The organism is Zafaria sp. Z1313 (assembly GCF_050563205.1).
Lineage (GTDB): Bacteria > Actinomycetota > Actinomycetes > Actinomycetales > Micrococcaceae > JAZDCJ01.
In genome coordinates this window covers 53,354-165,965 of sequence record NZ_JBNWUK010000001.1, presented here as the reverse complement: position 1 = coordinate 165,965, position 112,612 = coordinate 53,354, and the positions used below count along the sequence as shown (strand labels likewise).

103 protein-coding genes, 1 tRNA gene, 1 pseudogene and 1 riboswitch (2 of these 106 cut by a window edge) are annotated in these 112,612 nt (G+C 71.3%); of the genes and pseudogenes, 49 read left to right on the top strand and 56 right to left on the bottom strand.

What is annotated here, in order from left to right; genetic code table 11:
- Together ACQ3I4_RS00805 and ACQ3I4_RS00800 are read right to left on the bottom strand one after the other, a co-directional pair.
- Positions 1-65, bottom strand: the 5' portion of a protein-coding gene (locus ACQ3I4_RS00805) for an aldose 1-epimerase family protein (protein WP_329859715.1). The gene continues 871 nt to the left of window position 1, outside the view; 65 of the gene's 936 nt are visible here — the first part of the coding sequence; its start codon is at positions 63-65; its stop codon lies off the left edge, out of view.
- A gap of 124 nt (positions 66-189) precedes the next feature.
- A complete protein-coding gene (locus ACQ3I4_RS00800; RefSeq protein ID WP_329859714.1) occupies positions 190-999 on the bottom strand; it encodes a Bax inhibitor-1/YccA family protein in 810 nt (269 codons plus the stop codon).
- 302 nt (positions 1,000-1,301) lie between these two features.
- Between ACQ3I4_RS00800 and ACQ3I4_RS00795 the strand changes: the two genes are divergently transcribed.
- The 4 genes from ACQ3I4_RS00795 to ACQ3I4_RS00780 all read left to right on the top strand — a co-directional run bounded on the left by ACQ3I4_RS00795 (position 1,302) and on the right by ACQ3I4_RS00780 (position 5,432).
- Positions 1,302-2,576 (top strand): branched-chain amino acid ABC transporter permease, encoded by a 1,275-nt coding sequence (locus ACQ3I4_RS00795; RefSeq protein ID WP_329859811.1) that lies wholly within the window; start codon positions 1,302-1,304, stop codon positions 2,574-2,576.
- Between the two features lie 8 nt (positions 2,577-2,584).
- Positions 2,585-3,565, top strand: coding sequence for a branched-chain amino acid ABC transporter permease (locus tag ACQ3I4_RS00790; RefSeq protein WP_329859713.1), 981 nt, complete (start codon positions 2,585-2,587; stop codon positions 3,563-3,565).
- Positions 3,566-3,636: 71 nt separating this feature from the next.
- Positions 3,637-4,647 (top strand): ABC transporter ATP-binding protein, encoded by a 1,011-nt coding sequence (locus ACQ3I4_RS00785; RefSeq protein WP_329859810.1) that lies wholly within the window; start codon positions 3,637-3,639, stop codon positions 4,645-4,647.
- Positions 4,644-5,432 (top strand): ABC transporter ATP-binding protein, encoded by a 789-nt coding sequence (locus tag ACQ3I4_RS00780; RefSeq protein ID WP_329859711.1) that lies wholly within the window; start codon positions 4,644-4,646, stop codon positions 5,430-5,432. Before ACQ3I4_RS00785 ends, ACQ3I4_RS00780 begins: the two co-directional genes overlap by 4 nt.
- A 500-nt stretch (positions 5,433-5,932) precedes the next feature.
- On the opposite strand, the gene ACQ3I4_RS00775 is transcribed toward ACQ3I4_RS00780, so the two are convergent.
- Positions 5,933-7,195: an ABC transporter substrate-binding protein gene (locus tag ACQ3I4_RS00775; RefSeq protein ID WP_329859710.1), complete on the bottom strand. Its 1,263-nt coding sequence runs from the start codon at positions 7,193-7,195 to the stop codon at positions 5,933-5,935.
- A gap of 303 nt (positions 7,196-7,498) precedes the next feature.
- On the opposite strand from ACQ3I4_RS00775, the gene ACQ3I4_RS00770 reads away from it, so the two are divergent.
- Positions 7,499-8,521 carry an SH3 domain-containing protein gene (locus tag ACQ3I4_RS00770; RefSeq protein ID WP_329859708.1) on the top strand — a complete coding sequence of 341 codons (1,023 nt, stop codon included), beginning with the start codon at positions 7,499-7,501 and terminating at the stop codon, positions 8,519-8,521.
- A 51-nt stretch (positions 8,522-8,572) separates the two neighbouring features.
- On the opposite strand, the gene ACQ3I4_RS00765 is transcribed toward ACQ3I4_RS00770, so the two are convergent.
- The 20 genes from ACQ3I4_RS00765 to ACQ3I4_RS00670 all read right to left on the bottom strand — a co-directional run bounded on the left by ACQ3I4_RS00765 (position 8,573) and on the right by ACQ3I4_RS00670 (position 31,669).
- Positions 8,573-8,646, bottom strand: a tRNA-Leu gene (locus ACQ3I4_RS00765).
- Between the two features lie 183 nt (positions 8,647-8,829).
- Complete coding sequence (locus ACQ3I4_RS00760) at positions 8,830-10,284, bottom strand: NAD(P)/FAD-dependent oxidoreductase (RefSeq protein WP_329859707.1); 1,455 nt, start codon at positions 10,282-10,284, stop codon at positions 8,830-8,832.
- 43 nt (positions 10,285-10,327) lie between these two features.
- Positions 10,328-11,809 carry a S8 family peptidase gene (locus ACQ3I4_RS00755; protein WP_430632639.1) on the bottom strand — a complete coding sequence of 494 codons (1,482 nt, stop codon included), beginning with the start codon at positions 11,807-11,809 and terminating at the stop codon, positions 10,328-10,330.
- Positions 11,810-11,850: 41 nt separating this feature from the next.
- Positions 11,851-12,810, bottom strand: a complete 960-nt coding sequence (locus tag ACQ3I4_RS00750; protein WP_430632790.1) for an exopolyphosphatase — start codon at positions 12,808-12,810, stop codon at positions 11,851-11,853.
- Positions 12,807-13,499, bottom strand: coding sequence for a DUF501 domain-containing protein (locus ACQ3I4_RS00745; protein ID WP_329859706.1), 693 nt, complete (start codon positions 13,497-13,499; stop codon positions 12,807-12,809). The genes ACQ3I4_RS00750 and ACQ3I4_RS00745 overlap by 4 nt, the downstream gene beginning before the upstream one ends.
- Positions 13,500-13,574: 75 nt before the next feature.
- A complete protein-coding gene (locus ACQ3I4_RS00740) occupies positions 13,575-14,549 on the bottom strand; it encodes a septum formation initiator family protein (protein WP_329859704.1) in 975 nt (324 codons plus the stop codon).
- A gap of 90 nt (positions 14,550-14,639) precedes the next feature.
- Positions 14,640-15,920, bottom strand: a complete 1,281-nt coding sequence (gene eno, locus ACQ3I4_RS00735; RefSeq protein ID WP_329859703.1) for a phosphopyruvate hydratase — start codon at positions 15,918-15,920, stop codon at positions 14,640-14,642.
- A 123-nt stretch (positions 15,921-16,043) separates the two neighbouring features.
- Positions 16,044-16,469: a DUF4259 domain-containing protein gene (locus tag ACQ3I4_RS00730; RefSeq protein WP_329859702.1), complete on the bottom strand. Its 426-nt coding sequence runs from the start codon at positions 16,467-16,469 to the stop codon at positions 16,044-16,046.
- A gap of 4 nt (positions 16,470-16,473) precedes the next feature.
- Positions 16,474-17,277 carry a MazG nucleotide pyrophosphohydrolase domain-containing protein gene (locus ACQ3I4_RS00725; RefSeq protein ID WP_329859701.1) on the bottom strand — a complete coding sequence of 268 codons (804 nt, stop codon included), beginning with the start codon at positions 17,275-17,277 and terminating at the stop codon, positions 16,474-16,476.
- Positions 17,255-18,445: an adenosine deaminase gene (locus ACQ3I4_RS00720; protein ID WP_329859700.1), complete on the bottom strand. Its 1,191-nt coding sequence runs from the start codon at positions 18,443-18,445 to the stop codon at positions 17,255-17,257. Before ACQ3I4_RS00720 ends, ACQ3I4_RS00725 begins: the two co-directional genes overlap by 23 nt.
- A 39-nt stretch (positions 18,446-18,484) precedes the next feature.
- Positions 18,485-19,153, bottom strand: a complete 669-nt coding sequence (locus ACQ3I4_RS00715) for a DedA family protein (RefSeq protein ID WP_329859698.1) — start codon at positions 19,151-19,153, stop codon at positions 18,485-18,487.
- 167 nt (positions 19,154-19,320) lie between these two features.
- Positions 19,321-20,631 (bottom strand): thymidine phosphorylase, encoded by a 1,311-nt coding sequence (locus tag ACQ3I4_RS00710; RefSeq protein ID WP_430632638.1) that lies wholly within the window; start codon positions 20,629-20,631, stop codon positions 19,321-19,323.
- Complete coding sequence (locus ACQ3I4_RS00705; RefSeq protein WP_329859694.1) at positions 20,628-21,131, bottom strand: cytidine deaminase; 504 nt, start codon at positions 21,129-21,131, stop codon at positions 20,628-20,630. The genes ACQ3I4_RS00710 and ACQ3I4_RS00705 overlap by 4 nt, the downstream gene beginning before the upstream one ends.
- A 4-nt stretch (positions 21,132-21,135) precedes the next feature.
- On the bottom strand, positions 21,136-22,440 hold the full coding sequence (locus ACQ3I4_RS00700) for an ABC transporter permease (RefSeq protein WP_430632637.1): 1,305 nt from the start codon (positions 22,438-22,440) through the stop codon (positions 21,136-21,138).
- The gene (locus ACQ3I4_RS00695; RefSeq protein ID WP_430632636.1) at positions 22,437-23,684 is read right to left on the bottom strand and encodes an ABC transporter permease; all 1,248 of its coding nucleotides are present in this window, start codon (positions 23,682-23,684) and stop codon (positions 22,437-22,439) included. The genes ACQ3I4_RS00700 and ACQ3I4_RS00695 overlap by 4 nt, the downstream gene beginning before the upstream one ends.
- Entirely contained in the window at positions 23,681-25,261 is a 1,581-nt protein-coding gene (locus ACQ3I4_RS00690; protein ID WP_430632635.1) for an ABC transporter ATP-binding protein, read from the bottom strand. The genes ACQ3I4_RS00695 and ACQ3I4_RS00690 overlap by 4 nt, the downstream gene beginning before the upstream one ends.
- Positions 25,262-25,375: 114 nt before the next feature.
- Entirely contained in the window at positions 25,376-26,449 is a 1,074-nt protein-coding gene (locus tag ACQ3I4_RS00685; RefSeq protein WP_329859689.1) for a BMP family lipoprotein, read from the bottom strand.
- A gap of 211 nt (positions 26,450-26,660) precedes the next feature.
- Complete coding sequence (locus ACQ3I4_RS00680) at positions 26,661-27,842, bottom strand: amidohydrolase (protein ID WP_430632789.1); 1,182 nt, start codon at positions 27,840-27,842, stop codon at positions 26,661-26,663.
- A gap of 176 nt (positions 27,843-28,018) precedes the next feature.
- Positions 28,019-30,268 (bottom strand): hypothetical protein, encoded by a 2,250-nt coding sequence (locus tag ACQ3I4_RS00675; protein ID WP_430632634.1) that lies wholly within the window; start codon positions 30,266-30,268, stop codon positions 28,019-28,021.
- 288 nt (positions 30,269-30,556) lie between these two features.
- Complete coding sequence (locus ACQ3I4_RS00670) at positions 30,557-31,669, bottom strand: mannose-1-phosphate guanylyltransferase (protein ID WP_430632633.1); 1,113 nt, start codon at positions 31,667-31,669, stop codon at positions 30,557-30,559.
- Positions 31,670-31,916: 247 nt separating this feature from the next.
- On the opposite strand from ACQ3I4_RS00670, the gene sdhC reads away from it, so the two are divergent.
- Genes sdhC through ACQ3I4_RS00650 form a run of 4 tightly spaced genes read left to right on the top strand, consistent with a single transcriptional unit; the run spans position 31,917 to position 35,397 of the window.
- Entirely contained in the window at positions 31,917-32,324 is a 408-nt protein-coding gene (sdhC, locus tag ACQ3I4_RS00665) for a succinate dehydrogenase, cytochrome b556 subunit (protein WP_329859681.1), read from the top strand.
- 3 nt (positions 32,325-32,327) lie between these two features.
- A complete protein-coding gene (locus tag ACQ3I4_RS00660; protein WP_329859679.1) occupies positions 32,328-32,777 on the top strand; it encodes a succinate dehydrogenase hydrophobic membrane anchor subunit in 450 nt (149 codons plus the stop codon).
- Between the two features lie 50 nt (positions 32,778-32,827).
- The gene (gene sdhA / locus ACQ3I4_RS00655; RefSeq protein WP_430632632.1) at positions 32,828-34,615 is read left to right on the top strand and encodes a succinate dehydrogenase flavoprotein subunit; all 1,788 of its coding nucleotides are present in this window, start codon (positions 32,828-32,830) and stop codon (positions 34,613-34,615) included.
- Positions 34,615-35,397, top strand: a complete 783-nt coding sequence (locus tag ACQ3I4_RS00650) for a succinate dehydrogenase iron-sulfur subunit (RefSeq protein WP_329859677.1) — start codon at positions 34,615-34,617, stop codon at positions 35,395-35,397. Before sdhA ends, ACQ3I4_RS00650 begins: the two co-directional genes overlap by 1 nt.
- 68 nt (positions 35,398-35,465) lie before the next feature.
- On the opposite strand, the gene ACQ3I4_RS00645 is transcribed toward ACQ3I4_RS00650, so the two are convergent.
- The 12 genes from ACQ3I4_RS00645 to ACQ3I4_RS00590 all read right to left on the bottom strand — a co-directional run bounded on the left by ACQ3I4_RS00645 (position 35,466) and on the right by ACQ3I4_RS00590 (position 45,215).
- Entirely contained in the window at positions 35,466-36,599 is a 1,134-nt protein-coding gene (locus ACQ3I4_RS00645; RefSeq protein ID WP_329859676.1) for a YihY/virulence factor BrkB family protein, read from the bottom strand.
- Entirely contained in the window at positions 36,550-37,200 is a 651-nt protein-coding gene (locus ACQ3I4_RS00640; protein ID WP_329859674.1) for a 2'-5' RNA ligase family protein, read from the bottom strand. The genes ACQ3I4_RS00645 and ACQ3I4_RS00640 overlap by 50 nt, the downstream gene beginning before the upstream one ends.
- A 3-nt stretch (positions 37,201-37,203) precedes the next feature.
- Entirely contained in the window at positions 37,204-38,274 is a 1,071-nt protein-coding gene (gene trpS / locus ACQ3I4_RS00635; RefSeq protein WP_329859673.1) for a tryptophan--tRNA ligase, read from the bottom strand.
- A 23-nt stretch (positions 38,275-38,297) separates the two neighbouring features.
- Positions 38,298-39,146, bottom strand: a complete 849-nt coding sequence (locus ACQ3I4_RS00630; protein WP_430632631.1) for an exodeoxyribonuclease III — start codon at positions 39,144-39,146, stop codon at positions 38,298-38,300.
- Positions 39,147-39,155: 9 nt separating this feature from the next.
- The gene (locus ACQ3I4_RS00625; protein ID WP_329859671.1) at positions 39,156-39,677 is read right to left on the bottom strand and encodes a hypothetical protein; all 522 of its coding nucleotides are present in this window, start codon (positions 39,675-39,677) and stop codon (positions 39,156-39,158) included.
- Positions 39,678-39,759: 82 nt separating this feature from the next.
- Positions 39,760-40,119, bottom strand: coding sequence for a VOC family protein (locus tag ACQ3I4_RS00620; protein ID WP_329859669.1), 360 nt, complete (start codon positions 40,117-40,119; stop codon positions 39,760-39,762).
- Positions 40,120-40,255: 136 nt separating this feature from the next.
- Entirely contained in the window at positions 40,256-41,146 is an 891-nt protein-coding gene (locus tag ACQ3I4_RS00615; RefSeq protein ID WP_329859668.1) for an ABC transporter permease, read from the bottom strand.
- A 1-nt stretch (position 41,147) separates the two neighbouring features.
- On the bottom strand, positions 41,148-42,011 hold the full coding sequence (locus ACQ3I4_RS00610) for an ABC transporter permease (protein WP_430632788.1): 864 nt from the start codon (positions 42,009-42,011) through the stop codon (positions 41,148-41,150).
- 13 nt (positions 42,012-42,024) lie between these two features.
- Positions 42,025-42,966, bottom strand: a complete 942-nt coding sequence (locus ACQ3I4_RS00605; RefSeq protein ID WP_329859665.1) for an ABC transporter ATP-binding protein — start codon at positions 42,964-42,966, stop codon at positions 42,025-42,027.
- A gap of 113 nt (positions 42,967-43,079) precedes the next feature.
- On the bottom strand, positions 43,080-43,982 hold the full coding sequence (locus ACQ3I4_RS00600; protein ID WP_430632630.1) for a macrolide 2'-phosphotransferase: 903 nt from the start codon (positions 43,980-43,982) through the stop codon (positions 43,080-43,082).
- Between the two features lie 122 nt (positions 43,983-44,104).
- Positions 44,105-44,413 (bottom strand): SHOCT domain-containing protein, encoded by a 309-nt coding sequence (locus ACQ3I4_RS00595; RefSeq protein WP_430632629.1) that lies wholly within the window; start codon positions 44,411-44,413, stop codon positions 44,105-44,107.
- A 130-nt stretch (positions 44,414-44,543) separates the two neighbouring features.
- On the bottom strand, positions 44,544-45,215 hold the full coding sequence (locus tag ACQ3I4_RS00590; protein ID WP_430632628.1) for a response regulator: 672 nt from the start codon (positions 45,213-45,215) through the stop codon (positions 44,544-44,546).
- Here ACQ3I4_RS00590 and ACQ3I4_RS00585 point away from each other — a divergent pair.
- Positions 45,214-45,609, top strand: coding sequence for a hypothetical protein (locus ACQ3I4_RS00585; protein WP_430632627.1), 396 nt, complete (start codon positions 45,214-45,216; stop codon positions 45,607-45,609). The genes ACQ3I4_RS00590 and ACQ3I4_RS00585 overlap by 2 nt on opposite strands.
- A 295-nt stretch (positions 45,610-45,904) precedes the next feature.
- The gene (locus tag ACQ3I4_RS00580; protein WP_430632626.1) at positions 45,905-46,159 is read left to right on the top strand and encodes a hypothetical protein; all 255 of its coding nucleotides are present in this window, start codon (positions 45,905-45,907) and stop codon (positions 46,157-46,159) included.
- A 107-nt stretch (positions 46,160-46,266) separates the two neighbouring features.
- Here ACQ3I4_RS00580 and ACQ3I4_RS00575 read toward each other — a convergent pair whose 3' ends face one another.
- The 5 genes from ACQ3I4_RS00575 to glyA form a co-directional block, all read right to left on the bottom strand.
- Positions 46,267-46,905: a hypothetical protein gene (locus ACQ3I4_RS00575; protein ID WP_430632625.1), complete on the bottom strand. Its 639-nt coding sequence runs from the start codon at positions 46,903-46,905 to the stop codon at positions 46,267-46,269.
- A gap of 403 nt (positions 46,906-47,308) precedes the next feature.
- Positions 47,309-49,144 carry a S8 family serine peptidase gene (locus ACQ3I4_RS00570; RefSeq protein ID WP_430632624.1) on the bottom strand — a complete coding sequence of 612 codons (1,836 nt, stop codon included), beginning with the start codon at positions 49,142-49,144 and terminating at the stop codon, positions 47,309-47,311.
- A gap of 27 nt (positions 49,145-49,171) precedes the next feature.
- Entirely contained in the window at positions 49,172-50,119 is a 948-nt protein-coding gene (locus tag ACQ3I4_RS00565) for a hypothetical protein (protein WP_430632623.1), read from the bottom strand.
- 196 nt (positions 50,120-50,315) lie between these two features.
- Positions 50,316-51,215 carry a bifunctional methylenetetrahydrofolate dehydrogenase/methenyltetrahydrofolate cyclohydrolase gene (locus tag ACQ3I4_RS00560; RefSeq protein WP_329859654.1) on the bottom strand — a complete coding sequence of 300 codons (900 nt, stop codon included), beginning with the start codon at positions 51,213-51,215 and terminating at the stop codon, positions 50,316-50,318.
- A complete protein-coding gene (gene glyA, locus ACQ3I4_RS00555; RefSeq protein WP_329859653.1) occupies positions 51,212-52,501 on the bottom strand; it encodes a serine hydroxymethyltransferase in 1,290 nt (429 codons plus the stop codon). Before glyA ends, ACQ3I4_RS00560 begins: the two co-directional genes overlap by 4 nt.
- A gap of 73 nt (positions 52,502-52,574) precedes the next feature.
- Positions 52,575-52,660: riboswitch (ZMP/ZTP riboswitch) on the bottom strand.
- 104 nt (positions 52,661-52,764) lie between these two features.
- Here glyA and purU point away from each other — a divergent pair.
- The 4 genes from purU to ACQ3I4_RS00535 all read left to right on the top strand — a co-directional run bounded on the left by purU (position 52,765) and on the right by ACQ3I4_RS00535 (position 57,121).
- Positions 52,765-53,613, top strand: coding sequence for a formyltetrahydrofolate deformylase (purU, locus tag ACQ3I4_RS00550; RefSeq protein WP_329859652.1), 849 nt, complete (start codon positions 52,765-52,767; stop codon positions 53,611-53,613).
- 1,433 nt (positions 53,614-55,046) lie between these two features.
- Positions 55,047-55,928, top strand: coding sequence for a hypothetical protein (locus tag ACQ3I4_RS00545; protein ID WP_430632622.1), 882 nt, complete (start codon positions 55,047-55,049; stop codon positions 55,926-55,928).
- 9 nt (positions 55,929-55,937) lie between these two features.
- Positions 55,938-56,453, top strand: coding sequence for a hypothetical protein (locus ACQ3I4_RS00540; protein ID WP_430632621.1), 516 nt, complete (start codon positions 55,938-55,940; stop codon positions 56,451-56,453).
- A complete protein-coding gene (locus tag ACQ3I4_RS00535; protein WP_430632620.1) occupies positions 56,444-57,121 on the top strand; it encodes a trypsin-like serine protease in 678 nt (225 codons plus the stop codon). The genes ACQ3I4_RS00540 and ACQ3I4_RS00535 overlap by 10 nt, the downstream gene beginning before the upstream one ends.
- Before the next feature lie 147 nt (positions 57,122-57,268).
- Here the strand turns inward: ACQ3I4_RS00535 and rlmC are convergent, their stop codons facing one another.
- On the bottom strand, positions 57,269-58,447 hold the full coding sequence (rlmC, locus tag ACQ3I4_RS00530) for a 23S rRNA (uracil(747)-C(5))-methyltransferase RlmC (protein ID WP_430632619.1): 1,179 nt from the start codon (positions 58,445-58,447) through the stop codon (positions 57,269-57,271).
- Between the two features lie 143 nt (positions 58,448-58,590).
- Positions 58,591-59,859: an acyl-CoA dehydrogenase family protein gene (locus tag ACQ3I4_RS00525; protein WP_329859648.1), complete on the bottom strand. Its 1,269-nt coding sequence runs from the start codon at positions 59,857-59,859 to the stop codon at positions 58,591-58,593.
- Between the two features lie 284 nt (positions 59,860-60,143).
- On the opposite strand from ACQ3I4_RS00525, the gene ACQ3I4_RS00520 reads away from it, so the two are divergent.
- From ACQ3I4_RS00520 to ACQ3I4_RS00465, 12 genes are all read left to right on the top strand, one after another.
- A complete protein-coding gene (locus ACQ3I4_RS00520) occupies positions 60,144-60,320 on the top strand; it encodes a hypothetical protein (protein WP_329859647.1) in 177 nt (58 codons plus the stop codon).
- A gap of 9 nt (positions 60,321-60,329) precedes the next feature.
- Complete coding sequence (locus ACQ3I4_RS00515; protein ID WP_329859806.1) at positions 60,330-61,385, top strand: monooxygenase; 1,056 nt, start codon at positions 60,330-60,332, stop codon at positions 61,383-61,385.
- 21 nt (positions 61,386-61,406) lie between these two features.
- Positions 61,407-61,925, top strand: a complete 519-nt coding sequence (locus ACQ3I4_RS00510; protein WP_329859646.1) for a gamma carbonic anhydrase family protein — start codon at positions 61,407-61,409, stop codon at positions 61,923-61,925.
- On the top strand, positions 61,918-62,532 hold the full coding sequence (locus ACQ3I4_RS00505) for a DinB family protein (RefSeq protein WP_329859645.1): 615 nt from the start codon (positions 61,918-61,920) through the stop codon (positions 62,530-62,532). Before ACQ3I4_RS00510 ends, ACQ3I4_RS00505 begins: the two co-directional genes overlap by 8 nt.
- 320 nt (positions 62,533-62,852) lie before the next feature.
- Positions 62,853-63,926 (top strand): Gfo/Idh/MocA family protein, encoded by a 1,074-nt coding sequence (locus ACQ3I4_RS00500; RefSeq protein WP_329859644.1) that lies wholly within the window; start codon positions 62,853-62,855, stop codon positions 63,924-63,926.
- Positions 63,927-64,030: 104 nt separating this feature from the next.
- A complete protein-coding gene (locus tag ACQ3I4_RS00495) occupies positions 64,031-64,642 on the top strand; it encodes a helix-turn-helix domain-containing protein (protein ID WP_329859643.1) in 612 nt (203 codons plus the stop codon).
- A complete protein-coding gene (locus tag ACQ3I4_RS00490) occupies positions 64,639-65,946 on the top strand; it encodes an MFS transporter (protein ID WP_329859642.1) in 1,308 nt (435 codons plus the stop codon). Before ACQ3I4_RS00495 ends, ACQ3I4_RS00490 begins: the two co-directional genes overlap by 4 nt.
- Before the next feature lie 114 nt (positions 65,947-66,060).
- Positions 66,061-67,539 carry a glutamate--cysteine ligase gene (locus ACQ3I4_RS00485; RefSeq protein WP_329859641.1) on the top strand — a complete coding sequence of 493 codons (1,479 nt, stop codon included), beginning with the start codon at positions 66,061-66,063 and terminating at the stop codon, positions 67,537-67,539.
- A 107-nt stretch (positions 67,540-67,646) separates the two neighbouring features.
- The gene (locus ACQ3I4_RS00480; RefSeq protein WP_329859640.1) at positions 67,647-68,864 is read left to right on the top strand and encodes an ROK family transcriptional regulator; all 1,218 of its coding nucleotides are present in this window, start codon (positions 67,647-67,649) and stop codon (positions 68,862-68,864) included.
- A gap of 142 nt (positions 68,865-69,006) precedes the next feature.
- Positions 69,007-70,563, top strand: coding sequence for a multiple monosaccharide ABC transporter ATP-binding protein (gene mmsA, locus ACQ3I4_RS00475; RefSeq protein WP_329859639.1), 1,557 nt, complete (start codon positions 69,007-69,009; stop codon positions 70,561-70,563).
- Positions 70,564-70,600: 37 nt separating this feature from the next.
- Complete coding sequence (mmsB, locus tag ACQ3I4_RS00470) at positions 70,601-71,866, top strand: multiple monosaccharide ABC transporter permease (protein WP_329859637.1); 1,266 nt, start codon at positions 70,601-70,603, stop codon at positions 71,864-71,866.
- 91 nt (positions 71,867-71,957) lie between these two features.
- On the top strand, positions 71,958-73,055 hold the full coding sequence (locus tag ACQ3I4_RS00465) for a sugar-binding protein (RefSeq protein WP_329859636.1): 1,098 nt from the start codon (positions 71,958-71,960) through the stop codon (positions 73,053-73,055).
- Positions 73,056-73,155: 100 nt separating this feature from the next.
- Here the strand turns inward: ACQ3I4_RS00465 and ACQ3I4_RS00460 are convergent.
- Positions 73,156-73,848, bottom strand: a pseudogene (locus tag ACQ3I4_RS00460) (bile acid:sodium symporter family protein); the annotation flags it as partial.
- A gap of 119 nt (positions 73,849-73,967) precedes the next feature.
- On the opposite strand from ACQ3I4_RS00460, the gene ACQ3I4_RS00455 reads away from it, so the two are divergent.
- From ACQ3I4_RS00455 to ACQ3I4_RS00440, 4 genes are read left to right on the top strand one after another with little or no spacing between them, the layout of a single operon-like run.
- A complete protein-coding gene (locus tag ACQ3I4_RS00455) occupies positions 73,968-75,647 on the top strand; it encodes an ABC transporter substrate-binding protein (RefSeq protein ID WP_430632618.1) in 1,680 nt (559 codons plus the stop codon).
- Positions 75,648-75,660: 13 nt separating this feature from the next.
- The gene (locus ACQ3I4_RS00450; RefSeq protein ID WP_329859634.1) at positions 75,661-76,665 is read left to right on the top strand and encodes an ABC transporter permease; all 1,005 of its coding nucleotides are present in this window, start codon (positions 75,661-75,663) and stop codon (positions 76,663-76,665) included.
- A complete protein-coding gene (locus ACQ3I4_RS00445; protein WP_430632617.1) occupies positions 76,662-77,588 on the top strand; it encodes an ABC transporter permease in 927 nt (308 codons plus the stop codon). Before ACQ3I4_RS00450 ends, ACQ3I4_RS00445 begins: the two co-directional genes overlap by 4 nt.
- Positions 77,585-79,351: a dipeptide ABC transporter ATP-binding protein gene (locus tag ACQ3I4_RS00440; RefSeq protein ID WP_430632616.1), complete on the top strand. Its 1,767-nt coding sequence runs from the start codon at positions 77,585-77,587 to the stop codon at positions 79,349-79,351. The genes ACQ3I4_RS00445 and ACQ3I4_RS00440 overlap by 4 nt, the downstream gene beginning before the upstream one ends.
- 273 nt (positions 79,352-79,624) lie before the next feature.
- Here the strand turns inward: ACQ3I4_RS00440 and ACQ3I4_RS00435 are convergent, their stop codons facing one another.
- Positions 79,625-81,847, bottom strand: a complete 2,223-nt coding sequence (locus ACQ3I4_RS00435) for an NADP-dependent isocitrate dehydrogenase (RefSeq protein WP_329859630.1) — start codon at positions 81,845-81,847, stop codon at positions 79,625-79,627.
- Positions 81,848-82,019: 172 nt separating this feature from the next.
- The gene (locus ACQ3I4_RS00430; protein WP_329859629.1) at positions 82,020-82,577 is read right to left on the bottom strand and encodes a DUF6318 family protein; all 558 of its coding nucleotides are present in this window, start codon (positions 82,575-82,577) and stop codon (positions 82,020-82,022) included.
- A 283-nt stretch (positions 82,578-82,860) separates the two neighbouring features.
- On the opposite strand from ACQ3I4_RS00430, the gene ACQ3I4_RS00425 reads away from it, so the two are divergent.
- Positions 82,861-83,796, top strand: coding sequence for an N-acetylglucosamine kinase (locus ACQ3I4_RS00425; protein ID WP_430632615.1), 936 nt, complete (start codon positions 82,861-82,863; stop codon positions 83,794-83,796).
- Positions 83,797-83,942: 146 nt separating this feature from the next.
- Positions 83,943-84,806: a hypothetical protein gene (locus ACQ3I4_RS00420; RefSeq protein WP_430632614.1), complete on the top strand. Its 864-nt coding sequence runs from the start codon at positions 83,943-83,945 to the stop codon at positions 84,804-84,806.
- On the opposite strand, the gene ACQ3I4_RS00415 is transcribed toward ACQ3I4_RS00420, so the two are convergent.
- Positions 84,803-85,750 carry an AraC family transcriptional regulator gene (locus ACQ3I4_RS00415; RefSeq protein ID WP_430632613.1) on the bottom strand — a complete coding sequence of 316 codons (948 nt, stop codon included), beginning with the start codon at positions 85,748-85,750 and terminating at the stop codon, positions 84,803-84,805. The two genes, ACQ3I4_RS00420 and ACQ3I4_RS00415, sit on opposite strands and share 4 nt — an antisense overlap.
- 78 nt (positions 85,751-85,828) lie before the next feature.
- Here ACQ3I4_RS00415 and ACQ3I4_RS00410 point away from each other — a divergent pair, with 78 nt between their 5' ends.
- Genes ACQ3I4_RS00410 through ACQ3I4_RS00390 form a run of 5 tightly spaced genes read left to right on the top strand, consistent with a single transcriptional unit; the run spans position 85,829 to position 91,097 of the window.
- The gene (locus tag ACQ3I4_RS00410; RefSeq protein WP_430632612.1) at positions 85,829-86,686 is read left to right on the top strand and encodes an SDR family NAD(P)-dependent oxidoreductase; all 858 of its coding nucleotides are present in this window, start codon (positions 85,829-85,831) and stop codon (positions 86,684-86,686) included.
- 33 nt (positions 86,687-86,719) lie between these two features.
- The gene (locus ACQ3I4_RS00405) at positions 86,720-88,189 is read left to right on the top strand and encodes an extracellular solute-binding protein (RefSeq protein ID WP_430632611.1); all 1,470 of its coding nucleotides are present in this window, start codon (positions 86,720-86,722) and stop codon (positions 88,187-88,189) included.
- Positions 88,186-89,121: a carbohydrate ABC transporter permease gene (locus tag ACQ3I4_RS00400; RefSeq protein ID WP_430632610.1), complete on the top strand. Its 936-nt coding sequence runs from the start codon at positions 88,186-88,188 to the stop codon at positions 89,119-89,121. The genes ACQ3I4_RS00405 and ACQ3I4_RS00400 overlap by 4 nt, the downstream gene beginning before the upstream one ends.
- Positions 89,118-90,020, top strand: a complete 903-nt coding sequence (locus ACQ3I4_RS00395) for a carbohydrate ABC transporter permease (RefSeq protein ID WP_430632609.1) — start codon at positions 89,118-89,120, stop codon at positions 90,018-90,020. Before ACQ3I4_RS00400 ends, ACQ3I4_RS00395 begins: the two co-directional genes overlap by 4 nt.
- Positions 90,021-90,074: 54 nt before the next feature.
- Positions 90,075-91,097 carry an NAD(P)-dependent alcohol dehydrogenase gene (locus ACQ3I4_RS00390; protein WP_430632608.1) on the top strand — a complete coding sequence of 341 codons (1,023 nt, stop codon included), beginning with the start codon at positions 90,075-90,077 and terminating at the stop codon, positions 91,095-91,097.
- Here the strand turns inward: ACQ3I4_RS00390 and purH are convergent.
- The 3 genes from purH to ACQ3I4_RS00375 form a co-directional block, all read right to left on the bottom strand.
- The gene (purH, locus tag ACQ3I4_RS00385; RefSeq protein ID WP_329859625.1) at positions 91,069-92,739 is read right to left on the bottom strand and encodes a bifunctional phosphoribosylaminoimidazolecarboxamide formyltransferase/IMP cyclohydrolase; all 1,671 of its coding nucleotides are present in this window, start codon (positions 92,737-92,739) and stop codon (positions 91,069-91,071) included. The two genes, ACQ3I4_RS00390 and purH, sit on opposite strands and share 29 nt — an antisense overlap.
- A 140-nt stretch (positions 92,740-92,879) precedes the next feature.
- Positions 92,880-93,452: a DUF4303 domain-containing protein gene (locus ACQ3I4_RS00380; protein WP_430632607.1), complete on the bottom strand. Its 573-nt coding sequence runs from the start codon at positions 93,450-93,452 to the stop codon at positions 92,880-92,882.
- A gap of 114 nt (positions 93,453-93,566) precedes the next feature.
- On the bottom strand, positions 93,567-94,847 hold the full coding sequence (locus ACQ3I4_RS00375) for an Nramp family divalent metal transporter (RefSeq protein ID WP_430632606.1): 1,281 nt from the start codon (positions 94,845-94,847) through the stop codon (positions 93,567-93,569).
- 190 nt (positions 94,848-95,037) lie between these two features.
- Between ACQ3I4_RS00375 and ACQ3I4_RS00370 the strand changes: the two genes are divergently transcribed.
- The 3 genes from ACQ3I4_RS00370 to ACQ3I4_RS00360 all read left to right on the top strand — a co-directional run bounded on the left by ACQ3I4_RS00370 (position 95,038) and on the right by ACQ3I4_RS00360 (position 98,161).
- Complete coding sequence (locus ACQ3I4_RS00370; protein WP_329859622.1) at positions 95,038-96,387, top strand: MFS transporter; 1,350 nt, start codon at positions 95,038-95,040, stop codon at positions 96,385-96,387.
- 162 nt (positions 96,388-96,549) lie between these two features.
- Positions 96,550-97,890: a S8 family serine peptidase gene (locus ACQ3I4_RS00365; RefSeq protein WP_329859620.1), complete on the top strand. Its 1,341-nt coding sequence runs from the start codon at positions 96,550-96,552 to the stop codon at positions 97,888-97,890.
- A 34-nt stretch (positions 97,891-97,924) separates the two neighbouring features.
- On the top strand, positions 97,925-98,161 hold the full coding sequence (locus ACQ3I4_RS00360) for a hypothetical protein (protein WP_329859618.1): 237 nt from the start codon (positions 97,925-97,927) through the stop codon (positions 98,159-98,161).
- A 17-nt stretch (positions 98,162-98,178) separates the two neighbouring features.
- Here the strand turns inward: ACQ3I4_RS00360 and purN are convergent, their stop codons facing one another.
- A complete protein-coding gene (gene purN / locus ACQ3I4_RS00355; RefSeq protein ID WP_430632605.1) occupies positions 98,179-98,763 on the bottom strand; it encodes a phosphoribosylglycinamide formyltransferase in 585 nt (194 codons plus the stop codon).
- Positions 98,764-98,785: 22 nt separating this feature from the next.
- Between purN and ACQ3I4_RS00350 the strand changes: the two genes are divergently transcribed.
- The gene (locus ACQ3I4_RS00350; RefSeq protein ID WP_329859616.1) at positions 98,786-99,226 is read left to right on the top strand and encodes a hypothetical protein; all 441 of its coding nucleotides are present in this window, start codon (positions 98,786-98,788) and stop codon (positions 99,224-99,226) included.
- Positions 99,223-99,846, top strand: coding sequence for a DinB family protein (locus ACQ3I4_RS00345; RefSeq protein WP_329859615.1), 624 nt, complete (start codon positions 99,223-99,225; stop codon positions 99,844-99,846). Before ACQ3I4_RS00350 ends, ACQ3I4_RS00345 begins: the two co-directional genes overlap by 4 nt.
- A 171-nt stretch (positions 99,847-100,017) precedes the next feature.
- On the opposite strand, the gene ACQ3I4_RS00340 is transcribed toward ACQ3I4_RS00345, so the two are convergent.
- Positions 100,018-101,268, bottom strand: a complete 1,251-nt coding sequence (locus ACQ3I4_RS00340; protein ID WP_430632787.1) for a cell division protein PerM — start codon at positions 101,266-101,268, stop codon at positions 100,018-100,020.
- Positions 101,269-101,422: 154 nt separating this feature from the next.
- The gene (locus ACQ3I4_RS00335; RefSeq protein WP_329859612.1) at positions 101,423-102,172 is read right to left on the bottom strand and encodes a sulfite exporter TauE/SafE family protein; all 750 of its coding nucleotides are present in this window, start codon (positions 102,170-102,172) and stop codon (positions 101,423-101,425) included.
- A gap of 125 nt (positions 102,173-102,297) precedes the next feature.
- Between ACQ3I4_RS00335 and ACQ3I4_RS00330 the strand changes: the two genes are divergently transcribed.
- Positions 102,298-103,476 (top strand): glycosyltransferase family 4 protein, encoded by a 1,179-nt coding sequence (locus ACQ3I4_RS00330; protein WP_430632604.1) that lies wholly within the window; start codon positions 102,298-102,300, stop codon positions 103,474-103,476.
- A gap of 69 nt (positions 103,477-103,545) precedes the next feature.
- Here the strand turns inward: ACQ3I4_RS00330 and ACQ3I4_RS00325 are convergent, their stop codons facing one another.
- Positions 103,546-104,898, bottom strand: coding sequence for an MFS transporter (locus ACQ3I4_RS00325; RefSeq protein ID WP_329859610.1), 1,353 nt, complete (start codon positions 104,896-104,898; stop codon positions 103,546-103,548).
- Between the two features lie 188 nt (positions 104,899-105,086).
- On the opposite strand from ACQ3I4_RS00325, the gene ACQ3I4_RS00320 reads away from it, so the two are divergent.
- The 3 genes from ACQ3I4_RS00320 to ACQ3I4_RS00310 are packed head-to-tail and all read left to right on the top strand — an operon-like array spanning position 105,087 to position 108,727.
- Positions 105,087-105,959 carry a shikimate dehydrogenase gene (locus tag ACQ3I4_RS00320; RefSeq protein ID WP_430632603.1) on the top strand — a complete coding sequence of 291 codons (873 nt, stop codon included), beginning with the start codon at positions 105,087-105,089 and terminating at the stop codon, positions 105,957-105,959.
- 3 nt (positions 105,960-105,962) lie between these two features.
- Complete coding sequence (locus ACQ3I4_RS00315; RefSeq protein ID WP_430632602.1) at positions 105,963-107,915, top strand: bifunctional sugar phosphate isomerase/epimerase/4-hydroxyphenylpyruvate dioxygenase family protein; 1,953 nt, start codon at positions 105,963-105,965, stop codon at positions 107,913-107,915.
- Positions 107,916-107,929: 14 nt separating this feature from the next.
- The gene (locus ACQ3I4_RS00310) at positions 107,930-108,727 is read left to right on the top strand and encodes an IclR family transcriptional regulator domain-containing protein (RefSeq protein WP_329859606.1); all 798 of its coding nucleotides are present in this window, start codon (positions 107,930-107,932) and stop codon (positions 108,725-108,727) included.
- A 221-nt stretch (positions 108,728-108,948) separates the two neighbouring features.
- On the opposite strand, the gene ACQ3I4_RS00305 is transcribed toward ACQ3I4_RS00310, so the two are convergent.
- Together ACQ3I4_RS00305 and hpaH are read right to left on the bottom strand one after the other, a co-directional pair.
- The gene (locus ACQ3I4_RS00305; RefSeq protein WP_430632601.1) at positions 108,949-109,773 is read right to left on the bottom strand and encodes an HpcH/HpaI aldolase family protein; all 825 of its coding nucleotides are present in this window, start codon (positions 109,771-109,773) and stop codon (positions 108,949-108,951) included.
- Positions 109,758-110,543: a 2-oxo-hept-4-ene-1,7-dioate hydratase gene (gene hpaH, locus ACQ3I4_RS00300; RefSeq protein WP_430632600.1), complete on the bottom strand. Its 786-nt coding sequence runs from the start codon at positions 110,541-110,543 to the stop codon at positions 109,758-109,760. Before hpaH ends, ACQ3I4_RS00305 begins: the two co-directional genes overlap by 16 nt.
- 220 nt (positions 110,544-110,763) lie before the next feature.
- Between hpaH and ACQ3I4_RS00295 the strand changes: the two genes are divergently transcribed.
- Together ACQ3I4_RS00295 and ACQ3I4_RS00290 are read left to right on the top strand one after the other, a co-directional pair.
- The gene (locus ACQ3I4_RS00295; protein ID WP_430632599.1) at positions 110,764-111,438 is read left to right on the top strand and encodes a DUF6318 family protein; all 675 of its coding nucleotides are present in this window, start codon (positions 110,764-110,766) and stop codon (positions 111,436-111,438) included.
- Positions 111,439-111,901: 463 nt separating this feature from the next.
- Positions 111,902-112,411, top strand: a complete 510-nt coding sequence (locus ACQ3I4_RS00290; RefSeq protein ID WP_430632598.1) for a hypothetical protein — start codon at positions 111,902-111,904, stop codon at positions 112,409-112,411.
- Here the strand turns inward: ACQ3I4_RS00290 and ACQ3I4_RS00285 are convergent.
- On the bottom strand, positions 112,408-112,612 hold the 3' portion of the coding sequence (locus ACQ3I4_RS00285) for a DNA alkylation repair protein (RefSeq protein WP_430632597.1). It continues 923 nt past the right edge of the window; 205 of the gene's 1,128 nt are visible here — the last part of the coding sequence; its start codon lies off the right edge, out of view; the stop codon is at positions 112,408-112,410. The genes ACQ3I4_RS00290 and ACQ3I4_RS00285 overlap by 4 nt on opposite strands.

The window sequence follows — 112,612 nt, the reverse complement described above, 5'->3', positions numbered from 1 at the left end:
CGGATGACGAACCGGCGGCCGGTGACGTGGGACGCCGTGGCTTCATCCGTTGCATGCGCGTTCATGCACTTACGGTAACGCCATGATGTGCCGCGCGGGGAATACGTGACGGAGGCGGCACCCCGTGCCGGGGTGCCGCCTCCGTCTCCCGCGGCCCGTCGAGCGGGCGGGGCGTGGTCGCGCGTGGTGCTAGTCGTTCCCGCGCAGGATCGCGATGATGCGGATGATCTCCACGTAGAGCCAGACCATGGTCACGGTCAGGCCGAAGGCGCCCGTCCAGGAATAGCGCTCGGGCGCCCCGTTGCGGACGCCCTCCTCGATGGAGGTGAAGTCCAGGACGAGGGCGTAGGTGGCCAGCAGGACGGCGAGGGCGCCGATCGCGAGTCCGAGCCAGCCCTGACGCAGGCCGAACATGCCCTCGGTGACGCCGAAGAGGACGAGCCCGAGGTTCACGAGGGAGAACACCAGGTAGGCGCCCATCGCGATCATGAACATCCGGGTCATCTTCGGGGTGGCCCGGTACTTCCCCGACCGGTAGAGCACGAGCGTGACGGCGAAGACGCTGAGGGTGGCGATCACGGCCTGGACCGCGATGCCCGGGTACATCGTCTCCAGCACGCCCGAGAGCCCGCCGAGGAAGACTCCCTCGACGCCCGCGTAGAGGAGGATCAGGGCCGGCGACGGCTCCTTCTTGAAGCTGTTCACCAAGCCGAGCACGAGCCCGATCAGGACCGCCGGGAGCATCAGCCCGGGCAGCTGCCAGCCGACGACGGCGCCGATGAGCAGGACGCCGAAGCACATCAGGGTCTTGGTGACGACGTCGTTGACGCTCATCCGGCCCGTCTCGGCGGGGCCGGCGGAACGCTGGTTGTAGAGCTCCTCGAGCTGCTGCGCGGACAGCGTGGACTGCTGCGCCACGGCCGCTCCCGAAACGCCCTGCGGACGCATCTGCTCCTTGAACGACTTCGAGTTGAAGACGGGATTTCCCCCGAGTGCCATGTGGTTCTCCTCCGGTGGTGTTTGTCACTAGCCTACCGGTCTCAACGCGCGGGGGCGCGCGGACGATCCCCGCGGGCGGCGACGCCCCGCCGTCGTTATCGGATTGCGACCTTCCGGGAAACATTAATTTGATTAGGGCGAAACTTCGTGGGACTACGATAAGGGCACTAGTGATTCAGCTCACACTGACTGGATCCTCGCACCGTTCATTCCCGTCCATGGGGGCAACCGCCCCCACACTGGAGGTCCACACCGTGAGTCATGCCCACAGCCTGACCCGTTGGGGGATCCTGGGCGCACTGATGCTGGCCATGCTGGCATCGCTGCTTGCCCTGGCCCCCGCGGCGAACGCCCTGCCAGCCGCCGCATCCGTGCCGGCGGCCGCCACGCAGGCCAGCACCCAGGAACTAGCGATCCGCGGAACCATCCGCCACGCGCAGGAACCGCTGCAGGGGGTGAGAATCACCGCCACGGGCGACGGCTTCACCGGGGAGTCGATCACCGACGAGAACGGCCGCTGGGAGATCATCGTCCCCGTCAAGGCCCAGTACACGGTCGAGCTGGACACCAGTACCCTCCCCGAGGAGGCGCCGCTGGCCGAAGGACAGCAGAACCCCCGCACCGTCACCTTCGGCAACACGTCCAACGTCGGCGTGATCTTCCAGGTCGGCGAGGTCGCGGCCGGGGGCGGAGCCACCTTCCTGGACACGCTCGCCGAGCGGGCCCTCGCAGGACTCAGCTTCGGGCTCCTGCTGGCCCTCGCCGCCGTCGGACTCTCCCTGATCTTCGGCACGACCGGGCTGACCAACTTCGCCCACGGCGAGATGGTCACCTTCGGCGCCGTCGCCGCGTTCGGGCTCGCGGCCACCGGAATGCCCGTCTGGCTCGCGCTCGGCATCGCCGTCCTCCTGGGCGGCGCCCTCGGCTACGCGCAGGACTGGGGCCTCTGGCGCCCCTTGCGCCGCCGCGGATCCGCCCTCGTGCCGATGATGATCGTCTCGATCGGCCTCGCCCTCGCGATGCGCTACGTCATCCAGTTCTTCTTCGGCGGATCCACCCGCCAGCTGCCCGGGGCGCAGAGCCCCGTGATCGAGTTCGGCACCGTGGCCATCACGCGGAACAACCTGACCTCGCTCATCATCTCGGCCGTCGTCATCACCCTGCTGGGCATCCTGCTGCTCAAGACCCGCTTCGGCAAGGCCACCCGCGCCGTCGCCGACAACCCCGCCCTCGCCTCTGCCTCCGGCATCGACGTCGACGCCGTGATCCGCATGGTGTGGGTCGCCGGAGGCATGCTCGCCGCGCTCGGCGGGATCCTGTGGGCCTACTACCGGCCCGGCGCCTCCTTCAACATGGGCCAGCAGATCCTGCTGCTGATCTTCGCCGGCGTCACCCTCGGCGGGCTCGGCACCGTGTTCGGCGCGCTCGTCGGCTCGATCCTCGTGGGCCTCATGGTGGAGATCTCCACCATCTGGCTCGAAGCCGACCTGAAGTACGTCGGCGCACTGTTCGTCATGATCGCCGTCCTCCTCTTCCGGCCCCAGGGCATCCTGGGCCGCAAAGAGCGCGTGGGTTAGGAGAAACCATGGACTTCGCACTCATCCTCGGAAACGCGCTCGGCGAGATCGTCAGCCCCATCACCGCCGCCTACGCCCTGGGCGCGCTCGGCCTGGCCGTGCACTTCGGCTACTCGGGCCTGCTGAACTTCGGCCAGGCCGGGTTCATGGCGGTCGGCGCCTACGGCTTCGCCATCTCGACGCTGACGTTCAACGCGCCGTTGCCGCTGGCCGTCCTCTCGGCCATCGTCTGCTCGGTCGTCTTCGCGCTCCTGCTCGGCATCCCCACCCTGAGGCTGCGGGCCGACTACCTGGCCATCGTCACGATCGCGGCGGCCGAGATCGTCCGCTACGTCGTCACGACGAACTCGCTGACGCGGGTGACCGGATCCGCCAACGGCCTCGCGAACTTCGAACGCGGCTTCTACGCGCTGAACCCGTTCTCCTCCGGCACCTACAACCTCGGCCCGCTGCGCTTCAACGACCGGACGCTGTGGGTCACGGTCGTCGCCTGGAGCGTCGTGCTGCTGTGCGCCCTGGCCGTGTGGCTGCTCATGCGCAGCCCGTGGGGCCGCATCCTCAAGGGCATCCGGGAGGACGAGGACGCCGTGCGCTCGCTCGGCAAGAACGTCTTCGTCTACAAGATGCAGGCGCTCGTCATCGGCGGCATCTTCGGTTCGCTCGCCGGCATCCTCTTCACCTTGCCGACAGGGGCCGTCCAGCCCGCCAACTACGGCACGGAGCTGACGTTCTTCCTGTGGACGGCGCTGCTGCTCGGCGGCATGGCCACCGTGTTCGGCTCCGTGATCGGCGCGATGATCTTCTGGGTGGTCCTGTCCCTGACCCAGGGCCTGCTCGTCGGGCTCATCCAGGCCGGCATCGTCACGTTCCTCAGCCCGGCCCAGGCCGGCCAGCTGCGCTACATCCTCGTCGGCGTGGCGCTCATGCTCCTGATGGTCTTCAGGCCCCAGGGCATCCTCGGCAACAAGAAGGAGCTCGCGTTCTCATGAGCCACGCAGCACAGACACCAGCGCCGGACGCGGGAAGCACGGCCCAGGCCGTCGCCGACCCGTCCCACTACATGACGGACACCCGCCCCATCGCCGCCGGGGAGACCGGCCCCGGCTGCAAGAAGCGGGATCCCATCGTCGTCGCGAAGAACGTGACACGCAGTTTCGGAGCGCTCAACGCCGTCGACGTCGACTACCTCGAGATCCCGCGGCACAAGATCACGGCGCTGATCGGCCCGAACGGGGCCGGGAAGACGACGCTCTTCAACCTCCTGACGGGGTTCGACACCCCCAACTCGGGCGACTGGGAGTTCGACGGGACCAAGATCTCGGGCGTGCCCCCGCACCGCGTGGCGCGCATGGGCATGGTGCGCACCTTCCAGCTCACCAAGGTCATGGGCAAGCTGACGGTCATCGAGAACATGCGGCTCGGGGCGGACAAGCAGCCGGGCGAGAGCCTCTTCAAGGCCATGTTCCGCTGGATCTGGAGCGGCCGCGAGGACGAGATCACACGGAACGCCGACGTGCTGCTCGAGAAGTTCAAGCTCGACGCCAAACGCGAGGACTACGCCGCATCGCTCTCGGGCGGCCAGCGCAAGCTCCTCGAGATGGCGCGCTCGCTCATGACCAACCCGAAGCTCGTGATGCTCGACGAGCCCATGGCGGGCGTGAACCCGGCCCTGACCCAGTCGCTCCTGGACCACATCAAGAACCTGAAGGCCGAGGGCATGACCGTGCTGTTCGTCGAGCACGACATGCACATGGTCCGCCACATCGCCGACTGGGTCGTCGTGATGGCGGAGGGCAAGGTCGTGGCCGAGGGCCCGCCGGGGATCGTCATGAAGGACCAGGCCGTGATCGACGCCTACCTGGGCGCGCACCACGACGTCGACCTGGGTTCCGACGCGGGCGTCGAGGCGCTCGAGGAGCAGCTGGCGCAGGACGAGGAATCCGTCGTCGGAACCGAGGATGCCGGCATCCTCGGCGACGTCGACGCCGGCTCGATCGAGCTCGGCGAGGGCGTGGAGGGAACCGCGGGCCACGACGACGCCGGCACCGAGGGCAAGGAGGACAAGGCATGAACACGACCACGAATCCCACCGGGGACGAAGCCGCGACGGAACAGGCGGAGGCGGTCGTCACCGTCACCGACCTCGTCGCCGGATACCTGCCCGGCGTCAACATCCTGAATGGGTGCAGCATCGAGGCCCGCAAGGGCGAGCTGATCGGCATCATCGGTCCCAATGGCGCCGGCAAGTCGACGCTCCTCAAGGCCATGTTCGGGCTCGTCAAGGTCCACTCGGGCACCGTCGTGGTGCGCGGGCAGGACCTCACCGGGCTCAAGGCGAACAAGCTCGTCTCCCGCGGCGTCGGGTTCGTCCCGCAGACGAACAACGTCTTCCCGTCGCTGTCGATCGAGGAGAACCTCCAGATGGGCATGTACCAGCGCCCGAAGGACTTCTCCCACCGCTTCGACTTCGTCACGTCGCTCTTCCCGGAGCTCGGCAAGCGGCGCGCGCAGCGGGCGGGTTCGCTCTCCGGCGGCGAGCGGCAGATGGTCGCCATGGGGCGGGCCCTGATGATGGATCCCGCGGTGCTGCTGCTCGACGAGCCCTCGGCCGGCCTCTCCCCCGTGAAGCAGGACGAGACGTTCCTGCGCGTCCACGAGATCAACCGCGCCGGCGTGAGCGTGATCATGGTCGAGCAGAACGCCCGGCGCTGCCTGCAGATCTGCGACCGCGCCTACGTGCTGGACCAGGGACGCGACGCGTACACGGGGACGGGCCGCGAGCTCATGAAGGACCCCCAGGTCATCAAGCTCTACCTCGGCGACCTGGCCGACAAGGTGGCGGAAGCGGACCAGTAGCCCGCCGCACGCCCTCGGAAGGCCCCGGACCAATGGTCCGGGGCTTTCCGCGTGCCGGGGCCCGGGAGCGCGGCCGACTCCCGCACGGCCCCGGCTCCACGCCACCCGGCGGTGCCGGCGTCAAGGCTGGAAGGAGGCCGGCTGACCGGCAACTACCCCGACGCCGCGGGAGGGGATGAGGGAGGGCTCCTGGCGGACGGGAATCGGCCGGCGCGCACAGCCCCGGCCCCACGGCCCCGGCGGTGTCGGTGTCAAGGCTGGAAAGAGGCCGGCTGAGCGACAACTATCCCGACGCCGCCGGAGGGGATGAGGGAGGGCCTCTGGCGAGCAGGGAGCGGGCTGCTGCGGGTGCCGGGGCCGCAGGATGTCCCCGCGGGATCGTCCCGGGGTCGGCGGGGCGTGAGGGGAATCGCGGTGGCTCCGTGCCCTCGACGCGGGAAGGCCCGCCACGGAATCCGTGGCGGGCCTTCCCGACAGTGCGGGCGATGTGATGGGCGGCTCTAGATCGAGCCCTCTTCTTCCTGGATCGGCTGCGGGACGTTGTCCCCGTCGTACTGGTAGATGCCCATGATGCCCTCGGAGACGTCGCCCTTGTCGGAGAAGGAGATCGGTCCCGAGATGCCGTCGAAGTCGATGTCCTTGCCCTCGTCGAGCAGGGCCTTGCACGAGGCGAAGTCGTTGCACTTCTCACCGTCGCGGGACACGGCCACGAGGTTGTCGGCGATCGTGCGGGCATCCGTGCCGCCGCCGGCGACGGCTGCGAGCGCGATCAGGATGGTCGCATCGTAGGACTCGCCGGCGTAGTTCCAGACCTCGAGGGAGTCGTCGACCTCGGCCAGGCGGGCCTTGAAGTCGTCCTTGGCGAACGAACCCGGCTGGGTGCCCCAGGCGCCCTCGAGGGTGCCCGGGTCGAAGTCGGCCGAGTAGTCGGAGAGGTTGCCGTCGACGAAGTACAGCTGCTCCGGGCTGATGCCCTTCTGGATCAGCAGCGGGATGATCTGCTTCGACTGGTCGAAGGAGATCACCGCGATCGCGTCCGGGTTGGCCGCCACGACGTCGTCGACCTGGGCGGAGAACTGGGAGTCGCCCTCGTTGAACATCGGCTCGGCGACGATCTGGCCGCCGGCTTCCTCGACGGCGGTCTTGATGTTGGAGGCAAGACCGGTGCCGTAGGCGTCGTTGAGGACGATCATGCCGACGTTCGCGGCGCCCTGGCTGACCATGAAGTTGCCGAGGATGCGGCCCTGCATGACGTCGGACGGGGCGGTGCGCCAGTAGAGGTTGTCGTCGTCCCAGTCGGTGAAGTCCGGGGAGGTGTTCGCCGGGGAGAACATGATGGTTCCCTCGCCGGTGATCTGGTTGATGACGGTCTTGGAAACGCCCGAGGACGCGGCGCCGATGATCGCGGAGACCCCCTGGCCCAACAGGTCGGTGGTGGACTGGGTGGCGATGTTGGTGGTGGTGTCGCCGGAGTCGCGGTGGACGATCTGGACGTCCTGGCCGTTGACCCCTCCGGCCTCGTTGATTTCCTTGATGGCCAGGTCGACGCCGGCGATCTCCGGCGGGCCGAGGAAGGCGAGCGCGCCGGTGGTCGGCAGGAGGCTGCCGAGCTTGAGCGCCTCGCCGTCGCCCCCTCCGCCGTTGCCGCCTCCGGTCCCGGCTCCATTGGACCCGCCACAGGCGGTGGCCATCAGGGCAATGGCCGCACCGGCGGCCAGCAGCTTGGCGCCGCGGGCAAAACGGGCATCGCGTGATGCATTCATAAAATAATCTCCTCGATCAAGGGCCGGTCCGGCCCTGTGATGCGCATCTCAGGGGTTCCTGATTACTGAAGAAGGTAGCCCAGAAATGGGGCGAAGATAAGGACTTTTTGTTACATCCTTGTAACTCCCATCACATTTGCTTCGGATCAACTGCCGACCACGATTTCCGTGGGCGACGAGGGTGTCCCGCGACGGATATCGCAGCACCGACTTCACCGTGGAGAACAATGGCGCACCGGCGGTGCTAGCTTGTATCCCGACGAACCCCGCCCCCGCCGCCCCGACTTGTCAAAGGACCCGACCATGCCGACCCCGTTCCCGCCCACCTCCGGCCCCGCCGCACGCCGCACGGTCCTCGCCGCGGGGATCGCCACCCTCGTCGCGGGCGCCACCGGCCTGCAGGCAGCGCCCGCACAGGCGGCGGTCGTTCCCATCAAGCTGCGCCTGGCGACGCTCGCGAACGTCAACATCCGCTCCGGCGCCTCGACGTCGCACAAGGTCCTGGGAGTCGCGAAGAAGGGCACGACGCTCGCGGTGACCGGGCGGGCCTCCAACGGCTGGTTCCGGCTGACCTGGAAGCAGCGCACCGCCTACGTCTCCCACACCGTGCTGACGCATGCGAAGACGAAGGAGAAGTACACGACCACGCGCAACGGGCTGCCGCTCTCCGCCCTGTGGTTCACGCGGTCCTCCGGCGTCCGCCTCTACCACCTTCCCGGGGGCGCCGTCATGGTCGCCGACCTCTACGCGGGCACCCCGGTCTGGCGCGATGCCGCGCTGGAGAAGGCCTACGGGCCGCGGGCGGGTTGGGCCTACGTCCGCACCGCCGGAGCCCTCGGCTGGATGCGGACCGCCGACCTCCGCCGCACGCAGCCCCGCGCGACGGCGTGGAAGGGCAAGACGACGGCGGCACAGCTGCGCCGCTCGGCCAATGGGAAGCTGCCCAGCTCGGCGCTCGTGGCGATCCCGTGGGATCCGCAGAAGAACCTCATCGCCGGGCCGGCGCTGGCGGACCTGACGCGGATGAACGCGGCCTTCAAGAAGAAGTTCGGACGGGATCTCGAGGTCGACCTGACCTACCGCACGCTCGGCATGCAGCGGTACCTCTACACGGACCTGGGCCCGATGATCGCCGCCCGACCCGGCACGTCGAGCCACGGCTGGGGCCTCGCGATCGATTTCCCCGAGACCAAGCCCTACGGTTTCGGCGGCGCGTACTACACGTGGCTCAAGAAGTACTCGAAGCAGTGGGGCTGGGTGCACCACAAGCGCCTCGAGCAGGGCTCCCCCTACGCCGAGGCGTGGCACTTCGAGTACGTCCGCTGACGGGGCCGCGGACCCGGTTTCCGGAACACCTCGTCAGACCCGGTTTTTCAGTACCCCCAGTGGGATTCGAACCCACAACACAGAGATTTTAAGTCTCCTGCCTCTGCCAGTTGGGCCATGGGGGCGCCCCTCCAGCGTACTGGAATCCGGGACCCGGCCGGCTGGACGACGTGAAGCGACGGCCGTCGCCACGGACACCGGCCGCCGAGTTCCCGGGCCGCGACGGGTCGGCACGGAATTCCGACCTGAAACGCCGGAGGGCGGCGGAAGGGTTGTCCCTCCGCCGCCCTCCGGGCGGGAGCGTCGGCCTACTTGGCCTCGGCCGGCTCCGCCTTCGCCTCGACCGGCTTGTCGGCAGGCTTCTCGGCCGGCTGCCCGTCATTCTTCTCGGCGGGCTTCGGGGCCGGGGTGGCGGCCTCGACGAACTGGCGGCGCGGAGTCTCGAGATCGGAGATCTGCGTCGTGTCGCGGCCCCAGAAGAGGCTCAGGAACCAGCCGCCGACGACGCGGAACTTGCGCTCGAACGTCGGCATGGCCATGCCGTGGTATCCACGGTGCGCGAGCCAGGCGGGAACGCCGCGGAGCTTGACGCCCATGACCTTGGCGACGCCCTTCCAGGAGCCGAATCCGGCGACGGCGCCGAGGTTCTTGTGCTTGTAGACCTTCACGGTGCCCACGCCGTAGCGGGTCGCGTAGAGGTTCTTGGCGAGGCGCTTGGCCTGGCGCACGGCGTGCTGGGCGTTCGGGACGCAGGTCCCGTCCGGCAGGCCGCCCGTGACGTCCGGAACGGCGGAGATGTCGCCGGCGGCCCAGGCACCCTCGATCGGGTTGCCGTCCTCGTCGACGATGCGCAGGTCCTGGCCGGTCTTGATGCGGCCGCGCGGCTCGATCGTGAAGTCCGTGGAGCGGACCATCGGGTTGGCCATGACGCCGGCGGTCCAGATGAGGGTGTCGGCGCCGAAGGTCCCGGCCGGGGACTTGTCGGCCATGTTGATGAGCTCCAGCACGCCGTCCTCGGCCTTGGCCAGGGAGGTGTTGAGCAGGACCTCGATGCCGCGGGAGCGCATGTGCTCCACGACCCACTCGGCCTGCTCGGCGGTGACCTCGGGCATGATGCGGCCCATGGCCTCGACGAGGACGAAGCGCAGCTCGCCGTCGGCGATGCGGCCGTTCTTGCGGGCCGCGGCGCGCGCCATGTCCTCGATCTCGGTGATGGCCTCGATGCCGGCGAAGCCGCCGCCGACCACGGTGAACGTCAGGGCCCGCGCGCGGGCCGACTCGTCGGTCATGACGGAGGCGGTCTCGATGCGCTCGAGGACCTTGTTGCGCAGCGCGACGGCCTCTTCGATGGTCTTCAGGCCGATGCCGGCCTCGGCCAGGCCCGGGATCGGGAAGGTGCGGGTGACGGCGCCGGCGGCCATCACGACGTCGCGGTACTCGAGCTCGAACGGCTCGCCGGAGGCCGGGACGACGACGGCCTTGCGGTTCGCGTGGTCGACGGCGGTGACGCGGCCGGTGATGAGCTCGGCGTCCTGCAGGTGCGTGCGGTGGGAGACGATGGCGTGCCGCGCCTCGATCTGGCCACCGGCCACCTCGGGCAGGAACGGCTGGTAGGTCATGTACGGCAGCGGGTCGACGACGGTCACGATGCCGCCGTGGGCCTTGACCTTCTTCTGCAGCTTCATCGCGACGTACAGGCCGACATAGCCTCCGCCGACGACGAGGATGCGCGGGCGGTCAGAAAGCTGGAGTGAGTTTGGCATGCCTCCATGATAGCCGCGCCCGGCTATTTTGTGAAAATCTTCACTAGCGCCCTTCGGGGACGTCGTCGAAGGCGTCGTGGCCGTCCTCCGCGGGGCCCCACGAGCCGGCCGCGACCGTCACCTCGGCCGCCTTTCGGCGGCGCAGCGCGCGGCGGGTGATGCCCGCGTGGACGGCCGCGGCTGCCAGCATCGCCACGAGCAGCGCACCACCGCCGAGGACGAGGACCTGGGGCAGCCCGGCCCCGGGTCTGGCGGGTTCCCGCGGGCTGGGCGCGGCCGCGGGCGGAACGGTGGAGTCCACGCTGGGGACGGCCGTCGGCGTCGAGGATTCGCCGGGATCCCCTGCACCGCGCCGGTGCACCCGGATCCACTCGGCGATGGTCCCGAGCGGATTGGCCCCGGAGTCGGCGACGTCGGCGTTGACTGCGGCGTCGGCATCGAGCAGCCCGAAGCCGTAGAGGTTGTCCACCCCGGGCGCGCCCGTGTCCTTCGCCGTGGCGAGGATCCGGTTCACGACCTGCCCGGCGGACAGCTCGGGGTGCTTGGAGCGGATCAGCGCGGCGACGCCGGCGACGAGCGGCGCGGCCCCGGAGGTCCCCGTCCACTCGGCGTAGCCGCCGCCGGGCATGCCGCCGACCAGCGGGTCGGCCGGGGCCGAGACGCCGATGCTGATGCCCTGCGTGGAGGAATCCCAGCTCGCCTTGCCGTCGCGGTCCACGCCGGCCACGGTCAGGACGCCGGGAATGGTCGCGGGGGCGCCGACCTGGATCATGCCGCCGGCCCGGTTGCCGGCCGCGGCGACGACCACGACGTCCTGCTGTTCCGCGTAGAGGAACGCGTCGTCCCAGCTGCGCGGCCAGTCGGTCGTGGTGGATCCGAGGGAGAGGTTCACGACCTTCGCCCCTTGGTCCACGGCCCACCGCAGCGCCTTCGGGACCTGCTCCTCGACACTGACGCCGCCGGGGTTGGTGCTGCCGAGCCACAGGGAAACCGTGAGCAGTTGGGCCTCCGGGGCCACGCCGATGACGCCGTCGGGGCCGGGGCCCGGCTCCGGGATCTCGATGGGCTCGGGTTCGGCGGGCGGGTCCTCGTCGTGTTCCTCGGCGTCGGCGACTGCGCGCTCGTAGGCGATGCGCTGCTGCTCCGCCTCGGCCTTCGCCCAGGCGATCTCGAGCTTGTTGTTCCCGTGCCCCGCGAGCATCGTGGCGACGAGGGTCCCGTGCTCGGGCCTCGCCCCGATGGGCCCGGAGCCGTCGGGCTCGCCGCTTCCGGACACGTCGATCCCGCCCGCCACGTTGCCGACGAGGTCCGGGTGCTCCGTGTCGACGCCGGTGTCGATGACCGCGACCTTCACGCCGGCGCCCTTCGTGTCCTTCCACGCCGCCTCGATCCCGTAGTCCTCGAGCCAGTACTGCTGCTCGCGGATCGGGTCGGCGAGGGCCGCGGGCGCCCCGCCGAGGGCGAGCCCGGCCGCGAGGACGACGGCGGCGAGGGCGCCCATGACGCCGGAACCGCGTGGCCTCATCGACGGACTCCTCGGTGGTCGGGAACGGTGGGCACCGGGGTTCAGCCGATCCTTCCGGCCAGCCCCAGGGCAATGCCGTCAAGGATATCGTGTTCGCTGGCCATGGCGGTGCGCACGCGGCCGGACGTCTCGGCGTCGAGGCGGCGCAGGATGCAGCGCCAGATCAGGGCCCCTGCGCCGATGACGTCGACCCGGCCCGGGTGCATAAAGGGCAGGGAGGCCCGGTGGTCCCGCGGCAGGGCGATGAGCTCCTCCGCGGCCGCCTCGACCACGCCCAGCGGCAGTTCCGCGCCGTCGATCCGCTCGGAGCGGTACGCGTCGAGGTCGAGGGCATGGGCCGTCACGGTCGTGATGGAGCCTGCGACGCCGATGACGCGGTCCACCGTGCCCAGCGGCACGTCGGCGGCGACGCCGTCGAGGAGGCGCTCGACCTCGGCCTCGGCGGCGGCGACCTCCTGGCGGCCCGGCGGGTCGGAGGGCAGGAAGCGCTCGGTGAAGCGCACGCAGCCCATGTTGGTGCTTCGTCCCGCGAGGACCCCGCCGGCGCCGCCCACGACGAACTCCGTCGAGCCGCCGCCGAGGTCGACGACGAGGACGCGTTCGCCGTCGGCCGGCGGGTAGACGGACACCGCGCCGGCGAAGCTCAGAGCGGCCTCTTCCTCTCCCGTGACCACCTCGGGCCCGGCACCGAGCCGTGCGCGGACTCCGTCGGCGAACTCGTCGCGGTTGGAGGCGTCGCGCGTGGCGGAGGTCGCGACGAAGCGCACGCGTTCGGCGCCGTGGTCGCGGATGAGGCCGACGTATTCATCCAGCGCCGCAAAGGTCCGCTCGAGCGCCTCGGGCGCCAGCCGGCCCGTTGCGTCGACGCCCTGGCCGAGCCGGACGACGCGCATGAGCCGCACGACGTCGCGCAGGCGCGTGGCGCCGTCCTCCTCGTACACGTCGGCGACGAGGAGGCGGATGGAGTTGGTCCCGCAGTCGATCGCGGCGACGCGCATCAGGACTCCCCCGCCTCGCGCCGCGCCCTCGCCTCGGCGCGCTCGCGCTTCTTGGCCTCGGGGTCCTGCCGCTCCTGCGTCTTCACGTGCCGGCTGCGGTCGCGGGACGGCGCGGGCGCCTCGGTGTCCCAGGCCCCCGCGCAGGCGCACGCCTGCGCGGTCCACCACGCGCCGATGCGTTGCAGGGTCTCGTCGCCGAGCGGATTGACGCCCGGGCCGGCGGCCAGCGAGTGGCCGGCCAGGACGTGCAGGCACTTGACGCGCTCCGGCATGCCGCCCGCGGACACGCCGCTGATCTCGGGGACGGGACCGGTGCCGGTCCTCTCGCCGATCGCGTCGCGCGCGGCGAGGTAGTCCTCGTGGGCGGCACGGTAGGCGGATGCCAGGGCGGCGTCGGAGGCCAGGCGCTCGTTCATCGCGTTCATCTCGCCGGCGGCCTCGAGGCGGGAGACGGCGGCGGTGATGACGGGGTGGGTCAGGTAGAAGGTCGTCGGGAACGGAATCCCGGAGGAGAGCCGCGGCGCGGTGACGGCGACGAGCGGATTGCCGCAGACGCAGCGGGCGCCGATCTCGACGACGTCGCGGACCGGGCGTCCCAGCTGTCGGCTGAGCGTCTCGAGATCCGCCCCGGTGGGTACGCGCTGGTGCTCGTCGAGGCTTTCGTGGCGGGGCGTTCCGGCCGGTGGCTGCACCTGGCCTCCTTCTGTTCGTCGACTGACCGCGGCGTGCGGCGGCGGGCTGGGTGGCCGGGCTCTTCCGAGACCCGGCTAGTCGGTGGCCGAGCGCTTGACCGTGTCCCAGAGGGCGTCCACCCAGGGCAGGTCCGTACGGACGTCGCCGGGGCTCGCGTTCTCCGGGAGCTCCTCTTCCGCGGGGGCGCCGACCACCATGTACTTCCGCTCGCCGGGCATGACCAAGTTTATGCGTTCCCGCGCCTGCTGGCGGATGTAGACCGGGTCGTCCCAGCGGGCGATCTGCTCCTTGAGCTCGGCCTGCTCGGCCTCCTGCACGGCGATCGTCTCGCGCAGCTGGGCCATCTCGGCCCGCTGGCCCGCGTAGGTGGCCACGCTCGGCAGGAGGAGAATGGTGATCGCCACGAGCACGACGGCGAGGGCCAGGAGGCGGCCGGAGAAGCTGCGGGCCGGCACCGGGGACGCGGCCGGCTGGGCCTTCGCTTCCCGGCCCGCCGGGCGCGGTTCCTGCCCCTTCGACGTGGCGCGGGGCGCGCGGATGGCCCCTGAGAGCTCGGCACGCTCACGCAGGCGGCGCTCGGACCGGGGGGCGTTGGCCTTCCGCGCCGGCTTCCGCGCCGACGGCGGCGTGGGGCGGGCGGGCGCCCCGTCCCGGGGGGACGCGGACGACGCCGGTCCGCGCTGTGCGGTCCGGGCGGGACGGGCCGCGGAGGCCTTCCGCGGCTGATCCGGCTGGGAGGCCCCCGCAACGCGCGAGGTGCCGCGGGCCGCCGAGGTGGCCAGCGACGGCTCCGACGCCGGATCCTGGCTGCTCCGCGCGGGCGCGGACGGGCGCCCGGTGTCCGGCTCGCTCGACGGGACGGCCCCGAGCGGGATGACCTTGGCCGAGGACGGCCGGGCTCCGGCCGGGCCTCCGGATCCGCGGGTGCCGCGTCCGCCCGCCCCCGGCGCCAGGCCCGGCGCCGTGCCCGGTGCCGCATTCGTGCCGGTGCCCTGCCGCTCCCCCGTGGCGCGGTTGGCGCGCGGCATGTTCGGGCGTCGGGTGGCCATCTGTCTCCTACCGGTCTCGCGCGTCGAAAGCTGAGGGGAACCGTCCTGCCGGACGGCTCCCCTCAAGACCATACGCGGTTCGCGTGCCGGCTACGCGGTGAAACGCGGGAAGGCGCCCTTTCCGGCGTAGCGCGCGGCGTCGCCGAGCTCCTCCTCGATGCGTAGCAGCTGGTTGTACTTCGCGACGCGCTCGGAGCGGGCCGGGGCGCCGGTCTTGATCTGGCCGGCGTTCGTGGCCACGGCGATGTCCGCGATCGTGGTGTCCTCGGTCTCGCCGGAGCGGTGGGAGGTGATCGTGGTGTAGCCGGAGCGCTGGGCCAGGGACACGGCGTCGAGGGTCTCGGTCAGCGAGCCGATCTGGTTGACCTTGACGAGCAGGGAGTTCGCGGTGCCGCGGTCGATCCCGTCCTGGAGGCGCTCCGGGTTGGTGACGAACAGGTCGTCGCCGACGAGCTGGACCTTGTCGCCGATCGCGTCGGTGAGGGTCTTCCAGCCGTCCCAGTCGTTCTCGTCGAGCGGGTCCTCGATGGAGACGAGCGGGAAGTCGGCGACGAGCTGCGCGTAGTAGTCGCTCATCTCGGCGGCGGAGAGGGCCTTGCCCTCGAACTGGTAGGCGCCGTTCTCGTAGAACTCGGAGGAGGCGACGTCCAGGGCCATCGCGATGTCCTCGCCCGGGGTGTAGCCGGCGTTGGTGATGGCCTCGGAGATCAGCTCGAGCGCGGCGCGGTTGCTCGGCAGGTTCGGGGCGAAGCCGCCCTCGTCGCCCAGGCCCGTGGAGAGCCCGCGGCCCTTGAGCACGGACTTGAGCTCGTGGTAGACCTCGACGCCCCAGCGCAGGCCCTCGGAGAAGGTCGCGGCACCGATCGGGGCGATCATGAACTCCTGGATGTCGACGTCGGAGTCCGCGTGGGAGCCGCCGTTGAGGATGTTCATGAGCGGGACGGGCAGCACGTGGGCGTTCGGGCCGCCGAGGTACTTGTAGAGCGGCAGGTTCGAGGACTCGGCCGCGGCGCTCGCGACGGCGAGGGAGACGCCCAGGATGGCGTTGGCGCCCAGGGTGCCCTTGTTGGCGTTGCCGTCCAGGTCGATCATCGTCTGGTCGATCGCGCGCTGGTCCGTGGCGTCCAGGCCGGTGAGCGCGGGCTGGATGGTCTCGAGCACGGCCTCGATGGCCTTGCGGACGCCCTTGCCGAGGTAGCGGTCCTTGTCGCCGTCGCGGAGCTCGACCGCCTCGTACTCGCCCGTGGAGGCGCCGGAGGGGACGGCCGCGCGGCCCAGGGAGCCGTCGGAGAGCAGGACCTCGACCTCGACGGTCGGGTTGCCGCGGGAATCGAGGATCTCGCGGGCGTGGATGGCATCGATCAGGGCCATGGGAAGGTGCTCCTTCGTGGTGGGTGGGACATCGCGGGTCCCGCCGCGCCAGCGGGACGGGTGACCTCAGCCACTAGAGTAGCGCGGGCCGCGGCCGGGGCGTGAAGTTCGTTGCGCGGCGCATCAGAGGGTGTTGCGCACCTGGTCGATGTCCTCGCGCGTGGTCCCGAGCCATTCGTTGAGCTCGGGCGTCTCCGCCCACGCGTCGTACAGCTCCGAGCCCTCGGGCGCGATGACCTTCTGGGCGGCCTCGACGAGCCACAGGCGGAGCTCGCCCGTCATGACGGGGCGCAACAGCTCCGGGTCGGTCTCGAGGCCCTCGCCGGCGTCGTCCTCCAGGCCGTCGTCGGCGCCGTCGGCCCGGTCCAGCAGCCGGGCGACGCGCAGCAGGGCCAGCACGCCGTCTCCGTGGGCCTCGATGTAGCCGTCCTCGAGCTCGCCCTCGAAGCCGGAGCGGAACGACTCGACGTCCGTGCCGCCGTCGGCGAGCTCCCGGACCCAGTCCAGTCCGCCGTCGTTCTCCAACGGCCCGATCCCCCATGCGCCCATGGCCCTACCTTTCCAACCCGGGGCGGGGCCCGGTGCCCCGCTCCCCCTCGGTGAAGCGGACGACGGCGGTGCGCAGCGCCCGCTCGGCGTCCAGTCCGTCGCGGCGCGCCGCGCGGACGATGTCCAGCAGCAGCTCCCCCAGCTCGTCCTCGCTCCGGGGCGCGCCGTGGTGCGCCGTCGACGCGGGAGCCGGCGGGCGGTCCGGGACCGGCGCGTCCGCCGGGCCCCGGGCGGTCGTGGCGGCCGGGTCCGTGGCGACGAAGTCGTCCGGGCCAGGGCGCGGATCCGCGACGGCCCCCCAGCGCTCCGCGCGGTCCAGGGCTTTGGCCGCCAGCGCCAGGGCCGGGAGGTGCCGCGGGAGCGAATCAAAGGGTCCCGCGTCCGCCGGCCGCTCGGCCCGCTTCGCGAGGTCCCAACCGCGGATGATCTCCTCGACCGAATCCGGGTAGCTGCCGCGCAGGGTGCCGTCGGGGGCGAAGACGTGCCGGTTACGGCGCACCATCTTCTCCGTCAGCTCCTCCACGACGTCCGCGAAGCCGAACGCCCCGCGCTCCTCGGCGATCCGCGCGTGCAGGACCACCTGGAACAGGACGTCGGCCAGTTCGCCGCGCAGGGCCTCGTCGGGGTGCCCGTCCTCGATGCTCTCGAGGAGCTCGTAGCTCTCCTCGACGAGGAACTCCACGAGCGAACGGTGCGTCAGCCGGGCCGTCCAGCGGCAGTGCCGGCGCAACGCGTCGGCGACCTCCAGGAGGCGCTGGACGGCCTCGGCGGCGTCGGGGACGCGCTCAGTCGTCGTAGCCCGATTCATCGTCGTCCTCGTCCTCGCCGGCTCCGAGCTCCTCGTAGGCCTCGTTGATGTACTCCACGAGGGCCTCCTTCTCCTCGAGCGGCAGGAAGGCTGCCTCGGCCGCGTTCAGCGTCAGCTCCAGGAGGTCGTCGAGGTCGTAGTCGAACGCCTCCACGAGCAGCTCGAACTCGTCGGACAGGCTCGTCCCGCTCATGAGCCGGTTGTCCGGGCTGACCGTGACCTTGAAGCCCGTCTGGTACAGCAGGTCGATGGGGTGGGACTCGATGCCCTCGCCGAACGCCGCCGTCGCCCCGGTCTGCAGGTTCGACGACGGGCACACCTCGAGCGCGATGCCGCGGTCGCGGACCCAGTTGGCGACCGGGCCGAGGGTCACGAGGCCGGTGTCCTCGCCGACCTCCTCGCCGTCGTCGTCGACGCCGCCGAACTGCACCTCGATGTCCTCGGCGACGCGCACGCCGTGCCCGAGCCGCTGGGCGCGGCCGTTGACGAGCGCGTCGGCGATGGAGTCCAGGCCCGCGGCCTCGCCGGCGTGCACGGTGGCGGGGAAGAAGTTGCGGGCCAGGAGCTCGAAGGCGTCGGCGAAGCGCGCCGGCGGGAAGCCGTCCTCGGCGCCGGCGATGTCGAAGCCGACGGCCCCGCGGCTGCGGTGGCGCAGCGCGAGCTCGGCGATCTCGGTGCCGCGGTCGGCGTGCCGCATGGCGGTGATGAGCTGGCCGACCTGGATCGGCCGGCCGCTCGCCGTCACGGCCTCGATGCCGGCCTCGAGGCCCTCCTGGACGGCCTCGACGGCGTCGTCCAGGCTGAGCCCGTTGCGCAGATGCTGCTCGGGGGCCCAGCGCACCTCGCCGTAGACCACGCCGTCGTCGGCCAGGTCCTCGACGAACTCGCGCGCGACGCGGGCCAGGCCCTCGCGGGTCTGCATGACGGCGATGGTGTGGTCGAAGGTCTCGAGATAGCGCTCGAGGGACCCGGAATCGGCGGACTCGCGGAACCATTCCCCGAGGGCGGTGGGATCGGTGCTCGGCAGCTCGTGGCCGGCCTCGGCGGCCAGCTCGATGATCGTGGCGGGCCGCAGCCCGCCGTCCAGGTGGTCGTGCAGCGAGACCTTGGGCAGGCTGCGGAAGTCGAAGTCGGGAGAGTACGCGGTGTGGATCAGCTCGTCAGTCACGGCTCCAGCCTACTGGCCGGGCCGTCGGCGCGGAACCGGCTAGTCCCGCAGCGCGTCGGCCGGCTCGTGGCGGGCGTGCACGAGCTCGTACTCGGGGGCCTCCGTCGGCTTGCCCAGGCGCTTGAGGATCGCGTAGACGATCCGGTCCAGGACGTAGCCGAGGACGACGGCGATGACGACCGACAGGCCGATCCCGAGCAGCTTGTTGTGCTCGATCCAGTTCCCCGCGACGGCGCCGATGGCCACGGAGTAGGCGCCCCAGACGAGGCAGCCGAAGACGTCGAGGATCGTGAAGCGGGTGAGCGAGTAGCGCGTCGCCCCCGCCGTGAAGTTCACCGCGACCCGGCCGATCGGGATGTAGCGGGCCGTGAAGATCAGCAGCGCCCCGCGTTTCATGAGCTCGTGCTGCGCGAACGCGAAGACCTTGCGGGCACGCCGCGTGCGCATCCAGCGGAAGCGCGTGGTGCCCACCCCGCGGCCGAGCCGGTAGGCGATCTGGTCCCCTGTCATGGCCCCGAGGGCGCCGACGAGGCCGAGCAGGAGCAGGTTCGGGGTGCCCGTCCCCACGGCGACGCTCGCGAGCCCGACGATCAGGGTCTCGCTCGGCAGGACGGGGAAGAACCCGTCGATGAGGCAGAAGAGGTAGACGACCGGCAGGATCCACCACGCGCTGGACGCCTGGATGATCGCCTCGTTGATGACATCCACCGTGCTGGACTCCCTCTCGACCTCGAACCGCCCCGTCCGGTGCGGTGCGCGGCGCCCGGGTCCCGGGCCGCGTCGCGCTCCCTATCCATTGTGCGGCATCGGGGCGCTGCGTTCCTCACACCACGGGATGACTCCGGGGCGAACCCGGGTCATCCCTGAGCGGACCCCTACTCCGCGATCCGGTCCAGGATGAGCCGCTGCGCGGGCCGGCTGCCCTCGGGAGCGATCTCGACGGCGTCCTCGAGCGCGTCCTGCGCCCGCCCGAAGCGCTCCGGGGTGTCGGTCAGGAGGGTCATCAGCGGCTGGCCGCGACGCACGACGTCCCCCGGCTTGGCGTGCAGGCGCACGCCCGCCCCCGCCTGCACGGCGTCCTCCTTGCGGGCACGTCCCGCGCCGAGGCGCCACGCGGCCACCCCGACGCCGAGCGCGTCGAGGCGGGCGAGGACGCCGTCGGCCTGCGCGTAGACGGTCTCCGACTCCCGGGCCACGGGCAGCGCGGCGCGCGGGTCCCCGCCCTGGGCCTCGATCATCCGGTTCCAGACGTCCATGGCGCGCCCGTCCTTCAGGGCGGCGGCGACGTCGGCGCCGTGCACGCCGGCGGCCTCGAGCATCTCCTCGGCCAGGCGCACGGTGAGCTCGACGACGTCGGCCGGGCCGCCGCCGGCCAGGACCTCCACCGACTCCTCCACCTCGATCGCGTTGCCCGCCGTGAGGCCCAGCGGCGTGGACATGTCGGTCAGCAACGCCACGGTCTTGACGCCGGCGTCGGTGCCGAGCGCGACCATGGTCTCGGCGAGCTCGCGGGCGGAGGCCTCGTCCTTCATGAACGCACCGGTGCCGACCTTGACGTCCAGGACCAGCGCACCCGTGCCCTCGGCGATCTTCTTGGACATGATCGAGGAGGCGATGAGCGGGATCGCCTCGACGGTTCCCGTGACGTCGCGCAGCGCGTAGAGCTTCTTGTCCGCGGGAGCCAGCCCCGACCCGGCGGCGCAGATGACCGCGCCGACGCCGGAGAGCTGCTCCATCATGGCCTCGTTGGACAGCGCCGCCTGCCACCCGGGAATGGACTCGAGCTTGTCCAGCGTGCCGCCGGTGTGGCCGAGGCCGCGTCCGGACAGCTGCGGGACCGCGACCCCGAAGACCGCGACGAGCGGGGCGAGCGGCAGGGTGATCTTGTCCCCCACGCCGCCCGTGGAGTGCTTGTCCGCCGTGGCCTTCACGGCACCGTCGGCCCCACGCAGGCCGGAGAAGTCCATCCGCTCGCCCGAGGCGATCATGGCAGAGGTCCAGCGGGAGATCTCGGTGCGGTCCATGCCGTTGAGCAGGATCGCCATGTTCAGCGACGCCATCTGCTCGTCGGCCACGGCCCCGCGCGTGTAGGCGTCGATGACCCAGTCGATCTGCTCCGGGCTCAGCGTGCCGCGGTCCCGCTTGGTGCGGATGACGTCGACGGCGTCGAAGGACTCCGTGCTCATGCGGTGGTGCCTTTCAGGTTGTCGGGGCCGAACGCGTCCGGGAGGACCTCGTCCATGGTGCGGATGCCGCGCACGGTCATCAGCTCGAGGCCGGGGCCCCGGTGTTCGTAGAGCAGTTGGCGGCAGCGGCCGCACGGCATCAGGACCTGCCCGCTGCCGTCCACGCAGTAGAACGCGCGCAGCGTCCCGCCGCCCGTCATGTGCAGTTCGCCGACGAGCGTGCACTCGGCGCACAGGACCACGCCGTAGGCGGCGTTCTCCACGTTGCAGCCGCTGATCAGCCGGCCGTCGTCGGTCAGTGCCGCGGCGCCGACCGGGTACCGCGAGTACGGGGCGTAGGCGTGTGTCATCGCCTCCCGCGCGGCCTCGGCGAGCCGCTCCCAGTCCACGGGGACCCCGGCGGCCGGATCCGCCGACGCGTGGTCCCCGGACCCGGCCCCGTTCCCGGCTTCCGCCGGCGCGCCGGGTCCGGGCTCCGGCGTCGTCCTCTCCTGGGGCATGCCGCTACTCCTTGACGTACGGGATGCCGCTCGCGGCCGGCGGCCGGGAACGCCCGACGAGGCCGGCGACGGCGAGGATGGTCACGAGGTACGGCAGCATGGCCATGAATTGGCTCGGCACGTCCGTTCCGGCCTGCGCGAGGACGTACTGCAGGTTGGTCGCGAAGCCGAACAGCAGCGACGCGAAGAACGCGCCGATGGGGTTCCAGCGGCCGAAGATCAGCGCGGCGAGCGCGATGAATCCCGCGCCGGCGGTCATCTCGCGGGCGAACTGGCTCACCGAGACGAGCGTGTAGTAGCTGCCGCCCAGCCCGGCGATCGCGCCGCCGAGCAGGACGTTGAGCACACGCGTGCGGTTGACCTTGATGCCCACCGTGTCCGCGGCCTTCGGGTGCTCGCCCACCGCACGGATGCGCAGGCCCCAGCGGGTCTTGTAGAGCGCGAACCACAGCAGGGCCACCGTGGCGAACATGATGTAGCCGAGCGGCGTCTGGCGGAAGAGCAGCGGGCCGAGCAGCGGGATGTCGGACAGCAGCGGGATGGCCAGCGGGGTCAGGCGCGGCGGCGAGTTCAGCAGCTGGGAGTTCGGGGCCAGGAGCGTCCCGAACAGGAAGCCCGTCAGGCCCGCGACGAGGACGTTGAGCACGACGCCGACGATGATCTGGTTCACGAGGTACTTCACCGCGAAGAGCGCGAGCAGGGCCGAGACGACGACGCCGCCGACCGCCGCGCTGATCATGGCCCCCCACACGCTGCCGGTCAGCGAGCCGCCGACCGCCGCGGAGAAGGCGCCGAGCAGGAGCTGGCCCTCGATCGCGATGTTCACGACGCCGGAGCGCTCGCACAGCACGCCCGACATGGAGCCGAAGACCATGGGTAGGGCGAGGGCGAGCGAGCCGCTCAGGAGCGTGATGAGGGAGATGTTCGGGTTGTTGGCGCTCGCCGTGACCCAGACCAGGAAGCCGGCCAGGAACAGGGTCCCGACGCCGAGCGGGAGCCACCCCGGATTGGTGCGGCTGCCGCGCAGGTTGGTCCACGCGTAGACGGCGCCGGCGATCAGCAGGATCGCGACGATCCACCCGGCGGCCGCCGCGGGGACGGTCAGCGGGGGCAGCTGGACGGCCTCGCCCGTGCCGGAGAGCCGGAACGTCGCCGCCCCGCCCGGGGCGAGGAAGCCGAACAGGACGATCCCGACGACGGCGGCCGCCGCGTAGCCGATCACGGACTTCAGGCTGCCGGGGGCCGCCTCGGAGGCGCGGTCGGTGGCGTCCGGCTCGCGGGTCTCGACGGTGTTGTTCTTGGTGGTCACAGGGAGCTCCCGGCGGTCAGTGAGCTGCTGGGCGGCTGGTTGCCCGGCGGGGCCTCGTCCGGCTCCGCCTGGCGGCGCTTGCGGCGGGCGTTGAGCCCGAAGACGGTGCGCACCAGCGGCGGCGCGGCGATGAAGAGGACGATCAGGGACTGGACGACGAGCACGATGTCGATCGGGGTTCCGGTCTGCGACTGCATGGCCACGCCGCCGGCGCGGAACGCACCGAAGAGCAGGGCCGCGAAGAGGACGCCGAGCGGCTTGGAGCGGCCCAGCAGCGCGACGGTGATCGCGTCGAAGCCGATGCTGGCCGCGATGCCGTTGGCGAGGGAGAACTCCGTGCCGTTGACCTGGGCCGCACCGGCCAGGCCGGCCAGCGCGCCCGCGCCGACCATGGCGATGACCGTGGCCCGCGTCGTGTTGATGCCGGCGGTCCGCGCGGCGGAGGGGTTCGCGCCGACGGCCTTGAGCTCGAAGCCGATCGTCGAGCGCTCCAGGAGCCACCAGACCCCCCACGTGGCCAGCAGGCCCAGGAGGAAGCCGAGGTGCACGCGGAAGTCCGGGCCGAGGATGAGCGGGTACTGCGCCGAGGGCTGCATGATCGGGCTGACGGGGTTGTTCGAGCCCGGGCGCAGCATGGCCGGCAGGGTCAGGATGTAGGCCAGCAGGTGCACCGCGACGTAGTTGAACATGATGGTCAGGATGACCTCGTGCGCCCCCGTCCGTGCCTTGATCCAGCCGACGAGGCCGCCCCAGACGGCGCCGCCGAGCATCGCCACCAGGACGACGAGGAGGATGTGGATCGGCCACGGCAGCTGCCACGCGAAGCCGATGTAGCCGGCCATCGCGGCGCCGATGATGATCTGGCCCTGGGCGCCGATGTTGAACAGGCCCGCGCGGAACGCGAGCGCGACGCCGAGCGAGGCGGTGATGAGCGGGGTGGCCATCGTCAGCGTCTCGGTGAGCGGCTTGATCATGTCCACGCCGTTGGACGCGTTGTAATTGAACACGGCGCCGCGGAACATCGCCGCATAGGCGCCGGAGGCGGCCTGCCACGCCGCGGACAGCGTGTCTCCGGGCCGGCTGAAGAAGTATCCGGCCGCCCCGCGGGTCCGCTCGTCGGTCAGGGCGATCAAGAGCCCGCCGACGATGAGGGACAGGACGACGGCGAGGACGGAGACCAGCGCGCTGGACTGCCTCAGCCGCTGGGCCAGGGGCGTGGTGGACTCGGTGGTCTGCGCGCTCACGCGATGCCTCCCGGGAGGGTCGGGCCGTCTTGGGTGGTTTCCATGCCGGGGGCAGCGGAGGCCTCCGCGAAGGCCTCCTCGGCCGTGGAACCGGCCATCATCAGGCCGAGCACGTCGCGGCTCGTGTTCCCCGGGACGACGCCCATGAGGCGCCCGTGGAAGAGGACGGCGATCCGGTCGCCGAGCTCCATGACCTCGTCGAGCTCGGTCGAGACGATGATGACGGGCGTACCGTGGTCGCGCTCGGCGAGGATCCGGCGGTGCAGGAACTCGATGGATCCGACGTCGACGCCGCGCGTCGGCTGCGAGGCGATGAACAGTCGCAGCTCGCGGGCCAGCTCGCGGGCCAGGACGACCTTCTGCTGGTTGCCGCCCGAGAGCGTCGAGGCGGCGTTGGCCGCCGTCGGCGTCCGGATGTCGTACTCCTTGACCTTCTCCACCGCCGACGCGGCGATCGCCTTGGGCTTCAGGGCGAGGCCCCGGGCGATCGGCGGCTGGTCGTAGCGGTTGAGGACGAGGTTGTCGGCGATGCTGAACTGGCTGATCAGGCCGTCGGTGCTGCGGTCCTCGGGGACGAACCCGACGCCGCGGCGGATGATCTCCTTGACGCTGCGGCCGAGCAGCTCCTCGCCGCCGAGGGCGATGGATCCCTCCGCCTTGGGGTGCAGGCCGATGATGGCCTCGACGAGCTCCGTCTGGCCGTTGCCCTGGACGCCCGCGACCGCGAGGATCTCGCCGCCGCGCACGTCGAGCGAGAGGCCGTTGACGGCGGCGTGCCCCGTCTCCGTGCGCACGGTGAGGTCCTTGATGGACAACCGCACGTCGTCGCCGTCGGAGTGGATGCGGCCGAGGGAGAGGTCGACCTCGCGCCCCACCATGAGCGAGGCGAGCTCCTTGACGTCGGCCGACGGGTCGGCGGATCCGACGACCTTGCCGCGGCGGATCACGGTGATCCTGTCCGAGACGGCCTTGACCTCGCGCAGCTTGTGGGAAATGAAGATGATCGAGGTGCCGTTCGCCTTGAGCTGGCCGATGATGTCGATCAGCTCGTCGGTCTCCTGCGGCGTCAGCACGGCCGTGGGCTCGTCGAGGATGAGCAGGTCCGCCTTGCGGACGAGGGCCTTGATGATCTCGACGCGCTGCTGGACGCCGACGGGGAGGTCCTCGACGACCGCGTCCGGATCGACGTGGAAGCCGTAGCGGTCCGAGATCTCCCGGATCGCCTTCCGGGTCTGCTCGAGGTCCAGGACGCCGCCGCCCTTGACGGACTCGTTGCCGAGCGCGACGTTCTCGGCGACCGTGAAGACGGGCACGAGCATGAAGTGCTGGTGCACCATGCCGATGCCGACGTTCATCGCGTCGGCCGGGCCCTTGAAGGCCACGGGCTTGTCGTCGACCAGGATCCGGCCGGAGGTCGGCTCGTAGAGGCCGAAGAGGACGTTCATGAGGGTCGACTTGCCGGCACCGTTCTCCCCGAGGAGGCAGTGCACGGTGCCGGGTTCCACGACGAGGTCGATGGAGTCGTTGGCCACGAAGCCCCCGAAGGACTTCGTGATCCCCTGCAGTTCAAGTTTCATGCTGGATTACCACCTGGGGCATGGTTTGGGCGGAAGCTGGTACCACTATCTCACCGACGTCAACGACGGCCGGGACGGTGCGCCGTCCCGGCCGTCGTTGCGTGCGGGTTCCGCTTAGGAACCGACGGAGACCGTGCCGTCGATGATGTCCTGCTTCAGCTGGTCGATCTCGCCCTGCAGCTCCGCCGGGACCTTGTCCGCGAAGTTGTGGAACGGGGCGATCGAGACGCCGCCGTTCTCCAGCGTGCCCATGTAGGCGTCGTTGGTGAACGTGTCGTCGAGGCCGAGCTTGATGGACTCCTCGACCGTCTTGCCCATTTCCTTCATGACGGAGGTCAGGACGACGTCCTGGCCGTTGTTCGCGTAGTCGAAGCCGTCGGTGTCGACCCAGACGACCGTGTCGTCGGCGCTGGAGGACTCGTTCACGGCGTCGACCGCGGCCTGGCCGAGCGGTCCGGCGACCGGCATGATCACGTCGACGCCCTCGGCGAGCATGTTGTCGGAGAGCTGGCGGGCCTTTCCTGCATCGGAGAAGTTGCCGACGAAGGACTTGGACGAGCCCCAGCCCACGACCTGGACGTCGGCGCCCTTGACCTCGTTGAAGTGGTTCACGCCATTGAGGAACCCGTCCATGAAGATGGTCACGGTCGGGATCTCGGCGCCGCCGAAGGTGCCGACCTTGCCGCTCTTGGAGTAGGCGGCCGCCGCGTAGCCGGCCAGGAAGGCGGCCTCGTCGGTCTTGTAGTTCAGGGTGCGGAGGTTGGCCGGGTTCTCCTCGTAGCCGTAGTCCACGATCGCGAACTTGGTGTCCGGGTACTTCTCGGCCGCCTCGAGGGTCGCGTCGCCGATGAGGAAGCCGGCGGTGACGATGATGTCGCAGCCCGCGGAGACCATGGACTCGATGTTCGGCTTCATGTCCGTGCCGGCGTTGGACTCCGCCTGGTTGATCTTGACGCCGAGGTCCGTCCGGGCCTGGGTGAGGCCCTCGTGGGAGGCCTGGTTGAAGGAGCGGTCGTCGAAGCCGCCTTCATCCGAGACCATGCAGGCCGTGTAGTCGACCTCGGGCGCGGCGGATCCGCCGCCGGCTTCGGGTGCGGCACCACAGCCGGTCAGGACGAGGGCGGACGCGCCGAGGAAGGCAGCGGCGACGCCCGTGGAGCGCTTGAGGTTGCGCAGTGAGTTCTTCAAAATTCCTCCAGTAACGATGAATGTCCGCGGCACGGGAATCCGGGCGAGTGTCCGCACAAGTGTTCTGTTGTCGTCCGGTGTGCTGGTTCCTCCCTGCGCGGGGCAGGGAAGCGTGACGAAACATACAGTAACGTCAGCGGAGCCGATGCCACCACCTTAGGCCTCGGGACGCTTCAGGATCGTTGACGATTTGTTACCAGCAGGTATCGATTCAGTCCGCGTCGTCCACGGCGTTGAGCTGGGCCACCGCCCGCAGGGCCGCGGCGGCCATGACGCGCACTCCCGTGGAGATCGCCCGCTCGTCGGGGACGTAGTCTCCGCGGTGCAGGTCGTAGGTCTCACCGCCGGGGGTCCGCGTGCCGAGCCGCAGCATCGAGCCGGGGATCTTGTTGGTCATCCAGGCGAAGTCCTCGCCGCCCATGGACTGCGGTGTGAGCACGATCGCCGCGGAGCCGATCTCGGCCCGGGCGGCGTCCTCGATGAGGTCCGTCTCGGGTTCGGAGTTCACCACAGGGGGCACGCCACGGATGTGCTCGAGCTTGACGTCGACGCCGTAGGGAACGGCGACCTGACGCACGACCTCGTCGAGCAGCACGCCGGCGTCCTGCCAGGCCTCGCCGTCGAGGCAGCGCATGGTCCCGGCCATGTAGCCCGTCGCGGGGATCGCGTTCGGCGCGGAGCCGGCGTGGATCTGGCCCCACACCACGGACACGGCGGAGCGGACGTCGATGCGCCGGTTGAGCACGGCGGGGACGTTCACGGCGATCTCCGCGAGCGCGAACACGAGGTCCTCCGTCAGGTGGGGGCGCGAGGTGTGGCCACCGCGTCCCGTGAGCTCGATCTTGATCGTGTCGCTCGCGCTCGTGATGGCGCCGATGCGCGTGCCGATGCTTCCGACGTCGATGCGCGGCTCGCAGTGCAGGGCCAGGATCCGCGGGACCTCGTCGAGGACGCCCTGCTCGATGACGGCGAGCGCCCCGCCCGGCATGGTCTCCTCCGCGGGCTGGAAGACGACCCGGACGCGCCCCGCGAGCTCGCCGGCGTCGAGCAGGGACTTGAGCGTGAGGGCGACGCCGAGCATCACGGTGGTGTGGATGTCGTGCCCGCAGGCGTGGCAGACCCCCGTGCGGGTCGAGGCGTAGTCGAGCCCGGTTTCCTCGAGGATCGGCAGCGCGTCGATGTCGGCGCGCAGGCCGAGGGCGACGGGGCCCTCGCCGATGTCGACCCACAGGCCCGTCCCCTCGAGCCTGACCGGCCGCAGTCCGGCCGCCTCGAGCGTGTCGACGATCCGCTCGGTGGTGCGCACCTCGTGGAAGGACAGCTCGGGATGCGCATGCAGGTCCCGGCGGAAGGCGATCAGCTGTTCCTCGAGGGGCTCCACCCAGCCGCGCAGGAGCGGGATGGACGTGGCGGCCGGGGTCTCGGGGCGAACATGGGGCACGGATCTGAATCTTCCTGTACGACGGCGGACGTCCCCTGGAGCGGCGACGTTCCACCGATCATATGCCGCACTCCGGCCGCCGTCCCGAATCGACGGCGCCGCAGGCCCCTGCGTGACGCCGTGGGCCGTCAGTCCCCGGTCCCCACGACCTCGAGGAACGCCGCCCGCTCCCCCGGCGCCCCGGCCACGCCGCTGACGAGGATCCCCCCGGGCACGACGAGGAGGTCGTGCGCCACGGGATGGCCGTCCGCGAACACCCCCTCGGGCGCCTCGAGCTCGGTGAACTCCGTCCCGCCGGGCTCCAGGCGGAAGATCCTCGTGCGCAGGGAGGTGCCCTCCTCCTCCACGACCGCGGCCGCCACGACACCGCCGGCGGCATCCAGGGCCATCCGGCCCGCCGTGGGACCGAAGGCCTCGCCGGCGATCCCGTGGATCGTGGAACCCGCCGTCCACGTCCGGCCCCCGTCCCCGCTGCGCAGGTGGACGAGGCTCCATGCGCCCTCCTCCTGCTCCGCGGAGGCCGCAGCGTCCCCGAACACCGCGGCGGCATGGACGTCGTCGCCGTCCCGGACGAGGCCGACGAACTCTCCCTCGCCCTCGGGCAGGCCTCCCTCGACGGCCGAGCGTTCCCACGCCGTCGAATCCTTCGCGAGGAACCAGGCCGCGGCGCGTTCGCCGTCGTCGGTGCCCGTGCTGCCGACGGCCAGCAGCGTGCCGTCCGCCGTCTCGCCGACGCCGGCGACGCGCGATGTCTCCTCCTTCGAATCACTCAATTGCTTCCCGGCCGCGCGCTCGAACGAGGCGAAGTCGCCCGTCAGTGCGAGGGCGCTCCGCGAGGACTCCTGGCTCTCGGCGAACCAGCCGCCGATCAGGGCGCCCCTGCTCGTGGCGGCCGCGTCGTTGACCCGTTCGAGGTCGTTCGGGTCGCGGCGCGCGAAGAAACCGCCGCCGTGCGCCTGGAACGAATCGCCGGCGTCGGAGCGCTCCCAGAGGACCGGCGGCGCGAAGGCGGCGTGCGTCGTGGTATCCCTCCCATGCAGCATCTCGCCGTGGCTGCTGGCCGAGTATCCGCGGAAGCCGACGGACGCGGGGGCATCGAGCGCAAGGGACGGCACCCAGGACGATTCCTCCCCCGACTGCTCCCAGATCCCAAAGCGCGACCCCTCGGCGCCCAGCGCCCGCAGGCCGCCGTCGTCTTTCCGCTCCAGCTCGAACAACTGGACACCGGCAACCGGCTCCGCCGCCGGGAGCTCCACCTCCTCGGCCCGGCCCTTCAGGTCGACGAGGTGGAGGACCGGTTGCGCGTACCTGCCGAGGTGCCGGGTGGAGGCGACGAGGTAGCCTCCTGCGACCGCTTCGATGGCCTCGAGTACCGCCGACGAGCCGTCCGGGCCGCCGGGGAGCGCGACGGGCCCCGGCTCCCCGTCCTGCGCACGGCTTCTCAACGATCCGGTGGTCCGGTCCAACGGCAGGTTCCCCAGGAACAACGTCGTGCCGCCCGCCGCCGCCAGGTCCGACCACTCGAACTCGCTGCTGCTGCCGCTGATCCGTTCCACGAGCGAGACCTCGACCGTGCCCTGCCCGTCCCGTCCCGGGGTGAGGACCCCGGTCAGGTCACCGGCGTAGCCGCGCTCGGCGAAGCCGTCGTCCCATCCCCACCCCGCGAGGTGGACGACGCCGTCCGGGGTGGCGGTGGCCGTCCACCATCCGCTGTTCCGCGGTGCCGCCTGGGCGGGGTCGTGCTCCAGGGTCGACCAGCTCAGCCCGGCGTCGGTCGAGGAGAAGAGCACGGCCTCGATCGGCGCGCTCTCCCCGTCCCGGTCCTCGTACCGGATCCCGGCGGCCACGATCACCTCGCCCGCGGCGGCCAGCGCGTTGACGTTGAGGTCGCCGCCCGTGATGCCGGCGTCGTCGAGGGCGGCTGCCGTCCAGGTCCGCCCATCGGGGGACGTCAGGAGCCTTTGACGGGCGGCCGCGTTGCCGGAACCGACGAGGACCACCCAACCGGCCTCGGTTCCGGCGACGGACCGGACCGTCTCGCCCTCCGTGAGCGCGGGCCCCTCGATGACCTCGAATCCGCCGGACCCCGTGGACAGGGCGAGCGCGAGCCGGTTCCGGGAGCTCGCGACGAGGAGCTCCTGTCCGGGGCGCAGATGCGCCGAGGTCCAGGGCTGCAGGGCGTAGGGGCCGTCGCCGATCGGGGCGGCCGCCCAGTTCCGGCCGGCGTCGCCGCTGCGGTAGGCCATGGCCCCCGGAGTGGCTCCCTCGCCCGAAACGAGCAGGAGGGTATCGGTCCCCGCCGCGGCCAGGTCGACGACGCCCTGCGTGCGCTGCGCCGCCGCCGGCACGGCCTGAACCGGATCACTCAGCCCCCTCACCGTGGTCAGGGGGTTCGCCGGGGAATTGCAGGCCGTCCCGAGCACAAGCGGCAGGAGGGCCGCCAGCGCCGCGATCCGTCGGCCCGCCGGGCGTACGGGCCGTCCACGCCGGCTCCTGGGCCGCGTCCGCCCCGTCGCCTCGACATCCGCTGGCGTCCGATCCCGTGCGGCGCGCATCCCCATGACCGTCTCCCCTTCACTCGATGAACGGGGAACCGCGTGGTGCGCCCCCTCGAGGGAGCCTAGGCGAACTGCTGGATGAACTCCTGTAGTTATCCACAGGCCGGTCTAGAGGACGTCGACATCCCCCGAGGCCTTGAGGGATTCGACGGCCTTCTTCACGGACTGCGCGTGCTCCTGGGTGGTCACGAGCAGGGCGTCCGGGGTGTCGACGATGACGACGTTGTCGATGCCGATGAGGGCGATGACGCGCTTGGTGTCCGAGACGACGACGCCGGAGGCCTGGTCGGCGTAGACGCGGGCGCCCTCGCCGAGGACCGTGATGTGGCTGCTCTCGGTCGCCGGGTTCAGTCGTCCGATCGCGGCGAAGTCGCCGACGTCGTCCCACGTGAACGTCCCGGGGATCATGGCGACGTCGCCCGCCGCGGCCGCCGGCTCTGCCACGGCGTAGTCGATGGCCGTCTTCGGCAGGGTCGGCCAGATGCGGTCCACGACGTCGTCGCGGTCCGGCGAGTCCCAGGCCGCGGCGATCTCGAGCAGGCCCGCGTGCAGCTGGGGCTCCGTCCGCCCCAGGTGCTCGAGCATGAGCGCGACCGGGGCGACGAACATGCCGGCGTTCCAGAGGTAGTCCCCGCTCGCGACGTAGGACCGGGCGACCTCCTCGCTGGGCTTCTCGACGAACTCCGCGACGTCGGTGGCGCTCGGCGCCCCGGGGACCGCGAGCGGCTCGCCCTGGCGGATGTAGCCGAAGCCCGTTGACGGCAGGGTCGGCCGGATGCCGATCGTGACGATCTTGCCGGTGGCCGCGGTGTGGATAGCCTCCCGCACGGCGTCCTGGAACACGTCGACGGGACCGATGACCTGATCGGCGGCGAAGGAACCCATGATGGTGTCCGGGTCGCGGCGGTGCAGGATCGCGGCGGCGAGGCCGATCGCGGCGGCCGAGTCCTTCGGCTCGGACTCGAGGACGAGCTGGTCGTCGCCGAGCTCGGGAAGCTGCGCGAGGACCGCCTGGCGGTGCGCACGGCCGGTGACCACGAGCATCCGCCCGCCGGCCAGCGGGGTCAGCCGCTCGAACGTCGCGCGGATCAGCGTGCTGCCGGAGCCGGTGAGGTCGTGGAGGAACTTCGGGGCCGCGGCCCTCGAGAGCGGCCAGAGCCGGGTGCCCACGCCTCCGGCGGGAATCACACCGTAAAAGCGCTGCAGGGGGTCAATGGTCATGGCCCTAGGTTAGCCGACGCCCACCCACATGACGGGTGATCCAAAAGGAGCATTTAGGTCACGTCGACGTTGCGGAATTGCCGCGGATTTCCGCGGATTTCACACGGATCCACCGGGGTCGGTGACGATCGTCACAGGAGGGGCCGTCATGACGGGCAATGGCCTCCCGAGTGGTCTAGGATCGGGGGCAGTAACGCTCACGCACCGGCGTCAACTCTTTGTGTGGAACCGCACAAGCGCCCTTGCGATGCATGGAGGTAATTCAGTGTCGAAGACTTCGTCAGGCACCCTCTACCGCGGCCGCGAAGGCATGTGGTCCTGGGTAGGGCATCGGGTCACCGGTGTAGTCATCTTCTTTTTCCTGTTGGTCCACGTCTTGGACACGTCGCTCGTCCGGGTCTCCCCCGGCGCGTACGACGCCGTGATCTCGACCTACCAGAACCCGCTCATGGCCGTCGGCGAACTGGGCCTCGTCGCGGCGATCCTCTTCCACGCCTTCAACGGCCTTCGCCTGATCCTGGTCGATTTCTGGAAGCAGGGCCCCAAGTACCACCGCCAGCTGCTCTGGGGCGTCCTGGCCGTCTGGGCCGTCGCCACGATCGGCTTCGCGATCCGCCACCTGTCCCTGGCGCTCTTCCCGGCTGGAGGCCACTAAGCCATGACGACCACTGAATTCGCGGCGCCCCGCACGGGCCGCATCGACGCCAAGTACAACCGCATGCCCTCCAAGGGCGGCAACTTCGAGATGCTGGCGTGGCTCTTCATGCGCATCTCCGGGGTCTTCCTCGTCGTGCTGATCTTCGGCCACCTCTTCACCAACCTCCTCGTCGACGAGGGCGTCCACGGCATCGACTTCGGATTCGTCGCCGGCAAGTGGGCCGACCCGGTGTGGCAGTTCTGGGACCTGGCGATGCTGTGGCTCGCCATGCTCCACGGCACCAACGGCGTCCGCACGATCATCAACGACTACGCCGACAAGGACCGCACGCGCTTCTGGCTGAAGCTGGTGCTCTACTTCGCGACCATCGTCATCGTCGTCCTCGGCACGCTGGTCATCTTCACCTTCGATCCGTGCATCCCGGGGTCGACCCTCGAGGTCTGCAAGTAGATCCCGCCGGCAACCGCCGATCCTGACTGAGAAAAGAGAGAGCATCCGGTATGCAGGTACATAAGTACGACGTCGTCATCGTCGGCGCAGGCGGCGCCGGCATGCGCGCGGCCATCGAGTCCGGCCAGCGCGCGCGCACGGCGGTCCTCACCAAGCTTTACCCCACCCGGTCCCACACCGGTGCCGCCCAGGGCGGCATGTGCGCCGCCCTGGCCAATGTCGAGGAAGACAACTGGGAGTGGCACACCTTCGACACGATCAAGGGCGGCGACTACCTCGTCGACCAGGACGCCGCAGAGGTCATGGCCAAGGAGGCGATCGACGCCGTCCTCGACCTCGAGAAGATGGGCCTGCCGTTCAACCGCACGCCCGAGGGCAAGATCGACCAGCGCCGCTTCGGCGGACACACCCGCGACCACGGCAAGGCCCCGGTCCGCCGCGCGTGCTACGCCGCCGACCGCACCGGGCACATGATCCTGCAGACGCTGTACCAGAACTGCGTCAAGCACAACGTCGAGTTCTACAACGAGTACTACGTGCTCGACCTGCTCACCGTCGAGGAGGACGCCGTCCGCGAGGACGGCACCGCCTACAAGCAGAAGCGCGTCGCCGGCGTCGTCTCCTACGACCTCGCGAGCGGCGAGCTCCACGTCTTCCAGGCCAAGTCGGTCGTGTTCGCCTCCGGCGGCGCCGGCAAGGTCTTCAAGACCACCTCCAACGCCCACACCCTCACGGGCGACGGCATGGGCATCGCCTTCCGCCGCGGCATCCCGCTGGAGGACATGGAGTTCGTGCAGTTCCACCCGACCGGCCTCGCCGGCCTGGGCATCCTGCTCTCCGAGGCCGCACGCGGCGAGGGCGCGATCCTGCGCAACTCCGAGGGCGAGCGCTTCATGGAGCGCTACGCCCCGACCATCAAGGACCTGGCGCCGCGCGACATCGTCGCCCGCTCCATGGCCAACGAGGTCCGCGAGGGACGCGGCTGCGGCCCGAACAAGGACTACGTGCTCCTGGACCTGACCCACCTCGAGCCGGCCCACATCGACGCGAAGCTGCCCGACATCACCGAGTTCGCCCGCACCTACCTCGGCGTGGAGCCGTACACGGAGCCGGTCCCGGTCTTCCCGACGGCCCACTACGTCATGGGCGGCGTTCCGACCAACATCAAGGGCGAGGTCCTCCAGGACAACGACACCGTGATCCCGGGCCTCTACGCCGCCGGCGAGGTCGCCTGCGTCTCCGTCCACGGCTCCAACCGCCTGGGCACCAACTCCCTCCTGGACATCAACGTCTTCGGCAAGCGCTCCGGCATCTACGCCGCGGAATACGCGAAGACCGCGGAGTTCGTGGAGATCCCCGAGGATCCGACCGCCGAGACGGAGTCCCTGCTGAACGTCGTCCGCGACGGCAAGGGAACCGAGCGCGTGGCCCAGCTCCGCAAGGAACTGCAGGACACGATGGACATGAACATGCAGGTGTTCCGCACGGGCGAGACCATCATGCAGGCGCTGGCGGACATCAAGTCCCTGCGCGAGCGCTACAAGGACATCAGCATCCAGGACAAGGGCAAGCGCTTCAACCTGGACCTGCTGGAGGCCGTCGAGCTCGGCTTCCTCCTGGACCTCGCCGAGGTCATGTCCGTTTCCGCCCTGCACCGCCACGAGTCCCGCGGCGGCCACTTCCGCGAGGACTTCCCGGACCGCGACGACGCGAACTTCATGAAGCACTCGATGGTCTACAAGGACGAGTCTGCGGAAATGGAAGGCATCAAGGGCATCCGGTTCGACACCAAGCCCGTGATCTTCACCCGTTACCAGCCGATGGAGCGTAAGTACTAATGAGCAGCGAAGTGACCGAACCAGCATCCAAGGTCGAGCTGGCCGCCGGCGTCGGTGGCGGCGGGGAGATCCCGAGCTTCGACATCACCCTGCGCGTCCGCCGGTACAACCCGGAGGTCTCCGAGGAGGCCGCCTGGGAGGACTACCAGCTCACGATGTACGGCACGGACCGCGTGCTGGACGCCCTGCACAAGGTCAAGTGGGAGATCGACGGCTCGCTCTCCTTCCGCCGCTCGTGCGCCCACGGCGTCTGCGGTTCCGACGCGATGCGCATCAACGGCCGCAACCGCCTGGCGTGCAAGACGCTCCTGAAGGACCTGGACACGTCCAAGCCCATCACCGTCGAGGCGATCAAGGGCCTGCCGGTCGAGAAGGACCTCATCGTCGACATGGAGCCCTTCTTCCAGTCGTACCGGGAGATCATGCCGTTCCTCGTGGCCAAGGGCCACGAGCCGGCCTCGGAGCGCTACCAGTCCCCCGAGGACCGCGAGCGCTACGACGACACCACGAAGTGCATTCTCTGCGCCGCGTGCACGTCCTCCTGCCCGGTCTTCTGGACCGACGGACAGTACTTCGGCCCGGCGGCGATCGTGAACGCGCACCGCTTCATCTTCGACTCGCGGGACGAGGCCGGGGACATGCGGCTGGAGATCCTCAATGACAAGGAAGGCGTGTGGCGCTGCCGTACCACCTTCAACTGCTCGGAGGCCTGCCCCCGCGGTATCCAGGTCACCCAGGCCATCTCCGAGGTCAAGCAGGCCATCCTGGCCCGCGCGCTCTAGGACCACCACCGCGCGAAGGCGCCGCCGCCCTCTGGGCGGCGGCGCCTTCGGCGTTCCAGGGCCGGCGCTCAGCGGCCCTTCGCGGGCGGCCACGGGGCCGGGGAGCGCGTGTGGGCGTCGGCGCGCAGGATCGCGGCCCGGCGCCGCAGGCTCAATGGCCCCGCCGCGCTGCCGGCATCGGCGTCGGTCTCCGCGTCGGCGCTTCCGACGGCCCCCCACGCGGTCGCGACGAGGTAGACCTGGCTGAGCAGGAAGAACCAGACGAACAGGCCCAGGATCACCGCGAACGGGGCGAGCAGGGGGTTGTTGCCGACGCTGCCGAGCAGGAGCGAGGAGAACGAGCGCAACAGGGTGGAGCCGATGGCGGCGATGAGGGCGGCCTGGAGCATCACGGCCCGCGGCATGGTGATGGAGGACGCGAGCCGGAACAGCACGACGGCGACGGCGGCGTCGAGGAGGAGCATGACGGCGATGCCGGCCAGGCGCGTCATGACGGCGGCGAAGCCGGACTCGAGGTTCAAGATGTCGAGGACGGTCTGCAGCGCGGCGCCGACGACGAGGCCGACGCCGGAGGTCACGACGAGCGAGACGCCGAGCAGGGCCAGGATGCCGAGGTCTCGCAGCTTCGCCAGCACCGGGTTCATCTTCACGGGCGGCAGCCCGTAGACGCCCCGCATGCCTTCGCGGAGGCCGGCGATCCAGCCGAGCGAGGTCAGGAGCATGGCCGCCGTCGAGATGACGAGCGCCCATCCGAAGCCCCCCGAGTTGAAGAGGACGTCCGGGGTGGCGAGACCGCCGTCGCCCGTGTCGATCAGGCCGGGAGTGGTCTCCGCGACGGTCTCGACGACGGCGTCCTGGAGTTCCCGGTTCCCGCTGGCCACGAGCCCGAAGATGGAGAAGCCGGCCACGAGCATGGCGGCGACGGAGAAGAACATGTTGTAGGCGCTGCCGGCGGCCATGAGCGGTCCGTGGCGGCGTCCGTAGAGCGTCCACACGCGCAGCGGCCGGAACGCATTGAGGCGGGCCAGGAGCCACTGTGCCGCGGCGGCGAGCTCGGCGACCGCGCCGCGCTTCTCCCGCTTGGCCTTGCCCCATTCGGCGCGCTTGCGCAGGGCCTCGGCGCGCAGCCCGGCGCGGTCCAGCGGATGGATCTCATCCGTCTCGGCCGCGTCGCCCGTTCCCGTCGTCTCCCGTACCGCCAAGGTGCAGCTCCTCCCGCAGGGCCCAGAAGCCCGTCGAATCGTGTTCGAACAGTCCGATCTTGTCCACCGCGAACTCGGCCTCGTAGTCGGCGAGCACGCTCATGGCGTGGTCCATGCCCGTCTCGGTGACGTCGTGGGCCATGGTCAGGTGTGGATGGTAGTCGTACTCGGGATCGTGCGCGAGCGGACCCGAGCGCAGGGCACGGTGCAGCCCGGCGCATTCCTCCCAGCCGTCGGCGACCTTGAGGTACACCACGGGGGTGACGGGGCGGAACGTGCCGGTGCCGCGCAACCGCACGGTGAAGGCGCTCGTGGCCGCGGCGACGGCACGCACGTGCTCGCGGGTCACGGCCCAGTCCCTGCTTGCGGTGCCGCTGATGAGGGTGATGTGCGGGGGGACGACGGCGGCCAGCGGATCCCCGAAGGAGGCGCGCCATGATTCGAGCTCGCGACTCAGGGGTGCGGGCAGCGGGATGACGATCCCGACGTTGCCGGCCGCCGCGGGCGCGGCCGGCGCCCGGCCGCCGCGCACGGAGGACCCGGCCGCCCACGGGCGGCCGGCAGGCGCGGGGGCCCGGCGGCCCCGGTCCAGGTGGACCATCGGCTACAGGGCCGGTCCTGCCTGCTCCGCGGCGGCACCGACGGCGGCCGGCACGGCCTGCTGCAGGAATCCCAGGTTCGAATACACAGTTGCCAAGGTAGCAGAAGCGACTTCGCGGGCCTTCGACGCCCCGACGGCCAGGAGGCGGTCGAGCTCGGCCGGGTCGTCGAGCAGCTCGAGCGTGCGGGAGCGCACGGGCTCGAGGCGTGCCACGACGGCCTCGGCGACGTCGACCTTGAGGTGGCCGTACATCCGGCCCTCGTAGTCCTCCACGAGCCGTGCCACCGGGGTCCCGGTCACGGTCGAGAGGATCTCGAGCAGGTTGGACACGCCGGGCTTGGCGGAGCGGTCGTAGGCGATGACCGTGTCGGTGTCCGTGACGGCGGACTTGATGCGCTTGGCCACCGTCTTGGGGTCGTCGAGGATGTTGATCAGTCCGTTGGGGCTCGAGGCCGACTTGGACATCTTCGAGGTGGGGTCCTGCAGGTCGTAGATCCGCGCGCCCTCCTTCTGGATCATCGCCTCGGGCACCGTGAACGTGCCTTCGCCGAAGCGGTGGTTGAAGCGCTGGGCGAGGTCGCGGGCCAGCTCGACGTGCTGGCGCTGGTCGTCCCCGACCGGGACGGCCTGCGGCTGGTAGAGCAGGATGTCCGCCGCCATCAGCATCGGGTACGTGAAGAGCCCGACGCCGGCCGCGTCCTGGCCGCCCTTGGCCGACTTGTCCTTGAACTGCGTCATCCGCGAGGCCTCGCCGAAGCCCGTCAGGCACATCATGACCCAGGCGAGCTGCGCGTGCTCCGGCACCTGGGACTGGACGAACAGCGTGGACTTGTCGATGTCGATCCCGCCGGCGATGTACTGCGCCGCGGTGCGCCGGGTGCGCTCGCGCAGCACCGCCGGATCGTGCTGGACCGTGATGGCGTGCATGTCCGGGATGAAGAAGAAGCAGTCGAAGTCGTCCTGGGCCGCGACCCAGTTCACGAGCGCGCCGAGGTAGTTGCCCAGGTGGAGGGAGTCCGCCGAGGGCTGCATGCCGGACAGGACGCGCGGACGGTGGTGCGCGGTGGTGTTCATGGATGGTCCTTGGGGGGGAAGGGCTAGAAGCGGTAGTCGATGACCAGCGGCGCGTGGTCGGAGAAGCGCGTGTCCCAGCTGGCGGCCCGGTCGACGACGGCGTTGGAGGCGCGGTCGGCGAGGGCGGGGGTGGCCATGTGGTAGTCGATCCGCCAGCCGGTGTCGGTGTCGAAGGCCTTGCCGCGCTGCGACCACCAGGTGTAGGGGCCGTCGACGTCGCCGGCCAGGCCGCGGTGCACGTCCCGGTAGCCGAACTCCTCGCCGAAGAAGCGGTCGAAGTAGGCGCGCTCCTCGGGCAGGAAGCCGGCCCGCTTGACGTTGCCCTTCCAGTTCTTGATGTCCCGCGTGGTGTGCCCGACGTTGAGGTCGCCCGTGACCACGGCGTGGTCGCTGGCCGCGGCCAGCTCGGGCAGGCGGCGGACCATGACCTCGAGGAAGGCGTACTTCTCGACCTGCTTGGGCGTGTTCACCTCGCCCGAGGGGACGTAGGCGCTGACCACGGTCAGTTTCTGGCCCTCGCCCACGGTGAAGTCGGCCTCGACCCAGCGCCCGGAGGTCAGGAACTGCTCGTCGCCGATGTCGGCGCGCGTCGCGGTGGGCTCGGCGCGCGAGGCGATCGCGACGCCGGCGCGGCCCTTCGCGGCGGCCTCGGCGTGCAGGATGTGCCACCCCTCGCCGACGAGCTCCCTGACGATCGCATCGGGGGCCCGCACCTCCTGCAGGGTCAGGATGTCCACTCCGCGGCCGTCGAGCCACTCCGCCATGCCCTTGCGGTAGGCGGCGCGCAGCCCGTTGACGTTGACCGAGGCGATGCGCAGCGCCCCGTCGTCCTTGCCCAGGTGGTTTCCGTCTGCAGTGCTCACCCGCACCACCTTACCGAATCAGCGGCCGTCGACGACCTCGCCGGAGAGCGGTTCGCCGCCTCCCCCGGGCTTGAGCATCCCGCGGGCGTTGTGGGCGGTGATCTCGATCGTCTCGAGGGCGCGGCGGACCTGCTCGCGGTCCTCGTCAGAGGCGCCCTCGAGGTGCTTGCGGACCTGGCCCAGCTGGACCTCGACGATCTTGAAGGAGTGGTCGAGCTTGAGGTCCCGGGCGCGCGTCGCGTCGTCGACGACCACGGTCTCGGAGGCCTGCGTGGCGGCGCGCGGGGCCATGCCGGCGGTGGCGCTCTTGAGCTGCTCGCTGACCTTCCGCGCCCCGCGGCGCAGGCCGAAGACGAGGAACGCGGAGAGCAGGAGCCAGCCGAGGGAGATGATGACGACGAGCCAGCCGATGACGTCGTTTTGGTTGGCCGCGAAGACCACGGCGACGAGGAACACGGTCACCATGACGGCCATCGAGAGCGTGCTGGCCTTGAGCGTGACCTTCTTGTCCTGGCCCGCGGCGTTGGGGAGAGTCTGCATGCCCCCATTCTCTCAAACGCGCGGGCCCCTCCCCCGCCGTTCTACCGTCGGCGAACAGCGGCGCCGCGGGAGCGCGGCGGGGCTACCAGCTGACGAGGCAGAACGGGTGGCGCTGCGGGTCCAGGAACACGCGGTAGTTCTGCCCGCCCGTGTTCATCGACGTGGCGCCGAGCTTGAGCACCTGCTCCTCGGCGAGGTCCAGGTCCTTGACGCGGATGTCGAGGTGCGCCTGCTGCGGGTGCAGGTGCCCCGGCCACTCGGGAGGCACGTAGGGATCGACCTTCTGGAAGGCGATCGCCGGCCGGTCCGGGGCATCGCCGATCGTGATCCAGCCGTCGTCGTCGTGCTGGACCCGGACCATGCCCAGGACCTGCTCGTAGAAGCCCGCCAACGTGTCGGTGTCCTCGCAGTCGAAGACCACCGCGTGCCACGTGCCGATCATGGTTCCTCCTGGTTCGATGCCGTGTGTCCCACACCCTACCGGTGGCGGCGGCGCCACGGCAGGGCCCGGAGCGCACGACGGCGGGGCCGCGCCGAGGGCGCGCGGGGCACCCCGGGCGCGGCCCCGGCGTCGTTCCCTACTTCAGGAACAGGGCCCGCAGGCGCGTGGTGGTGAGCACCATCCCCGCGACGATCATGACCGCGAAGTAGAGCAGGTGCCCGAGCATCGCCCAGCCGAAGGCGCCGACGGAGAGCTGGCGCAGCAGCTCCACTCCGTGCCACAACGGCAGCGCCTGGATGAGCCACTGGACGGCCTGCGGGTAGACGTCGAGCGGGTACAGCGTCGCGGAGAAGAGGAACATCGGCAGCATGATGAAGTTGATCCAGTCCATCTGCTGGAAGGTCTTCATGAACGAGGTGATGCCCATGCCGATCGACGCGAAGCCGAACGCCACCACGACGGACGCGGGGATCATCAGCAGCGCCCACGGGGTCGTGATGAGACCCATGAACCCCATGACCGCCGTGAAGCCCGTGGCGTAGAGCGCCCCGCGCAGCAGGGCCAGGAAGATCTCGCCGATCGCGACGTCGAGCGGCCCGAGCGAGGTGTAGAGCATGTTCTGGTACAGCTTGGCGAAGTTCATCTTGAAGAAGACGTTCCACGTCGAGTCGTAGATCGCCCCGTTCATCGCCGAGACCGCCAGGAGCGCCGGGGCGATGTAGGCCGCGTAGCTGATCGGCTCCCCCGTGGGCCCCGTGACCGTCCCCACGAGGGCGCCGAGGCCGATGCCCATCGCGAGCAGGTACAGCACGGGCTCGAAGAACCCGGAGACCGTGATGGCCCAGTTGCTGGTCCTCGTCGCGAGGAGCCCGCGGGCGATCACCGCGCGGGCGTTGCGGGCGTAGAGCCCCGCGAGGGGGCGCCGGTCGGCGGTGAGGACCAGCTCGGCGTCGTCCACGACGGATCCGAGCCCGGCGCGGGCGGCGGACGGGTCCTGCCGGCCGCGTGTGGGTGTGGTGCGGTCCATCTCAGCCCTCCAGCCTGCGCGCGTAGATCCGCCGGGCCGCCACGAGCGCGGCGGCCGCGACCGCCGCGAGGTAGAGCACGTGCACGATGCTCAGCCAGAGCGGCTCGGCGTGGCCGTAGCTGAGCACGCGGCCCAGCTCGGCGCCGTGCCAGACCGGGGAGATCCAGCCGATCCACTGCAGGAACCACGGCATGACGGACAGGGGGAAGAACGTGCCGGAGAAGAGGAAGAGCGGCATGACGATGAAGCGCTGGACCATGGCGAACTGGCCGCGGTCGTCCTTGATCGAGGCCGCGTAGGCCATCATCGGGACGCCGAACGCCAGGCCCGCGAGGGCCGCGGTGAACACGCTCACCCAGGCCCAGCCCGAGGGCGCGGCACCGAACGCCGCGACGATCGCGAGGTAGACCGCGCTCTGGGCGACGAGGCGGATCGCGACGGCGAGGACCCGGCCCTGGCAGATCTGCTGCGCCGAGATCGGCGAGGCGAGCGGCCCGTAGTAGGTGCGGTGCCATTTGAAGCCGCTCATGACCGGGTAGGAGAACTCCTCGGCGGCCGTCATGACCGCGCCGGAGGCCAGCAGCGCGGGCACGATGAACTGGAGGTAGCCGACGCCGCCGAACGCGGCCCCGCCCGTATTCGAGTCGACGAGGCTGGCCAGCCCGATGCCCATCGCCACGAGGTACATCAGCGGGTTGCCGACGGAATAGGCGATGATGACGTCGAGGTAGCCCTTCATGCCCCGCAGCACCTGCTCGGCGATGTACCACGTCCCGAAGCGGCGGGCGCGGGCGGCGCTGACGGCGGGCGTGTGGGCGCGCAGGGGCGAGTCGAAGAGCCGCTCCTCAGCGGTCGGCGTCTTCAAGGGGCCGGAACCGCTAGTCAACGAGGCTCCTTCCGGTCAGCCGCAGGAAGACGTCCTCGAGCGAGGAACGGCGCACGAGCGACGTGAGCGGGCTCAGCCCGCGGGCCGTGACCTGCTCGAGGGCGGCCTCGCCGTCGTCGGCATAGATCAGGACCCGGTCCGGAAGGGTCTCCGTCCGTTCCCCGATGCCTTCCAGCTCCCGGCCGACGGTCGCGTTCCGCTCCGTGCCGAACCGCAGTTCGAGGACCTCCCGCGTCGAGTACTCGCGGATGAGGGAGGCCGGCGATCCCTCGGCCATGATGCGTCCCTTGTCCACGACGATCAGCCGGTCGCAGAGCTGCTCGGCCTCGTCCATGTAGTGGGTCGTGAGGATCAGGGTCACGCCGCGTTCCTTGAGCCGGAAGAGCCGGTCCCAGAGGATGTGGCGGGCCTGCGGGTCGAGCCCCGTCGTGGGCTCGTCGAGGAGCAGGAGCTTGGGGTCGTTCACGAGCGAGCGGGCGATCGTCAGCCGGCGCTTCATGCCGCCGGAGAGGTCGTCGACGCGGGAGCCGGCCTTCTCCGTGAGCTGGGCGAACTCGAGCAGCTCGTCCGCCTTGGGCTTGAGGTAGGACAGCGGCAGGCCGAAGTAGCGGCCGTAGATGATGAGGTTGTCGCGGACCCGCAGCTCCTCGTCGAGGTTGTCCTGCTGCGGCACGACGCCGAGGTGCGCGCGGACCTCGGGGCCCTGCTCCTCGGGGTCCAGGCCCATGATCTCCAGCTCGCCCGCGGAGCGCTGGGAGACGCCGCCAATCATGCGCATGGTGGTCGACTTGCCCGCGCCGTTGGGTCCGAGCAGGCCGAACGACTCGCCGGCGGGGACCTCGAAGGAGATCGAGTCGACGGCGGTGAAGTCGCCGTACTTCTTGGTCAGGTTCTTCGCCGAGATGACGATCGGGCGCGTAGTGGTGTGGGGCACAGGGAAACTCTAGGCCCGATTACTGATTGGCACAACTCAATCACCTCCGGGGTGCTCGACCGGGCCGCCGGTCGTCGCCTCCGGGCCGGTGGCCGCGACGTCCGGCGCGGTCCTCACGCGTCGGCGAGCAGCGCCCCGGCCGCCGCGACGTGGTCCGGCTCGCCGGTCTCGAGCGCGAAGAGGGCGTAGGCCAGGCCTGACGAGGCGGCGACGGCCGCGCACCGGGCCGCGAGGTCCTCGGTCTCCGCTCCCCCGGCGTCCGCGTAGGCGCGGAGGGTGGCGGCGAAGGCCTCGGGCGTGGAGGTCTGCCAGTGGGCCGTGAAGTCGACGGCGGGGTCCCAGACCCGCGCCGTCGTCCAGTCCAGGACCGAGGCGATCCGGTCGCCGTCGTCCAGGAGCAGGTGGGCGGGGTAGGGCTCGCCGTGGGTCATCACGGTCCGCTCCGGCCAGAGCGCATCGTCGTCGAGCCGGGCCCGCCAGGCCGCCTCGGCCGCGCGGGGCACCACGAACTCCGACAGGACGCGTTCGACGTCCTCGGCGAAGGACTGCCGTACGCGCTCGGGGGTCGCGAACGGGACGCCCGCGCGCCGCGCCTCGTCCGGATCGATCGCGTGCAGCTGGGCCAGCAGCCGGCCGAGGGAGGCACAGTACTCCGAGGACGAGCGGTCGAAGTGCCAGACGGGTCCGCCGTCGCGGACGGTGAGCCCCGGCCGGCCGGGCAGGAGCGGGTAGGCGATGAGCTCGGCCGTGTGGATCCGCCAGTCGGGCACCGCCGCGGGGATGCGCCCGGACACGAGGCGCAGGATCCGCGCCTCGCCGGCCGCCCGCCGGGCCGCGTCGGGACGGCGCGGGACCCGCAGGACCCAGGACCGGCCGGAGGCGTCCTCGGCGAAGGCGACCCGGAAGTCCAGGCCAGCCTCCTCGACCGTCAGGCCCCGGGCGTCGACCTCGAGCCCGTGGCGGGCGGCGAGCGCCGCGATCTCGGCGGGGGTCTGCGCCGCGTGGGGGCCGGCCATGGGTCCTCCTGGTGCTGGATGTCCTGCCTCCACCGTAGCGCGCGGCCCCGCCGGGACGCGACGGCGACGCGGTACCGGCGCACCTCCGCGGGCACGCCCCGGTGGCGCGGCACCGGCTGGGTTCAGCGGCGCTGGTCCCCGCGCAGGACCTCGAGCCGCTGCCGGTACTCCGTCTCGTCGACCTCGCCGCGCGCATAGCGTTCGCGCAGCACGGACTCGGCGTCGAGGCGGCCCTCGCGGAGCTGCCGGCGCCAGCCCATCCGGCGCGCCGCCGTGATGAACAGGCCGATCAGCAGGATCCACAGCAGCGGCATGAGGAAGAACCACCAGCCGGGGCCGTGGCCGAAGCGGCCGTCGGCCGCAGTGGCCGCCAGGGTGGCGGCGCCCGTGGCGGTCGTCGCGGACAGGGGAAGGGACAGGGCGATGGACATGGGAACCTCCTGGGTCGGTGCGGCCCGTGCGGCCACGGTTCCACGGTCCCCCGCCGGCCCGTACGCGCGCGTCCGCCGCGGGGAGTCGCTTCGCCCCGGCGGCATGCTCCCGGTGGAGCAGTCCGCCCCGTCAGCCGGCCCAGCCGGGGCGCACGAGCCCGGACTCGTAGGCCAGCACCACGAGCTGGGCGCGGTCCCGCACGGCCGTCTTGGCGATGATGCGGGAGACGTGCGTCTTGGCGGTGAGCGGCGTGATGAACAACCGGGTCGCGATCCCCGCGTTGTCCCGTCCCCCGCCGACGAGCTCGAGCACCTCGCGCTCCCGGGCCGTCAGCAGGTCCAGGTACACCGGTTCCGTTCCCGCGCGGCGCGGCTGTGAGGCGATCGAGGCCAGGAGCCTCCGGGTGACGGACGGCGAGAGGAGCGCCTCGCCGTCGGCGACGGCCCGGACGGCGCGCACGAGGTCCTCGGGCTCGGTGTCCTTGACCAGGAATCCGGCCGCTCCGGCCCGGATGGAGTCGAGGATGTACTCGTCGATCTCGAAGGTCGTCAGCATGACGACGCGGGTGGCGGCGAGGCCGGGATCGGCCTTGATCCGCGCGGCCGCCTCGATCCCGTCGCCGCCGGGCATGCGGAGGTCCAGGAGGACGACGTCGGGGCGCAGCCTGCGTGCCTCGGCGACGGCCCCGTCCCCGGTCCGGGCCTCGCCGACGACCTCGAGGCCGTCCTCGGCCTCGAGCAGCGCGCGGAACCCCGCGCGGATGAGCGCCTGGTCGTCGGCGATCAGGATGCTGGTCGTCATGGCCGTCCCTCCCCGGGGCCTGGACGCGCTCGCGCATCCCGCGCAGGCCATTGCCCTCGGGCTCGCCCGCGAGGCCGGCGCCGTCGTCCTTCACCGAGACCTCGAGCCCGCCCGCGACGGGCCGGGTCCGCACCCATGCCCGGCGCGCGCCGGCGTGGCGGACCACGTTCGTCAGGGCCTCTTGGACGGACCGGTAGGCCGCGTGCTGCGCCGCGTCGTCGAGGCGGTCGACGACGCCGGGCGGTGCGGGCGCGTAGTCCACGGCCAGCGGCGTCGCGGCGGACAGGTGCGCGATGAGATCGGGCAGTTGCTCGAGCCGCTGTCCCGGCGCCCTCGGCGCGTCGCTGCGCAGCACGTCGAGCACGTCGCGGACCTCGGACAGGGCCTCGGCTGATCCGGCCTTGATGGTCCCGCAGGGCCTCCGTGAGCCGCCCGGGATCCGGGTCGCGGCGAGCTCGGCGGCGAGGACGAGGACCAGCGTCCAGGCGGCGGCGAGGGCGACGCCCGCCGGAGGCACCCGGCCCGCGGGGTCCCACTGGGCGGCGGCCGCGCCGGCGAGCGCCGCGGCGACGGCGGCCCCGGAGGCGCGGGACCACCAGCGGGCACCGTGGAGCGCGGCCGAGACGACGCCGACGGCGAAGGAGAGGAAGACGGGACCCCAGGGGTGCCCGAGGGCCAGGTAGCCGAGGGTGGCGACGGCGGTGCCGGCCGCGACGGGGCCGGGAAACCGGCGGCGCAACAGCAACAGGGGCGGGGCCGACGAGCGCCAGGGCCAGCGCCCCGGCGTCGAGCTCGATCCCGTGCCGCACCGCGGCGAAGCGCGTTCCGGCGATCTGGACCACGGCCACCGCGAGGGCGAGGAAGGCGGCGGGGGGCCGGCGGCGCTCGGTCGTGGAAGGAGCCTACGCCGCGGCGGGACGCACCGCGTCGGCCCCCGGTCGTAGCCGGCCTACTCCCCGGGGAGTACGGCCCCGCGGCCTGCGGCCGGGTGGTCCTGCCCTGGCTTTCCCGGCGGCTGCTGGGGTGCTCCGCCACGGACCCGGATGCCCCGCTACACGGCCCGGAAGCAGAGCGCGGAGATGATCCGTGGTCCCGCCTGGCCCACCGGGACGGTCTCGTGCGGGAGCAGGCCTCCCAGGAGCACGATGCTCTGGCCCGGCCGGGCCTTCACGGCGCCGGCGCCCGTCCGCGGATCGGCCCGGACGTCCTCGAGCCGGGCGCCGAAGTGGGCGAGGTGCACGAGCAGGGCGCCGGCGGGATCGTCGTCCGGGGCGTCGTCGCGCAGGAGCGTGATGAGGGTGACGTCGCACGTGTCGATGTCCAGGTGCAGCCCCAGGTAGTCGCCCGGGGAGACGTAGTAGCTGTAGCTGCCGCGCCCACCCGTGGGTTCGACCGCCGTCCCGCAGACGGCGGCCAGCCGCGCGGCGAGCGCGGGGCGCGCGTAGAACGCGTCCTGCACCGCGCCGCCGCCCGCGGTCCTGAGCCGGCGCGCCGGCGTACCACCGCGCCCCGTGGCCCCGTCGCCGGTGGGGACGTCCTGCAGCGAGCTCGAGGCGTAGTTCCCGAGCGCCTCGCCGAGCAGGGCGGCCACCGTGCCGGGGTCCGGGACCGCGTCCAGGACGGTGACGCCGCCGGCGGCCGCGAGCGGGCCCGCGGCGAGCCGCGCCTCCGCGCCCTGCAGCACGCCCATCGGCGTTCCTCCTTTCGCCTCCCGCGCCGGTCATTCCCCGTCCAGGAGCTCGACGGGCTCCTCGAAGACGACCGCCTCGACGTCGCCCGCCAGCGCGGCGGGCAGTTCCCCCCGGGCACCTCGGCCCCGCCGGCCGCCGTCCAGGCGCCGCCGGCGGACGGCACGGGATCGATCCCGAGCCGGGCGCGGAACAGCTCCGGCGGTCCGGCGATGGAGAACGAGATCCCCACGACGGGGCCGACCTCGAACCCCGCCTCGGCGAGGGCCGAGGCGGCCCGCTCGGCCGCTCCCGGCTCCGGCAGGTGCCGCTCGAGCCGCCCGGCCACCGCCCCGGCCGCGCCGGGGAGGCCGCCGGGCGAGCGGAGCAGCACGAGGGCCACCGGGTCCCCTGGGCGCCCCTCCACTACAGCTCCGGGGGTTCTGGCGATTCGATGACGAAGCGCTCGATCTCCGCCACGTCCTCCGCGGTCAGCGGCACGCCGTCCGCGTCCTGGCCGCCCTCCCGGATCACGACGGGCGGGATCGGGCCGATGGGGTTCAGGAACGGGTTGATGATCGGCGGGCGGAACGGGATGAGCGGCTGGACCGGCAGCACGGGCGGCCGGAAGGGCAGCAGGGGCTGGATCGGCAGCACCGGCGGCTTGAACGGCAACAGCGGCTGGATCGGCTGCACGGGCGTGAAGGGGATGAGCGGCTGGATCGGCAGGGCCGGGAGCACCGGTCCCACGAGCCGGCACCGCAGCTTGGCGATGAGCACGGCGCGGTGGCCGTCGACGAGCCCGTGGCCGGTGGCCAGGTCCGGCCCGACGACGGCGGCGTGGCCGAAGTTCGGGTGGTTCGTCCCCGTCGTGACGTCCACGGCGGTCGTCTGCAGGACGTCGCGGATCGCCGCGGGCGAGAGCCGCTTGCAGGCCTGCCGGATCAGGGCGCAGACCCCGGCGATCTGCGGCGCGGCGGCCGAGGTGCCGCTGAAGGCCGCCCACCCGTCGTTGGTGGCCGTCTCGTCGCCGTTGGGGAAGCTCCCTCCCCCGTTGCCGACGTCGATCGCGCAGCCGGCCGGCAGCGGCAGCATGATGTTCATGGCCCTCGGCCTCATGCCGACGAGACCGGAGACATCGGGAACGCGCCGCCCCGGGTAGACGTTCGAGGCGAAGCCGCTCGTGTAGTCGGAGGCCCGCAGCTGGCCGTTGCGCTGCCGGTCCACGCCGCCGACGGAGATCACGTCGGGATGCTGGCCCGGGAAGCCCCAACCGCCGTTGCCCGCCGAGAAGACCACCGTGATGCCACCCGCGACGGCGGCGGCCACGGCGGCCGCGAGGGCCTGGTTGGCGGCGCTGAGCGGCCCGTTGGGCTGGCTCGAGCCCCACGAGTTGGTGATGATGTCGGGGCCGAGCGCCACGGCCGCGTTGAACGCCGCCGTCACGTTCACGAGCGCCCCGGTCGCGGTCGCGCACTTGACCGGGTAGAGCGTCACATCCGGCGCGGTCGCGAAGATGTTCGCGGACTCCCCCGTGCCGTGCCCGTTCTCGTCCACGCCGGGATTCGCGGTGCCCGGGCCGAGGGTCGTGGGCTCGACGCGGTAGCCGTGCTCGGTGAAGAACGGGTGGGTCTGGAAGCCCGTGTCCACCATGGCGACCTTGACGTCCTTGCCGGTCACGCCGGAGCGGTGCGGCCGTTGGGCGTTGAGCAGCACGGAGACGTCGTCGGGGACATTGAGGTGGTAGTAGTCCACGGTCGGCGGCAGCACGTCGACGGCGTGCAGGTAGTACGGCTCCTCGAGGGCCACCCCGTCGAGGATGCCCTCGAACCCGGTGCCGGCGGTCTCGATCAGGCCCGGGACCTCGGTGTCGGCGTTGTCGATGAACGTCGCCTCCTCCTCGAGGCCGCCGGGCTTGAACACGCTGCGCTCCTCGGTGAAGAGGTGCGCGCCGAAGGAGGCCTCGAACTGCTCGCGCGTGCCCGCGAAGTTGACCATGAGCTGATTGGCCTGGAGGACCTCGAATCCCGCGTCCGACAGCGCCTGGACGGCGCGGTGCACGGCCTCGTCGTCGGAGACGTGCAGGCCGACGGTCTCGGCTCCGGGGACGAGTCCCGGCGTGAACATCGACAGCCCGCCGAGGGACTCGGGCGAGGCGATCGCGAAGATGCGGGCGGGAAAGTCGCCGTCCGGCTGCTCGGCGGGCTTGCGGCCCCGCCCCGACGAGCCGGTGCCCCGGCCGCCGCTTGGCTTCGTTGCCATGATGGTGCTCCTTGGATGCAGTGGGGGTTATCCGACGCCGGCCGGCTGGCCGGCCAGCCATGCGTGGACGGCGTCCTGGTTGCCCGAGTAGTAGTGGCACAGGAACCATCCGGCCGTGTCCGGGTCCGTCGCGGCGAACTCGCCGTTCTGGGCCACGTGCTCCGGCGCGAAGTGCGCGCACGCCACGGAGGCGAGCGCGCCCACCGCGAGCCAGGTGGCAACCTCTTCGAGGATCCACTGGTTGGCGGAGGGAAAGGGCAGCGCGGCGGTCCGCGGGCCGGCCAGGTGGCGGGCCGCGCGGAAGCCCTCGAGCGTGCCGAAGCCGGTCCCGGCGAAACGGCCGGGGTCCTCGGACATGCCCAGGAGCAGCCGCCACGCGCAGTCGAGGAACCATCCCCGGGTGGCGGCGAGCGCGGCCCAGGCCCCGTGGTTCAGCAGGACGACGCCGGTGTTGAACGGCGCGACGGGGGCGAAGCCAAGCGCCGCGGCGAGCGCGTCGTACGCGGGCTCGTCGAGGAAGGCCGGGTCCGCCGGGTGGTGGCTGCGGCGCGTGCAGACCTCCTCGCGGGCCACGAGGTGGGCCCCCTGGTAGGCCACGCACCACGGGGCGGGGTCGGCCAGGAAGACCGTGTCGCAATCGCAGCACAGGACCTGTTCCGGCCCGCGGGCGGTGATCCAGTCGTAGTTGAGGAACTTGTGCAGGGCCGGGTAGCGGGCCAGGACCGCGGCGCCCTCGGGGCAGTCGGCGGCCAACCGCTCGCGGTAGCCGCCGCGGGCGACGAGGGCGGCATCGTGGCCGCGGCACAGCGCCCCGAGCGCCTCGGGGGCCCCGGAATGGACGAACACGACCACCTCGGCGCGCGCGTTGTGGCGGCGCAGGCTGGACAGGCTCGTCGTGAGCTGGCGCAGGAGCGGGGCGGGATCGGCGGCGCGCGGGAAGGTCACCGAGTAGCAGATCAGCAGTCCCCCGCCCATGGCCCTCCCCCTCGCTCCAACCCGGCGGAGCCGTCCCCGCACCGGCGGGGAACAACCGTCCCCGCTGCGGCCACCGTAGGACGCGGGCCGTCACCGGCCCGTCACGGCGCGGCCCGGAGAACGGGCAGGGCCGCCTCCCCGGTGCGGGAAGGCGGCCCTGTCGGATGGAGCGCGCGGTGCGGCCCCGGCGTCGTCCTCAGCGGGAGGACGCCTGGCGTTCGGCGGTCTCGACGACGTTCGCGAGCAGCATGGCCCGCGTCATGGGCCCGACGCCGCCCGGGTTCGGCGAGATCCAGGAGGCGACGGTCGCGGCCTCCGGATCCACGTCGCCCGTGACGACGGCCTTGCCATTGCCGTCGTCGACGCGGCTGACGCCGACGTCGAGGACGATCGCCCCCGGCTTGAGGTCCGCGGCCTTGATCATGTGGGCCTGGCCGGCGGCGGCGATGACGACGTCGGCCCGGCCCAGGTGCGCCGCGAGGTCCGCGGTCCCCGTGTGGGCGAGCGTCACCGTCGCGTTGATGGAGCGCCGCGTCAGCAGCAGTCCCACGGGGCGGCCGATCGTCACGCCGCGGCCGACGACCAGGACGTCCTTGCCGTTGAGGTCGATGTCGTGGCGCAGCAGCAGCTCGACGCAGCCCTTGGGCGTGCAGGGCAGCGGCGAGGACATGGGCTTGTTGACGTTGGCGACGAGCCGGCCCAGGTTCATCGGGTGCAGGCCGTCGGCGTCCTTCTCCGGGTCCATCGCCTCCAGCACGGCGTCCTGGTCGATGTGCGCGGGCAGCGGGAGCTGGACGATGTAGCCCGTGCAGGCCGGGTCCTCGTTGAGCTCGCGGACCTTGGCCAGCAGCTCCTCCTGGGTGGTCTCCTCGGGGAGGTCCACGCGGAGGGACTCGATGCCGACCTCGGCGCAGTCCTTGTGCTTGCCGCCCACGTACCACCGCGAGCCCGGGTCGTCGCCGACGAGGATCGTGCCCAGGCCCGGCACGATGCCCTGCTCCTTCAGCACGGCGACGCGCTCGGCGAGCTCCGCCTTGATCTCCGCGGCCGTGGCCTTGCCGTCGAGGATGCGCGCGGTGCCTTCCGCCGCGCTCACCACTGCTCGAGCCCCGGGTAGAGCGGGAAGCCGGCGGCGAGGGCCTCGACACGGCCGCGCAGGGCGTCAAGGTCCGCGGCCGCGCCGTCCTTGAGCGCCGTGGCGATGACGTCCGCGACCTCGGTGAACTCGGCGGCGCCGAAGCCGCGCGTCGCGAGGGCCGGGGTTCCGATCCGGAGGCCGGAGGTGACCATCGGCGGGCGGGGATCGAAGGGAACGGCGTTGCGGTTCACGGTGATGCCGACGGAGTGCAGGAGGTCCTCGGCCTGCTGGCCGTCCAGCTGCGAGTCCCGCAGGTCGACGAGGACCAGGTGGACGTCCGTTCCGCCGGTGAGGACCGAGACGCCGGAGGCCGCGACGTCGTCCGCCGTGAGGCGCTCGGCGAGGAGGCGCGCGCCCTCGACCGTGCGCTCCTGCCGCTCGCGGAACTCCTCCGACGCGGCGATCTTGAACGCCACGGCCTTGCCCGCGATGGCATGCATCAGCGGGCCGCCCTGGTGGCCGGGGAAGACGTTGGAGTTGATCTTCTTGGCCAGGTCCGCGTCGTTGGTCAGGATCAGGCCCGAGCGCGGGCCGGCGAGCGTCTTGTGGACCGTGGAGGTGACGACGTCGGCGAACGGCACCGGGTTCGGGTGCAGGCCGGCGGCGACGAGGCCGGCGAAGTGGGCCATGTCCACCCACAGCTTGGCCCCGACCTCGTCGGCGATGGAGCGGAACGCGGCGAAGTCCAGCTGGCGCGGGTAGGCGGACCAGCCGGCGATGATGACCTGCGGGCGCTCGGCGACGGCCTGGGCGCGCAGCTTGTCCATGTCCACCGTGAAGGTGTCCGGCTCGACCTCGTAGGCGGCGACCTCGTAGAGCTTGCCGGAGAAGTTCAGCTTCATGCCGTGGGTCAGGTGGCCGCCGTGGGCCAGGGACAGGCCGAGGATCTTGTCGCCGGGCTTGATCAGCGCGGAGAGGGCGGCGGCGTTCGCGCTGGCCCCGGAGTGCGGCTGGACGTTGGCGAACTGCGCGCCGAAGAGCGACTTGACGCGCTCGATCGCGAGGTTCTCCGCGACGTCGACGTGCTCGCAGCCGCCGTAGTAGCGGCGGCCGGGGTAGCCCTCGGCGTACTTGTTGGTCAGGACGGATCCCTGCGCCTGGAGGACGGCGCGCGGGGCGAAGTTCTCGGAGGCGATCATCTCGAGCGTGTTGCGCTGGCGGCCGAGTTCGGCCTCGAGGACTGCGGCGATCTCCGGATCGAGCTCGGCGAGGGGCTGGTTGGTCACGGTCTGGTCGTTGCTCACGGGGTCTCCTGCGGTGGGACGGGGTGGGTCCGGTGGGTCGAGGTCAGCCGGCGGCGCACGCCGCACGGACATGACCTTGGGCCCAGGCGCGCGGTCCGTGGTCGTCTCATTCGCCGCTCCCCGGTGGTCATCCACCCAACGCCAGTCGCGACGGGATCCATGCTAGCGGAGGCGGCGCACCCGTGATGAAACGGGCGGTCATCGATCCGCAACGTGGCCGGTGCGCTCCCCGGCGGGATCCCGGTGGACGGTAGGCTGTGGCGGTGAGCAGCCAGCATTTCATCGTGACCCTCTCCTGCGCCGACCGGCCCGGGATCGTCCACGCCGTCTCCGGCGCCCTCCTCGCGGCCGGCGGCAACATCACCGAGTCGCAGCAGTTCGAGAGCCCCGAGACCGGGACGTTCTTCATGCGCGTCGCCGTCGCCACCGAGGCCGGCGCGGCGGCGTTGCGCGCCGAACTGGACCCCGTCGCGGAGGCCTTCGGAATGGAGCTCGGCGTCTTCGACGCCGCCCAGCCGCTGCGCACGCTCGTCATGTGCTCCACGGAGGGCCACGCCCTGAGCGACCTGTTGTTCCAGCAGCGGGCCGGCTCGCTGCCGATCGACGTGCCCCTCGTCGTCTCCAACCACGAGTCCCTGCGCCCGCTCGCCGACTTCTACGGCGTCCCGTTCGTCCACCTCCCGGTCACTCCGGACACCAAGGCCGAGGCCGAGGCCCGGCTCCTGGAACTCGTCGCTGAGCACGACGTCGAGCTCGTGGTGCTGGCCCGCTACATGCAGATCCTCAGCGACGGCCTGTGCGCCGAGCTCGGCGGGCGGGCCATCAACATCCACCATTCGTTCCTGCCCTCCTTCAAGGGCGCCCGGCCGTACCACCAGGCGCACGCGCGGGGCGTGAAGCTCATCGGCGCCACGGCGCACTACGTCACCGCCGACCTCGACGAGGGCCCGATCATCGAGCAGGAGGTGATCCGGGTGAACCACGCCCGGACGCCGGAGCAGTTCGTGGCGATGGGCCGGGACGTCGAGGGCCGGACCCTGGCCCAGGCCGTGCAGTGGCACGCGCAGCGGCGCGTCCTGCTCGACGGCCGCAAGACGGTCGTCTTTAACTAGGCCTGGCTCCTCACCTTCCGCTCCAGATCTGGACCGTGCTGAGGACGAGTGCGGCGCGGTCGGTGAGAGCTCGTTTGTCGCACCCCCCGCCGCCAGCGGACTCCAGTTCCTGAGGGTATAAACTAGCATTCGACGACGCGCGGCGCTTGTGGGCCCCTGTCGCGACTGACGGTCGTCCTCCGGCAAGTCCCGCACTCTCGAAAGTATGTCCGAGGTGCACTGGGGCGCTGGGCGATGACTGCCCGAGCCATGATAGTGGCCCTCAGGCCCCAGTAGCAGTGGCAGTGGTCTAGGGTACGACCGGGCGGATCCTCATGAAGGCATTTGTCACGTGACCCGACGACTCTACGACGGGGTAGGGGTCGGTCGTACTCGTGGACAACGATGACCTCAAAGGCCATCGACGCCCCGTGGATCACGCCGCCATCGTTCGCCAGAGTCGGCAGCAGGACCAACGAATGGTCCCAGACCCCAATGAGGTTGTCGTAGTAGAGGCACTTGGACGCGCTATGCCACAGCCACAGAGTTTCCGGCACATCCGGCCACAGGATTCAGAGCCGGTTCCGGCTATTGACTCCCTCAATCGCAGGCCTGTGGTCATCAAGCGGACGCCCCGCATGGCCCGTGGATGAGAGCGTCAGCGAGTAAGTCCGAAGTAGGTGCCTGGGAGGTTGAACGGAGACCAGCATCTGGGCGCTCGCTTGCTTGCCCCAGCCTCTCGAAGGCCGGCATGGGCGCCGCGAGCTGTGGCGCAAATCAAGGGCCCCACGGGTCGAAGGACAGAATCTCATAGATAGCGCGTCAGACAACGTCGGAACGAGAATGAGTTCGCGCCCCTCCATAGGGTCGGGTCCCGCTGCGCACCCAACCAGAAGTGCCAATGACCGCAAACAACCGCAGCCATGAGGCTGTGGCACGACGTCGCACCCGCCACGGCCAGTTCCTCTCGAGTCTCGAATTGACAAGCAGGTTTACATCGAGCCCCCAGAGGCCACGCAAGAGCCCTCGGCTACATTGTGCAATACACAAGGGATGAGGACGATGCGACCGACACTCGAAGCACTTGTGCCACACGATTGCCCCAATTTCTGAAGCTTCGCATCAAGGCATTAACGCAACATTCGAAGGGTTTTAGTCTATCGCTTGACGATACAAAGTGATCGTCCATCGGTCTCCAAGGAGGAGAAATGCCCAGTCTCAGAAACGCAATAGTGGGCGGCGCTTGCGCCGTTCTGCTGGTCACCGGACTCGGTGGCCCAGCAAACGCCGCGCCAACAATTAGCGCGTCAACAACAGGGTCGGTGGTGGATGCCTCGGGGCGCGCCTTGCGATCCGCAGCAGAGCTCCAAGTCACGGCCTGGCCCAGCCATGATTTCCTCGACAAGCTGCCCATTGGCGGAGAATTCCGAACTGCTCCCATCGGCAAGGCCCAAGTGGATTCCAATGGGTCGCTCACGGTTCAAGTCCTCGACACGCGTGCCTATGATCAGATGCGGGGCCCCGATGGAAACGTCGAACTGACGATCTCCGGACTCGCAGGAGGCGGTATCTACGACTACAGCTTCACCGCGGACCCGGGAAGCGAATCAACGCAACGCATTTCCGGGAAGGACGTCCGCACCGTCGACCTGAACGGCCTGCGCCTTGCACCGCTCGGCGGGGCCTCGACGACGGGAACCGACCGCGCAACTGGGGCCACTGCGACCAACAAGGCGTGTACGGCAACGAAGCTTCAAGAGTACTCGCCTCGTCAGGTCCTGGTGGGGACGACGTACGTTCAGACGAGTGGCGTCACGGCCGACTTCCAGTACAGTACCGGAGCGAACTCCACCGTCGGAGTCGGAGTATCCTTGACGGGCAACGCGGGAACGTACAGCGCCAGCGGGACGTCTACGCTGACGTCTTCATCTGTGATTGACTTCCCCACTACGGGAGCGAACACCAAGAAGCTTCACTACACTCAGTTCGTCTTTGCGCGATTCCGCGAGAATTGCGGCTCAATTCTCGGAACGAAAATGAAAGTTCGCGCCGTAAGACTCGCCGGGGGAACATACAGCCCCAACGCTTCGGCCAACCTCACTGGCGGTAAGTGTGTGACCTATAACGGCGGCAAACACACAAACCAGTCTTCGGCAGCTGTTACTTGGAGCAATGGAGCCAAGACCGCGGGTATCATCGGCATTGACCTCTCGGTAAGGACCGGATTCAGCTCGGCAGCGAAGACGGTCTTCGACTTCAAATCCGTACGTCGACAGTTTTGTGGAACTGCCGATTTCCCAGGGGGGGTCCCCCGGACCCTTTACGCTACGACATAGGAGACAGACGTGAGATCTACCGTTCCGAAGTTAGCGGCTTCCCTAGCACTTCTGCTGGCCCTTGCCGGTTGCAACTCGCCTGCGTCGGGTGGGCCCGTCGGCGCCCTCTCCGTTCCGGGATCAACTTGCATCGAACTTCGGGGTCACGAGGAGGCAGTCTTCGGAACGGTTCTTCGCACCACTCCGGGTGAGTCTGGCGTGCTAACTGGTATAGATCTCTCCGAAGCGTCCGGCTTAGTGATGACCGGGGCATGGCTTGTTGATCTGTCACCCGAGGACCCCGCCATCGGCTCGGAACTACTACCTATCGAAGAGCCTCTCGACGCACTATGGGATCGACGCCGCAATGCCGTCGGATCGACGGTCTCCGGAGACGCCATCAACCTGCTCGTTGGGCTCCGGCTTGGAGACGGTGTTGAGGAAGGGACTGCCTCGGGGCTCGTGATTGAGCACAGCAGCGACGACGTCAACTACCGAAACGAGACGCCAGAGGCTATCGAGGTTGTCGCACTGGAATGCAAGTAGGACGACGAAGGGCGGCGGCCGTAGGCGTCATGCTTGCTGCCACCGCCCTTCTGATGTCCGGCCCCAGCCCGTCGACGGCCCCGCCGGGCCTCGTGCTTCTGGCAGCGACAACCGCAGACTCAACAGAACTATTCAGCGGCGCTGTTTGTAGCGGCGCCCTGACGAGCCCGACAACGGTGTTGACGGTTGACCACTGCGTCGGTGGCGCCCTTCCCGACGCGATACTGGGGCTCGAATCCGTTTGTCCCACCCGGGGTGCCTGGGAGCGAGTCGGAACCACATCGGCACAACCGATCGGCGACGGCCGCATTGTCAAACTCACCTTGACTGCAGCTGTCCAGTCAGAGCCATTCCGCACTGACACTCTCTCCACTGGTCGTCTTGTGGCTTTCGGGTGGGGGAGCCAAGACAGCAACCTCCCGCCTGCGTGCGAACCGAAACAGGCCTCGTTGGATCGCGTAGACGTTGGCTACTGCGAGGCAGTAGGCCAAGAAGCAAATCAACCGGCATCACTTTGCGCGTTACCGCGACGCGGTTCCGTCAACACCTGCCACGGTGATTCCGGCGGTCCTGTTCTGCAGGACGGCAGACTGGTAGCTCTAACTCTGTCCGGAGTGGGCTGTGGGGTCGGCGATCCAGGTCTCTACGTGATGTTGTCGGAACCATGAGCCGACTTGTTCACTAGCTCACCTTTTTCTGCCGAAGTCGATCGCTCGCGGACCGCACAGGCACCGAGGTGAAGTCTAGATGCAGTGGGGCGGGGCCGCGATGTGCCTCGTCGCGGCGGTCCTCTCGATCGCGGTCAAGCGCGTCCCCTACGCCGCCGGCACGCGCTCCAGCAGCACCATCGCCTCGTAGTGGTCCGATTGCGGGAACATGTCCATCACGCGCGCCCGGACGGGCCGCAGCGAGGGCATGGCCTCGAGGTCGCGCGCGAGCGTGCGCGCGTTGCAGCTCGAGTACAGGACATGGGCGGCCTCCGAGTGCTCGAGCCAGCCGGCCAGCGCGGCGCCGATCCCCCGCCGCGGCGGATTGACCACCACGAGCTCGGGGGCGCGGTCCGCGGCCAGGGCGAACTCCGTCGCGTCGCCCGCGGCGAAACTCAGCCCGCCCCGCGCCCCGGCGTCGCCCGGCCGGGAACCCCGCGCCCCGGCGTCGAACCCGAGCTCCGCCGCGGTGGCCTCGGCGCTCGCGATGGCCTCGCCGCTGAGCTCGATCCCGAGCACGTCCCGGCCGGGCGCGGCCAGGTGCAGCGCGAAGCCGCCGACGCCGCAGTAGAGGTCCCAGACGGTGCGCGGGGCGACCTCGTCCACCCACTCGCGCCCCTGCCGGTAGAGCGCGGCCGCGACCTCGGTATTGGTCTGGAAGAAGCTCTGCGGCCGCAAGTGCAGGCCGATCCCGTTGATCCGCATGAGCAGCGATTCCCTCTCCGTGAGCGGGATCTCGACGGGGCCCTCGAGGACGGCCTTGTGCTCCGGCTGCAGGTTGACGGACGCCACCTCGAGCCGAGGGAGACGCTCGCGCAGGCCGGGCAGGTGCTCCCGCAGGGCGGGCACGAGCGCGTCGCTGCGGAGCACGAACCGCACCATGAGCCCGCCGTCCGGCGCCTCGGTCACGAGCACGGCCTTGAGCTCGCCCGTGCGGGAGGGGACGTCATAGGGCTCGAGCCGCGCCGCGCGGACGAGGTTCGAGAGCACGCGGAAGGCCTCGCGCAGCCCGGGAGAGCAAATGCCGCAGCGGCGCAGGTCGATGCCCCGGCCGTCTGCGTCCAGGATGCCGATCGTGGGGCGGCGGGAGGTCCCCGCGACGACCATCTTGGCCTTGTTGCGGAAGCCGGATTCGCCCCCGGCCAGCGGCGGGAGCCAGTCGATCCCGGGATGGCCCGCGAGCAGGGCGCGGCAGTGCGCGTCCTTGGCGTCGAGCTGGGTGGCGTACGGGACGCCCATGTGCGTGCAGGAGCGGCAGCGTCCGGCGTCGAAATAGTGGCACTGCATGGTGCCCCCAGTCTATCCGGGGTACGACGCCGGGGCCGCGCCCGCCTGCCCCTCGCACCGGTCCGGAGCGCGGCCCGGATCCCGGCCGGGGAGACGCCGGCCAGCGGCTCGGGAGCGGCGCCCGCGGCCGGTTCCCCCGCTGCTCAGGACGAGGCGCCGATGGCCCACACGCGGGGCAGCTCGACGCCGTTCACGGCCCGGTCGCCCGCGAGCCGGGCCTTGTAGACCCAGGGGTTGTGGTTGCCGGCGGTCCGGGCGTTGCGCCAATGCCGGTCCAGGCCCTTGGCCGTGCTCGTGGCGGAGGCCGCGAGCGAGTCGAAGGCGTGGGACAGGGCGTTGACGGCGAGCGGCGTCAGCGCGATCTGGCCCTGCGCCGAGGCGAGCTCGGCGAGGTCGTTGACCTGCTCCTCCTCCGCGACCGTGATCCGTCCGGCGCGGGCATCGAGGGCGGCCTGGTAGGCGTCCTCGAGGGCCCGGGCGACGCGTTCGACGACGGCCTCCCCGGCGAAGGCGGCGGCGTCGACCTCCCCGATGACCTGGAGGATCTGCGGGTCCTCGCGCCAGACGGGGGCCGCCGCGTGGCTGAACGTCCGTCGGCGTTCGCGGACCTCGCGGGCGAAGTCCCGCTGCGCGCCGCGGACGCTGCCGGCGAGGACCGTGAGCAGGACGGCCTGGTAGAACGCGGTCTGGTACTTGAAGCGGTCCTCGAAGTCGATCAGCTCCGCCTCCCCGAGCACGGCGTCCTCGAAGGTGCTCGTGCCGGTGCCCGTGGTCTGCTGGCCGAAGCCGTCCCAGTCGTCGCGGTGGGAGACCCCGTCCTGGGCCGAGCGGACGGCGGCGATCACGCGCCGGCCCGTGTCCGTGCGCTCGGCGTAGGTGTCGATCCAGTCGGCGAAGATGCTTCCGGTCGAGTAGTACTTGGTGCCGTTGATCCGGAACCTGCCGGGGCCGAGATCGGGCGCCGGGGAGACCCGGGTGAGGACGTCGCCGACCTTGACCGCGCCGACCTCGGTCCAGGAGTTGCCGACGAGCTCGCCGTCGACGAAGCGGCGCAGCCACTCGTCCCGCCCGGCCCCGGGGGCGGCGACGAGCCGGTCCTCGACGAAGGCGAAGTGGGCGCGCAGCGCCTGGCTCAGGTTGGAGTCCGCCGCGGCGAGCTCCGTGAGGAGGGCGAAGAGCTGCGGCAGGCTCGCGCCGTCGCCGCCCGACTCGACCGGGACGCGGACGGCGCCGAAGCCCGCCCGGGCCAGGGCGCGGATCTCCTCGCGGGGCAGCCGGTGGTCCCGCTCGCGCTCGACGGCGCCCGCGGCGATGGAGGCGAAGTGCGGGCGGAAGCGGGCCGCGAGGGCCTCGTAGCCCCCGGCGGCGGCGACGGCGCCGTCCTGGGCGGGCAGCCGGGTCTGCTGGGTCATGGGGTCCTCCTGCGTCGGAAATCGTCGGCCTGGCCCCGACGCTAGCGGCGCCGGGCCGGACCCCGTGCGCCGCGGGCGGCGATGTGGCGCCACGTTGCCCCGTGCGACGCCGTGTTGCGTGCCGCCCGGGCGGGACGACGGCGGAAGCCGGGCCCCGGCGTCGTCTTCCGTCACGAACTGGAACGCGGCGACTCCCCGCGCCACGGCCCTCGCGGCGGGCCCCCACCGTCCCCACGCTCGCCGTATCCGCCCGGGAACCCCCGGGCCGAGCGAAGGAGCCCGCCATGACCACCACCGTCCACGACGCCCTCACCGCCTCCCCCTGGGCCGGCCGCCTCGCCCCGGCGACGCCCGGGCAATGGCTCGACCGGGCCCGCGAGGTCGCCACGATCCTCTCCACCGACGCGGTCGAGCGGGACCGGGCCGGCGCCGCGCCGACGGCCGAAGTGCGGCTCCTGTAGGACTCGGGCCTGGCCACGATCCTCGGCCCTCGGGCCCACGGCGGCGGAGGACAGGACTGGACCACGGCGTTCAAGGCCATCCGGGCCGTCGCCGCCGGGGACGCGTCGATCGGCCAGCTGCTCGGCTACCACGTGTTGTGGGCCTGGGCCGTGCGCCTCGTCGGCACCGACGAGCAGATCGACGCCCTCGAGGAGCTCTACACGAGCCAGCGCCTCTTCTTCGGCGGGGCCGTGAACCCGCGCGACGCGGAGCTGACGGTCGAGGACCGCGGCGGGTCGCTCGTGTTCACGGGGCGCAAGTCCTTCTCAACGGGTGCCGAGGTGGCCGATCTGCTGGTCCTCGAGGGCGTCTTCGCGACGAGCGGGGAACACGTCTTCGCGATCGTCCCGGCGCAGCAGGACGCCATCCGCCACCTCGGCGACTGGGACAACCTCGGCCAGCGGCTCAGCGCCTCCGGCGGCGTCGTGGTGGAAGGCGTCGAGGCTCCGTGGTCCGCCGCGGCGGGCTTCGTCGACAAGCGGTTCCGCCCGCTCGTCTACAACACCCTGAACGTGCCGTTGATCCAACAGGTCTTCACGTCCCTCTACCTGGGGATCGCCTCCGGGGCGCTCGCGACCGCGGCGTCCTACACCCGCTCGACGACGCGCGCCTGGCCGTACGGATCCGACCCCCGGGAAACGGCCGTCGAGGATCCATACATCCTCGCCGGATACGGCCGCCTGCGCGCCGCGCTCTGGGCGGCCGAGGCGCTCGCCGACGCGGTCGACGCCGAGCTCGCGGCGCTCCTGCACGCCGACCGCACCCAGCTCACGGAGCAGGCCCGCGGCGAGGTCGCCGTGCGCATCGCCGCGGCCAAGACGCAGGCCTCCGCCGCGGCGCTGGAGACCTCGCAGCGCATCTTCGAACTCACGGGTGCCCGGGCGACCTCGAACCGCGTGGGCCTGGACCTGTTCTGGCGCAACATCCGCACGCACTCGCTCCACGATCCCGTGGCCCACAAGGAACGCGAGGTCGGCGAGTTCGCCCTGCTGGGACGCCTGCCGGAGCCCAGCTGGTACACCTAGGCCGCGGCTAGACTCGGTGCCATGGCCCACATCATCACGCTCGACGGCACCACTCCGCAGTTCGACCAGGCCGCGTTCGTGGCCCCGACCGCCACACTGTCCGGAGACGTCGTCCTCGGTCCCCGCGCGAGCGCCTTCTACGGCGTCTCCGTGCGCGGGGACTCGGACGCCATCCGCATCGGGGCCGGGACCAACCTCCAGGACAACGTCGTGGTCCACGCCGACCGCGGCGTGCCCTGCACGATCGGGGAGGGGGTCTCGGTGGGCCACGGCGCCGTCGTCCACGGCTGCACGATCGGCGACGGCTGCCTCATCGGCATGAGCGCCACCGTCATGAACGGCGCCGTCGTCGGCGAGCAGTCGCTCGTCGCCGCCGGCGCCCTCGTGCTCGAGGGCTCGCAGATCCCGCCGCGCTCCCTCGTGGCCGGAGTGCCCGCCAAGGTCCGCCGGGAGCTGACGGAGGAGGAGGTCGCCTCGCTGCGCCGCAACGCCGAGACCTACCTCGAGCTCGCGGCCCGGCACCACGCGGCCCATGGCTGAGCCCGGAGTCCGCGTCCGCGGCGTCGTCGACGACGTGCTCGGGATCCTCGCCGGGGTGCCGGACGACGCCTGGGACGTCCCGGCCGACGGGCTTGACTGGAGCTGCCGGGAAACCATGGCCCACCTCGCCGACACCCTCGGCTTCTACGCGCTGCAGCTGGCCGGCGAACGGCCGCCGCAGGCGGGCTACGTCGCGCTCCAGGATCCGGCCCCGTGGACGCCCGGCGGGCACGAGATCCTCTTCTGGCCGCGGCCCGACCGCGGCACGGCCGGCATCGTCGAGTGCCTCGACGCGACGGCGGGACTCCTGCGCGCGGTGCTCGCGACGGCCGGAGCGCGGATCGGTTACCACCCCTTCGGCAACGCGGACGCCTCGGGCTTCGAGGCGATGGCGCTGACGGAGACGATGCTGCACTCCCATGAGGTCCTCACCGCGCAGGGCCTGGAGTTCGTCCCCTCCGACGGGGCGTGCGCGTGGACGCTGGACCGCGTCTTCCCGCACGCGCAGCGCACCGGCGAGCCGTGGCGGGACCTTCTGGTGGCCACGGGACGGACTCCTGAGACGCGCGGAGCGCGCTGGCGCTGGTACTCCGCGCCGCGCGGCTGAATCAGCTTGACCACTCCCGGCCCACTCGGCCGGCGCCCGCGGCGGGTCCGGAACACGCAACGGCGGCCCCCGACGATGGACCCTTGGGGGAAGTCCATCGGCGGGGGCCGCCGTCGTGCCGCGCGCCCCGGCCCGTTCTACCGGAGTGGCGGCTACGTGCGATCAACCCACATGACCATCATAGACCCCTTTTTACGGGGTTCGTCAACCACCCTGCCGCGAATGTTGCTCCGGAAGACGCCACCCGGGCGAGGACGCGCCGCGCGGGGGCCGCGCACGGCACCGTTGCCGGGGCCGGCCCGGCGTGGAAAGCTGACGGCATGACTTCCTACATCCCGATGCCCCCGTGCGCCGCGCCCGGCGCCCCCTCCCCCGTCAAGGCCACGGGGCGGACCCTGAACTGGGGCATCGTCTCCACGGGCCGGATCGCCGACACGGTGGTCCGCGACCTCGCCCTGCTCGAGGACGCGCGGATCACGGCGGTGAGCTCCCGGGACCACGCCCGCGGCGCGGAGTTCGCCGCCCGGCACGGGATCGACCGCAACTACGCGGACGACGCCGGCGCCCCCGCCTACGAGGCGATGTTCGCCGACCCGGACGTGGAGGTCGTCTACATCGCCACGCCGCACGGGCAGCACTTCGAGGTGGCCAAGGCGGCATTGGAGGCGGGCAAGCACGTCCTGTGCGAGAAGTCCCTGACCATCAATGCCGCCGAGGCGGAGGAGCTCGTGAGGCTCGCCGGCGAGCGCTCGCTGTTCCTCATGGAGGCCATCTGGTCCCGCTTCCTGCCCTCCGTGCACCGGGCGCTGTCCATCATCCGCTCCGGCGAGCTCGGCGAGGTCGCCTGGGTCCACGCGGATCTCGGCTTCCCCGCCGACTACGATCCGACCTGGCGCTTGTGGGACCCGGCCGCGGGCGGCGGGGCCCTTCTGGACCTCGGCGTCTACCCGTTCACGTGGGCCCTCGGAACACTCGGCTTCCCCCAGAGCGCCCAGGCCGCGGGGTTCCTCAACGACGACGGCGTCGACCCGCAGGAGGCCATCACCCTCACGTACGCCGGCGGGCGGCAGGCCCAGCTGATGTGCAGCCTCCTCGGCGCCGGTCCCCGCGAGGCGACCGTCTCCTGCACGGCCGGCTGGCTGCGCACGGGCCAGCCCCTGCACAACCCCACGACCCTGCAGATCCACCCGGTCGGCGGCGAGTCGCGGACCGAGCACTTCGAGTCCATCGGCCGCGACTACCCCTACGAGCTGCGGGAGACGACGCGCTGCATCCAGGAGGGCCTGACGCAGAGCCCCACGGTGTCCTGGGAGCACACGGTCCAGACCATGCGCCTCTTCGACGGGCTGCGCAACCAGCTCGGCCTGCGCTACGCCAACGACCAGCGTCGGTAGGGCCCGGCAGCCCCGAGACCCCGCCCCCATCCTTGCCGACCCCGCCGGGTCCTCATTCTAAAGAACTCTTGCTAAAGAACCCTTTAGAAGGGTAGCTTCGATGCGTGAGCACCCCCACGACGCAGGCGAGCGAGCTCGTCACGACCGACCCGCAGAGCATCCGCGCCCTGGCACACCCCACGCGCCTGGCGCTCCTGGACCACCTCGACTCGGTGGAGCAGGCCACCGCCACCGAATGCGCCGAGGCCATCGGCGAGTCCGTGGCGAGCTGCTCCTTCCACCTCCGCTCCCTCGCCCAGCACGGCTACATCGTGCCGGGCGAGCGCCGCGGCCGCGAGAAGCCCTGGAAGACGCCGACGACGAGCCGGACGCAGTCGATCGACCCGGACGCCCCGGGTTCGGTCCACGCGGTCTCGGCGCTGGCGGCCCTCTCCGTCCAGCGCCAAGCGGAGCGACTGCGGGACTACCTCCGACAGGCCCCCTCCCTGCCGACCTCCGACGTCGACCTCGCCGGCTTCCTCAGCAGCACCTTCTATGCGACGCCGGAGGAGATGCGGCAGCTGCGCGACGAGATCCAGCAGGCCATCGACCGCTTCCAGGGCCGGGTCCGGAATCCCGAGGCGCGCCCGGCCGGGGCGCGGAAGGCCCACCTCTTCGCGGCGCTCAACCTCGCGCCGCAGGCCGAGCCGGCCGGCTTCGAAACGGGGCTGTTGTGAGCAGCGTCCCGCCGGGCGCGGCGGACGGACAGGACACCGCGGGCCTCGGGCCGGCGGGCGGCGTCGGCGCCGCCACGGCGGACCCGGAGCGCACCGCGGGGGCGCAGGATCCCCCGCCTCCGGGCACGAACCGGGAGGTCCTCGCCCACCCCGGCTTCCGCCGCCTGCTGACCGCGTGGACCGTCTCCAACCTCGGCGATTCGGCGCTCTACATCACCACGGCCATCTGGGTGAAGGCCATGACGGGCAGCGACCAGCTGGCCGCGCTCGTGTTCCTCGTCCTCGGACTGCCCGCCTTCCTCTCCCCCGCGTTCGGCCTCCTGGCCGACCGGCTGCCGCGCCGCCGCCTGCTGATCGGCACCAATATCGCCACGGCCGCCGTCGTGCTGACGCTCCTGGCGGTCTCGACCCCGGCGGGCCTGTGGCTCGTCTACGCCGCCACGTTCCTCTACGCGTGCTCCTCCTACGTCAACGCCGCGGCCCAGTCAGGCCTGCTCAAAGACCTGCTGCCGGGGCGCCTGCTGGCCCCGGCCAATGGGATGTTCTCGAGCATCGACCAGGCCCTGAGGATCGTCTCGCCGCTGGCCGCCGCCGCGGTCTTCGGCGTCTGGGGCATGGCGCCGATCATCGTCGCCACCGCCGCGTGCTTCCTGCTGGGCGCAGTGCTCCTGCGCTTCGTGCCCCTGCGGGACGTCGTGCACCCCGAGGCCGATCCCGGCTCGTGGTGGCGCCAGGCGGCCGCGGGCTTCACCGAGCTCCTCGGGCGGCCGCGGCTGCGCACGGCCGTCATCGCGTTCATGCTCGTGGTCGCGGCCTCCGGCATCACCAATTCGACCATCTTCGCCACGGTCGACACGGGCCTGGGGATGCCGCCAGAGTTCCTCAGCGTCGTCGTCGCCCTGCAGGGGATCGTCTCGGTCTCGGTGGGCCTCGCCGCGTCCTCGGTGATCCGCCGCTTCGGCTTCGAGGCCACGATCATGGCCGGCAGCGTCCTCTTCACCGTGGGCATGGCCAGCCAGGCGGCCGGCGTGCTCTGGGTCGTGCTGGCCGGGATCGTCCCGTTCGCAGCCGGCGTGACCCTCATGATCGTCGCCGCGGTGACGCTGCGCCAACACGAGCTCCCGTCGGCGGTCCAGGGACGCGGCGCGGCCGCCATGCAGCTGCTGAACAACGCCCCGCAGGCGATGACGGCGGGCGCCGCGGCGGCCCTCCTCGGCGTCATCGACTACCGCCTCCTCGTGCTCGCGGGCGCCACCCTCGCCCTGAGCGCGCTCCTCCCCTTCGCCCTGCGCCGCCGCAAGTGACAACGGACGACGCCGGCGCGCACCGGCGTCGTCTCCTTCCCCCGCGCGGGGCCGCGTCCCGGCGCCCCGCAACCGGGCGTATACAGCCCCGCGCGGCGCCAGTACGCTCATGCCATGGGAGCAGAAGTCAACGCCAAGACCTATACCCGCGAGCAGCGCACGCGCTACCGGGAACGCCTCATGGACAACCTCGAGACCTTCGAGGCGTTCCTCGCGACGGGGACGTTCGCCGGGACCGGCACGATCGGTCTGGAGCTCGAACTCAACCTCGCCAACGACGACTTCACGCCGGCGATGCGCAACGCCGAGGTCCTCGAGCAGATCGCCGACGAGGCGTTCCAGACCGAGATCGGCGCGTTCAACATCGAGCTCAACCACCCCGCGCTCGCCATCGCGGGGCGGGGGCTGCGCGACCTCGAGGAGAGCCTGCGCCAGCAGCTGAACCGTGCCGACGAGCGCGCCGAGAACGTCGGGGCCGACCTGCTCATGGTGGGCATCCTGCCGACGCTGCGCCAGGAACTCGTCAAGGACACGCAGTGGATCAGCGCCGGCAAGCGCTACGCCGCGCTGAACACCTCGGTGCTGCAGGCGCGCGGCGAGGACGTGCTGATCGACATCGCCGGACAGGAGCGCCTGCGCTTCTACGCCGCGAACATCGCCCCGGAGGCCGCGTGCACCTCCGTGCAGCTGCACCTGCAGGTCTCCCCCTCCGAATTCGCCCCCGTCTGGAACGCGGCCCAGGTGATCGCCGCTCCGCAAGTGGCCCTCGCCGCGAACTCGCCCGTGTTCATGGAGAAGGTGCTGTGGCACGAGTCCCGGATCGAGGTGTTCAAGCAGTCGATCGACACGCGGCCGCCGGAGATGAAGAACCAGGGGGTGCGGCCCCGCGTGTGGTTCGGCGAGCGCTGGATCACCTCGATCTTCGACCTCTTCGAGGAGAACGTCCGCTACTTCCCCGCCCTGCTGCCCCAGCTCTCCCGCCGCGTCTCCCAGGAGACGACAGGCGGCGCGCCGCAACTGCACGAACTGCGCCTGCACAACGGCACGGTCTACCGCTGGAACCGCCCCATCTACGACCCGGGCGAGGACCTGCCCAACCTGCGCCTGGAGAACCGGCTCCTGCCGGGCGGGCCGACCGTCGTGGACACCGTCGCCAACGCGGCCTTCTTCTTCGGCCTCGTCCGCAAGCTCCGGACCGCCGACCGGCCCCTGTGGTCCCGCATGGCGTTCACGACGGCCTCGGACAACTTCCACGAATGCGCGCGCCGCGGCCTCGACGCCCACGTCTACTGGCCCGGCATCGGCGACATCCCGGTGTCCGAACTGATCGTGCGGCACCTGCTCCCGATGGCCGCCGAGGGGCTCGACGACCTCGGCGTGGACCGCCCCGTGGCGCAGCGCTACCTCGACGTGCTGCGCGAGCGGGCCCGCAGCGAGCAGAACGGCGCGGCCTGGCAGATCAAGGCGCTCGCCCAGCTCGAGGGCCACGGGCTGGACCGCCGGCGCGCCCTGCAGGAGCTGACGCGGCTCTACTGGGAGCACATGCACCACTCGGGCCCCGTCCACGAGTGGCCGCTACCGGACGACCACTAGACCCGGACCCGGTCCTTGGATAAACCTTCCGAACACTAACCACCGGATTCGGGGTTCTTGCGTTTACTTCTTGACTTCAGTACCAGTTGTGATGCAGGCTACATTCCATGGTCGCAACGACGCCCGCCGCAACGAGCCCCCGGTCCAACCCCGGCTCGCAGTCCGCCTTGAGGCGGCAGAACCAGCAGCGCCTTGTGGAGGCGCTCCTCGCGGGACCCTCCACGCAGGCCGAGCTCGCCCGCCAGACCGGGCTGTCCACCGCGACCGTCTCCAACATCGTCAAGAGCATGCAGGACGCGGGCCTCGTCACGACCGAGCCCACGACGAGCTCCGGCCGCCGCGCCCTCAACGTCCACCTCGACTCCCGGGGCGCCGTCGCGATCGGCGTCGACTTCGGCCGCCGCCACCTGCGCGTCGTCCTGGCCTCCCTCGACTTCCAGGTCCTCGCCGAGGAGGCCGTCATCCTGCCGGCCGGCCACCAGGCCGAGGACGGCATCGCCGCAGCGGTCGAGGTCGTCGACCGACTGCTCGCGGGATCGAGCATCCGCCGCAGCGCCGTCGTCGGGGCGGGCGTCGGCATCCCCGGACCCATCGACCGCCGCAACGGGACGGTCGCCCAGGGCGCCATCCTGCCCGAGTGGGTCGGCATCGACATCCTCGCGCGCCTCGAAGAGGCCTTCCAACTGCCCGTCTACGTCGACAACGACGCCAACCTCGGCGCCCTCGCCGAGGTCACGTGGGGCCCCCACACCGGCGCCGAGCACCTGATGTTCGTCAAGATCGGCACGGGCATCGGCGCGGGGCTCGTCATCAACGGCAGCACCTACTACGGCAACATCGGCATCACCGGGGAGATCGGCCACGCGCCGGCCCTCGAGCACGGGCCGGTCTGCCGTTGCGGCAACCGCGGATGCCTCGAGACCGTCGCGTCCACGACCGTCATGATCGCGCTCCTCGCCCAGTCCGCCGATCCCCCGTCCACCGCCGGGGACATCGTCGTGCTCGGGGCTGCCGGGGACTCCGCGACCCTGCGCGTCGTCGACGACGCGGGCGTCGCCGTCGGACGCACCCTGGGCAACGTCGCGAACCTGATCAACCCCTCCGTCATCGTCGTCGGCGGCCCGCTCGCGGGCCTCGGCGAGGAACTGCTCGGCCCGATCCGGCGCGGCCTGCTCCGCCATGCCGTTCCCGTCGTCGGGGAAAGCACCGAGCTCGCGATGTCCGCCCTCGGCGACCGGGCCGAGGCGCTCGGCGCGGCGGCTCTCGCCTTCCAGCACGCCGGCCTCGGGCTATCCGCGCCCCGGATCGACCGCCCCCCACACTGATCCGGCCCGGCCCCCGACCCGCACCGCGGGCGGGCCCGGGCACCGCCGGCCGCCCCGGCGTCGTCCCCCGAACCACCATCCACCCACCGCTCCGCCGGGAGAACCCGCGGAGGCAGAACCGCCAAGGGAGGCACACGGCGACATGGAACCCACCCCACGCCAGCAGGGCCCCGTCATCCTCGAGATGCGGGACATCACCAAGGAGTTCCCCGGCGTCAAGGCGCTGGCCGACGTCAACCTGCGGGTCCGCGCCGGAGAGATCCACGCGATCTGCGGCGAGAACGGCGCCGGCAAGTCCACCCTCATGAAGGTGCTCTCCGGGGTCTACCCCCACGGCTCCTACACCGGCGACATCCACTTCCAGGGCGCCGTCCAGCAGTTCCGCGACATCCGGGCCAGCGAGGCCGCCGGGATCGTGATCATCCACCAGGAGCTCGCGCTCATCCCCGAGCTGTCCATCATGGAGAACATCTTCCTCGGCAACGAGCCCCGCAAGTTCGGCTTCATCGACTGGGACACCGCACGGATCCGGGCCACCGAGCTCCTGGCCCGCGTCGGCCTGCGGGACGATCCGGATACCCCGGTCAAGGAGATCGGCGTCGGCAAGCAGCAGCTCGTGGAGATCGCCAAGGCGCTGAACAAGTCCGTCAAGCTGCTCATCCTCGACGAGCCCACGGCCGCCCTGAACGAGTCCGACTCGCAACACCTGCTCGACCTCATCCGGGGGCTCAAGGGGCGCGGGATCACCTCGATCATCATCTCCCACAAGCTCAACGAGATCGAGCAGGTCGCCGACTCGATCACCATCATCCGCGACGGCCGCTCGATCGAGACCCTCGACATCAAGGCCGACGGTGTGGACGAGGACCGCATCATCAAGGCCATGGTCGGACGCGCCCTCGAGTCCCGCTTCCCGGACCACGAGCCGCAGATCGGCGAGGAGTTCTTCCGCGTCTCCGGCTGGAACGTCGGCCACCCCGTGATCCAGGACCGGCTCGTCTGCAAGGACTCGGAGTTCTTCGTCCGCCGCGGCGAGATCGTCGGCTTCGCCGGGCTCATGGGGGCCGGGCGCACCGAGCTCGCCCGCTCGGTCTTCGGCCGCTCCTACGGCCGCCACCTCTCCGGGACCCTCACGATGAACGGGCGCCCGCTCGTCCTGAAGAACGTCCGGCAGGCCATCGACGCCGGGCTGGGCTACGTCACCGAGGACCGCAAGACCCTCGGCCTGAACCTGCTCGACGACATCAAGACGACCACCGTCGCCGCCAACCTGCGCGCCATCAGCCGCTACGACGTCGTCGACCGGCACCAGGAGTTCGAGGTCGCCGAGCGCTACCGCCGCCAGCTGCGCACCAAGACCCCCACGGTCGAGGAGGGCGTCGCCAAGCTCTCCGGCGGCAACCAGCAGAAGGTGGTCCTCGCGAAGTGGATGTTCACCGGCCCCGAGCTGCTGATCCTCGACGAGCCCACGCGCGGCATCGACGTCGGCGCCAAGTTCGAGATCTACGGGATCATCCAGGAGCTCGCCCGCCAGGGCAAGGGCGTGATCGTCATCTCCTCCGAACTCCCCGAGCTCCTGGGCCTCTCCGACCGCATCTACACGATCTTCGAAGGCGCCGTCACGGGCGTCCTCGACAAGCACGAGGCCACGCAGGAGAACCTGATGCGCCTCATGACCGCACCCCGCAAGACCGCCTGACATCCGCATCGACGCACCCGACAACAAGGAACCACGCATGAACGCGATCAAACAGCTCTTTGGCGGCAACACCCGCCAATTCGGCATGATCTTCGCCCTGGTGGCGCTGATCCTCTTCTTCCAATGGCGCACCGGCGGGCGGACCCTGACCTCCGGCAACGTCATGAACCTGCTCAACGGCAACTCCTACATCCTGATCCTCGCGATCGGCATGGTGCTCGTCATCATCGCCGGGCACATCGACCTCTCGGTGGGCTCGGTCGCGGCCTTCGTCGGCGTCGCGGTGGCGATCGCGATGCGCGACTGGGGCCTGCCCTGGTGGATGGGGATCGTGCTCGGCTTGGTCCTCGGGGCCCTGATCGGCATGTGGCAGGGGTTCTGGGTCGCCTACGTCGGCATCCCGGCATTCATCGTCACCCTCGCCGGCATGCTGCTCTTCCGCGGACTGAACCAGTTCGTCGGCAAGTCCAACTCGATCCCGGTCCCGCAGGAGTTCCAGTTCATCGGCGCCGGCTACCTGCCGGAGATCGGGCCGGACACCGGCTACAACAACCTCACCGTGCTGCTCGGCCTCGGCGCCGTCGCGTTCGTCGTCCTCGGCGGCCTGCGCGCCCGGGCCAAGTCCCTCAAGCTCGGCGCCGAGGTCCCCGCGATGTGGGTCACGGCGACCAAGCTCGGACTCATCAGCGCCGCGATCCTCTACGCGACGTACCTCTTCGCCACGGGCCGCCCCGGCACGTCCTTCCCTGTCTCCGGCATCATCCTCGTCGCCCTCGTGATCGTCTACGGCTTCGTCTCCTCCCGCACCGTGATCGGCCGGCACGTCTACGCCGTCGGCGGCAACCGCCACGCCGCCGAGCTCTCGGGCGTCCGCTCCAAGAAGGTCAACTTCCTGGTCATGATGAACATGTCGATCCTCGCCGGCCTCGCCGGAATGATCTTCGTGGCCCGCTCCACCGCCTCCGGCCCGTCCGACGGCAACATGTGGGAGCTGGACGCCATCGCGGCCGTCTTCATCGGCGGCGCGGCGGTCAGCGGCGGCGTCGGGACGGTCGTCGGCTCCATCATCGGCGGCCTCGTCATGGCCGTCCTGAACAACGGCCTGCAGCTGCTGAGCATCGGCGCAGACCTGACCTCCATCATCAAGGGCCTCGTCCTCCTCGTCGCCGTCGCCTTCGACGTCTACAACAAGTCGCAGGGCAAGCCGTCGATCACGGGCCTGTTGACGCGCGGTTTCGGCAGGAACTCCGCCAAGCCGGACGAGACCACCTCCACCAAGGACGTCATCTCCACCAACGCCTGATCCGCCGGCTCCGCCCCGCGGAGCCGGCCGGAGCGGGCCCTCCGACCATCCATCAACCCACGCAACACCCCTTCCACCAGAAAGAGCAGACATGAACATCAAGGGAACCGCCATCAAGCTCGCGGCCGTCGCCGCCGTGGGGGCACTGGCCCTCACGGGCTGCGGCCGCCAGGACGCAGGCACGGGGTCCGGCGAGGGTGAGGCCGCCGGCTTCGAGGCCGGCTCCGTCATCGGCGTCGCGCTGCCGCAGAAGACCAGCGAGAACTGGGTCCTCGCCGAGAACCTCTTCAACGAGGGCCTCGACGAGGCGGGCTTCGACGCCGACGTGCAGTTCGCCAACGGCGGCGTCGCCGAGCAGCAGAACCAGATCAACGCCATGATCACCAACGGCGCCAAGGTCATCATCGTGGGCGCCATCGACGGCTCGCAGCTCGGCAACCAGCTGGCCGCGGCCCGGGACGCCGGCGCCACGGTCATCGCCTACGACCGCCTGCTGCTCAACAGCGACGCCGTCGACTACTACGTCGCCTACGACAACTTCGAGGTCGGCGAGCTCCAGGGCCAGGCGCTCCTGGACGGCCTGGCCGAGCAGAAGGGCTCCGGCCCGTACAACGTCGAGCTCTTCGCGGGCTCCCCGGACGACGCCAACGCGAAGGTCTTCTTCGACGGCGCCATGAGCGTGCTGCAGCCGAAGATCGACGACGGGACGCTGAAGGTCGTCTCGGGGCAGGCGAGCTTCGAGCAGGCCGTGACGCAGGGCTGGAAGGCGGAGAACGCCCAGAAGCGCATGGACACGCTGCTCGCGGGCAACTACACCTCCGAGGACGTCCACGGCGTGCTCTCCCCGAACGACACCCTGGCCCGCGCCATCCTGACCTCGGCGAAGGCCGCCGGCAAGGACGTCCCGGTCGTCACGGGCCAGGACTCCGAGGTCGAGTCCGTGAAGTCGATCATGGCGGGCGAGCAGTACTCCACGATCAACAAGGACACCCGCAAGCTCGTCGAGCACGCGATCACCATGGTCAAGGACCTGCAGGCCGGCAACGCGCCGGAGGCCAACGACACCGAGTCCTACGACAACGGCGTCAAGGTCGTCCCGGCCTACCTGCTGCCGCCGCAGATCGTCACCCTGGCCAACGTCAAGGAGGCGTACGTCGACGATCCGGTGCTGGGCGACATCACCAAGTAGGCGACGCCGCTCGGCGGCCACGCAATGAAAGGGAGGGGGTACGACGCCGGTGCGCACCGGCGTCGTACCCCCTCCCCGTGCGCGGGGCGGGACGGAGGCGTCAGGCGGCGTCCGGCGTCGGCTGCTCCGCCCCGGCGTGCCTGGCCGAGCTGCGGCGCCAGTAGGCCGCGACGAGGGCGCCGGAGACGTTGTGCCAGACGGAGAACACTGCGCCGGGAAGGGCGGCCTCCGGGGAGAAGTAGGTCTTCGCCAGGCCCGCGGCGAGGCCGGAGTTCTGCATACCGACCTCGATCGCGACCGTGCGCCGGGACGGGACTGGCAGTCGGAAGGCCCTCGCCGCGCCGTAGCCGAGCGCGTAGCCGAGCCCGTTGTGCAGGATCACGGCGAGGAGGATCAGGGCGCCGGCGCTGAAGATCGCCTCCGCGCTTCCGGAGACCACCGCGATGACCACGAAGGTGATCGCGAGGACGGAGACCCAAGGCAGCACCGGGAGGGCGCGGTCCACGAGGCGCGGGATCGCGAGGCGGGCCACGAGCCCCAGGACCACGGGGATCAGCACGATCTGCACGATGCTCAGGGCCATCGATCCGGCGTCGACCGGGAGGTACTGGCCCGCGAGCCACAGCGTCAGGAGCGGGGTGAAGATCGGTGCCAGCAGCGTGGAGACGCTTGTCATCGTGACGGACAGCGCGACGTCGCCCTTGGCGAGGTAGGTCACGACGTTGGACGCCGTCCCGCCCGGCGCGCAGCCCACGAGGATGACGCCCGCCGCGAGGGCCGGCGGGAGGGTGAGCTGCGCAACGGCGCCGCCGGGCACGGCTGGACTAGTCTTGGTCCATCACTTTTCCCCGCCGCGCACGGCCGAGCCCCGTCGGCGCCGGGACCGCACCGCTACGTCAGGACGCACCACCGATGTTGTTCTCCTCCCGCCCCTCGCGCGCGAGCGCGACCCTTGCCTCCGCGGCCGCCGCCGCCCTCCTGCTCGCCGGATGCGCCTCCGGTGGCACGACGGGCTCCACGGGCGGTGGCTCCGCCGCCCCCGACGCCGGCGATCCGGTCTCCGGCGGGACCCTGGTCTACGCGAGCGGCGACGCCGAGCCGGACTGCCTGGACCCGCACGTCCGCGGCAACTACCCGCAGGCCCTGCTCGCCGGCCAGTTCCTGGAGACCCTGTTCACGAAGGACGCCGACGGGGAGATCGTCCCGTGGCTCGCCGAGGGCGCCGATGTCTCCGACGACGGCCTGGAGGTGGTGCTCACGCTCCGCGAGGGCATCGAGTTCACCGACGGCACGCCGCTGGACGCCGCAGCGGTCTGGGCCAACATCGAGCACCTGAAGGACCCGGACACGGGCTCCTCGACGGGCTACCTCGCGGTCGGGAAGATCGCCGAGGGCACGGTCGAGGACGCCCGGACGCTCCGGCTGCGCCTGAGCGCCCCGGACGCCGCGCTGCTCGAGTCCTTCTCCCAGCCGTGGGTCGCCATCCAGTCCCCCGCGGGCATCGGGCGCGGCCAGGAGGAGAACTGCGCCGCCCCGATCGGCACCGGCCCGTTCCAGGTCGCCTCGTGGACCCGGCAGGACCGCGTGGAGCTGATCCGCAACGAGGACTACACCCCGCCCGCGGAGGGCGCCGGCCACGAGGGACCCGCCTACCTGGACGGCATCTCCTGGCGCTTCATCCCCGAGGCGGCCACGCGGCAATCGGCCCTGCAGTCCGGGACCGTGCACGTGATTGACAACCCGCAGCCGGACGCGATCGCAGCCGCGGAGGCCTCCGGCGCGCTCGGCCACCTCGACGCGCCCCGCCCCGGCGCCTCGAACCGGATCGAGCTGAACACGTCCAAGGCGCCGTTCGACGATCCCGCGGTCCGCGAGGCGTTCGTGAAGTCCGTCGACGTCGACGCGGGCGTCGAGTCGCTCTTCTTCGGCACGGCCCGGCGCTCCTACTCGCCGCTCTCCAGCGTCGAGCCGATGGGCCACGGCGACCCGGCGCCGTTCGGCGTGGACACGGCGCGCGCGGCCGAGCTCCTCGACGCCGCCGGCTGGGACGAGCGCGATGCCGAGGGCTACCGGAGCAAGGACGGGCAGCGGTTGAGCCTCGAGTTCCCGGTCAGCACCAACCAGTCCGTGCCCGCCGAGCAGTCGCTCTTCCAGCAGCTCCAGGCCGCGGCGAAGGAGGCCGGCTTCGAGGTCAAGCTGAACCTGCTGGACCTCTCCAGCTGGTACGGCGCCCTCTTCGCCAACGACTACGACCTGGTCAGCGCCCCGTACACCAAGGTCGGCCCGGACGTGCTGCGGATCCTCTTCCACTCGGACAGCACCATCCCCGCGCCGTCCGGCTACTTCGCGAACCTGAGCCAGGTCAAGGACGCCGAGCTCGACCGCCTGCTGACCGAGGCCGGCGAGGAAGCGGACCCGACCGCGCGGGCCGCGCTCTACGACCAGGCGCAGGCGTTCATCCTCGCCGGGCACTACATCCTGCCGCTGTACGACCAGCAGAACCACTTCCTCCACTCGACGTCGCTGCAGGGCGTCGGGGCGACGACCGCCGTGGCGAGCCCCGTGTTCCACGACGTCTGGATCGCCGAGTAGGCGCCCTTCCGCGATGACGAGCAAGCGGACGACGCCGGTGCGCGGCCGGCCGGGCGCCGGGCCCGGGTCCCGGCGCCGCGTCGTCTCCGCGGCGCTGCGCTGGCTCGCGCTCAAGCTCGCCGGAGCGGCGTTCGTGCTCTGGGCCGTGGCGACGCTGATCTTCGTCGGCATCCGGCTGATCCCGGGCGACCCGGCCGAGGCGATCCTCGGCGGCCCGGGCTCGCAGGCCTCCGCCGAGGCGCTTGCGGCGGCGCGCGCCGAGCACGGGCTGGACCTCCCCCTGACGGCGCAGTACGCGATGCAGCTGGAACGGCTCGCCCAGGGCGACCTCGGCCAGTCCTACTCGCTGCGCGTGCCCGTCGCCGAGCTGCTCGCGGAGCAGCTTCCCGGCACGCTGCTGCTCGCCGCGCTCGCGTGGGCCCTCGCCTGGCTCCTCGCGCTCGGCCTGGCCCTGTGGTCCACGCTCGGCGGCCGCGGCGCCGCCCTCGTCGCCTCGGGGCTGGAGATCGCGGCGGCGGCCGTCCCCCACTTCTGGCTCGCGAGCCTGCTCGTGTTGTTGTTCTCCAACGCGCTGGCCTGGCTTCCTCCCGTGAGCACCAACACGCCGGCCGGCCTCGTCCTGCCCGTGACGACGCTGGCCCTGCCGCTCGCGGGATTCCTGGGCCAGGTCATGCGCGAGTCGATGCTCACGGCGATATCCTCCCCGTTCGCCCTCTCCGCGCGGGCGCGCGGCGAGCGCGAGGCCGGCGTCCTGCTCCGGCACGGCCTGCGCCACGCCGCCCTGCCGGGGATCGGGCTCTCCGGCTGGGCGCTCGGCTCCCTCGTCAGCGGAGCCGTGGTGGTGGAGACGATCTTCGCCCGCCCCGGCCTGGGCCGCACGCTGCTCGGCGCCGTGACGCTGCGCGACGTCCCCCTGGTCACGGGCGTGGCCCTCGCCTCCGCCGCCGCCTACGTCGTCGTCATGGCGGCCGCCGACCTCGCCGAGCGGATCGCCGATCCGCGCCTGAGGGCGGCATGAGCGGCCCCGGATCCGTGCCCCGCGGCGCGGGGCTCCCGACAGGACCCCGGCGTTCCGCGCGCCTGGGCGCCGCGGCCGCCGGCCCGCCGGGGCTCGTCGCCGGGGGCGCCGGGCGGCTCCCGGCGCTCATCGCGGGGGCCGTCGCCGCCGTCGTCGTCGCCGCCGCGCTCGCCCCGGGATGGCTCGCGCCGTTCGACCCGCTCGCGATCGACCCGTCCGCGGCCTTCCAGGCCCCCTCCCCGGCGCACTGGCTCGGCACCGACGAGTCCGGACGGGACCTCCTCTCCCGCGTCATCCACGGCGCTCGGGATTCCCTGCTCATCGGGGCGGCCGCGACCGGTGTCGGCCTCGCGCTCGCCCTGCTCCTCGGCGTCCCGGCCGGGCTCGGCGCCGGCGGGGGCCGGGCCGGCCGAAGGCTGGACTTCGGGATCGGCCGCGTCCTGGAAGTGCTCTTCGCCCTCCCCGGGCTCCTCCTCGCGCTCGTGTTCATCGCCCTCGCGGGCCCCGGGGTCGCGACGTCCGTCGTCGCCGTCGGACTCGGCACCGCACCCGGCTACGCGCGGATCATCCGCACGCAGGTCGCCGTCCTGCGCTCCTCCCCCATGATCGAGGCGGCGGTCGTCCTCGGCCGGCCCCGCGGGACCATCCTGTGGCGCCACCTGCTGCCGAACGCGCTCGCGCCCGTCCTGGTCCTCGCCACGCTCGGCCTCGGACAGGCCGTCGTGTGGGCCTCGGCCCTGAGCTTTCTGGGCCTCGGCGCGCCGCCACCCGCGCCGGAGTGGGGCTCCATGCTCGCGGCCGGCCGGACGTACCTCGGGATCGCCTGGTGGATGACGGTGTTCCCGGGCCTCGCCGTCGTCGCCGTCGCCGCGTCGAGCACCGTGCTGGGCCGAGCCCTGTCCCGACGGGCGGCGGGCCTGTGAGCGCCGGCCGCCTGCCCCCGGAGGGCGCGGCCCCGCTCCTGGTAGTCACGGGCCTCCGCGTCGCCTTCGGCCGGCGGCCCGTCCTGGACGGCGTCTCCTTCCGGCTGGACCGCGGCGAGGCCCTCGCGATCGTCGGCGAGTCCGGCTCCGGGAAGTCCGTCACGGCCCGCACGCTGCTGGGCCTGGCCGACGGCGGCCCGGCCGGTGCCGCGCGCTCCGGGCGGGCGCGCGTCGAGGCCGACGTCCTGCGCCTCGACGGGCACGATCTGCTGCGCCCCGGCTCGTGGCGCAGGGTCCGCGGGACGGCGGCCGGCCTGATCCTGCAGGACGCCCTGGTCTCGCTCGACCCCCTGCGCACCGTGGGCCGGGAGATCGACGACGCGCTCCGCCTGCACACGCGCCTCGCTCCCGCGGCCCGGGCGGCCCGCGTGCGCGGACTGCTCGAGTCCACGGGGCTGGACGCCGCGGTGGCCGGGAGCCGCTCCGGCGAGCTCTCCGGCGGGATGCGGCAGCGGGCGCTCATCGCCTCGGCGATCGCGCTCGATCCGCCCCTGCTCATCGCCGACGAGCCCACGACTGCCCTCGACGCGACCGTGCAGCACCAGGTCCTCCAGGTCCTCGACGGGCTGCGCGCCCGCGGCTCGGCCCTGCTCCTCATCAGCCACGACCTCGCCGTCGTCGCCTCGGTGGCCGACCGCATCGCCGTGATGCGCGGCGGACAGATCGTGGAGCAGGGGCCCGCTGAACAGGTGCTCACCGAGCCGCGGCACGAGTACACGCGCTCGCTGCTGCGCGCCGTGCCGGCCGGCAAGCCCCGCGGCACGCGGCTCGCCGCCGATCCTCGCTCCGGCCCGTCCGGCACGTCCGGCGTTTCCGGCCCGTCCGGACCGATGGCAGGCGACGGGGCTCCGCCGCCCCCGTCCCGCCCGCCCGGACCGATGGCGGGCGGCGGGGCCGCGCCGCCGCCGCCCGGCACGCCGGCCGAGGCGTCACTGCCCGTGCTCGAGGCCACGGGCCTGACGAAGTCCTTCCGGCGACCCGATGGTTCGCGCCTGGCCGCCGTCGACGGCGTGGACCTGGTCCTGCGGCCCGGCTCCACGCTCGGGCTCGTGGGGGAATCCGGGTCCGGCAAGTCGACGACCGCCCGGATGATCCTGGGCCTGGCTGCGCCTGATGCCGGCGACGTCCGGCTCTTCGGGCGCCCGTGGAGCGGGGCCACCGAGGCCGGACGCCGGCCCCGGCGTCGCCAGCTCGGCGCCGTCTACCAGGACCCGTTCAGCTCCTTCGACCCGCGCATGGACGTAGGCTCGATCCTCGCCGACGCGCTCAGCGGCGGTACGACCCGCCGCGCGGCCCGCCACCGCGCGGCCATCGCGGAGCTCCTCGCGCTCGTCGGGCTCGGGGAGGACGTGGCCCGGCGGCACCCGCGGACCCTCTCCGGCGGCCAGCGGCAGCGCGTCGCGATCGCCCGCGCGCTCGCCCCGCAGCCGCGCGTCCTGCTGCTCGACGAGCCCGTCTCCGCGCTCGACGTGTCCGTGCAGGCGCAGATCCTGGACCTCGTCGACGGGCTGCAGGAGCGGCTCGGGCTGTCCTGCCTCTTCATCTCCCACGACCTGGCCGTGGTGCGGCACATGAGCGACGAGGTCGCGGTCATGCGCGCCGGGCGGATCGTGGAGCGCGGGCCCACCGAGGAGGTCTTCACGGCGCCCTCGCACGACTACACGCGCGCGCTCCTCGCCGCGACGCCGTCCCTGCGCGGCTGACGCCCGCCGTGGAAGGCCGACACTCACCGTGGAGGGTTCACGCTCGCCGGGGAAGGCGGACGCCCGCCCGGCGAATCATCACGTTCTGGACATTTCAGCGTCCAATGGACGCTGATTCGTCCAGAAGTGGATGATCCGGCCGTCCCGCCACGCGTTGACGGCGCCGGCCGGCCCCAGTCGCCCACGGGCGCTTCGCGGCGACGTCCCGCCGCGCGTTAACGGCGCCGGCCGGGCCCCCGTGTGGGGAACCCGGCCGGCTGGCGGCGAGGGCCGCTACTTCTTCAGTCCGTCGATGACCGCGTTGAGCGTGGCCGACGGGCGCATGGCCGCGGAGGCCTTCGCGGCGTCCGGACGGTAGTAGCCGCCCAGATCGACGGGCCGGCCCTGCACGGCCTGGAGCTCGGCCACGATGGCCTCCTCCTGGCCGGACAACGCCTCGGCCACAGGCGCGAAGACCCCGGCCAGGACGGCGTCGTCGTTCTGCGCCGCGAGCTCCTTCGCCCAGTACAGGGCGAGGTAGAAGTGCGAGCCGCGGTTGTCGATCGTGCCCAGCTTGCGGCCCGGCGAGCGGTTCTCCAGCAGGAACGTCGCGGTGGCGCGGTCCAGTGCGGCCGCGAGGACGGACGCGCCCGGGGTGCCGGCCTGCTCCGCGTACTTCTCGAGCGACGGGACGAGCGCGAAGAACTCGCCGAGCGAGTCCCACCGCAGGTAGTCCTCCTTCACGAGCTGCTGCACGTGCTTCGGGGCGGAGCCGCCGGCGCCCGTCTCGAAGAGCCCGCCGCCGTTGATCAGCGGAACCACGGAGAGCATCTTGGCGGACGTGCCGAGCTCGAGGATCGGGAAGAGGTCCGTCAGGTAGTCGCGCAGCACGTTGCCGGTGACGGAGATCGTGTCCTCGCCGCGGCGCAGGCGCTCGATCGTGAAGGCCGTGGCGTCGACGGGGCTCATGATGGCGATTTCGAGGCCCTCGGTGTCGTGCTCGCCGAGGTACCGCTCGACCTTGGCGATCAGCTGGGCGTCGTGGGCGCGGTTCTTGTCGAGCCAGAACACGGCCGGGGTCTCCGACGCGCGGGCGCGGGTGACGGCCAGCTTGACCCAGTCGCGGATCGGCACGTCCTTGGTCTGGCAGGCCCGCCAGATGTCGCCCTGCTCGACGGCGTGCTCGATCAGCACGTCGCCCGCGGCGTTGAGGACCTGGACGGTGCCGGCGGCCGGGATCTCGAAGGTCTTGTTGTGGCTTCCGTACTCCTCGGCGGCCTGGGCCATGAGGCCGACGTTCGGGACGGTGCCCATGGTCGTCGGGTCGAAGGCCCCGTGGGCGCGGCAGTCGTCGATGACGACCTGGTAAACGCCGGCGTAGGAGCTGTCCGGCAGCACCGCGAGGGTGTCGGCCTCCCGGCCGTCCGGGCCCCACATGTGGCCGGAAGTGCGGATCATGGCCGGCATCGAGGCGTCGACGATGACGTCGGACGGGACGTGCAGGTTGGTGATGCCCTTGTCGGAATCGACCATGGCCAGGGCCGGGCCGTCGGCATAGCCCTTCTCGATGGCGGACTGGATGCTCTCGCGCACGTCTTCGGCGACGTCGTCGAGCCCGCCGAGGATGGCCGCCAGGCCGTTGTTGGCGCTCAGGCCGGCCGCTGCGAGGTCGTCGCCGTGCTTCTCGAACAGCTCGGCGAAGTACGCCTTGACGACGTGGCCGAAGATAATCGGATCGGAGACCTTCATCATGGTCGCCTTGAGGTGGGCGGAGAACAGCACGCCCTCTTCCTTGGCGCGCTGGACCTGCTCGGCGAGGAACGCGTCGAGCGCCGCGGCGCTCATGAACGTCCCGTCCACGACCTCGCCGGCGAGGACGGGCAGCGACTTCAGCAGGACCTTGACGGTGCCGTCCGTGCGGACCAGCTGGATGCTCAGGGTGTCGTCGGCCGCGAGGGTCACCGACTTCTCGTTGGAGGCGAAGTCGCCGGCGCCCATGGTCGCGACGTTGGTCTTGGACTCCGGCGTCCAGGCGCCCATGGAGTGCGGGTTCTGCCGTGCGTAGGTCTTCACGGACAGCGGCGCGCGGCGGTCGGAGTTGCCCTCGCGCAGGACCGGGTTCACGGCAGAGCCCTTGATCTTGTCGTAGCGGGCGCGGATGTCCGTCTCCTCGTCGGAGGACGGGTTGTCCGGGTAGTCCGGAAGGGCGTAGCCCTGGGACTGGAGCTCGGCGATCGCGGCCTTCAGCTGCGGGATCGAGGCCGAGATGTTCGGGAGCTTGACGATGTTGGCCTCGGGGGTCTTGGCCAGCCGGCCGAGCTCGGCCAGAGCGTCCCCGGTGCGCTGCTCCTCGGTGAGGAAGTCGCCGAACACGGCGATGATGCGGCCCGCCAGGGAGATGTCGCGGGTCTCGACTTCCACGCCCGCCGTGGAGGCGAAGGCCTCGACGATCGGCAGGAACGAATAGGTCGCCAGCAGCGGCGCTTCATCCGTGTGGGTGTAAATGATCTTGGCCATAGGCGAGGCAACTCCCTGAAAAGGTCTGCGGTTCGTGCGCATGCGGTGTGATCTCAACAGGACAAACTTACCCGAGACCACGCGCCGGGCGCCCATCGGAGACGTCCCGGCCGCTTGTCCGGCGGGCACCGGTACCGCGGATGCGGCTGGCGGCGCCCGCCTCCGGCGGCGCCTACTCCTCGGGGAGCTCGGCGTCGGGCGTCTCGGCGAGCGAGACGAGGCTCCAGGCGCCGTCTGCGTAGCGTCCCTGGACGGTGTAGACGGTCCCGTCGGCGTCCCACGTGGTCTCCTCGATCACGGAGCCGTCCGCGGCGTAGACGGTCTTCGCGTCCTCCATGTAGGGGACGACGGCGGACAGGGCGCCGTCCGCGTCCGGCTCGCCGAGGGCCATGACGTTCTGGGCCTTGGGCTGGCCGCCCTCGATCCGGCCGCCGTCGGCGTAGACGGCCTCGATGGCCGAGGCCTCCTCGGCGCATTCGGCGCAGTCCGCCGCGACGGAGAGCATGAGCCCGGTGTCCCCGGTCTGCAGCGCGTAGTTGACGGCGTCGAAGTAGTAGTAGCTCGTGGCGGAGAGCCCCTTGGCGGTCTCGTCCTTCATGAGCTCGTTGACGGCGGGCTCGCGGACCTGCTTCGCCGTGGGGGCCTCGGCGGCGGGTTCGCCGGCACCGCAGCCGGTCAGGGCGAGGGCGGTGAGCACGGCGACGGCGCCGAGCGCGTGGGTCTTCTTCATGGTTACTCCCGGGGTTCGTTGCTGGGGGCCGCGCGGCCGCGCCGGAGCGCAGTCGAATTCATGTCAAACGACCCCTTCACAGCCTAGCCGTTGCCCGAGGCCACCATCGATCCGGGCGCGGGGCCGCGGAGGCGCCAGACGCCGTCGAACCCCGGCCGGCCGCGGCAGGACGTCGCCCCGCGGCGTCACAGTGTGCCCCATCTCACCCCTCGGGCCCGGATCTGCGTATGATGGTGCGGCGCCAGTAGGGCGCGCAGCGACGATCCGACGAAGGGCGGCGGGCATGCCCTACGCGGCATTGGCAATTGATGGTGGACAGACGGGGATCCGTGCGCAGGTGCGACGACCCGACGGGACGGTGGATCCGTCCGTCCCCGTCCAGGAGTTCAGCGGGATCCTGACGTACCGGCCGCTGCTGGAGCAGATGACGGAGGTCGTCCAGAAGGCCTCGGCCGCCACCGGACTCTCCTTCCAGACCGTGTCCGCCGGGCTGAGCGGCCTCACCGACGGGGCGGCGCTCGCGGCACCGCTCCTGGGCGCCACGTCCGGGCTCGGCGTGCGCGAGGTCAACATCACCCACGATTCCGTCAGCTCCTACCTCGGGGCGCTCGGCGACGAGCGCGGCGCCGTCATCGCCTCCGGCACCGGCGTCGTGACTCTCGCGGTCGGCGCCGAGGACGTCGTGCGGATCGACGGCTGGGGCTACATCATGGGCGACGCCGGAAGCGGCTACTGGCTCGGCCGCGCCGCGCTCGACGCCGTCATGCGCGCCTACGACGGCCGCGGACCGCAGACCGCGCTCACCGACGCCGTCCGGGCCGACTACCCGGACCTGGAGAACGCCTATGTGCAGCTCCAGCAGGACCCGGAACGGATCAGCCGCACGGCCTCCTACGCGGCCCACGTCGCACGCCTGGCCGAGGACGACGCCGTCGCCGCCTCGATCTGCGACGCGGCGGCCGCGGAGCTGGCCCTGTCCGTGGCGACGGGGCTGCGCCGCGTCGGCGAGGACCAGGCCGGCGCGACATCGGTCTGCTACCTCGGCGGGGTCCTCCGCGGAGCCCGCGTCCGGGAGGGACTGACGGCGCGCCTGCGCGAGCTGTGGCCGCACGTGTCGGTGCGCGAGCCGCTGGCCACGGGGCTCGACGGCGCCGCGATGCTCCCCCACGTCGCCGGCACCTCGGCGCTCTCGGCGAGCATCCACACGGCCCGCGGCTGACCGGGCCCGGGCGGGCACTGGCGCCGGGCCGGGGTCTGCGCGACGATGGGGGCCATGGACACCACCGGCTGGCTGCTGAGCTTCGATCCCGCCTTGCGCTGGCAGGTGATGCGCGACCTCCTCGACGCCCCCGGGCGAAGCGGCGCGTGAGCGCACCCGCGTGGCCCGCGAGGGGTGGGGAGCCGCACGGCTGGAACTCCAGGACGAGCGCGGCTACTGGAACAACGAGGAGTTCGGGCAGGACCGCACGGGCGTGTACTGGGTCCTGGCCCTGCTCCGCCGGCTCGGCCCCGGCCGACCCGGCGGACCCCCGGGTCGCGGCGGCCGTCGACAGGGTCCACGCGCACGTCGTCTGGAGCGAGTGGGGCGAGCTCCCCTACTTCCACGGCGAAGTCGAACCCTGCATCAACGGCGGGGTCGTGGCGCAGGCGGCCTCCTTCGGCCGGCTCGGGGCGGGGAGCGAGCGTCTCGTGGACCGCCTCCTCGGCGAGCAGCTCGAGGACGGCGGATGGAACTGCGAGGCGCCCGGATCCAGCCGCTCGTCCTTCGACTCGACGCTGAACGTCCTCGAGGCCTTCCTGGAGTTCGAACGCGCCGTGTCCACGGCTACCCACCACGTCCCCGCGGAGGTCACCGCCCAGGTGGCCGCGGCCCGCCGGCGCGGGGAGGAATACCTCCTGGAGCGCTCGCTCTACCGCCGGCTCTCCACCGGCGAGGTGGCGCAGGGGCGCTACCTGAACTTCTCCTTCCCGCCCTACTGGTTCTACGACGTGCTGCGCGCCCTGGACTACTTCCGCGACTCGGGCCGCCCTTTCGAGGCCCGCATGGGGCGGGCGCTCGAGGAGCTCGTCTCCCGCCGGGACGACGAAGGACGCTGGCTGGCCGGCGTGACCTGGCCCGGCGCGGTGTACTTCGACGTCGATGCGCCGCAGGGCGAGCCGAGCCCCTGGAACACGCTGCGGGCCCTGCGCGTGCTGCGCTGGGCGGACGCGGGGCCCCGGCCGGCCTAGGGCCCGGGAAGGCGCTTGTCCTTCCGGTACTGCGACGGCGTGCAACCGTACTCGCGCAGGAACTGGCGGTTGAAGTTCGAGAGGTTCCGGTACCCGACGGCCCCCGCGACGCCCGCTACGGAGTCGAGGTCCCTCTCCAGCAGCCTGCAGGCCTGGACGAGCCGCAACTTGCGCACCATGTCGCTGAACGTCTGGCCGCTGGCCCGCTTGAAATAGCGGGAGAAGGTGGAGACGGACATTCCGCTGAGCCGGGCGGCGGTGGAGAGGCGCACCTCTCCCGTCAGGTTCTCGAAGACGTACTCGATGGCCCGGCTGATGGTTCGTTGCGTTTCGGGATTCTCCTGCGCAGGGACCCACTCGTTGGACAAGTAGCGGCGTTCCCGGCCGGGAGCCGCCGACAACAGGTGCAGCAACCGGAACACGTGGGCCACCCGTTCGGCGCCGCGGCACTGCCCGGTGCGGCGCAGGAGCGACGCCGCCTCGACGGCCGTGTCTCCCGAGAACTCGATCCCGCGCGACGCGTTGGAAAGCAGCTGGTCCAGCGCCTCGAGTTCCGGCATCAGCGCCTGGCAGCTCCTGATCCAGGCATCGTGGAACTGGAGTACGACGTCGCGGCCCGGGATCCTCTCGTCCGGTGCGATGTCGCTGATCCAGTTGTGCGGCAGCTGCGGGCCGGTGAGGACGACCTGCCCGGCCCCGAAGCGGCCCACCGCATCGCCCACGATGTAGTTTCCGACGCCTTCCTCGATGAGATGGACCTCGTACTCGGGGTGGAAGTGCCAGCGGGCGAACGGCGAGGGGTAGTCGTGCTGGTGCCAGCGCGTGGAGAACCGCGGATCCTGCGGGACGACCTCGAGCGCGGCCGTCCCGGCGCGCGAAACAGGAAGGCGCGGCCCTGGTTTCTGGGTGGTGACGATCGGCTCCCCCGCTTCCTCCGCGGCCATGCAGTCTCGAAAAATAGTATCAGAATGTGCCTTCCGCGCCGCTAGAAGGGCCGCCTTCCCGTCCGTAGCGTGAGTGTCATGGATCACACACCAATTCCCCCGGCGCAGCGGGGATCCTCGGCGCCGCTTCCCGCCAGCGGAGGGGCGATCGACACGGCCAACGCTTCGACGGCGCTCGCCCGCCGCTCCGACCTCTCGGAGAGGGTTGCGGTGGTCACCGGCGCCACGCGCGGCCTGGGCGCCGGCTTCGCCGGGGCGCTTGCCGCCGCGGGCGCCGCGATCGTCCTCGTCGGCCGAAACGACGAGGAAGGACGCAAGGCGCTCGCGGCCCTGACGGAGTCCGGTGCCCGAGCCGAGTTCATCAGAGCCGACGTCACTCGGCGGGGCGATGTCGAGGGCGTCCTGGCCTCGACCCTCGCCGCGTTCGGCCGCGTGGACATCCTGGTCAACAACGCCGGGGCCTGCATCCACGCGGACGCGCTCGACGTCGACGACGACGATTGGCGCGCCGTCATGGACGTGAACCTCGACGCCGTCTGGCGCTGCAGCCAGGTGTTCGGCCGGCGCTTCGTCGAACAGGAATCAGGGGTGATCGTCAACATCGGCTCGATGTCCGGGATCATCGTCAACCGGCCGCAGTGGCAACCGGCCTACAACGCCTCCAAGGCCGCCGTCCACCACCTCACGCGCAGCCTGGCCGCCGAATGGGCCCCGTCCGGGGTCCGCGTGAACGCCCTGGCCCCCGGCTACATCCGTACCGACATGTCTCCCGTGGACGATCCGGCCTTCCAGCGGTACTGGATCGACGACTGCCCCATGCGGCGATCCGGCACCGTCGACGAGCTGGCACCGGCCGTCGTCTTCCTCGCGAGCGACGCCTCGTCCTTCATCACGGGGTCGGTGCTGGTGGCCGACGGCGGCTACACCGCCGTCTAGCCCCCGCCCCCGTTCAATCAGAAAGTCCATGCCATGACACCCTCCCCTCCCTCATCGCGCCTCTCACGGCGCGGATTCCTCCAACTCGGCGGACTCGGCGCCGGCAGCCTGATGGGCGCCGCCGCCCTCGGCGGTTGCGCCGCCGACGCTCCGGCCGTGCCCGCACCGGTCGACGGCGACCCCTGGAAGCAGTTCGCCGGAACCACGATCAACTTCATCTCGGAGAACACGGCGCCCACGGCGGCGATCGCCGCCGATCTGTCGCCGTTCGCCGAGCTGACCGGCATCACGGTCAACATCGTCAGCCTGGAGCTGCAGGCCCTGGTCCAGCGCGTCGCCTTGGACCTGGCCGGCGGGCAGTCCCAGTACGACGTCGTCTACGCCGACCCCTACCAGGTGCTGGCACCCTACAGCGCCGGCCTGGCCGACCTGCGGGCGTTCGACGAGGACCCGGCCTTGCCGTCGCTCGAGCCCGGACTCTCCGACTTCATCCCCTCCCAGTTGACGGCAACGGGCCGGTTCGGCCACGGGGACGAGGTCTTCGCGCTCCCCTACGACGCCCCGACCATGATCTGGCAGTACCGCGCCGACATCTTCGACACCTACGGGGGCCGCATGGAAGCGGACCTCGGTTTCGACCCGACGCCCGGCGCCGACCGCACCTGGCGGGAGTACCTGCAGACGGCCCGCTGGATCAACGAACACGTCGCCGAGGTCCCCTACGGCACGGGCCACCAAGCCAAGCAGCACGACTCCCTCATGTGCGACTTCTCCAATGTCTTGTGGTCCTATGGCGGCGACTACTTCGAGAACGGCCAGGACGTCGGCCTCTACGGGACCCGCGACCCGGGCGAGTGCCTCCTGCGCCGGCCCGAGGCGATCGAGGCGGCGCGCTTCTACAACGAGCTCGTCTCGATCGCCCACCCGGGATCCCGCGGCTGGGACTGGGACGGCGTCGCCAACGCCTTGAGGGCCGGGGAGGTGGCCATGGCACCCAATTGGCACGAGAACGCCGCGTCCAACGAGTCGGCGCTGCCAGGTCTCATCGGCTACGCGCCTCTTCCCCGGGGCCCGGTAAGGTCCGCCAACATCTTCGGCGGGACGGGAATCGCCATCAGCGCCACCAGCACGGGGGCGCGCCGGGGCGCGGCCTGGCTGTTCGCCGTGTGGGCGACGTCCCCGGCGACGCAGCTGGCGAACCTCACATCCAGCGCCGGGGGCGGCACTCCGACGAGGGAGTCCGTCTACTCGCTGCCCGAGGTCGTGAAGGCCGCCCAGCGGCCTTCACGCCTGCCCAACATGCTCACCACGGAGGCCGTCACCACGGCGTGGGAGGCCGACTACATCGGGCTGCGCCCCAAGATCCCCATGTGGAACGAGTGCGACACGGCGCTCTTCACCGAACTCTCCCGCATGCTGGCCGGCCAACAGGACCCGGAGGCCGCCATGAACCGCGCCGCGGACAAGATCGACCGGATCGTCGCCCGGGGGTGGGTCGCATGAGCACGGCGGAAGCGACACGGCCCCGGAAGCCGTCCGGCGACCCCCCTCCCTCGGCGCCCCGCCGCACGCTGCGGCCGACCTTCAACGGGCTCCTCCTCGCCCCGGGGATCGCCCTGCTGGGGATGCTCTCCCTCTTCCCCCTTCTGACGCTCATCGCCATGAGCTTCAGCCGCGTCCACCTCCTCGGCGGGATCCGCCTCGAATGGGCGGGGTTGGACAACTGGACGCGCGCCCTGACCGATCCGGACCTGTGGCAAAGCTGGGGACTGACCCTGGTCTACTTCACCGTGACGCTCGGACTCGAAATGGCCCTCGGCCTCACGATCGCGGTCCTGCTCTCGAAGCTCAAGCGCGGGCAAGGCCCCCTCATGGTCGTGATCCTGCTGCCCATGTTCGTGGCGCCCGCGATCGTCGGCCTCCTCGGCCGCTACCTCGTGGATCCGACGTTCGGCCTCTACGCGCGGTTCCTGCAGCAGCTGGGCTTCACCGAGGACGTCCTGGGCAACCCGGTGAGCGCCTTCGTCGCGGTGACGCTCATGGACGTCTGGGAGTGGACGCCGTTGATCGTCTTGATCAGCCTGGCCGGCCTCAGCTCGGTCAATCCCTCCATCCTCGAGGCCGCCTCCCTCGACGGCGCCAACCAGTGGCGCACGCTGCGGCACATCGTGCTGCCGTCGATCACCAACATCCTCCTGGTCGCCCTGCTGATCCGGTCGATGGACGCCGTGCGCTACTTCGACATCATCACCGTCACCACCAACGGCGGGCCCGCCGACGCGACGAAGATCATCCCGCTGCGGCTCTACGAGGCCGGCTTCCGCTTCTTCGACCTCGGATACGCGGCCGTCATCGGCCTGATGATGCTCGCCCTCACCATCCTCATCGCCCGGCTCTTCGTCCGCCTGATGACCCGGAAGGAACACCGCCCATGAACACCCTGACCGCGACCAGCTCCAAACGTCCCGCCGAGGTGGTGCCTTCGATGGCCGCCCGTCGACGCCGGAGGCGCCGGACTCCTGCCCGCATCGGCATCGCCGTAGCCGGCCTGCTCGTGGTGGCGTGGACCGTCGTACCGCTCGCGTGGATGCTGCTCGGCTCGTTCAAGTCCGCGGCGGACGTCACCTCGGCGTCGCCCCGCTTCTTCTTCACGCCGACCCTGGAAAACTACGTCGGCCTGTTCAGCGGCGCCAACAACCTCACGCCGTACTTGGTCAACTCGATCATCGCGGCGGTGGGTTCCGCGGTCATCGCCACGGTGCTGGGTGCGCTGGGCGGATACGCGTTGTCCCGCACCACGATGAAGGGCAAGGACTCCTTGTCCTTCTGGTTCATCTCCACCCGCATGGCCCCCATCGCGGCCGTGGTCCTGCCGCTGTTCCTGATGTTCCGCGTGGCGGGCCTGATCGACACCCTCCCGGGCCTCGTCCTGGCGTACCTGACGTTCAACCTGCCCTTCGCGATCTGGATCATGAGCGCGTTCTTCGACGGCATCCCGCCGTCGCTCGAGGAGTCCGCCCAGGTCGCCGGGTGCAGCCCATGGCAGGTCTTCTGGCACGTCGCGCTCCCCCTGACCAAGGCGGGCCTCGTGACCACGGCGGTGCTGTGCCTGGTCTTCGCCTGGAACGACTACGCCTTCGCCACGGTGATCTCCGGGCCGCGATCGCAGACCCTGCCGATCGCGGCGACCCAACTGGTCACGCAGACCGGGGTCGACTGGGGCCAGCTCACGGCCATCGGGACCATCGTGGTCCTCCCCATGATCCTCGCCGGGATCGCGGTCCGCCGCTGGCTCGTCAGCGGCTTGACCCTCGGCGCCGTGGCCGGCGAATAGCGGGCCGGGCGGATCCCGTAGCATTCATCCACCACCCATGAATCGGAGCCAGACATGCAGAACCCCAGCGCCGTGCTGCACGGCATCCGCACGGTCGCGATCGAGGACCGTCCGCTCCCCGTCCCCGAAGCGCACGAGCTCGTCGTCTCGGTCCGGGCCACGGGCATCTGCGGATCGGACATCCACTACTACGAGCACGGCCGGATCGGCGACTACATCGTCGACGCCCCGATGGTCATCGGGCACGAATCGGCCGGCGTGGTCACGGCGGTCGGCGCGGGCGTCGACCCGGCACGGATCGGCCAGGCGGTGGCACTCGAACCGGGCGTCCCCTGCCGGCGTTGCGCGCAGTGCCGGCACGGGCGCTACAACCTCTGCCCCGACGTCGTGTTCTTCGCGACGCCGCCGGTTCACGGTTCGATCGCCGGCTTCGTGGCCATCGACGCCGACTTCGCCCACCCGGTCCCGGACGGGCTCTCCTTCGAGGAGGCCGCCATGGCCGAGCCCGTCTCCGTGGGCGTCTGGGCCGCGCGGAAGGCCGCCGTCTCGGTCGGCGACCGGGTCCTGGTCACGGGCGCCGGTCCCATCGGACTCTTCGCCGCCCAGGTGGCGCGGGCCTTCGGTGCCTCCTCGGTCACCGTGACCGATCCGAGCGCCTACCGCCTTTCGGTGGCCCGCGGCCTGGGCTTCGAGGCGGCCGAGGCGGATGCCGCACTGGATCCGGTCCACACGGTCCTGTTGGAGTGCTCCGGCGCGGCGGCCGCCCTCGATGCCGGGCTCGCGTCGTTGGCGCCGGCCGGCCGCGCCGTCCTCGTGGGCATGGGGTCCGACGCGGTCCCGCTCAACGTCCCGCTGGTCCAGGGCCGCGAGCTGAGCATCACGGGCGTCTTCCGCTACGCCAACACCTACCCGGAGGCCCTCGCCCTGCTGGCCGACGGCTCGGTGCGGGCCTCCGAGGTGATCACGCACCGCTTCGGCATCGAGGACACGGAGCAGGCGCTGACGCTCGGCCGCCGCGAACGGGAGTCCCTCAAGGCCGTCGTCGTTCCTAGTGGAAGAAGTGGCGCGAACCGGTGAAGTACATCGTGATCCCGGCGGCGTTGGCCGCGGCCACGACCTCCTCGTCCCGGACGGAGCCGCCCGGCTGGACGACGGCCTTCACACCGGCGTCGATGAGGATCCCCAGGCCGTCGGCGAAGGGGAAGAACGCATCGGAGGCCGCGACGGCGCCGCGGGCGCGCTCGGGGGCACCCGCGGACGATCCGGCCTCGGCCCCTCCCGCGGCGTCGACGGCGGACTCGACCGCCACGCCGAGCGTGTTGGCGCGCTCGACCGCGAGCTTGCAGGAATCCAGGCGGTTGACCTGGCCCATGCCGATTCCGACGGCGGCGCCGTCCTTGGCCAGCAGCACGGCGTTGGACTTGGCCGCGCGGACCGCGGTCCAGGCGAACGCGAGGTCCGCCAGGGTCGCCTCGTCGGCCGCCTCGCCGGCCGCGAGGGTCCACGTGGCGGGGTCGTCGCCCGCGGCGTCGACCTTGTCCGAGACCTGGACGAGGACGCCGCCGGAAACCTGCTTGACCTCTGTCGGATAGCGGTCGTAGCCCTCGGGCAGCGACAGCAGGCGGATGTTTTTCTTCTTCGACAGGATCTCGACGGCCTCCGGCTCGAAGCCGGGGGCGATGACGACCTCGGTGAAGATGTCCTTGACCGTCTCGGCCATGGCCGCGGTGACGGGGCGGTTGGCGGCGATCACGCCGCCGAAGGCGGACAGCGGATCCGTGCCGTGGGCCTTCGCGTGGGCGTCCGCGATCGGGTCCGCGGCGCCCTCGGTGGCCACGGCGACGCCGCACGGATTGGCGTGCTTGACGACGGCGACGGCGGGCTGGGCGAAGTCGAACGCCGCACGGAGGGCCGCGTCGGCGTCGACGTAGTTGTTGTAGCTCATGGCCTTGCCGTGGAGCTGGTCCGCCTGGGCGATCCCGGCCGGCGCGGCGTGGTCCACGTAGAGGGCGGCCTGCTGGTGCGGGTTCTCGCCGTAGCGCAGCACCTCGGAGCGCTCGAGCGAGAGGCCGGCGTAGGCGGGCCAGTCGACCACTCCGTCGCCGTCGACGTCGAGGAACTGGCTCGCGGTCCACTGGGCCACGGCGTTGTCGTAGGACGCGGTGTGGGCGAACGCGGCCGCGGCGAGGCGCTGGCGGGCGGCGAGCTCGAAGCCGCCCTCGCGGGCGGCGGAGACGACGTCGGCGTAGCGGGCGGGGTCCACGACGACGGCCACGGACGGGTGGTTCTTGGCGGCGGCGCGGACCATGGAGGGCCCGCCGATGTCGATCTGCTCGACGACGGCGTCCTGTCCCGCCCCCGACTTCACGGTGTCCACGAACGGGTAGAGGTTCACGACGACGAGGTCGAAGGCCTCGATCCCGAGCTCCTCGAGCTGGGCGACGTGCTCGGGCAGGCGGCGGTCGGCGAGGATGCCGGCGTGCACGCGCGGGTGCAGGGTCTTCACGCGCCCGTCGAGGCACTCCTGGAACCCGGTGACCTCGGCGACCTCCGTCACGGGGACGCCGGCGGCGGCGATGCGGGACGCGGTCGAGCCCGTGGAGACGATCGCGACACCGGCCGCGTGCAGGCCCTGCGCGAGCTCCTCCAGCCCGGTCTTGTCGTAGACGGAGATCAGGGCCCGGCGGATCGGCACACGGTTCAGGACATTCTGGCTCACAAGGCGCTCCCAAGGGATTCAGGGGTGGGGATCGCCACCATCCTACCGGCCCCGGTGCCGGCTCCTGAGTGCGTGACGACGCCCCGGAAACCGCGGCGGGGGCGCGCCTGCGCGGTCCGCCTCCCGGTCCGTCGGGGCCCCTAGCTCGCGAGTTCCGGGAAATGCCGCCGCAATTGCTCGTCGCTGAGGCAGCGGCGCAGGATCTTGTCGGCGTGGTCCTCGTCGGAGAGGTAGCAGACCAGTTCGCTGTTGCGGCCCGTGGCGAGCTCCGGTCCGAGCGAGGCGGTCACGGAGAGCAGCATCTCGTAGTACCGGCGGATCGTGGGCTCCCAGCCGTGGTGCAGTGCGACGTTCGTCAGCGCCTGGGACCACAGCTCGGTCGCTGACTCGTCGAAGAGCTCCATGGAGCACCAGTGCCAGTCCGGCGGGTTCCAGCGCCGCGAGTAGAAGCTCTCCTCGGCCGGTTCGACGTCGTCCTCGGAGACGTCCACGGGTGCCTGGTCCGTCTCGGCCAGCGCCAGGTCCCGGGCAAGGGCCTGCTCCGAGTTCAGGGCGAGCACCGGCAGCTCGATCTTCTCCGCGGGCTCGGTCGAGACCCCGTCGAGGGCCACGGCGTAGAACACGTGGCCGGGGTGGTGGTCGATCACTTCGCGCGCCTGCCGGAGCGCTGATCTGCGGATCGCTTCCTCGAGTGCCGTCCAATCTACTCCCATGACCAGACTCTACTCCCGCCCCCGGCGGGCGTTAAGCGCAAAACGCGGCTCCGGCGTCGTTCTGGGGGAACGACGCCGGAGCCGCGCGGGCAACGGGCCGGGGCCCGGGCGCGCTCAGCCCCCGATCGCCTTCCGGATCGCGTCGACGAGCTGGTAGACGCCGAGCCAGACGAACAGGACCGCGGTGACGGCCAGGGCGATGTTCGTGTGCAGCCGGTTGCGCCATTCCTTGGGCACGCCGTAGCGGGCCATGTTCAGCAGCGGCAGGAGCGTGATGGCCAGGAACGGCATGAACAGGGCGCCGAGGACGCCGTAGGCCAGCACCAGGCCGATCGGCTGGTCCAACAGGAGCAGGAGCATCGGCGGGAAGGTCAGCCACAGCACGTAGAAGCGGAAGTACTTGCCGTTGAGCTTGGCGTCCGGGTGCTCGGAGCCCTTGCCTCGCATGTTGGCCCAGAAGTCGGCGAACATCAGGGACACGCCGTTCCAGACGCCGATGACGGAGGAGAAGGCGGCGGCGAAGAAGCCCACGAGGAAGGCCTTGCCGACGAAGTCGCCGTACTCGGCCACGAGGACGTCGGTGAGGTCCAGCAGCCCCTTGTCGCCGGCGCCGATCGCGACGCCGGCGGCGCGGACGACCTCGGCGCCGACGATGAGCATCGAGATCACGAAGATGCCGGTCATGACGTACGCCATGGTGTTGTCCAGGCGCATCACGCGCATCCAGCCCGGCTTCGTCCAGCCCTTCTCCCGCAGCCAGTAGCCGTAGGCCGCGAGGGTGATGGTGCCGCCGACGCCGCCGGCGAGCGCGAGGGTGTAGAGCACGCTGCCCTCCGGCAGGCGCGGGATCAGGCCCGCGGCCATCTCGGGGATGTTGGGCGTGGCGAGGAACGCGAGGCTGACGATCGTCAGGAACATGAGGCCCACGAGGACCGCGGTGATCTTCTCGAAGACGGCGTAGCGGTTGAACCAGACCAGCAGGAAGCCGGCGATGCCGGTCGCGACCGCGAAGGCCCAGAGCGGGACGGCCGGGAAGAGCGCCGCGAGCGGCAGCGCGGTGGAGGACATGGCGGAGGCGCCGTAGACGAAGCCCCAGATCATGATGTATGGGCCGAAGTACCAGACGGGCCAGCGGCCCAGCGAGCGCCAGCCCTCGAAGATCGTCTTGCCGGTGGCGAGCGTGAAGCGGCCGGCCCCCTCGACGAGGACGATCTTCAGGATGACGCCGAGGACCACGGCCCACAGCAGCGTGTAGCCGTAGCGGGATCCGGCGGCGAGCGTGGCGACCATGTCGGCGGCGCCCACACCCGTGGCGGCGACCACCAGCCCTGGGCCGATGACCTTCCATTTCTTGGGCGATTCGAGCTGTGTCTGCTCCGTTGCGTCCTTGCTCATGGTGCCTTTCCGCGGACCGGGAGGATTCCTCCTCGGCCCCTTGTGTTTGACTGGTTCCGTGTAGGCAGCGTACCGGCCGCGGTTGCGCGCGGCCGGGCGCGCCGACCGCGCTACTCTAAGTGCAGCCGCGCGCACCGGGGGAATCCGTGACCCGGGCGCCTCCGCTTCCTGTGAGGGGACCCCGCCACCGATGAACGTATACCGCAAGCTGGCCACCGGCGAATCGATCGTGCAGAACCTGCCCTGGCGGTGGAACGTGCAGGGCCGGATCTTCCTCATCGGCGGGCTGGGCTTTATGTTCGACGCCTGGGATGTGACGCTCAACGGCGCCCTGATCCCGCTCGTCGCCGAGGAGTGGGGGCTGGAGCGGACGACGGCGGCGCTGTTGGGGACCGCGAACCTCGTCGGCATGGCGCTGGGCGCCTTCGCGTGGGGAACGATCGCGGACCGGGTGGGGCGCAAGACGGCCTTCACCTGGACGCTGCTGATCTTCTCCCTCTTCACCGTCGCGGGCGCCCTGGCCCCGGGCTTCGAGCTGTTCGTCCTGTTCCGCTTCCTGGCCGGCGTGGGCCTGGGCGGGTGCATTCCGGTGGACTACGCGCTCGTCGGCGAGTTCACGCCGGCGCGGCAGCGTGGACGGGTCCTGACGGCCATGGACGGCTGGTGGCCCGTGGGCGCCGCGCTCGCGTTCTTCGTCTCCGCCGTCATCCAGGCCACGACGGACAACTGGCGGCTCATCCTCGTGGTCATGGTGCTGCCCGCCCTGCTCGTGTTCTGGATCCGGCGCAGCGTTCCGGAGTCCCCGCTCTACCTCATCCGGCAGGGGCGCCAGGCGGAGGCGGCGCGCGTCATCGACGACCTGGTCGAGCGCACGGGCGCCGAGAAGGTGGACTACACCTTGCCGGAGCCGGCCGATGCGCCGCGCCTCTCTCCCGGCTCCTGGGGCGAGCAGCTCGTGAACGTGTGGCGCTTCAACGCGAGGATCACGTTCGCTGCCTGGACCCTGTTCTTCACCGTCCTGCTGGTCTACTACCTGGCACTGACGTGGATGCCGTCCATCCTGGCGGACGCGGGCATGGCGCAGGTGGCCGCGTTCTTCAGCACGGCCGGCATGGCGGCGGTGGGGCTGCTCGGCGTCGTGGTCGCGGCGGCGCTCGTCGAGCGCGTGGGCCGCAAGTGGCTCCTCGGCGTCACGGGCCCGCTCTCGGCCCTCGTCCTCGTGGTCGTGGCGCTCTCGCTGGGGAATCCGAGGCTCGCGGTGGCGTGGCTCCTGGTGTTCGGCTTCGTGGTGCAGATCGCCATCCCCGTGCTCTACGCGTACGTCTCCGAGCTCTATCCGACCGAGCTGCGCGGCTCGGGGTTCGGCTGGGCGTCGACGTTCAGCCGCCTGGGCGCCGGGTTCGGACCGCTCGTGTTCGCCGTCGCCTGGCCCGTGATCGGCCTGGCCACCTCGTTCCTGATCGCCGGGGGCCTCGTCCTGCTGGCCGTGGCGTGGATGGCCTTCAACGCCCCCGAGACACGCGGGGCCGCGCTGCACTAGCCACCGGATGCGGCACCGTCGGGCAGGCGGCCGTTCCCGGGAGCCCGCTGACCCCTCCAAACTGTCGGCGCCCGGGTCTAGACTCATCGGCATAGGGTCCGGGGCCCCTGGGACACCGGACCGAAGGGAGCCGTGCACGGCCCGCCGACGGGAGAGATCACCATGTTTGACCCGGACCAGCCCTTGACCGACCACGTGACCACGGGGCGCTTCATCGTGGTCTTCGCCTCGGAGGACACGGACGCTCCCGAGCTGCTGGGCTCGTGCGGCGTCCGGGACGTCGCCGATTCGCGGGACTTCGACGGGCCCCTGCTCGAGTCCGGCGGCCCGCCGGCCGGCCCGGCGGGTTCCCGCTCGGGCCCGTCGGTGCTCGGCGGAGCAGCCGGCGCAGGCGAGGGTTCGGGCTCCGTGTACTTCGCCGAGCTCGGCATCGCCGTCGTCGACGCCGATCCGGAGCAGCTGGGAACCCTGCGCACGCGCTCCATCGAACAGCGCCGCCCCCTGAGCGTCTCCCCCGAACTCGTCCACCGCGTGCTCACCGGACCACCCGGGGGCCGGGGACGCCGGGCCGCCGAGACGCCGCCTTCAGTGGACTTCGCCGACACGGCCGAGTTGACGTGGGGCCTCCAGGCGGTCCAGGCCGTCCAGTCCGGGTACACGGGCGCGGGGATCCGCGTCGCGGTTCTGGACACGGGCTTCGATTCAGCGCACCCGGACTACGCCGGGCGCGCCGTCACCGTGCAGTCCTTCATCGCCGGCGAGGACGCCCAGGACGGGCACGGCCACGGGACGCACTGCATCGGATCGGCCTGCGGCCCGCGGGACCCGGAGACGGGTCCGGGCTACGGAGTGGCCTCCGGCGCGGAGATCTTCGCGGGGAAGGTCCTGGGCAATGCCGGCTCGGGATCCGACGCCGGGATCCTCGCCGGCATCGACTGGGCCGTCCACAACGGCTGCGCCGTCATCTCGATGTCCCTCGGCGCCGACGTCGCCCAGGTCCACCCGCCGTACGTCGCCGCGGGCAAGCGCTCCCTCGCCAAGGGCTCGCTCATCATCGCCGCCGCGGGCAACAACGCCAACCGCAGGGGCGGCGACCCGGGATTCGTCGGCGTCCCGGCCAACAGCCCCTTCATCATGTCCGTCGGAGCCCTTGACTCCTCGCTCGGAGTCGCGAACTTCTCCGCCCGGACCCTGCAGGGCCGCGGCGGCCAGGTGGACATCGCGGGCCCGGGCGTCAACGTCTACTCCTCCTGGCCCATGCCGAAGCGCTACAACACCATCAGCGGCACGAGCATGGCCACGCCGCACGTCTCCGGCGTCGCCGCGCTCCTGGCCGAGGCCACGGGGCTGCGGGGCCGGGAGCTGTGGGCCGAGCTCGTCCAGGAGGCCCAGCGGCTCGAGGCGGCCTCGGTGGACGTCGGCTCCGGCCTGACGCTCGCGCCGCCGCCCGCGGACCCCTCGGTTCCCGACGGCTCCGCTCCCCGCAGCTACCAGCCGCTCTAGCCGCCCGGCACCGGAGAAAGGAAGGCACCGGCCCATGGATCAGCACATCATCGTGACCGTGGACGAGGACCACGCCGAGGACGTCGAGGGCGTCGCGGCCCGCCTGCGCGGGCTCGGCATGCAGGTCGAGAGCGTCCTCGGCTCGCTCGGCATGGTCTCCGGATCGGCGGACGATTCCTGCCGCCCGGCCCTCGAAGCCGTCGACGGCGTGGCCTCGATCGACATCCAGCAGGACGTCCAGATCGCGCCGCCGGACTCGTCCGTCCAGTAGCCACGCCACCGGCACGTTCAGCCGTCCCGGGGGTCCCGGCCGGCGGCCAGCTGGCCCAGCACGCGGATCAGCAGGGCGCGCTCCTGGACCTTGATCCGCTCGTGGAGGCTCTCCGCGGTGTCGCCGGGCAGGACCTCGACGGCGGCCTGGGCCAGGATCGGGCCGGTGTCCACGCCGGCGTCGGCGATGTGCACCGTGCAGCCGGTGACCTTCACGCCGTAGGCGAGGGCGTCGCGAACGCCGTGTGCTCCGGGGAAGGAGGGAAGCAGCGCCGGATGCGTATTGAGGTAGGTGCCGTCGAAGGCGTTGACGAACTCCTCGCCCACGATCCGCATGAACCCGGAGGACACGACGTAGTCCGGCGCGTAGGAGAGGCACTTCGCGGTCAGCGCATGGTTCCACTCGTCGCGCACGGCGTAGTCCTTGAAGTTCACGACGAACGTCTCGTACCCGGCCGCGGCGGCGCGTTCCACGCCATACGTCCCGTGCTTGTCGGCACCGACGGCGGCGATCTCGACCCCCTCGAGCGATCCTTCGGCGACGGCGTCGATGACGGCCTGGAGGTTGGAACCGGAACCGGAGACGAGGACCACGATGCGCATTGATCCAGTCTAGGCTTGGATCATGCCCTCGACGCCCACCCAGGACCGGTCCGCTTCCCCGCCGCGCGGGCCACAGGACGGCCGGCCGACGGCGCCGCGCCTGGCCGCGTGGACGCGGGCGGCGTTCCTGCTGGTCCTGCTCGCCTATCCGCTCTCGATGCTGCAGTTGCCATGGAAGGCGGCCGCCGTCGTCGTCGGCATCGCGGGCATCGCTGCGGGGGTCGTGGCCGCCGTCCTCGCCTTCCGCGGCCCCGCGCCGCTCGTGCTGCGGGTCTCGCTGCCGCTGGCCACGGCCGCCTGCCTCTTGTTCACGGCCTCGGCCGGCATGCAGCTCCTGTTCTACCAGCCCACGCTGGACTACGAGCGCTGCGTCGCCACGTCCGTCACGGACCGTTCGGCGGCTCAGTGCACCCGCGACTACGAGGACAAGCTGAGGCGTCTGGAAGGGATCTACGGAACATGAGCGGTGCAGGCGGCCCCCGGAGCGGGGAGCACGGGGAAGGAGCGGAGCGGGACGGCGCACAGCACGACGGCGCCGCGCGCGACGGCGCGGAGCAGGACGGGATCGTCCCGGACCTCAAGGACTGGACGTGGACCCTGGACCGGGCGTGCCCTGAGTGCGGCGCCGACGTCCGGGGCCTCTCGCCGCAGGACGTCGCGGCGCTCGTCCGCGAGAGCCTGCCGCGTTGGCAGCGGGCGCTCCTGGCCGGGCCGGAGCTGGTCCGCCGCCGCCCCGCGCCGGGGACGTGGAGCACGCTCGAGTATGCGGCACACGTGCGCGATGTCTTCCGGGTGATGCACTACCGCCTGGACCTGATGCTGACCCGGGAATCGCCGGAGTTCCCGAACTGGGACCAGGACGCGACGGCGGTCGAGGAGGACTACGCGGGGCAGGATCCGCGCACGGTGGCGACGCAGCTCGCCGCCGCCGGGCGGGGCTTCGCCGACGGGCTCGACGCCGTTCTGGGCCGCGAGCTCGCGCGCGCGGGCCTGCGCGGCAACGGCTCGGTCTTCACGGTCGAGACGCTCGCCCGCTACGCCTGGCACGACGTCGCGCACCACCTGTACGACGTCGGGGCCTGAGGCCCGCGACCGGCTCCCCGCACGCGGGGCCGGGGCCCGGGGCCCCCAGCTCCGTCTCGGCCTTCAGTGCCCGTCTCCCCGCGCGCGGGGCCGGGGCTATCCCGACGCCCCGGAACCGGTGCCCAAGCCCGCGGCGGCGCCACCGGCCGCGCGGGAAGCCGGGCCGAGGACCTAGTCCTCGAGGACGGGGTCGTGCTCGAGCATCGGTGCGGTGAGGGCGCCGATCATCGCCCCGACGGCGACCTCGGCCGCGAGCAGGAGGGCCGTCAGCCAGGGGTTCGGCCCGATCTCCGTCAGCCGGCCGATGCCGAGCGATCCGCCGGCGAGCCAGCTGCCGATCAGGGACACGATCCCGGCCACGGCGCCGGTGAAGAGCCCCAGCAGGAGCGTCGAGAGCGAGAGCGAGGCCCAGCGCGCAGTGATCTTCAGGGCCAGCCAGTCGTCGAGGTGGTCCTCGCCTTCGCGCAGGAACCACCATCCGGCGAGGAAGCCGGCGAGGACGGGCACGAGCATGAACACCCACGCGTTGCCGAGCTCGCCGGTGGGCAGCGCGCCCAGGACGGGCAGGGCCGGCAGCGGGCCGACGGTCGTCTCGAGGGTGCTGAGGGTGCTGCCCGTCCCGAGGACGACCCCTCCCCCGCTGATCCAGGCGAGCGTCCACAGGGCCAGGTTGGGCATCAGCCCGAGTTGGGCGATCGTCAGGACCGATCCGCCCACGGGGCCGGCCTGGAGCTGCTGGTAGATGTTGGAGATGTCGACCCAGCGCACGGCGAGGTCGATGGACAGCACGAGCGCGGCGAGTCCGAGGGCGGCGAGGTAGCCGAGCGATCCGGCGCGGACCACGGACCACACGTAGGACCCGGCCCAGCGCGAATGCTGGCTCGTCTTGGCGATCCATGCCGCGCTGTCCACGCCGATGAGCCGGGACCAGGATCCCGCCTCGCGGTAGGCGCCGACGACGACGCCGGCCCCGGAGGCCACGAGCGGGATGAACGCGGCCGCGGCGAGGTTCACGGAGACCTCCTCCGTGGGCACGGCGAATCCGGTCACGAGCCCGAAGAGCAGGTAGGCGCCGAGCGCTCCGGCGATGCCCTGCCACAACTGGTCGGTGTAGGAGGCACGGGCGATGCGCCGCCCGGCGCGCCACGAGAGGAAGAACGGAATCAGGGTCAGGCCGAGGGGGGTCAGGGACAGCGTGCCCGTCAGGATCTCCGCGGAGTCCGCGCCCTCCGGGATCGCCAGCTGCAGCGGCACGCCGTGCATCAGGAGCCAGGCCTGCCCGGCCAGCCGGAACACGTTCTCCAGCCTCAGGGCCTCGAAGCCGCCCGCGAACCAGACCGCGAGCAGCGGAACGACGACGAGCACGGCGCTGAGGAAGGCGCTCTGCAGGAACTCGAGCGCGCCCTGGAGCCACAAGGGCATGGGGATGCCCTCACGCAGCACCGACGCGAGTCCGTCCAGCGCGCCCTTGTGGTTCTTCGGTGGCGATCCGTCGTCGTTCCGGGGCTGCTCTTTCATCGTCTCCATGGTGCCACCCCGTCCCCTGCGGCCGGGGCAGCGACGCGGCACGGGCCGATCAGGCGAGCTCGATCAGGCCCTTGGCGAGCGCGGAGAGGGCCCCGGCGAAGGCGACGACGACCACGAAGAGTCGGGCGCTGCGGTCGCTCACGTGGCGCTGGAGGCGCTCCCCGCCGAGGATCCCGAGGATGATCGCCCCGGTGATCAGGCCCCAGGCCCACCAGTCCAGCAGCGGGAGCTGCTCGGGGTGGGTCGCGAGCTTGACGGAGACGGCCACGAGCCCGATGACCACGAAGAACGGCTGCAGGGTCGCCGCGAAGGGGCGTTGCGGCCACCGGGCCAGGACGGCGTAGGCGCTCACGGCGGGGCCGCCGACGCCGGCCATGGCGTTCGTGAGCCCCGCGAGGAGTCCCGCGCCGACGCGGACGGGCTTGCCGTCGAAGACGCGGTTGGCGCGGCTCAGCAGGAGGGAGAGCACGAGCGCGGCGAGCACAACGGCGCCGACGAAGACGGACAGCACCGCGGACGGCAGCAGCCCGGCGGCGACGGCGCCGGGAACCGAGCCGGCCACGGAGGCGAGCGTGAGCCAGCGGAACATCGACCAGTCGATGTCCTTCCACACGCGCGGGGCGATGAGGGCGGAGGACACGACGCCGCAGATGTTCACGAGGAACACGCCCGCATGGGGCCCCAGGAGCAGCACGAGGAACGGGGCGACGAGCATCGCGAACCCGAGTCCGGCGACGCGCTGGGCCACGGCTCCGACGACGATGAAGGCGAGGACGGCGGCGAGCAGGGCGGTTTCCACCCGGCCCAGCCTACCGACGGGCGGACGCCCCTCCGGCATCGGGACCGGGCTTCCGCCTCTGAACGTTCACGTGCGGCGTGCGTCGGGTTCACCGGCGGGAAACCCGCGGCGCCCACGCTGGAGGGGTGAAGATCGCTGTGGTCGCGGAATCGTTCCTCCCCCATATGAACGGCGTCACCAACTCCGTTCTGCAGCTCCTGGCGCATCTGCGCCGGACGGGACACGACGCCGTCGTGCTGGCCCCCGCGTCGTCCTGGGCCGGGCCGGCGTGGGCGGCGGAGCCGGCACCGGACACGGTCGAGGGCTTCCCCGTCCACCGGCTCCCCGCGCTCCCGCTGAACGGCTACCCCAACGTGCGGGTCGCGGCCGGCACCGTGGCCCGGGTGCGGCGGCTGCTGGCCGAGGCCGCCCCGGACGTCGTGCACGTGGCGAGCCCCTTCGTCCTCGGCTGGCGGGCCATCCAGGCGGCGCAGCAGCTCGGCCTGCCGACGGTCTCGGTCTACCAGACGGAGATCCCCGCCTACGCGGCCCGCTACGGCGCTCCGTGGCTCGAGCAGCTGCTCTGGAACCACGTGCGGACCATGCACGAGGCCTCGACCGCCACCCTCGTGCCCAGCAGCCATTCGATGAACCAGCTGCGATCGGCCGGCGTCCCGCGCCTGCGGATGTGGCGCCGCGGCGTCGACACGGAGCGCTTCCACCCGTCCCGCCGCTCCGAGGAGCTGCGCGCGGAGCTCGCCCCGGGCGGCGAGCAGCTCATCGGCTACGTCGGCCGCCTCGCCGCGGAGAAGCAGGTCGAGGACCTGGCCGTCCTGGATGCGCTCCCGGGGACGCGCCTCGTCGTGGTCGGCTCGGGGCCGCTCAAGGAGCAGCTGCGGCGGGCCCTGCCCCGCGCCCATTTCGCCGGTTTCCAGGGCGGCGTGGACCTGGCCCGCACGGTCGCCTCGTTCGACCTGTTCGTCCACCCGGGCGAGGCGGAGACGTTCTGCCAGACCATCCAGGAGGCCATGGCGTCCGGCGTCCCCGTGGTCGCCGTGGGCCGCGGCGGGCCGCTGGACCTCGTGGATTCGTCAAGGACGGGGTGGATCTACGCCCCCGGCGACCTCGCGGACCTGCGCCGGCGCGTCGAGGACCTCGTGTACGACGACGCCAAGCGCGCCGCGTTCGCGGCCGCGGCCCTCGCCTCGGTCCAGGGCCGCACGTGGCCGGCGTTGTGCGACGAGCTGCTGGGACACTACGCCCGCGCCATCGAGGTCACGTCCCGCCGCCTGCACGCCGAGGCCCTGCACCACATCGGGCTGTAGGACGGCGCTCCGGCGGCGTCCGACGGGCACCCGGGCCCGCGCGGGCGGCGCCCCGGAATCCGCCGGCCCCTAGGGCGCCGGGGCGGCCGCGACGCGCTTGAGGCCGAGCTCCGACGTCGGAATCCGGTAGCTCTCCCGGGCCGTCAGCGCCGAGCCGGCGGCAACGACCGCGATGATGGCGGTGAAGATGCTGATCGGCACCCAGCCGCCCGGCTCCAGTCCGCCCATGGCGGCGACGATCGACGGGGCGAAGCCGGCCATCAGGAAGCCGAGCTGCGTGCCGATCGCGAGGCCGGAGAAGCGCACCTTGGCGCTGAACATCTCGGCGTAGAAGGACGGCCACACGGCGTTCGCGGCGGCGTAGGCGCCGGAGAACACGGCGATCGAGAGCGCGAACTGGAGCAGCGTGTTCCCGGACTCCATGGAGAGCAGGTAGAACGGCATGACGGCCGCGCTGCCCAGGGCGCCGTAGACGAAGACGGGCTTGCGTCCGATCCGGTCGGCGAGCATGCCGAACAGCGGCTGGGTGCCCAGGGCCACGACGTTGCCGGCGACCACGAGCCACAGGGTGATCGACTCGTCGACGCTGCCGACCTGCTTGCCGTAGGTGATGGCGAGGGTCCCGTAGACGGTCGAGACGGCGGCGATGAACGCGCACAGCACCACGCGCAGCACGTCGCGCCAGTGGTCCCGCAGCAGCACGCCGACGGGGAGCTTGACGATCTCCTGGTTGGCCTTGGCCTTCTCGAACTCCGGGGTCTCGTGGAGGGACTTGCGGATGAAGTAGGTGACCACGACGACGACGGCCGAGAGCCAGAACGGGATGCGCCAGCCGATGCCGAACTTGATCTCGTCGGGCAGGGCGACGACGGGGATGAACACGAGCGCGGCGAGGATCTGCCCGCCCTGGGTGCCCGTCAGGGTCCAGGAGGTGAAGAACGAACGGCGGTCGTCCGGGGCGTGCTCGAGCGTCAGCGAGCTGGCTCCGGCCTGCTCGCCGGCCGCGGAGAGGCCCTGCATGAGGCGGGCCAGCACAAGGAGGCCGGGTGCGAGCCAGCCCACCTGCTCGAAGGTCGGCAGGCAGCCGATGAGGAACGTGGAGACGCCCATGAGCAGGAGCGTGAACATGAGGACCTTCTGGCGGCCCACGCGGTCCCCGAAGTGCCCCAGGACGACGGCGCCGACGGGGCGGGCGATGTAGGCGAAGCCGAACGTGGCCAGCGACATGACGGCCGCGTTGGCGTCGGCGTCGGGGAAGAAGACGTGCGGGAAGATCAGCGCGGCGGCGGCGCCGAAGATGAAGAAGTCGTAGTACTCGACGGCGCTGCCCATGAAGCTGGCGAGCGCGGCCCTGACCGGCGTGCGGCCCTGTTGCGGTTCCACGTCCGGCGACGGCGGCGTCGCGGTGGCTGCGTGGGTCATGGATTCTCCTTGGGACGGGGGGACGGAGTGGAGCGGGGGCTCCTGCGTCGAAAGATGCGCGCTATGCGCACATCTGTACGGAATGCGTACAATTGTGTCTAGAATAGATCCAGGTCACATCACACGCAACATCGCGTCACACTCTGCGAAAGAATCAGGTAACACCCGCCGAGGGAAAAGGACACCACGTGAGCACGACATCCGAATCGTTCCTGGTGGGGCTCATCGGCGACGGCGTCACGCCGTCCCTGACCCCGCCCATGCACGAGGCCGAGGGCGACGCCCAGGGCCTGCGCTACCTCTACCGCCCCGTCGACCTGACGCCGCTCGGCCGCGACGGCGCGGACGTCGGCGAGCTCCTGCGGGCCGGCCGCGACCTGGGCTTCAACGCCTTCAACGTGACCCACCCCTGCAAGCAACTGGTCCTGGAGCACCTCGACACCCTCTCCGACGACGCCCGCCGCCTCGGAGCCGTCAACACCGTGCTTATCCGCGACGGCCAGCTCCACGGCGAGAACACCGACTTCTCCGGGTTCGCCCACGCCCTGCGGACCGGGCTCGACGGCGCCGCCCTCGGCACCGTCGTCCAGCTCGGCGCGGGAGGCGCGGGAGCCGCCGTGGCCTACGCCCTCCTGGCCTCCGGCGTCGAACACCTGCGGCTCCTGGACCTCGACGCGGACCGGGCGGAGGAGCGCGCCGCCGCGCTGCGGGCCCTCTTCCCCGGGCGCGACGTCACCTCCGGTACGCCGGACGACGCCGCTGCCGCCCTGGCCACGGCCGACGGGCTCGTGCACTGCACCCCCGTGGGCATGCACCAGCATCCCGGGCTGCCCGTGGACGCGGCCCTCCTCGACGCGCGGCCCTGGGTCGCCGACATCGTCTACCGGCCCGTGGAGACGGAGCTCGTGCTCGCCGCCCGCGCGGCCAGCTGCCGCGTCCTCGACGGCGGACACATGGCGGTCGGCCAGGCCGTCGACGCCTTCCGGCTGATCACCGGGCGCGAGCCGGACGCGGAGCGGATGCGCGCGCACTTCCTGTCCCTCCTCGAGCAGGGGCTCTAGGCCATGCGCACCTCCATCGCCACGGTCTGCCTCTCCGGGACGCTCGAGGAGAAGCTGCATGCCTGCGCCGAGGCCGGCTTCGACGGCGTCGAGATCTTCGAGCAGGACCTGCTGGTCAGCCCGCTCTCCCCGGAAGAGGTGCGCGCCCTCGCCGACCGGCTCGGCCTGACGCTGGACCTGTACCAGCCGTTCCGCGACTTCGACGGCGTCGCCGAGGACGTGCTCGTCGAGAACCTGCGCCGCGCCGAGGCCAAGTTCCAGGTCATGAACCGGCTCGGGATCGACACCATCCTGGTCTGCAGCAACGTCGCCACGGCCACGATCGACGACGACGAGGTCATGGCGTCCCAGCTGCGCCGCCTCGGAGACCTCGCGGCCCGCTACGGCGTGCGGATCGCCTACGAGGCGCTCGCCTGGGGCCGCTTCGTGAACACCTACGGCCGCGCGTGGCGGATCGTCCAGCTCGCCGACCACCCCCACGTCGGGACGTGCCTGGACAGCTTCCACATCCTCTCCCGCGGCGACGACCCCTCCGGGATCGAGGACATCGACCCGGAGAAGATCTTCTTCGTCCAGCTCGCCGACGCACCCGTCCTGTCGATGGACATCCTGTCCTGGAGCCGCCACTACCGCGTGTTCCCGGGCCAGGGCGGCTTCGACCTCGCCGCGTTCCTCGTGCACCTGGTCCGCTCCGGCTACACGGGGCCCGTGTCGCTGGAGATCTTCAACGACGTCTTCCGCCAGTCCAACGTGCAGCGCACCGCCGTCGACGCCCTGCGCTCGCTGCAGTGGCTGCAGAACCGCTCGGGCCACCGGATCGCGAACGCGCTGGCCGCCGGCGCCGCCCCCCTGCCCGAGCCGCACATGGAGCTCACGCAGCTGCCCGTCGTGGAACCTCCGAGCGGGATCGACTTCGTGGAGCTGCGCACCGACGAGCCGGATGCCGTCGCCGAGGTCCTCTCCCAGCTGGGATTCGCCTTCCGCGGCCAGCACCGGCGCAAGGCCGTCCAGTTGTGGACGCAGGGCGCGGCGCGCGTCGTGATCAACGGGCAGCGGGCGCGTGCGACCGAGCCCAGCATCTCGGCCCTCGCGTTCCAGGTCGCCGACGCGCGCACCGGATACGAGCGTGCGCTCGAGCTCAAGGCGCGGCCCGTCGCCCGGCACAACACGGCCGACGAGGAGGAACTGCACGCCGTCCGGGCGCCGGACGGCACCGAGGTCTTCTTCGCCGCGGCCGGCACCGAACCGGCCTGGACCCGGGAGTTCGGCCCGGGCGCCATTCCGCCGTCCGGCGCGTCGAGCACCGGCCCGTCCCCGACCGGCACCGCCGCACAGGCGGCGCCGGGCACGGAAGGCACTGCGTCCGGCGTCGTACCCGGCGAGCTCATCGAGTCGGTCGACCACGTCAACCTGGCCCAGCCGTGGCAGGCCTTCGACGAGGCCGTGCTGTTCTACGAGAGCGTCCTGCGGCTCACCACGCGGCCCGGGACGGAGGTGCCGAGCCCCGCGGGGCTGATCCGCAGCCAGGTGGTGCGCACCGGCGACGGCGCGGTCCGGCTGGCCCTGAACCTGGTCCCCCACGCGCTCGACGCCGACGGCACGGCGCGCTCCTATCCCGAGCACGTGGGCTTCGCGACGCGGGACATCGTCGCGGTCGCCGAGCGCGCCAAGGCGGCGGGGATGGACTTCCTCCCGGTTCCGGCGAACTACTACGAGGACCTCGCGGCCCGCTTCCGGATCCCCGAGGAGGAGCTCGGGCTGCTGCGCCGGCTCGGGCTGCTCTACGACGAGGACGACGACGGGGCCTTCCTCCACTTCTACACGGAGACGATCGGGCAGGTCTTCTTCGAGGTCGTCGAGCGGCGCGGCGGCTACGATGGCTACGGCGCGCCCAACGCGCCCGTCCGCCTCGCCGCCCAGTTCGAGCGCTCGCGCCGTGGCGGCGAGAGGACCTAGATCCAAGGAGCCGCGTGAGCGAGGGCATCGAGCCGGGCAACGGCCACTACTACGTCAAGTCCGCCGAGAAGACGCTGAGCGTGCTGCTCGCGTTCACGGCCGCGGGCTCGGCGCTGTCGGTGACGCAGGTGGCCGAGGCGACGGACCTGAGCCGGGCGGCCGCCCGCCGCTTCCTGCTGACGCTGACCGACCTCGGGTACCTGAGCACCGACGGGACGCTGTTCCGGCAGACCCCGCGCGTCCTGGACATCGGGGCGGGCTACCTGGCCGGGCTGAGCCTGCCGCGCGTCGCCGAGCGTCACCTGGCCGAGCTCGCGCACCGGCTGGACGAGACGGCGACGCTGAGCGTGCTCGACGGCCAGGACGTGCTGTACATCGCGCGCGTCGCCGCGCCCCGGCTGCATACCGTCACGCTCAACATCGGCAACCGCCTGCCCGCCTGGGTGACGTCGATGGGCCGCGTGCTGATCGCGTCGCTGCCCGAGCCGGCGCGGGAGGAGTTCCTCGCGGGGATCGTCCCGCAGGAGTACACCTCCCACACGATCCGCGGCGTCGACGAGCTCCGGGCCGAGCTCGACGTGGTGCGCCGGCGCGGCTGGAGCCTCGTCGACCAGGAGCTCGACGAGGGGCTGCGCGGCATCGCCGTTCCCGTGATGCGCGGAGGCGACGTGCTGGCTGCGCTGAACATCTCCATCCGGGCCGGGCGTTCGGCGAAGGCCGCGGTGGCCGAGGAGCTCGTTCCGGCACTGCAGGCCGCTGCCGTCGCGATCGCCGACGACTTCGGCGGGCGCAGCCGGGCCGTCGCCAACTAGCGCGCTACCCCCGCAACGCGTTGGCGGATCAGGCCTCACCTCAGCCGCCCTACCCGCTCCCCCGCAACGCGTGGGCGGCTAGTGCTGCAAGACCCGGCCGGGGTCCGCGTGATCCGCACACGCGTTGGGATGACACCGTTGAACGCCTCGACATGGGTGCGGGCGAGCGCGTCGTCCGCCCACGAGTTGGCGTCCGGAGGCGAGGCGGGAGGAACCGCGGGCTAGTAGCTCGCCGGTGCGGCCCCGGCGTCGCTCCCGGTCCCGTCCGCCCCGATGAAGCGGGCCGCGAGGGCCTCGGTGCCCCGCGCGAGGAGCGCGACGTCGGCCCCGACGTTGACGAAGTCCGCCCCGACGTCGAGGTAGCGACGCGCGTGCGCCTCGACGAACGCGTTGACGCCGACGATCTTGCCGGCCGCCTTGACCGCCTCGATGGTGCGCAGGACGGCGTCGACGACGTCGGGGTGGTCCTGCTGGCCGAGCACGCCCATGCTCGCGGCGAGGTCGGAGGGGCCGATGAAGACGGCGTCGACCCCGTCGACCGCGGCGATCCCGGAGGCGTTGGCAACGGCCTCGGCGGACTCGATCTGCACGATCAGGCTGATGAACTCCCCGGCCCGGTCCAGGTAACCGGGCACGCGGTTCCAGCGGGCGGAGCGGGCCAGCGCGGAGCCGACCCCGCGGATCCCGGCGGGCGGGTAGCGGACCGCGGCGACGGCGGCGCGCGCCTGATCGGCGGTGTGCACCATGGGCACCAGGATGGACTGGGCGCCGAGGTCCAGGAACTGCTTGATCAGGACGGCGTCGTTGTCGGGGACCCGGACGACGGCGGCGCACGGGTACGCGGCGACGGCGCGCAGCTGGGCGAGGACGGACTCGAGGTTCATGGCGCCGTGCTCGGCGTCGATGAGGAGGTAGTCGAGGCCGGAGCCGGCGCAGATCTCGGCGATGCCGGCGTCGCCCGAGCAGACGAACATGCCGGCCACGGGGCGCGTGCGGTCGGCGAAGAGGTCCTTGAAGGACGCCGGAGGGTCTACTCGAAACGGCATGTCACGGTTCCCAGCGGTCCGTAGTCGGCGAAGACGGTGTCGCCCTCGTAGACCCACATCGGGCGGGTGAAGGAGCCGGCGAGGATGATCTCCCCGGCCTTGAGGCCGTCGCCGTGGGCGGCGATCTTGTTGGCGAGCCAGTAGACGCCGGCGCCGGGGTGGTTCAGGACGCCGGCGGCGACCCCGGTCTCCTCGACGGTCTGGTTCTTGTAGAGGATCGCGGAGACCCAGCGCAGGTCGACGTCGTGGGGGCGGACGGGGTTGCCTCCGACGACCATGGCGCCCATCGCGGCGTTGTCCGAGATGGTGTCCACGATGGTGCGGCCCTCCATCTCGATCCGGGAGTCCAGGATCTCGAGGGCGGGGACGACGTACTCCGTGGCATTGAGGACGTCGAAGAGGTTGGCGTTGGGGCCGTCGATGTCCTTGTTCAGGACGAAAGCGAGCTCGACCTCGATGCGCGGGTGGGTGTATTGGTCCCACTTCACCGTGCAGCCGTTCTCGAGGACCATGTCGTCGAAGATGATGCCGTAGTCCGGCTCGGTGATGCCCGTGGCGGCCTGCATGGCCTTGGACGTGAGGCCGATCTTGCGGCCGGCCAGGCGGCGGCCGTTCTCCTCGCTGCGCTGGCGCCAGAGGTTCTGGACCTTGTAGGAGTCCTCGACCGTCATGTCGGGGTACCGGGCGGTCAGCCGCGGAACGGGCGTGCGGGTGCGGCCGGCCTCGACGAGTTCGTCGGCGATGGAGGTGATCGTCTCATCATTGAGCATGCGTGGGGATCCTTACGGGTCTGGGCGGTGCGGTGGGAGGCGCGCGGCCGGTCCGAGCGGGCCCGGCCTCCGTGGGCCGGTCCCGTGCGGCAGGCGTGCCGTCCACCCAGTTCATGCTAGCCCGAGCCGCGACGGAGCGGCCTGTGGACAACTTCATATGCCGGGGAATTTCGCGATATGATGGATTGACACAACTTGTCAACACGAAGATGAGGACCGCATGGAACCGCCCTTCTCGACCACGCTGCGCCCGGCCCTGGCCACGGCCGCCTTGCTGGCTCTGGCCCTGACCGCGTGCAGCCCTTCGGCCGGCGAATCGCCGACGAGCGGGGCCGAGGACACGACGGCATCCACCACCTCGGCTCCCCCGACGAGTGCGAGCCCCACCGAGCCGGTTCCGGCCACCTCGACCTCCCCCGCCAAGAACCTCCCGAAGCCCGTCATGCCACCGGAGGCGAAGGAGTTCTCCAAGGAAGGCTACGAGGCGTTCGTGGAGTACTGGTTCGAGGCGCAGAACTACGGATTGGCAACAGGCGACCCTGAACCGTTCTCGGCGGTATCCGACGAGCGATGCGGGCTTTGCGCCCAGAGGTTGCAGGCGATCGAGACGTACAACGCCGATGGCGGTTGGGTTGTTGGCGGCGAGGTCTACGCCGAAAACTTCGTGACGCAGCTAGTCCCCGACGATCAGGAAATGTATCAAGGGCTCTTCATTCTCCGTCAAGAAGCCATTGCAGCCTTCGACGAAGAGGGCAACCTCAAGGATGGAACCAAGAAGGACGCGGTCAAGACGCCGTTCAACAGCTTTGCATTCTTCGACGAAGCAAGCGGCTGGAAGATGGCTGTCGTCGCCTCGGACGAGACGCTTGAGAAGATGACGGCGAACGATGGGTAGCTCATTCGCTCCCGCCGCGTCGCGCATCGTCGCTTCCTCGGTGCTCGCAGCCCAGATCTGGCTGCCTTTCACACAGTCATCTCCACCGTCCAAAAATTTGGAAGAGACGGTTGATGTAGACATGAGCGGCGGTGACGCCAACCTCGGATCGACATCGCCCGACGAATTCATCGTGCCGGGCCGGGGCGGGCCGCCACCCGGTCTAACAGAGAGCACAGGGGGCGAGGACGCCAAACCAGATCTCGACCGTGTCATCACCACTTGGGTTCCATACTGCATGGACCCCAATCTCGGGACTGGCAACATCGATTGCTTGGTCCTCACCCAGAGCCGCTGTTCTGACGGGGAGCGATTAGTGACCTACTACACGTACACCCTTCGCGATCCAACACCTCGCTCAACAGGTCGTTCCGGCTGCATCGGCGATGCCGAAGCGCCGGCAGCGGACGTCCCGGAAGAGCTGGTGATTCTGACCGCTGCCGAATTCCAGAGGCTTCCGATCCCGGGCTCGACGATCGGCATGGAACTGAACGGCTTCACGCTCCGCAACGCCCACACGAACATCTACGCCGAGTCGGACGTCCGCGAACTGACCACCACGATCCTGGGATCCGAGGTCCGGGTCCGCGCGACACCCTACGAATACCGCTGGTCCTACGGCGACGGACAAACCCGCACCACCTATGAACCAGGAGCCCCGCTCAACGACGGATCCTTCGACACCGAGACCACCACGAGCCACGTCTACACCGAGACCGGCGACTACCCCGTCGGACTGACCACCGTCTACACCGGCCAGTACTCGGTCGACGGCGGACCCTGGCTTCCCGTCGCCGGCATGGCCACCGTCCCCAGCACCCCGGCCGAGGTCAGCGTCTGGCGGACCAAGAAACTCCTCGTCGACTCCGACTGCATCGAGAACCCCGACGGCCCCGGCTGCGCCTCCCCGTTCGAGGACGACGCCGAGCGCTAATCCGCGTCGAGGGCCTCGGGGACCAGGACGTCGAACTCCGTGCGCGCGAGGCGCTCCCCGTTGACCTGCAGCTCGAGCGCGTGCCTCCCGGGGTAGTGGACGCGCGTGGTCATCTGCCGGAACGCGTGGCGCTTGCGCACCGTGGCCTCCTCGCCGGGACCCAGATCCAGGACGGCCAGCTTGAAGACCTTCTCAGACAGG

Excerpts from the sequence above, each read along its gene's own strand:
- ACQ3I4_RS00575 (WP_430632625.1), bottom strand. The coding sequence starts at position 46,905 with ATGGGCGTGCTGCAGGGCGCGGAGGCGCGGCTCGCCGCGGGCCCGCTC.
- ACQ3I4_RS00705 (WP_329859694.1), bottom strand. The coding sequence starts at position 21,131 with ATGCCCCAGGAGAGGACGACGCCGGAGCCCGGACCCGGCGCGCCGGCG.
- ACQ3I4_RS00445 (WP_430632617.1), top strand. The coding sequence starts at position 76,662 with ATGAGCGGCCCCGGATCCGTGCCCCGCGGCGCGGGGCTCCCGACAGGA.
- ACQ3I4_RS00455 (WP_430632618.1), top strand. The coding sequence starts at position 73,968 with ATGTTGTTCTCCTCCCGCCCCTCGCGCGCGAGCGCGACCCTTGCCTCC.
- ACQ3I4_RS00390 (WP_430632608.1), top strand. The coding sequence starts at position 90,075 with ATGCAGAACCCCAGCGCCGTGCTGCACGGCATCCGCACGGTCGCGATC.
- ACQ3I4_RS00315 (WP_430632602.1), top strand. The coding sequence starts at position 105,963 with ATGCGCACCTCCATCGCCACGGTCTGCCTCTCCGGGACGCTCGAGGAG.
- ACQ3I4_RS00570 (WP_430632624.1), bottom strand. The coding sequence starts at position 49,144 with ATGGCAACGAAGCCAAGCGGCGGCCGGGGCACCGGCTCGTCGGGGCGG.
- sdhC (WP_329859681.1), top strand. The coding sequence starts at position 31,917 with ATGCATGGAGGTAATTCAGTGTCGAAGACTTCGTCAGGCACCCTCTAC.
- ACQ3I4_RS00345 (WP_329859615.1), top strand. The coding sequence starts at position 99,223 with ATGAGCGGTGCAGGCGGCCCCCGGAGCGGGGAGCACGGGGAAGGAGCG.
- ACQ3I4_RS00585 (WP_430632627.1), top strand. The coding sequence starts at position 45,214 with ATGGCCGTCCCTCCCCGGGGCCTGGACGCGCTCGCGCATCCCGCGCAG.
- ACQ3I4_RS00795 (WP_329859811.1), top strand. The coding sequence starts at position 1,302 with ATGCTGGCCATGCTGGCATCGCTGCTTGCCCTGGCCCCCGCGGCGAAC.
- ACQ3I4_RS00730 (WP_329859702.1), bottom strand. The coding sequence starts at position 16,469 with ATGGGCGCATGGGGGATCGGGCCGTTGGAGAACGACGGCGGACTGGAC.
- ACQ3I4_RS00785 (WP_329859810.1), top strand. The coding sequence starts at position 3,637 with ATGACGGACACCCGCCCCATCGCCGCCGGGGAGACCGGCCCCGGCTGC.
- ACQ3I4_RS00435 (WP_329859630.1), bottom strand. The coding sequence starts at position 81,847 with ATGGCCAAGATCATTTACACCCACACGGATGAAGCGCCGCTGCTGGCG.
- ACQ3I4_RS00375 (WP_430632606.1), bottom strand. The coding sequence starts at position 94,847 with ATGAGCAAGGACGCAACGGAGCAGACACAGCTCGAATCGCCCAAGAAA.
- ACQ3I4_RS00800 (WP_329859714.1), bottom strand. The coding sequence starts at position 999 with ATGGCACTCGGGGGAAATCCCGTCTTCAACTCGAAGTCGTTCAAGGAG.
- ACQ3I4_RS00565 (WP_430632623.1), bottom strand. The coding sequence starts at position 50,119 with ATGGGCGGGGGACTGCTGATCTGCTACTCGGTGACCTTCCCGCGCGCC.
- ACQ3I4_RS00380 (WP_430632607.1), bottom strand. The coding sequence starts at position 93,452 with ATGGGAGTAGATTGGACGGCACTCGAGGAAGCGATCCGCAGATCAGCG.
- ACQ3I4_RS00400 (WP_430632610.1), top strand. The coding sequence starts at position 88,186 with ATGAGCACGGCGGAAGCGACACGGCCCCGGAAGCCGTCCGGCGACCCC.
- ACQ3I4_RS00430 (WP_329859629.1), bottom strand. The coding sequence starts at position 82,577 with ATGAAGAAGACCCACGCGCTCGGCGCCGTCGCCGTGCTCACCGCCCTC.
- ACQ3I4_RS00415 (WP_430632613.1), bottom strand. The coding sequence starts at position 85,750 with ATGGCCGCGGAGGAAGCGGGGGAGCCGATCGTCACCACCCAGAAACCA.
- ACQ3I4_RS00350 (WP_329859616.1), top strand. The coding sequence starts at position 98,786 with ATGCCCTCGACGCCCACCCAGGACCGGTCCGCTTCCCCGCCGCGCGGG.
- ACQ3I4_RS00595 (WP_430632629.1), bottom strand. The coding sequence starts at position 44,413 with ATGTCCATCGCCCTGTCCCTTCCCCTGTCCGCGACGACCGCCACGGGC.
- ACQ3I4_RS00740 (WP_329859704.1), bottom strand. The coding sequence starts at position 14,549 with ATGGCCACCCGACGCCCGAACATGCCGCGCGCCAACCGCGCCACGGGG.
- ACQ3I4_RS00365 (WP_329859620.1), top strand. The coding sequence starts at position 96,550 with ATGTTTGACCCGGACCAGCCCTTGACCGACCACGTGACCACGGGGCGC.
- trpS (WP_329859673.1), bottom strand. The coding sequence starts at position 38,274 with ATGAACACCACCGCGCACCACCGTCCGCGCGTCCTGTCCGGCATGCAG.
- ACQ3I4_RS00535 (WP_430632620.1), top strand. The coding sequence starts at position 56,444 with ATGCAAGTAGGACGACGAAGGGCGGCGGCCGTAGGCGTCATGCTTGCT.
- ACQ3I4_RS00660 (WP_329859679.1), top strand. The coding sequence starts at position 32,328 with ATGACGACCACTGAATTCGCGGCGCCCCGCACGGGCCGCATCGACGCC.
- ACQ3I4_RS00755 (WP_430632639.1), bottom strand. The coding sequence starts at position 11,809 with ATGAGGCCACGCGGTTCCGGCGTCATGGGCGCCCTCGCCGCCGTCGTC.
- ACQ3I4_RS00480 (WP_329859640.1), top strand. The coding sequence starts at position 67,647 with ATGGTCGCAACGACGCCCGCCGCAACGAGCCCCCGGTCCAACCCCGGC.
- ACQ3I4_RS00370 (WP_329859622.1), top strand. The coding sequence starts at position 95,038 with ATGAACGTATACCGCAAGCTGGCCACCGGCGAATCGATCGTGCAGAAC.
- ACQ3I4_RS00615 (WP_329859668.1), bottom strand. The coding sequence starts at position 41,146 with ATGGACCGCACCACACCCACACGCGGCCGGCAGGACCCGTCCGCCGCC.
- ACQ3I4_RS00525 (WP_329859648.1), bottom strand. The coding sequence starts at position 59,859 with ATGACCCAGCAGACCCGGCTGCCCGCCCAGGACGGCGCCGTCGCCGCC.
- ACQ3I4_RS00620 (WP_329859669.1), bottom strand. The coding sequence starts at position 40,119 with ATGATCGGCACGTGGCACGCGGTGGTCTTCGACTGCGAGGACACCGAC.
- ACQ3I4_RS00520 (WP_329859647.1), top strand. The coding sequence starts at position 60,144 with ATGACCACCACCGTCCACGACGCCCTCACCGCCTCCCCCTGGGCCGGC.
- ACQ3I4_RS00325 (WP_329859610.1), bottom strand. The coding sequence starts at position 104,898 with ATGACCCACGCAGCCACCGCGACGCCGCCGTCGCCGGACGTGGAACCG.
- ACQ3I4_RS00450 (WP_329859634.1), top strand. The coding sequence starts at position 75,661 with ATGACGAGCAAGCGGACGACGCCGGTGCGCGGCCGGCCGGGCGCCGGG.
- ACQ3I4_RS00360 (WP_329859618.1), top strand. The coding sequence starts at position 97,925 with ATGGATCAGCACATCATCGTGACCGTGGACGAGGACCACGCCGAGGAC.
- ACQ3I4_RS00770 (WP_329859708.1), top strand. The coding sequence starts at position 7,499 with ATGCCGACCCCGTTCCCGCCCACCTCCGGCCCCGCCGCACGCCGCACG.
- ACQ3I4_RS00410 (WP_430632612.1), top strand. The coding sequence starts at position 85,829 with ATGGATCACACACCAATTCCCCCGGCGCAGCGGGGATCCTCGGCGCCG.
- rlmC (WP_430632619.1), bottom strand. The coding sequence starts at position 58,447 with ATGCAGTGCCACTATTTCGACGCCGGACGCTGCCGCTCCTGCACGCAC.
- ACQ3I4_RS00670 (WP_430632633.1), bottom strand. The coding sequence starts at position 31,669 with ATGACCATTGACCCCCTGCAGCGCTTTTACGGTGTGATTCCCGCCGGA.
- ACQ3I4_RS00485 (WP_329859641.1), top strand. The coding sequence starts at position 66,061 with ATGGGAGCAGAAGTCAACGCCAAGACCTATACCCGCGAGCAGCGCACG.
- mmsA (WP_329859639.1), top strand. The coding sequence starts at position 69,007 with ATGGAACCCACCCCACGCCAGCAGGGCCCCGTCATCCTCGAGATGCGG.
- mmsB (WP_329859637.1), top strand. The coding sequence starts at position 70,601 with ATGAACGCGATCAAACAGCTCTTTGGCGGCAACACCCGCCAATTCGGC.
- hpaH (WP_430632600.1), bottom strand. The coding sequence starts at position 110,543 with ATGCTCAATGATGAGACGATCACCTCCATCGCCGACGAACTCGTCGAG.
- ACQ3I4_RS00340 (WP_430632787.1), bottom strand. The coding sequence starts at position 101,268 with ATGCCCTTGTGGCTCCAGGGCGCGCTCGAGTTCCTGCAGAGCGCCTTC.
- ACQ3I4_RS00405 (WP_430632611.1), top strand. The coding sequence starts at position 86,720 with ATGACACCCTCCCCTCCCTCATCGCGCCTCTCACGGCGCGGATTCCTC.
- ACQ3I4_RS00710 (WP_430632638.1), bottom strand. The coding sequence starts at position 20,631 with ATGAGCACGGAGTCCTTCGACGCCGTCGACGTCATCCGCACCAAGCGG.
- ACQ3I4_RS00505 (WP_329859645.1), top strand. The coding sequence starts at position 61,918 with ATGGCTGAGCCCGGAGTCCGCGTCCGCGGCGTCGTCGACGACGTGCTC.
- ACQ3I4_RS00395 (WP_430632609.1), top strand. The coding sequence starts at position 89,118 with ATGAACACCCTGACCGCGACCAGCTCCAAACGTCCCGCCGAGGTGGTG.
- ACQ3I4_RS00790 (WP_329859713.1), top strand. The coding sequence starts at position 2,585 with ATGGACTTCGCACTCATCCTCGGAAACGCGCTCGGCGAGATCGTCAGC.
- ACQ3I4_RS00465 (WP_329859636.1), top strand. The coding sequence starts at position 71,958 with ATGAACATCAAGGGAACCGCCATCAAGCTCGCGGCCGTCGCCGCCGTG.
- ACQ3I4_RS00780 (WP_329859711.1), top strand. The coding sequence starts at position 4,644 with ATGAACACGACCACGAATCCCACCGGGGACGAAGCCGCGACGGAACAG.
- ACQ3I4_RS00295 (WP_430632599.1), top strand. The coding sequence starts at position 110,764 with ATGGAACCGCCCTTCTCGACCACGCTGCGCCCGGCCCTGGCCACGGCC.
- ACQ3I4_RS00500 (WP_329859644.1), top strand. The coding sequence starts at position 62,853 with ATGACTTCCTACATCCCGATGCCCCCGTGCGCCGCGCCCGGCGCCCCC.
- ACQ3I4_RS00600 (WP_430632630.1), bottom strand. The coding sequence starts at position 43,982 with ATGGCCGGCCCCCACGCGGCGCAGACCCCCGCCGAGATCGCGGCGCTC.
- ACQ3I4_RS00690 (WP_430632635.1), bottom strand. The coding sequence starts at position 25,261 with ATGAAACTTGAACTGCAGGGGATCACGAAGTCCTTCGGGGGCTTCGTG.
- ACQ3I4_RS00305 (WP_430632601.1), bottom strand. The coding sequence starts at position 109,773 with ATGCCGTTTCGAGTAGACCCTCCGGCGTCCTTCAAGGACCTCTTCGCC.
- ACQ3I4_RS00510 (WP_329859646.1), top strand. The coding sequence starts at position 61,407 with ATGGCCCACATCATCACGCTCGACGGCACCACTCCGCAGTTCGACCAG.
- ACQ3I4_RS00650 (WP_329859677.1), top strand. The coding sequence starts at position 34,615 with ATGAGCAGCGAAGTGACCGAACCAGCATCCAAGGTCGAGCTGGCCGCC.
- eno (WP_329859703.1), bottom strand. The coding sequence starts at position 15,920 with ATGGCCCTGATCGATGCCATCCACGCCCGCGAGATCCTCGATTCCCGC.
- ACQ3I4_RS00425 (WP_430632615.1), top strand. The coding sequence starts at position 82,861 with ATGCCCTACGCGGCATTGGCAATTGATGGTGGACAGACGGGGATCCGT.
- ACQ3I4_RS00625 (WP_329859671.1), bottom strand. The coding sequence starts at position 39,677 with ATGCAGACTCTCCCCAACGCCGCGGGCCAGGACAAGAAGGTCACGCTC.
- ACQ3I4_RS00590 (WP_430632628.1), bottom strand. The coding sequence starts at position 45,215 with ATGACGACCAGCATCCTGATCGCCGACGACCAGGCGCTCATCCGCGCG.
- ACQ3I4_RS00725 (WP_329859701.1), bottom strand. The coding sequence starts at position 17,277 with ATGAATCGGGCTACGACGACTGAGCGCGTCCCCGACGCCGCCGAGGCC.
- ACQ3I4_RS00775 (WP_329859710.1), bottom strand. The coding sequence starts at position 7,195 with ATGAATGCATCACGCGATGCCCGTTTTGCCCGCGGCGCCAAGCTGCTG.
- ACQ3I4_RS00760 (WP_329859707.1), bottom strand. The coding sequence starts at position 10,284 with ATGCCAAACTCACTCCAGCTTTCTGACCGCCCGCGCATCCTCGTCGTC.
- sdhA (WP_430632632.1), top strand. The coding sequence starts at position 32,828 with ATGCAGGTACATAAGTACGACGTCGTCATCGTCGGCGCAGGCGGCGCC.
- ACQ3I4_RS00640 (WP_329859674.1), bottom strand. The coding sequence starts at position 37,200 with ATGGTCCACCTGGACCGGGGCCGCCGGGCCCCCGCGCCTGCCGGCCGC.
- purN (WP_430632605.1), bottom strand. The coding sequence starts at position 98,763 with ATGCGCATCGTGGTCCTCGTCTCCGGTTCCGGTTCCAACCTCCAGGCC.